Annotated in this window: 89 protein-coding genes and 6 pseudogenes (1 of these 95 running past the window's edge); 56 read left to right on the forward strand and 39 right to left on the reverse strand. The window is 71.3% G+C overall.

Annotation, left to right across the window (positions count from 1 at the left end; all coding sequences use genetic code 11):
* Positions 1 to 127: 127 nt before the first annotated feature.
* Genes ABZX40_RS26455 through ABZX40_RS26480 form a run of 6 tightly spaced genes read right to left on the reverse strand, consistent with a single transcriptional unit; the run spans position 128 to position 6,041 of the window.
* Positions 128 to 973: an ATP-binding cassette domain-containing protein gene (locus ABZX40_RS26455; RefSeq protein WP_355743767.1), complete on the reverse strand. Its 846-nt coding sequence runs from the start codon at positions 971 to 973 to the stop codon at positions 128 to 130.
* The gene (locus ABZX40_RS26460) at positions 970 to 2,217 is read right to left on the reverse strand and encodes an oligopeptide/dipeptide ABC transporter ATP-binding protein (RefSeq protein WP_355743765.1); all 1,248 of its coding nucleotides are present in this window, start codon (positions 2,215 to 2,217) and stop codon (positions 970 to 972) included. The genes ABZX40_RS26455 and ABZX40_RS26460 overlap by 4 nt, the downstream gene beginning before the upstream one ends.
* The gene (locus tag ABZX40_RS26465; protein WP_355743762.1) at positions 2,214 to 2,462 is read right to left on the reverse strand and encodes a hypothetical protein; all 249 of its coding nucleotides are present in this window, start codon (positions 2,460 to 2,462) and stop codon (positions 2,214 to 2,216) included. The genes ABZX40_RS26460 and ABZX40_RS26465 overlap by 4 nt, the downstream gene beginning before the upstream one ends.
* A complete protein-coding gene (locus ABZX40_RS26470) occupies positions 2,459 to 3,421 on the reverse strand; it encodes an ABC transporter permease (protein ID WP_355743759.1) in 963 nt (320 codons plus the stop codon). The genes ABZX40_RS26465 and ABZX40_RS26470 overlap by 4 nt, the downstream gene beginning before the upstream one ends.
* Entirely contained in the window at positions 3,421 to 4,422 is a 1,002-nt protein-coding gene (locus tag ABZX40_RS26475; protein ID WP_355743756.1) for an ABC transporter permease, read from the reverse strand. The genes ABZX40_RS26470 and ABZX40_RS26475 overlap by 1 nt, the downstream gene beginning before the upstream one ends.
* Complete coding sequence (locus ABZX40_RS26480) at positions 4,392 to 6,041, reverse strand: ABC transporter substrate-binding protein (protein WP_355743753.1); 1,650 nt, start codon at positions 6,039 to 6,041, stop codon at positions 4,392 to 4,394. Before ABZX40_RS26480 ends, ABZX40_RS26475 begins: the two co-directional genes overlap by 31 nt.
* Positions 6,042 to 6,522: 481 nt before the next feature.
* Between ABZX40_RS26480 and ABZX40_RS26485 the strand changes: the two genes are divergently transcribed.
* The 7 genes from ABZX40_RS26485 to ABZX40_RS26515 all read left to right on the forward strand — a co-directional run bounded on the left by ABZX40_RS26485 (position 6,523) and on the right by ABZX40_RS26515 (position 14,486).
* Positions 6,523 to 7,215, forward strand: a complete 693-nt coding sequence (locus ABZX40_RS26485; protein ID WP_355743750.1) for a hypothetical protein — start codon at positions 6,523 to 6,525, stop codon at positions 7,213 to 7,215.
* 7 nt (positions 7,216 to 7,222) lie between these two features.
* Positions 7,223 to 8,518: an amidohydrolase family protein gene (locus tag ABZX40_RS26490; RefSeq protein ID WP_355743747.1), complete on the forward strand. Its 1,296-nt coding sequence runs from the start codon at positions 7,223 to 7,225 to the stop codon at positions 8,516 to 8,518.
* The gene (locus ABZX40_RS26495; protein WP_355743744.1) at positions 8,515 to 10,041 is read left to right on the forward strand and encodes an amidohydrolase family protein; all 1,527 of its coding nucleotides are present in this window, start codon (positions 8,515 to 8,517) and stop codon (positions 10,039 to 10,041) included. The genes ABZX40_RS26490 and ABZX40_RS26495 overlap by 4 nt, the downstream gene beginning before the upstream one ends.
* Positions 10,029 to 11,057 (forward strand): aminopeptidase, encoded by a 1,029-nt coding sequence (locus ABZX40_RS26500; protein ID WP_355743741.1) that lies wholly within the window; start codon positions 10,029 to 10,031, stop codon positions 11,055 to 11,057. Before ABZX40_RS26495 ends, ABZX40_RS26500 begins: the two co-directional genes overlap by 13 nt.
* 23 nt (positions 11,058 to 11,080) lie before the next feature.
* The gene (allE, locus tag ABZX40_RS26505) at positions 11,081 to 11,851 is read left to right on the forward strand and encodes a (S)-ureidoglycine aminohydrolase (protein ID WP_355743739.1); all 771 of its coding nucleotides are present in this window, start codon (positions 11,081 to 11,083) and stop codon (positions 11,849 to 11,851) included.
* Positions 11,838 to 13,130 (forward strand): amidohydrolase family protein, encoded by a 1,293-nt coding sequence (locus ABZX40_RS26510; protein ID WP_355743737.1) that lies wholly within the window; start codon positions 11,838 to 11,840, stop codon positions 13,128 to 13,130. The genes allE and ABZX40_RS26510 overlap by 14 nt, the downstream gene beginning before the upstream one ends.
* A gap of 315 nt (positions 13,131 to 13,445) precedes the next feature.
* Positions 13,446 to 14,486 carry a LacI family DNA-binding transcriptional regulator gene (locus tag ABZX40_RS26515; RefSeq protein ID WP_355743734.1) on the forward strand — a complete coding sequence of 347 codons (1,041 nt, stop codon included), beginning with the start codon at positions 13,446 to 13,448 and terminating at the stop codon, positions 14,484 to 14,486.
* A 139-nt stretch (positions 14,487 to 14,625) separates the two neighbouring features.
* Here the strand turns inward: ABZX40_RS26515 and ABZX40_RS26520 are convergent, their stop codons facing one another.
* Complete coding sequence (locus ABZX40_RS26520; RefSeq protein WP_355743731.1) at positions 14,626 to 15,219, reverse strand: TetR/AcrR family transcriptional regulator; 594 nt, start codon at positions 15,217 to 15,219, stop codon at positions 14,626 to 14,628.
* A 137-nt stretch (positions 15,220 to 15,356) separates the two neighbouring features.
* Here ABZX40_RS26520 and ABZX40_RS26525 point away from each other — a divergent pair, with 137 nt between their 5' ends.
* Entirely contained in the window at positions 15,357 to 15,812 is a 456-nt protein-coding gene (locus tag ABZX40_RS26525; protein WP_355743728.1) for a VOC family protein, read from the forward strand.
* 10 nt (positions 15,813 to 15,822) lie between these two features.
* The gene (locus tag ABZX40_RS26530) at positions 15,823 to 16,179 is read left to right on the forward strand and encodes an immunity 51 family protein (protein ID WP_355743725.1); all 357 of its coding nucleotides are present in this window, start codon (positions 15,823 to 15,825) and stop codon (positions 16,177 to 16,179) included.
* Positions 16,180 to 16,220: 41 nt separating this feature from the next.
* Here the strand turns inward: ABZX40_RS26530 and ABZX40_RS26535 are convergent, their stop codons facing one another.
* From ABZX40_RS26535 to ABZX40_RS26555, 5 genes are read right to left on the reverse strand one after another with little or no spacing between them, the layout of a single operon-like run.
* The gene (locus tag ABZX40_RS26535; protein ID WP_355743722.1) at positions 16,221 to 17,099 is read right to left on the reverse strand and encodes a polysaccharide deacetylase; all 879 of its coding nucleotides are present in this window, start codon (positions 17,097 to 17,099) and stop codon (positions 16,221 to 16,223) included.
* Entirely contained in the window at positions 17,096 to 18,112 is a 1,017-nt protein-coding gene (gene speB / locus ABZX40_RS26540) for an agmatinase (RefSeq protein WP_355743719.1), read from the reverse strand. The genes ABZX40_RS26535 and speB overlap by 4 nt, the downstream gene beginning before the upstream one ends.
* Positions 18,100 to 18,903 (reverse strand): SDR family NAD(P)-dependent oxidoreductase, encoded by an 804-nt coding sequence (locus tag ABZX40_RS26545; protein ID WP_355743716.1) that lies wholly within the window; start codon positions 18,901 to 18,903, stop codon positions 18,100 to 18,102. Before ABZX40_RS26545 ends, speB begins: the two co-directional genes overlap by 13 nt.
* Positions 18,903 to 19,607 carry an SDR family oxidoreductase gene (locus ABZX40_RS26550; RefSeq protein WP_355743714.1) on the reverse strand — a complete coding sequence of 235 codons (705 nt, stop codon included), beginning with the start codon at positions 19,605 to 19,607 and terminating at the stop codon, positions 18,903 to 18,905. Before ABZX40_RS26550 ends, ABZX40_RS26545 begins: the two co-directional genes overlap by 1 nt.
* Before the next feature lie 60 nt (positions 19,608 to 19,667).
* A complete protein-coding gene (locus tag ABZX40_RS26555; RefSeq protein ID WP_355743711.1) occupies positions 19,668 to 21,182 on the reverse strand; it encodes an amino acid permease in 1,515 nt (504 codons plus the stop codon).
* A 249-nt stretch (positions 21,183 to 21,431) separates the two neighbouring features.
* On the opposite strand from ABZX40_RS26555, the gene ABZX40_RS26560 reads away from it, so the two are divergent.
* A complete protein-coding gene (locus ABZX40_RS26560; RefSeq protein ID WP_355743708.1) occupies positions 21,432 to 22,934 on the forward strand; it encodes a PucR family transcriptional regulator in 1,503 nt (500 codons plus the stop codon).
* 14 nt (positions 22,935 to 22,948) lie between these two features.
* Here ABZX40_RS26560 and ABZX40_RS26565 read toward each other — a convergent pair whose 3' ends face one another.
* The 3 genes and pseudogenes from ABZX40_RS26565 to ABZX40_RS26575 all read right to left on the reverse strand — a co-directional run.
* Positions 22,949 to 23,911, reverse strand: a complete 963-nt coding sequence (locus tag ABZX40_RS26565) for an alpha/beta hydrolase (RefSeq protein WP_355743705.1) — start codon at positions 23,909 to 23,911, stop codon at positions 22,949 to 22,951.
* 179 nt (positions 23,912 to 24,090) lie between these two features.
* Positions 24,091 to 25,137 carry a helix-turn-helix domain-containing protein gene (locus ABZX40_RS26570; RefSeq protein ID WP_355743702.1) on the reverse strand — a complete coding sequence of 349 codons (1,047 nt, stop codon included), beginning with the start codon at positions 25,135 to 25,137 and terminating at the stop codon, positions 24,091 to 24,093.
* A gap of 121 nt (positions 25,138 to 25,258) precedes the next feature.
* A pseudogene (locus tag ABZX40_RS26575) lies at positions 25,259 to 25,479 on the reverse strand (calcium-binding protein); the annotation flags it as partial.
* A gap of 230 nt (positions 25,480 to 25,709) precedes the next feature.
* Here ABZX40_RS26575 and ABZX40_RS26580 point away from each other — a divergent pair.
* Entirely contained in the window at positions 25,710 to 26,195 is a 486-nt protein-coding gene (locus ABZX40_RS26580; RefSeq protein ID WP_355743699.1) for a hypothetical protein, read from the forward strand.
* A gap of 44 nt (positions 26,196 to 26,239) precedes the next feature.
* Here ABZX40_RS26580 and ABZX40_RS26585 read toward each other — a convergent pair whose 3' ends face one another.
* Both ABZX40_RS26585 and ABZX40_RS26590 read right to left on the reverse strand, forming a co-directional pair.
* The gene (locus ABZX40_RS26585) at positions 26,240 to 29,002 is read right to left on the reverse strand and encodes a DUF6493 family protein (protein WP_355743697.1); all 2,763 of its coding nucleotides are present in this window, start codon (positions 29,000 to 29,002) and stop codon (positions 26,240 to 26,242) included.
* Entirely contained in the window at positions 28,999 to 30,402 is a 1,404-nt protein-coding gene (locus ABZX40_RS26590; RefSeq protein ID WP_355743695.1) for an SWIM zinc finger family protein, read from the reverse strand. Before ABZX40_RS26590 ends, ABZX40_RS26585 begins: the two co-directional genes overlap by 4 nt.
* A gap of 731 nt (positions 30,403 to 31,133) precedes the next feature.
* Here ABZX40_RS26590 and ABZX40_RS26595 point away from each other — a divergent pair.
* The 4 genes and pseudogenes from ABZX40_RS26595 to ABZX40_RS26610 all read left to right on the forward strand — a co-directional run bounded on the left by ABZX40_RS26595 (position 31,134) and on the right by ABZX40_RS26610 (position 35,283).
* Positions 31,134 to 32,090 (forward strand): annotated as a pseudogene (locus ABZX40_RS26595) (thiamine pyrophosphate-dependent enzyme).
* Position 32,091: 1 nt separating this feature from the next.
* Positions 32,092 to 33,111 carry an alpha-ketoacid dehydrogenase subunit beta gene (locus ABZX40_RS26600; RefSeq protein WP_355743693.1) on the forward strand — a complete coding sequence of 340 codons (1,020 nt, stop codon included), beginning with the start codon at positions 32,092 to 32,094 and terminating at the stop codon, positions 33,109 to 33,111.
* Positions 33,108 to 34,463 carry a dihydrolipoamide acetyltransferase family protein gene (locus ABZX40_RS26605; RefSeq protein WP_355743690.1) on the forward strand — a complete coding sequence of 452 codons (1,356 nt, stop codon included), beginning with the start codon at positions 33,108 to 33,110 and terminating at the stop codon, positions 34,461 to 34,463. Before ABZX40_RS26600 ends, ABZX40_RS26605 begins: the two co-directional genes overlap by 4 nt.
* 115 nt (positions 34,464 to 34,578) lie before the next feature.
* Positions 34,579 to 35,283: a GntR family transcriptional regulator gene (locus tag ABZX40_RS26610; protein WP_355743687.1), complete on the forward strand. Its 705-nt coding sequence runs from the start codon at positions 34,579 to 34,581 to the stop codon at positions 35,281 to 35,283.
* A gap of 63 nt (positions 35,284 to 35,346) precedes the next feature.
* On the opposite strand, the gene ABZX40_RS26615 is transcribed toward ABZX40_RS26610, so the two are convergent.
* The 3 genes from ABZX40_RS26615 to ABZX40_RS26625 are packed head-to-tail and all read right to left on the reverse strand — an operon-like array spanning position 35,347 to position 37,694.
* Positions 35,347 to 35,724 carry a substrate-binding domain-containing protein gene (locus tag ABZX40_RS26615; RefSeq protein WP_355743684.1) on the reverse strand — a complete coding sequence of 126 codons (378 nt, stop codon included), beginning with the start codon at positions 35,722 to 35,724 and terminating at the stop codon, positions 35,347 to 35,349.
* A gap of 21 nt (positions 35,725 to 35,745) precedes the next feature.
* Positions 35,746 to 36,240 carry a hypothetical protein gene (locus tag ABZX40_RS26620; RefSeq protein ID WP_355743681.1) on the reverse strand — a complete coding sequence of 165 codons (495 nt, stop codon included), beginning with the start codon at positions 36,238 to 36,240 and terminating at the stop codon, positions 35,746 to 35,748.
* Between the two features lie 8 nt (positions 36,241 to 36,248).
* Positions 36,249 to 37,694, reverse strand: a complete 1,446-nt coding sequence (locus ABZX40_RS26625; protein ID WP_355743679.1) for a helix-turn-helix domain-containing protein — start codon at positions 37,692 to 37,694, stop codon at positions 36,249 to 36,251.
* A 239-nt stretch (positions 37,695 to 37,933) separates the two neighbouring features.
* On the opposite strand from ABZX40_RS26625, the gene ABZX40_RS26630 reads away from it, so the two are divergent.
* The 8 genes from ABZX40_RS26630 to ABZX40_RS26665 all read left to right on the forward strand — a co-directional run bounded on the left by ABZX40_RS26630 (position 37,934) and on the right by ABZX40_RS26665 (position 49,061).
* On the forward strand, positions 37,934 to 38,269 hold the full coding sequence (locus ABZX40_RS26630; protein WP_356162693.1) for a hypothetical protein: 336 nt from the start codon (positions 37,934 to 37,936) through the stop codon (positions 38,267 to 38,269).
* A gap of 903 nt (positions 38,270 to 39,172) precedes the next feature.
* The gene (locus tag ABZX40_RS26635; protein WP_355743779.1) at positions 39,173 to 41,170 is read left to right on the forward strand and encodes an ABC transporter ATP-binding protein; all 1,998 of its coding nucleotides are present in this window, start codon (positions 39,173 to 39,175) and stop codon (positions 41,168 to 41,170) included.
* 139 nt (positions 41,171 to 41,309) lie between these two features.
* Positions 41,310 to 41,705: a hypothetical protein gene (locus ABZX40_RS26640; protein ID WP_355743673.1), complete on the forward strand. Its 396-nt coding sequence runs from the start codon at positions 41,310 to 41,312 to the stop codon at positions 41,703 to 41,705.
* Positions 41,706 to 41,868: 163 nt separating this feature from the next.
* Positions 41,869 to 43,056 carry a histidine kinase gene (locus ABZX40_RS26645; protein WP_355743670.1) on the forward strand — a complete coding sequence of 396 codons (1,188 nt, stop codon included), beginning with the start codon at positions 41,869 to 41,871 and terminating at the stop codon, positions 43,054 to 43,056.
* Entirely contained in the window at positions 43,053 to 43,727 is a 675-nt protein-coding gene (locus tag ABZX40_RS26650; RefSeq protein WP_355743667.1) for a response regulator transcription factor, read from the forward strand. Before ABZX40_RS26645 ends, ABZX40_RS26650 begins: the two co-directional genes overlap by 4 nt.
* Before the next feature lie 164 nt (positions 43,728 to 43,891).
* Complete coding sequence (locus ABZX40_RS26655; RefSeq protein ID WP_355743664.1) at positions 43,892 to 45,121, forward strand: prolyl oligopeptidase family serine peptidase; 1,230 nt, start codon at positions 43,892 to 43,894, stop codon at positions 45,119 to 45,121.
* Between the two features lie 355 nt (positions 45,122 to 45,476).
* On the forward strand, positions 45,477 to 48,365 hold the full coding sequence (locus ABZX40_RS26660) for a hypothetical protein (protein WP_355743661.1): 2,889 nt from the start codon (positions 45,477 to 45,479) through the stop codon (positions 48,363 to 48,365).
* Positions 48,366 to 48,821: 456 nt separating this feature from the next.
* Positions 48,822 to 49,061 carry a contact-dependent growth inhibition system immunity protein gene (locus tag ABZX40_RS26665; protein WP_355743776.1) on the forward strand — a complete coding sequence of 80 codons (240 nt, stop codon included), beginning with the start codon at positions 48,822 to 48,824 and terminating at the stop codon, positions 49,059 to 49,061.
* A 324-nt stretch (positions 49,062 to 49,385) separates the two neighbouring features.
* Here ABZX40_RS26665 and ABZX40_RS26670 read toward each other — a convergent pair whose 3' ends face one another.
* Positions 49,386 to 50,954, reverse strand: a complete 1,569-nt coding sequence (locus ABZX40_RS26670) for a carboxylesterase family protein (RefSeq protein ID WP_355743658.1) — start codon at positions 50,952 to 50,954, stop codon at positions 49,386 to 49,388.
* A gap of 120 nt (positions 50,955 to 51,074) precedes the next feature.
* The gene (locus ABZX40_RS26675; protein ID WP_355743655.1) at positions 51,075 to 52,073 is read right to left on the reverse strand and encodes an aldo/keto reductase; all 999 of its coding nucleotides are present in this window, start codon (positions 52,071 to 52,073) and stop codon (positions 51,075 to 51,077) included.
* Between the two features lie 710 nt (positions 52,074 to 52,783).
* Here ABZX40_RS26675 and ABZX40_RS26680 point away from each other — a divergent pair.
* The 6 genes from ABZX40_RS26680 to ABZX40_RS26705 all read left to right on the forward strand — a co-directional run bounded on the left by ABZX40_RS26680 (position 52,784) and on the right by ABZX40_RS26705 (position 57,298).
* Positions 52,784 to 53,626 carry an IclR family transcriptional regulator C-terminal domain-containing protein gene (locus ABZX40_RS26680; protein WP_355743652.1) on the forward strand — a complete coding sequence of 281 codons (843 nt, stop codon included), beginning with the start codon at positions 52,784 to 52,786 and terminating at the stop codon, positions 53,624 to 53,626.
* Between the two features lie 454 nt (positions 53,627 to 54,080).
* On the forward strand, positions 54,081 to 54,407 hold the full coding sequence (locus ABZX40_RS26685; protein WP_355743649.1) for a PadR family transcriptional regulator: 327 nt from the start codon (positions 54,081 to 54,083) through the stop codon (positions 54,405 to 54,407).
* A complete protein-coding gene (locus ABZX40_RS26690) occupies positions 54,404 to 54,760 on the forward strand; it encodes a DUF1048 domain-containing protein (protein WP_355743646.1) in 357 nt (118 codons plus the stop codon). The genes ABZX40_RS26685 and ABZX40_RS26690 overlap by 4 nt, the downstream gene beginning before the upstream one ends.
* A 1-nt stretch (position 54,761) precedes the next feature.
* A complete protein-coding gene (locus ABZX40_RS26695; RefSeq protein ID WP_355743643.1) occupies positions 54,762 to 55,088 on the forward strand; it encodes a DUF1048 domain-containing protein in 327 nt (108 codons plus the stop codon).
* Between the two features lie 396 nt (positions 55,089 to 55,484).
* Positions 55,485 to 56,510, forward strand: coding sequence for an ATP-binding cassette domain-containing protein (locus ABZX40_RS26700; protein ID WP_355743773.1), 1,026 nt, complete (start codon positions 55,485 to 55,487; stop codon positions 56,508 to 56,510).
* Positions 56,507 to 57,298 carry an ABC transporter permease gene (locus tag ABZX40_RS26705; RefSeq protein ID WP_355743640.1) on the forward strand — a complete coding sequence of 264 codons (792 nt, stop codon included), beginning with the start codon at positions 56,507 to 56,509 and terminating at the stop codon, positions 57,296 to 57,298. The genes ABZX40_RS26700 and ABZX40_RS26705 overlap by 4 nt, the downstream gene beginning before the upstream one ends.
* Positions 57,299 to 57,434: 136 nt before the next feature.
* On the opposite strand, the gene ABZX40_RS26710 is transcribed toward ABZX40_RS26705, so the two are convergent.
* Positions 57,435 to 58,256, reverse strand: coding sequence for a lipase family protein (locus tag ABZX40_RS26710; protein ID WP_355743637.1), 822 nt, complete (start codon positions 58,254 to 58,256; stop codon positions 57,435 to 57,437).
* A 515-nt stretch (positions 58,257 to 58,771) separates the two neighbouring features.
* Between ABZX40_RS26710 and ABZX40_RS26715 the strand changes: the two genes are divergently transcribed.
* The 4 genes from ABZX40_RS26715 (at position 58,772) to ABZX40_RS26730 (ending at position 63,096) form a co-directional block, all read left to right on the forward strand.
* Positions 58,772 to 60,157 carry an AMP-binding protein gene (locus tag ABZX40_RS26715; RefSeq protein WP_355743635.1) on the forward strand — a complete coding sequence of 462 codons (1,386 nt, stop codon included), beginning with the start codon at positions 58,772 to 58,774 and terminating at the stop codon, positions 60,155 to 60,157.
* Entirely contained in the window at positions 60,154 to 60,969 is an 816-nt protein-coding gene (locus ABZX40_RS26720; RefSeq protein ID WP_355743632.1) for an SDR family oxidoreductase, read from the forward strand. Before ABZX40_RS26715 ends, ABZX40_RS26720 begins: the two co-directional genes overlap by 4 nt.
* 164 nt (positions 60,970 to 61,133) lie before the next feature.
* Complete coding sequence (locus tag ABZX40_RS26725) at positions 61,134 to 61,805, forward strand: O-methyltransferase (RefSeq protein WP_355743629.1); 672 nt, start codon at positions 61,134 to 61,136, stop codon at positions 61,803 to 61,805.
* 73 nt (positions 61,806 to 61,878) lie between these two features.
* Entirely contained in the window at positions 61,879 to 63,096 is a 1,218-nt protein-coding gene (locus tag ABZX40_RS26730) for an alcohol dehydrogenase catalytic domain-containing protein (RefSeq protein WP_355743626.1), read from the forward strand.
* Between the two features lie 18 nt (positions 63,097 to 63,114).
* Here ABZX40_RS26730 and ABZX40_RS26735 read toward each other — a convergent pair whose 3' ends face one another.
* Positions 63,115 to 64,143, reverse strand: coding sequence for a methyltransferase (locus ABZX40_RS26735; RefSeq protein WP_355743623.1), 1,029 nt, complete (start codon positions 64,141 to 64,143; stop codon positions 63,115 to 63,117).
* A 946-nt stretch (positions 64,144 to 65,089) separates the two neighbouring features.
* Here ABZX40_RS26735 and ABZX40_RS26740 point away from each other — a divergent pair.
* The 3 genes from ABZX40_RS26740 to ABZX40_RS26750 all read left to right on the forward strand — a co-directional run bounded on the left by ABZX40_RS26740 (position 65,090) and on the right by ABZX40_RS26750 (position 67,773).
* Positions 65,090 to 65,677, forward strand: coding sequence for a hypothetical protein (locus ABZX40_RS26740; RefSeq protein ID WP_355743620.1), 588 nt, complete (start codon positions 65,090 to 65,092; stop codon positions 65,675 to 65,677).
* Positions 65,678 to 66,137: 460 nt separating this feature from the next.
* Entirely contained in the window at positions 66,138 to 66,341 is a 204-nt protein-coding gene (locus ABZX40_RS26745; protein ID WP_355743617.1) for a cold-shock protein, read from the forward strand.
* Between the two features lie 628 nt (positions 66,342 to 66,969).
* Positions 66,970 to 67,773 carry an inositol monophosphatase family protein gene (locus ABZX40_RS26750; protein WP_355743614.1) on the forward strand — a complete coding sequence of 268 codons (804 nt, stop codon included), beginning with the start codon at positions 66,970 to 66,972 and terminating at the stop codon, positions 67,771 to 67,773.
* A 55-nt stretch (positions 67,774 to 67,828) separates the two neighbouring features.
* Here ABZX40_RS26750 and ABZX40_RS26755 read toward each other — a convergent pair whose 3' ends face one another.
* Complete coding sequence (locus ABZX40_RS26755) at positions 67,829 to 68,131, reverse strand: hypothetical protein (protein ID WP_355743611.1); 303 nt, start codon at positions 68,129 to 68,131, stop codon at positions 67,829 to 67,831.
* A gap of 1,140 nt (positions 68,132 to 69,271) precedes the next feature.
* Here ABZX40_RS26755 and ABZX40_RS26760 point away from each other — a divergent pair.
* The gene (locus ABZX40_RS26760) at positions 69,272 to 77,398 is read left to right on the forward strand and encodes a hypothetical protein (RefSeq protein ID WP_356009147.1); all 8,127 of its coding nucleotides are present in this window, start codon (positions 69,272 to 69,274) and stop codon (positions 77,396 to 77,398) included.
* A 115-nt stretch (positions 77,399 to 77,513) separates the two neighbouring features.
* Here the strand turns inward: ABZX40_RS26760 and ABZX40_RS26765 are convergent, their stop codons facing one another.
* The gene (locus ABZX40_RS26765; RefSeq protein ID WP_355743605.1) at positions 77,514 to 81,116 is read right to left on the reverse strand and encodes an AAWKG family protein; all 3,603 of its coding nucleotides are present in this window, start codon (positions 81,114 to 81,116) and stop codon (positions 77,514 to 77,516) included.
* A 149-nt stretch (positions 81,117 to 81,265) separates the two neighbouring features.
* Complete coding sequence (locus tag ABZX40_RS26770; protein ID WP_355743602.1) at positions 81,266 to 81,706, reverse strand: type VII secretion system-associated protein; 441 nt, start codon at positions 81,704 to 81,706, stop codon at positions 81,266 to 81,268.
* Between the two features lie 945 nt (positions 81,707 to 82,651).
* On the opposite strand from ABZX40_RS26770, the gene ABZX40_RS26775 reads away from it, so the two are divergent.
* Complete coding sequence (locus ABZX40_RS26775; RefSeq protein WP_355743599.1) at positions 82,652 to 82,891, forward strand: hypothetical protein; 240 nt, start codon at positions 82,652 to 82,654, stop codon at positions 82,889 to 82,891.
* A gap of 578 nt (positions 82,892 to 83,469) precedes the next feature.
* Here ABZX40_RS26775 and ABZX40_RS26780 read toward each other — a convergent pair.
* The 3 genes from ABZX40_RS26780 to ABZX40_RS26790 are packed head-to-tail and all read right to left on the reverse strand — an operon-like array spanning position 83,470 to position 86,952.
* On the reverse strand, positions 83,470 to 84,843 hold the full coding sequence (locus ABZX40_RS26780) for a cytochrome P450 (protein ID WP_355743596.1): 1,374 nt from the start codon (positions 84,841 to 84,843) through the stop codon (positions 83,470 to 83,472).
* Positions 84,840 to 86,168: a terpene synthase family protein gene (locus ABZX40_RS26785; protein ID WP_355743593.1), complete on the reverse strand. Its 1,329-nt coding sequence runs from the start codon at positions 86,166 to 86,168 to the stop codon at positions 84,840 to 84,842. The genes ABZX40_RS26780 and ABZX40_RS26785 overlap by 4 nt, the downstream gene beginning before the upstream one ends.
* Positions 86,146 to 86,952: a class I SAM-dependent methyltransferase gene (locus ABZX40_RS26790; protein WP_355743590.1), complete on the reverse strand. Its 807-nt coding sequence runs from the start codon at positions 86,950 to 86,952 to the stop codon at positions 86,146 to 86,148. Before ABZX40_RS26790 ends, ABZX40_RS26785 begins: the two co-directional genes overlap by 23 nt.
* Positions 86,953 to 87,535: 583 nt before the next feature.
* On the opposite strand from ABZX40_RS26790, the gene ABZX40_RS26795 reads away from it, so the two are divergent.
* From ABZX40_RS26795 to ABZX40_RS26830, 8 genes and pseudogenes are all read left to right on the forward strand, one after another.
* A complete protein-coding gene (locus ABZX40_RS26795; RefSeq protein ID WP_355743587.1) occupies positions 87,536 to 88,921 on the forward strand; it encodes an NAD(P)/FAD-dependent oxidoreductase in 1,386 nt (461 codons plus the stop codon).
* 319 nt (positions 88,922 to 89,240) lie between these two features.
* Positions 89,241 to 89,774 (forward strand): annotated as a pseudogene (locus ABZX40_RS26800) (NAD(P)-dependent oxidoreductase); the annotation flags it as partial.
* Complete coding sequence (locus ABZX40_RS26805) at positions 89,771 to 90,976, forward strand: acyl-CoA dehydrogenase family protein (protein WP_355743585.1); 1,206 nt, start codon at positions 89,771 to 89,773, stop codon at positions 90,974 to 90,976. The pseudogene ABZX40_RS26800 and the gene ABZX40_RS26805, both read left to right, overlap by 4 nt.
* Before the next feature lie 12 nt (positions 90,977 to 90,988).
* Positions 90,989 to 91,741, forward strand: coding sequence for an SDR family NAD(P)-dependent oxidoreductase (locus ABZX40_RS26810; protein ID WP_355743582.1), 753 nt, complete (start codon positions 90,989 to 90,991; stop codon positions 91,739 to 91,741).
* Positions 91,742 to 92,352: 611 nt separating this feature from the next.
* Positions 92,353 to 92,958 carry a DUF6461 domain-containing protein gene (locus ABZX40_RS26815; protein WP_355743579.1) on the forward strand — a complete coding sequence of 202 codons (606 nt, stop codon included), beginning with the start codon at positions 92,353 to 92,355 and terminating at the stop codon, positions 92,956 to 92,958.
* A gap of 222 nt (positions 92,959 to 93,180) precedes the next feature.
* On the forward strand, positions 93,181 to 93,534 hold the full coding sequence (locus ABZX40_RS26820; RefSeq protein ID WP_356162701.1) for a hypothetical protein: 354 nt from the start codon (positions 93,181 to 93,183) through the stop codon (positions 93,532 to 93,534).
* A gap of 36 nt (positions 93,535 to 93,570) precedes the next feature.
* A pseudogene (locus ABZX40_RS26825) lies at positions 93,571 to 93,675 on the forward strand (IS630 family transposase); the annotation flags it as partial.
* A gap of 177 nt (positions 93,676 to 93,852) precedes the next feature.
* A complete protein-coding gene (locus tag ABZX40_RS26830; RefSeq protein WP_355743576.1) occupies positions 93,853 to 94,065 on the forward strand; it encodes a hypothetical protein in 213 nt (70 codons plus the stop codon).
* 263 nt (positions 94,066 to 94,328) lie between these two features.
* On the opposite strand, the gene ABZX40_RS26835 is transcribed toward ABZX40_RS26830, so the two are convergent.
* Positions 94,329 to 94,802 carry a peptidase inhibitor family I36 protein gene (locus ABZX40_RS26835; RefSeq protein ID WP_356162696.1) on the reverse strand — a complete coding sequence of 158 codons (474 nt, stop codon included), beginning with the start codon at positions 94,800 to 94,802 and terminating at the stop codon, positions 94,329 to 94,331.
* Between the two features lie 340 nt (positions 94,803 to 95,142).
* On the reverse strand, positions 95,143 to 95,904 hold the full coding sequence (locus ABZX40_RS26840; RefSeq protein ID WP_355743571.1) for a hypothetical protein: 762 nt from the start codon (positions 95,902 to 95,904) through the stop codon (positions 95,143 to 95,145).
* A 774-nt stretch (positions 95,905 to 96,678) separates the two neighbouring features.
* On the opposite strand from ABZX40_RS26840, the gene ABZX40_RS26845 reads away from it, so the two are divergent.
* The gene (locus ABZX40_RS26845) at positions 96,679 to 97,158 is read left to right on the forward strand and encodes a hypothetical protein (RefSeq protein ID WP_355743568.1); all 480 of its coding nucleotides are present in this window, start codon (positions 96,679 to 96,681) and stop codon (positions 97,156 to 97,158) included.
* Between the two features lie 209 nt (positions 97,159 to 97,367).
* On the opposite strand, the gene ABZX40_RS26850 is transcribed toward ABZX40_RS26845, so the two are convergent.
* Positions 97,368 to 98,333, reverse strand: a complete 966-nt coding sequence (locus ABZX40_RS26850) for a pirin family protein (protein WP_355743565.1) — start codon at positions 98,331 to 98,333, stop codon at positions 97,368 to 97,370.
* A 203-nt stretch (positions 98,334 to 98,536) separates the two neighbouring features.
* Between ABZX40_RS26850 and ABZX40_RS26855 the strand changes: the two are divergent.
* From ABZX40_RS26855 to ABZX40_RS26865, 3 genes and pseudogenes are all read left to right on the forward strand, one after another.
* A pseudogene (locus tag ABZX40_RS26855) lies at positions 98,537 to 98,986 on the forward strand (MarR family transcriptional regulator); the annotation flags it as partial.
* 239 nt (positions 98,987 to 99,225) lie between these two features.
* The gene (locus ABZX40_RS26860) at positions 99,226 to 99,693 is read left to right on the forward strand and encodes a MarR family transcriptional regulator (RefSeq protein WP_355743563.1); all 468 of its coding nucleotides are present in this window, start codon (positions 99,226 to 99,228) and stop codon (positions 99,691 to 99,693) included.
* Between the two features lie 57 nt (positions 99,694 to 99,750).
* A complete protein-coding gene (locus ABZX40_RS26865) occupies positions 99,751 to 100,110 on the forward strand; it encodes a tetratricopeptide repeat protein (RefSeq protein WP_355743560.1) in 360 nt (119 codons plus the stop codon).
* Between the two features lie 202 nt (positions 100,111 to 100,312).
* Here ABZX40_RS26865 and ABZX40_RS26870 read toward each other — a convergent pair whose 3' ends face one another.
* Positions 100,313 to 101,707 (reverse strand): PepSY-associated TM helix domain-containing protein, encoded by a 1,395-nt coding sequence (locus tag ABZX40_RS26870; protein ID WP_355743557.1) that lies wholly within the window; start codon positions 101,705 to 101,707, stop codon positions 100,313 to 100,315.
* Positions 101,708 to 102,000: 293 nt separating this feature from the next.
* On the opposite strand from ABZX40_RS26870, the gene ABZX40_RS26875 reads away from it, so the two are divergent.
* On the forward strand, positions 102,001 to 102,669 hold the full coding sequence (locus ABZX40_RS26875) for a peptide deformylase (protein WP_355743554.1): 669 nt from the start codon (positions 102,001 to 102,003) through the stop codon (positions 102,667 to 102,669).
* A gap of 19 nt (positions 102,670 to 102,688) precedes the next feature.
* Here ABZX40_RS26875 and ABZX40_RS26880 read toward each other — a convergent pair whose 3' ends face one another.
* A complete protein-coding gene (locus tag ABZX40_RS26880) occupies positions 102,689 to 104,119 on the reverse strand; it encodes an NAD(P)/FAD-dependent oxidoreductase (RefSeq protein ID WP_355743551.1) in 1,431 nt (476 codons plus the stop codon).
* A 189-nt stretch (positions 104,120 to 104,308) separates the two neighbouring features.
* Here ABZX40_RS26880 and trxA point away from each other — a divergent pair, with 189 nt between their 5' ends.
* Positions 104,309 to 104,683, forward strand: a complete 375-nt coding sequence (trxA, locus tag ABZX40_RS26885) for a thioredoxin (protein ID WP_355743548.1) — start codon at positions 104,309 to 104,311, stop codon at positions 104,681 to 104,683.
* 123 nt (positions 104,684 to 104,806) lie between these two features.
* On the opposite strand, the gene ABZX40_RS26890 is transcribed toward trxA, so the two are convergent.
* A complete protein-coding gene (locus ABZX40_RS26890; RefSeq protein ID WP_355743545.1) occupies positions 104,807 to 105,838 on the reverse strand; it encodes a LacI family DNA-binding transcriptional regulator in 1,032 nt (343 codons plus the stop codon).
* Between the two features lie 391 nt (positions 105,839 to 106,229).
* Positions 106,230 to 106,874 (reverse strand): annotated as a pseudogene (locus ABZX40_RS26895) (helix-turn-helix domain-containing protein); the annotation flags it as partial.
* A 130-nt stretch (positions 106,875 to 107,004) separates the two neighbouring features.
* Between ABZX40_RS26895 and ABZX40_RS26900 the strand changes: the two are divergent.
* The 4 genes from ABZX40_RS26900 (at position 107,005) to ABZX40_RS26915 (ending at position 114,009) form a co-directional block, all read left to right on the forward strand.
* Positions 107,005 to 107,568: an NADPH-dependent FMN reductase gene (locus ABZX40_RS26900; RefSeq protein ID WP_355743542.1), complete on the forward strand. Its 564-nt coding sequence runs from the start codon at positions 107,005 to 107,007 to the stop codon at positions 107,566 to 107,568.
* 425 nt (positions 107,569 to 107,993) lie between these two features.
* Positions 107,994 to 110,216, forward strand: coding sequence for an MMPL family transporter (locus ABZX40_RS26905; protein ID WP_355743539.1), 2,223 nt, complete (start codon positions 107,994 to 107,996; stop codon positions 110,214 to 110,216).
* Positions 110,217 to 110,318: 102 nt separating this feature from the next.
* Positions 110,319 to 110,846, forward strand: coding sequence for a hypothetical protein (locus ABZX40_RS26910; RefSeq protein ID WP_355743536.1), 528 nt, complete (start codon positions 110,319 to 110,321; stop codon positions 110,844 to 110,846).
* 316 nt (positions 110,847 to 111,162) lie between these two features.
* Positions 111,163 to 114,009 (forward strand): AAA family ATPase, encoded by a 2,847-nt coding sequence (locus ABZX40_RS26915; protein WP_355743533.1) that lies wholly within the window; start codon positions 111,163 to 111,165, stop codon positions 114,007 to 114,009.
* Positions 114,010 to 114,335: 326 nt separating this feature from the next.
* On the opposite strand, the gene ABZX40_RS26920 is transcribed toward ABZX40_RS26915, so the two are convergent.
* Both ABZX40_RS26920 and ABZX40_RS26925 read right to left on the reverse strand, forming a co-directional pair.
* Positions 114,336 to 115,019 (reverse strand): alpha/beta hydrolase, encoded by a 684-nt coding sequence (locus tag ABZX40_RS26920; RefSeq protein WP_355743530.1) that lies wholly within the window; start codon positions 115,017 to 115,019, stop codon positions 114,336 to 114,338.
* A gap of 199 nt (positions 115,020 to 115,218) precedes the next feature.
* Positions 115,219 to 115,343, reverse strand: partial view of an SDR family oxidoreductase gene (locus ABZX40_RS26925; protein ID WP_355743527.1) — the 3' end only. Its footprint extends 625 nt past the window's final position; only the last 125 of its 750 coding nucleotides appear in the window; its start codon lies beyond the right edge, outside the window; the stop codon is at positions 115,219 to 115,221.

Consider the following 115,343-nt stretch of genomic DNA (forward strand, 5'->3'; position numbering starts at 1 on the left):
GGGCGTTCTGTGGGCCCTGCTGCGTGACGGACGGATCTTCACCTCCGCCCCACCGGTCACGCAAGCGGCTTGACTTCGTCATTGAGACTCCTGGGAAAGGGAAAAGACGGGTACGGGGCGGTGGCGGTCAGCGGGTGGCGAGGAAGTCCCGCCGGGCCCGGGACACCTCGGCCGGGTCCCAGCCCAGCCGCGGCACACTGGACAGCAGCAGCCGGGTGTAGGGGTGTTCGGGGTGGTCCAGTACATCGGCGGTGGTGCCGCTCTCGATGACCGCGCCCCGGAACATCACCACCACGTCCTCGGCCACCCAGCGCACGACCTCCAGATCATGGCTGACGAAGATCAGGGCGACCCCGGTGTCCCGGCGGATCTCGGAGAGCAGATTGAGGATCTGCGCCTGGATGGACACATCGAGCGCGGCGACCGCCTCGTCCAGCACCAGCACCCTGGGATCGGCGGCCAGCGCGCGGGCGATGGCGACGCGCTGCCGCTGACCCCCGGACAGCTCCCGGGGCAGCGCCGCCGCCTCCCGGGTGCCGAGCCCTACCTGACCGAGCAGTTCGGCGCGGCGCCGGGCCCGCCCCGGGCCGTCCAGGTCCCGGTGCAGCCGCAGCACCTCGTCGAGGGCGTCCCCGACGGTCTGCCGGGGGTCGAGGCTCTGGTACGGGTCCTGGAAGACGAGCTGGACGGTCCGGGCCCGGTGCCGCCGGGCCGCGCGGCTGCCTCCGGTGCCGGCCTCCGCCCCGTCGAACAGGACCCGGCCCGCGTCCGGTTCCTCCAGCCCGACGATCAACCGGGCGGTGGTGGTCTTGCCGGAGCCGGACTCCCCCACGATGCCCAGCGAGCCGCCCGCCGGTACGTCGAAGGACACCTCGTCCACGGCGACGACCCGGCCGCGGTCGTAGGTCTTGCGCAGTGACTCGACCCGGACCACCGGGGGTGCCTCGGGGGCGGTACGGGCGGCGGCGGTCATGGCCGTGCTCCCTTCGTGAGCGGGTCGGAGGACACCGAGCGCTCCGGGTTCTCCGAGGAGGCCGGGGACACCGGGGCGGAGCCGGGCGGCTCGTCCGCGGGGTCCGGCGACACCGGGCCGGGGCCGGGCAGCTCGTCCGCGGGACCCGGGGACACCGGGCCGGAGCCGGGCAGCTCGTCCGCGGGACCCGGCGACACCGGGCCGGAGCCGGGCAGCTCGTCCGCGGGACCCGGGGACACCGGGCCGGAGCCGGGCAGCTCGTCCGCGAGATGGCAGCGCACCGCGCGCCCGCCGCTCTCCCGGTTCTCCGGCGCGGCCTCGTGGCAGACCTCGGCGGCCCGGGGGCAGCGGGGCGCGAACGCGCAGCCGCCCGTCACCTCGGACAGCCCCAGCGGGCGGCCGGAGACGGTTCGCAGCTCGGCGCGGCCGGGGGCCGGGCGAGCGGCGAACAGGGCGGCGGTGTAGGGGTGGCGGGGCGCGCGGGCGAGTTCGGCGGCGGACGCGGACTCCACGATGGACCCCGCGTACATCACATGGATGCGGTCGCAGCAGGCGACGGCGAGATCGAGGTCATGGGTGACCAGGACGATGGACAGTCCCCGGTCGCGGCGCAGCCGCAGCAGGATCGACATGATCTCGGCCTGGGTGGTGACATCGAGGGCGGTGGTCGGTTCGTCGGCGAGCAGCAGCCTCGGTTCGCTCGCCAGGGCGGCGGCGATCATCACCCGCTGGAGCATGCCGCCGGACAGTTCGTGCGGGTACTGGCGCAACTGCCGGGCCGGGTCGGGCAGTCCGACCTCGGTCAGCAGGGCGGTGGCGGTGCGGGTCGCCTCCGCCTTGGACTGGCCCCGGTGCAGCCGCAGCCCTTCGGTGAGGAAGGTGCCGATGCGCTGGAAGGGGTTGATGTGGGCCCGGGGGTCCTGGAAGATCATCGACGCGGTACGGGACCGTACCTCGGCGAGTTCGCGGGGTGTGGCGCCCAGTACGTCCCGGCCGGACACCTGGACCCGGCCGCCGACCTCGGCGTGTTCCGGGGTCAGACCGACGGCGGTGCGCAGGGTCATCGACTTGCCGGAGCCCGATTCACCGACCAGGCCGACGATCTCGCCCTCGGCGCAGCTCAGCGAGACGGAGGCGAGGATGGGCTTGCGGTCCTGGCCGCGCTGGACGGTGAGGGACAGCCCGGCCACATCGAGCATCGCGGTGCGCGGCGGGGCGGTCGGGGCGGGTGCCGCGGTGCTCATCGGCAAGACCTTTCGACGCGGGGCGGGCGGAGGGGGGCGGACATCATGCGTGGGGCGGGCGTCATGCGTGAGGCGGACATCGTGCGCGGGGCGGGCATCATGCCCGGGGCGGGCAGCACGCCCGGGGCGAGCAGCACGCCCGGGGCGGGCAGCACGCCCGGGGCGAGCAGCACGCCCGGGGCGAGCAGCAGGCCCGGGGCGAGCAGCAGGCCCGGGGCGGGCAGCATGCGCGGAGCGCTCGTCATCGGTCCGCCCGTCTGATCCGGTCCGCGACCCCTTCGCCGATCAGGCTGAAGGCGACGACCGCGAGGACGATGAGGACGCCGGGCGCGAGCGCGGACAGCGGCGCGCCCTGGAGCAGGGCCACCTGGCCCTCGGAGATCATGGCGCCCCAGTCGGCCTGGGGCGGCTGGACGCCGAAGCCGAGGAAGGACAGTCCGGCGAGGTCGATCATGGCGTAGCCGAAGCACAGGGACGCCTGGGCGAGGACCATCGGGGCGATGTTGGGCAGCAGATGCCGGGCGATGATGGCGGGCGCGGAGAACCCCTGGATCTCCAGGGCGCGGATGTAGGGGCGGTGGCGTTCGCCGAGGGCGGCGCTGCGGGTCATCCGGGCCATGTAGGGGGTGTAGGCGATGGCGAGGGCGAGGACGGTCGCCTTCAGTCCGGCGCTGAGGACGGCCACCAGCAGGATCGCGAGCAGGACACCGGGGAAGGCGAAGATCAGCTCGATGGCCCGGGACAGCACGGTGTCGACCCAGCCGCCGCGCCAGGCCGCGACGACACCGATGGTGACGCCGAGCAGGGTGGCGCCGGTGACGACACCGAGCGGGCCGAGCAGGGAGGTGCGGGCGCCGTGGATCAGCCGGGACAGCACATCGCGGCCGGACTGGTCGGTGCCGAGGAGATGGTCGGCGGTGGTGCCCTGGAGGCTGTCGGAGAGGGAGACGGCGTTCGGGTCGTGCGGGGCGAGCCAGGGGGCGAACACCGCGACCAGCACGAAGAGCGCGAGGATCGCGACGGACAGGATGACCGAGAGGCTCCCGCCGGTGCGGCGCGGCCAGATCCGGCGGCGGACCAGGGCGGTGCCACCGGCGGTGCCACCCTTCGAGTCGTCCTGGGTGCCCGCCTCCGGACCGCCCTTCGGGCCGCGCTTCGGGCCGGGCGGGACGGGCTGGGCGGGGGTGTCGGTGACGGCCGGCATCAGGCGCCCACCTTTCCTCGGACCCGCGGATCGACCAGCGGGTGCAGCAGATCGACCAGCAGATTGCACAGCGCGAACACACCGACGATGATCAGCACGATCGCCTGGGTGACCGGGAAGTCCTTGGCGTTGACGGACTGCACCAGCAGGGAGCCCATGCCGTTGAGGCCGAAGGCGGTCTCCACCAGGGTGGTGGTCACCAGCAGCCCGGAGACGACCAGTCCGGCGAGGGTGACGACCGGGACCAGGGCGTTGCGGAAGGCGTGCCGCCAGATGACCCGGCGCTGCGGGATCCCCCGGACGCGGGCGGTCTCGACGTACTCCTTGCGCAGTTCGGCCAGCATCGAGGAGCGGGTGGCGCGGGCCACCAGGGCGGCCGAGGACAGGGCGAGGGCGATGGCGGGCAGGGTGAGGTGCTGGATCCTGCCGGTGAAGCCCTCTCCGGCGCCGAAGGCGGGGAACCAGCCGAGGGTGACCGAGAACAGCGAGGTCAGCCCGATCGCCAGCACGAAGGACGGGGTGCCCATGGCGACGGTGGTGCCGATGATGGCGGCCCGGTCGGTACGGCCGCCCCGGACCGCGGCGAGGACGCCGATGAGGATGCCGGAGACCAGGATCAGGACGAAGGCGTAGCCGACCAGGGTGACGGTGGTGGTGATCCGGGAGCCGATCAGATCGCCGACCGGCTGGCGGAACTGGAGGGACTGCCCGAAGTCCCCGGTGAGGATCCCCCCGAGCCAGGACAGGTACCGCTCGAAGAACGGGTCGTCCAGGCGGTACTGGTCGCGGATGGCCTGGAGGGTGTCGGCGGTGACCGAGTTGCCCCGGGCGAGGAACGACTCGGGTGAGCCGGGCGCCAGATACATCGCGGAGAAGACGATGAACGAGGTCGCCAGCATCAGCAGGGCCAGCGCCGAGAGCCGCTTGGCGAGGGTGATGAGAACACCGGGCAGCCCGCCCGCCGCGCCCTTCACGAGGACGCCCCGAGGTCGGCGGCCCACGGGTAGTGGAGCTGCATGTACGAGGCGGGGGTGCCGGTGAGGCGCTGGTTGAGGAAGAGGGTGTTGTAGGGGGCGTACAGCGGGATCCAGGCCAGTTCGTCGACGACGATCCGCTGGGCGGCGGTGACCAGCTCGGCGCGGCGGTCCGGGTCCTGGGTGCGTCCGGCCTCGTCGATCAGCCGGTCGAACTCGGGGTCGGAGAAGCCGGAGAAGTTGTAGAAGTGGCCGGTGCGGAAGTACTGGTACATCTGGAGCGGGTCGGGGAAGTCGGTGCCCCAGCCGGTGAGGTAGAGGTCGATGCCCTTGCGGGCCTCGGGGTCGGTGTAGACGCCGTTGTACTGGTCGGCGGGGATGGAGCGGACCTCGACATCGAGGCCGATCTTCTTCGCCGCGGACTGGATCTCGGCGCCGATCACCGGGACCTCGGCCTCGGCGCTGGTGGTGGCGACGACGATCGGTTCCCCGGGCGCTCCGGCCTCGGCGACCAGGCTCTTGGCGGCGTCGAGGTCGCGTTCGGTGACATCGAGCCCGTCCCAGGCGGAGCGGTAGGTGTCCTCGGCGTAGCCCCAGGAACCGGGGACGGCGGGCGCCTTCTGGGGCTGGCCGGCGCCGCTGATGACGGAGTCGATGATGCCCTGGCGGTCGATGGCCATGGACAGCGCCTGCCGGATCCGCACGTCCTTGAGGGGGCCCTCGGCGTCCATCACGATGGCGTGGAAGCCCTGGGTGGACTCGCCGTAGTAGACGGTGCCCTTGCCGCTGGAGGTGAGGCGGCCGAGGGCGGACGGCGGGAGGAACCAGCTGCCGTCGATGGAGTCGGAGAGCAGCCCGCTCACCAGGGCGGCGGGGTCGCGCACAAAGCGGAAGACGACCTCCTTCGCCTGCGCCCGGTGGTCGGCGTCGAAGTAGTCGTCGTCGCGGGTCAGGGTCATGGACTGGCCCTTGTCCCAGGCGCTCAGCTCGAACGGGCCGACGCAGTTCACCCCGCCGTCGGGGGTGCCGTACTCCTTGCCCTTGCCGGTCACCGTGGCCTTGCTGTCGACGATCCCGGCGGGGCTGCTCAGATAGGAGGTGAACAGGGCGTCGGGCTGCTTGAGGGTGACGGTCACCTCCAGCGGGCCGGTGGCCTTCACCGAGGAGACGTTCTCGTAGGCGCCGGACCAGTAGGAGCCGGCCTCCGGGTCGAGGTTGCGGTTGAGGCTGAACGCCACGTCGTCGGCGGTGAGGGGGGTGCCGTCGTGGAAGGTGACACCCCGGTGCAGGGCGAAGACCCAGGTCTTCGGGTCGGGGTTGGTGAACGACTCCGCGAGCGCGGGCTGTACCGACAGATCGGGGTCGAGCCGGAAGAGGCCCTCGCAGACATTGGACATGATCTGCCCGGTCTCGAAGCTGGCGTTGTAGATCCAGTCGAAGGACGCGGGTTCGGCCGACACGGCCCAGGTGACCCGGTCGAGGGGGCCGGAGGGCTTCGGGGTCAGCTCGGTGACGGAGACCCCTTTCGCGCGCGCCGGGTCCTTGGCGTCCGTGGCGGCGCCGGAGCAGGCGGTGAGCAGCAGCGCCCCGGCGGCCAGCGAGACGGCGAGGCGTCCGGGGCGCGGCGGGACGGGGAGGGCGTTCAAGGGTGGTACCTCCGCGAGGGATTCGGGGTCACGCAGGGCGCGTGGGCCCGCAGCGGGGGATGCGGGTCACTGAGGACTCGTCGCACAAGGCAGAAATCGGCCTGATGCGTTGGGGGGTGCCGGGGGCGTGCGGGGGGTGGGCGGACAGCAGACGAACCGTCCCGGCGGGGTGCTGCCCTCTGTCCCGGCTCTGTCCCGGCTGTGCCGGCTGAGCCCTTGGGCGTGGGCTCGATGGCCGCAGTCAACACCGAGGGACAACTCGGGTCAAGCCCCTGAAAGAAACGTTTCTTCGAGAAAAAGAAACGTTTCTTTTCTTCGCCGTTTCCGTCATGATGCTGAGCCATGGCGAGACCGCGGACCTCCGCGGCGACACCGCGGCCCTTTGCGGCGCGGTGTGCGGTGCCGGGCCCAGGCCCCCGCCGGACCTGGCGTGCTTCCGCCCCCCCCTGAGCCACGCATTCCATCCACCGGAAGATGAGCGATGACCCGACCCTGGATCCTGGTGACCGGAAACGGCGCCTTCGGCACCCTGGCGAACCGGACCGAGTTGCACTACGCCGACAACCCCAGCTCCGCCGTGGCGCTCGCCCTGGACGGCGCGGAGATCGGCGGCCACCGGGTGGTCGGACGCCCCCTCGTGTGGAAGGAGCACCCGGAGGAGGCCCTGCTCCCGCTGCTGTCGCCCGAGCTGGCCGGGGGGCCGCCGCCCGCTGCGGTGGTGTCCTGCGGGGTGTTCTCCGGCCGGACCACCGTCACCGTGGAGCGCACCGCGGTCAATGTGGAGGACTTCCAGTTCGCCGAGGACGGCCGCCGCCCCGCGGGCGAGGCCCTCTACCCCGAGGGCCCCGTCGCCTATCTCGCCAGCCTGCCCGTCAAGGCGATGACGACGGCGATGCGCGCGGCCGGGGTGCCCGCCCTGATCTCCAACTCGGCGTCCACCCACGGCTGCAACGCCGTCATGTACACCGCGCTGCACCTGGCCGCCCGCTTCGGGCTGCCCACCCGGTGCGGCTTCGTCCATCTGCCCGACACCCCGGAGCATGTCGCCCGGCTCGGCCACAACGGTCCCAGCATGGACCTCGCCCTCCAGACCGCCGCCCTGCGGGCGGGGCTGGCGGCGGTGACCGCCCACCCGACGGACATCCGGGTCCCCGCCAACGAATGGGAGTGGTGACACCGCCATGCCGTCCGAACAGCGACTCCCCGCGCCCGGCTCCCGCCGGCTGATCCGCAACGCCCGCGTCCACGGCCGCGGCGGGCCGGTGGATCTGTACGTCCGGGACGGAAAGGTGAGCGCGATCCTGCCCGCCGGACCGGACGACGACCCCGCGACGGCGGGCGCCGGGGACACCGCCCTGGACGCCCGCGGGGGTCTGCTCTCCCGCTCCTTCACCGAGCCCCACTACCACCCCGACAAGGCGTACACCAGGGACCGGGCGCCCGCCGGAGCCCTCGACGGGTTCGAGCGGGCCCGGCTGATCAAGGCCGGGTTCACCGCCGAGGACGTCGCCGAACGCGCCGCCCGCGCACTGCGGCTCGCTGCGTCCGGCGGGGTCACCCGGCTGCGCGCCAATGTCGATGTCGACTCGGTGGCCGGGCTGCGCGGACTGCACGGGGTGCTGGCCGCGCGGGAGCGGGTGGCGCATCTGATGGACGTCGAGATCGTCGCGTTCCCGCAGGAGGGGCTGGCCCGGGATCCCGGGACGCGCGAACTGCTCGCCGAGGCGCTGCGCTCGGGCGCCGATCTGATCGGCGGCTGGCCCAATGTGGAGGACGGCACCGAGGCCCAGCGGGCGAGCGTGCGCGAGACCTTCGACCTGGCGGAACGCTTCGGCGCCGGGGTCGACATCCATGTGGACTGCGCCATCGACCCCACCGAGACCATGCTGGAGTTCGTCGCCGGGGAAACCCTCCGGCGCGGCTACGGGGGCCGGGTCCTGGCCAGCCACTGCTGCGGACTTGAGGTGTACGACGACACCGACGCCGCCCGGGTCGTCGCCAAGGTCGCCGAGGCCGACGTACGGGTGGTGGTGGTCCCGCTGAACCTGGTGGACGGCGGTCCGCGCGGGCTGTCCCGTCCGGCGGAGCTGATCGCGGCCGGGGCGGTGGTCGCGGCGGGCAGCGACAACATGAACGACGGCTGGTACGCGCTGGGCACCCTGGACCCGCTCGACCGGGCCCGGATGACGTTCCTGGGGGCCGGGTTCGAGGACGAGAGCGCCGTGGATCTCGCCTGGGAGATGGTGTCCGGGCGTGCCTCGGCCGTCCTGGGCGGGCGCGACGGGGACATCGCGGTCGGCGAGGACGCCGACCTGGTGCTCTTCGAGGCACCGGACCGGGCGACGGCCCTGGCCGGACTGCCGGGCACCCGGACGACGTTCCGCCGGGGCCGGCTGGTGGGGCGGCGGGTGACGGACGCGCGCGACGGACTCCGGCTGCCCGGCGACGACCGTACGGCGGCCGGGGTGCGGGCGTGAACCCGGAGAACGGACCGGCGGCGGTCGTGGACCTGGCGGTGACCGGCGCGACGCTGCTCGCGCAGGAGGGGCCGGACGGCGCTGTCCGGTCCCGTCCCGGGACGTTGCTGGTCGACGCCGGGAAGGTGACGGCGATCGTGGAGCCCGGGGCGCCCGTCCGGGCCCGGGAGACCCTGGACGCGCGCGGGCTGCTGCTGATGCCCGGGGTGATCGATCCCCATGTGCACTTCGATGTGCCCGGGATCTCCCTGGAGGCCGACTTCCACACCGGCACCCGGTCCGCCGCCGCCGGTGGGGTCACCTTCGTCGTGGAGCACCCCTTCTCCGACCCGCCCACCACGACCGCACCGCGCTACGCCGACAAGATCGGGCGGGCCGGGGCCGGGGCGGTGGTCGACTTCGGGCTGTGGGGCGCGCTGACGGCCCCGTCGCTGGACGAGATGGCGGGCCAGCACGCGCTGGGCGCGCCCGGCTTCAAGGCGTTCCTGCCCGACAACGACATGGACTTCCCGCCCGCCACCGAGTCCGACCTGCTCACCGGCATGGCGACCGCCGCCCGCCTCGGCGCTCGGGTGCTGGTGCACGCCGAGGACCGCACCGCGCTGGCCCGGGGCGAGGCCGAACAGCGGGCCCTGGGCCGTACGGATCTGGGCGCGCTGCTCGCCGCCCGGCCGCCGTCCTCGGAGATCGAGGCGGTGCGCGGGGTGCTGCGGCTGGCCCGGCGCACCGGCTGCGCGGTCCATCTGGTGCATCTGTCGACGCCGGAGGCCGTGGACCTGGTGGCCGAGGCGCGGGCGGCCGGTCTGGACGCCACCTGCGAGGTCACCGCCCACCATCTGCTGCTGACCGCCGACGAACTCCCCGGCCTGGGCGGCTTCGGCGTCTGCGCGCCCCCGCTGCGGGACCCGGCCCGGGTGGAGGAGTTGTGGGACCGGGTCGGCGCCGGACTCGTCCAGGCGATCGTCTCCGACCACTGTCCCTACGGCCGGGCCGACAAACTCGGCGCCACCGACGACGCGTTCGGCTGCCCCTTCGGCATCCAGAGCGTCCAGGAGTATGTGCCGCTGGTCCTCACGGAGGCGCTGCGCCGGGGCCTGGGCTGGGAGCGGATCGTGCCGCTGCTGACCAGCGGCCCGGCCCGGCTGTGCGGCGCCGAGGCCCGCAAGGGCGCGCTGCGCCCCGGCCTGGACGCCGATTTCGTCCTGCTCGACCCGGCCGCACCCTGGGTGGTCAGCGCGGAGCACCAGCAACTCACCGAGGAACGCTGGTCCCCCTACGACGGCCGCACTGCGTCGGTACGGGTCGTCAGAACGGTGGTCCGGGGGAGGACGGTGGCGGCGAACGGGCGGGTGCTGGCGGGGAAGGGGACGGGGCGCTTTGTGGCACTGACGGGAGCCGAAGCCCTGACCGGAACCGGAGCGGCAGCCGCAGCCCGGACCGGGACCTGGACCGCAGCCATAGCCCAGACCGAGACCGAGACCGAGACCGAGGCAAGGACCAAGGGGACGCCATGCCCGCAGTGACCCGCACCCCCACCCCCGACCTCCTCGCCGGAGCCCGCGAACTCCTGCGGAGCTGCCTCGCCGTCACCGGCGACGACCGGGTGCTGGTGATCACCGATCGGCGCACCCGGCCGCTGGCGGACGTCATCGTGGCCGAGGCCCGTGCGCTGACCCGTGCCGCGCTGGCCGTCGTACCGGAGGTCACCGGGGACGGGTACGCGCGGGCGCGGGCGGAGATCGGGCGGGTGCTGGACGAGCACCGGCCGACCGTGACCGTGTTCGCGGCGGCGGACCCCGGTGATCTGGTCGCCTGGGACGGCACGTTCTGGGCGCATCTGGACCGGCTGGGGGCGCGGCACGCGCACATGCCGGCCCTGGACGATGTCTGTCTCGGTGTCGGGATGGCCGTCGACTACGCCGAGGTGGCCCGCTTCACCCTCGCGGTACGGGACCGGCTCACCGGCTGCCGGTCGGTGCGGATCACCAGCGCGACCGGCACCGAACTGGACCTGACCTGCGCCCCCGAGCGGCCCTGGACACCGTTCACCGGGCTGTACGGGTGCGCCGGAGAGGGCGGGCGGCTGCCGCAGGGCGAGGTGTTCTGCACGCCGGTGGACGCCGAGGGCGTCCTCGCGGTGTCCGTCGTGGGCTACCCCTTCAACAGCGCGACCGGGCTCCTGCCCGAACCGCTGCTGATCGAGGTCGCGGGCGGCCGGGCGGTGTCCCTGCGCCATCCGGACCGGGAGCTGGAGTCCCGGCTGCGCGACTGGCTCGGCGGCGCCCCGGACGGACTGCGCCTGGGCGAACTCGCCCTCGGCACCAACCGGGCGCTGACCGCCCTCACCGGGAATCTGCTGTTCGACGAGAACGTCCCCGGCACGCATCTCGCCTTCGGCCACCCCTTCCCCGAGTTCACCGGCGCCGACTGGGAGTCCCCGGTCCATGTCGACATGGTCGTGGCCCGCCCCGACGTCCGGGTGGACGGGGAGACCGTACTGACCGACGGCACCTATGCCGGACCCTTCGGCGACAACTGATGAGCAGAGAAACGGAGTTGAGCATGAGCACCACCACCCCCGCCAGTCCCGTCGTCCACCAGGTGAGCGCCAGCCGGGGGCGGGTGCGGCCCGCGTACACGCTGATGTGCCCGGAGAACCTGGTCGAGAACGCCCTCCCCCATCTCACCGGGGTCATCGCCAAGCCGCTGGCCACACCCCGCTCCCTGCCGGCCCGGTTCGGCGAGTATCTGCTGGAGTTCGAGCCCGGCGGGCACAGCACCCGGCCCCTGGGCACCGGCTTCGAGAACTTCCTCTATGTCCTGGACGGGCATCTCGTGGTGACGGCCGGTGCGGACACCTACCCGCTGGAGCCCGGCGGCTATGTGTTCCTGCCGGAGGGCACCGAGTTCGGAGTCGTGTCGGAGGGTGAGTCCCGGGCGCTGTGGGTGAAGCGGCGCTACGACCGGGTGGACGGCATCGCGCCGCCGGAGCCGGTGGCCGGGCATGTGGACGAGGTCACCCATCACCCCGACGACACCATCGGCGGCACCTACGCCCCGCTGCTGCCCGACGACGAGCGCTACGACATGGCGATGAACTTCATGCGGTTCGACGTCGGTTCGCGGTTCCGGATGGTGGAGGTCCACCACCAGGAGCACGGCCTCTACATGCTGACGGGCGAAGGCGTCTACTACCTGGGCGACGACCATGTGGAGGTCTCCGCCGGGGACTTCGTCTACATGGCCCCCTACTGCCCCCAGTCGTTCTACGCGACCGGCTCGACCCGCCCCTCGTACCTCCTCTACAAGGACATCAACCGTGACGGTTTCTGACCCGCACCCGCCCGCCGACCTGATCGTGACCGGCGTCCGGCCCGTCGAGGCCGGTGGCCGGGTCGCGGACGGCCCGGTGGATGTCGTCGTCCGGGAGGGGCGGATCGCCGCGCTGGGGCCCGGCGCCGGGTCCGGGGTGGCCGCCCTGGAGCGGATCGCGGGGGACGGCGGGCTGCTCACCGCGCCGTTCGTCGAGCCGCACAGCCACCCCGACAAGGCGCTCAGCCGCTGCTCGATCGGCCCGCTGGGACTGCCGTTCCCGCTCACCCACCGGCCGGATCTGATGCAGCGTCAGCGCGATCTCAAGGCCACCTTCACTCGCGCCGAGGTCGCGGACCGCGCCGGGGCGTTCCTGCGGCTGGCCGCCGCGCAGGGCGTCGGCACGGTCGCGGGCCAGGCGGACATCGACTCGGTGACCCGACTCACCTCCTTCGAGGGGGTGATGGACGCGGGCCGCGCCCACGCCGACCTGCTCGATCTGCGGGTGACGGCCTTCCCGCAGGAGGGCCTGGTGCAGGATCCGGGGGCGTACGACCTGGTCGCGGCGGCGCTGGCGGCGGGCGCCCACCGGGTCGGTGGCTGGCCCAACAACGAGCGCACCCCGGAGGACCGGCTCGCCCATCTCGACCAGGTGTTCGCGCTGGCCGAGCGGTTCGGCGTCGGGATCGACATCAACGTCGACTACTTCACCGACCCCGCCGAGCGGCTGCTGCTGCCGCTGGCCGAGCGGACCCTCGCCCATGGCATGAGCGGCCTGGTCAACGCCAACCATGTGGGCGCCCTGGAGACCTACGGCGACGACGACGCCCGGCAGGTGATCGAGAAGGTCGCCGAGGCGGGCATCACGGTCACCGTCTGCCCGACCAATCTGAGCGGCTCCCGCCCCTGGCGGGGGGTCTCCCGGACCGCCGAACTGCTGGCGGCCGGGGTGGCCGTCGCCGCCGGGACCGGCAATCTCCAGGACAACTGGGAGCCGTTCGGCAATCTCGACCCGTTGGACAGCGCCCGGCTGGCCTGGCACGCGGTACCGCTCGCCGACGAGGCGGACCGGGGGGTGGAGACGGCCTGGCGGATGGTGACCGACCACGCGGCCCGCGCCGCCGGGGTGCCCTTCGCCGCCCCCGCCACGGGCGGACCGGCCGACTTCGTCGTCCTCGCCGCCACCTCCCTCACCCACGCCCTGCGCAATGAGCCGGGGCCGCGCTGGACGGTCCGCGGCGGGCGGGTGGTGGCGGCCCGCCGGGGCGAGACCTGGACGGCCCCGGCGGGTGTGGGCTGATCCGGTGGCACGCGCGACCGGGGTACCGGGACAGATGCGGGGGCCTTGGCGGCTACGGCTACGGCTGCGGCTGCGGCTGCGGCTGCGGCTGCGGCTGCGGCTGCCGGAGCCTGGCGGGGGCCCGTCGTACTGTATGCGTGGGCGGCGTCGTCACCGGTACGGGACCGGCGTCCGGGTGGGTGCCCGGTGTCCGTCCCCCGAGTTCCGGGTTCCGAGTCGATGTCGGGCAGGGCTGCGAGTGAAACGGCTGGATCCGCTGATGCCGCTGAAGTCTGTGAGGCCGATCAGGATGCTGGTGGGGGCGGTGATGCCGAGGTGAAGGCGAACGGTGCCGGGGGCGGCCGGGTGACGATCCGTGATGTCGCCGCCGCCGCGGGGGTGTCGGTGACGACCGTCTCCGACGCCCTGAACGGCAAGGGCAAGCTCCGCCAGGAGACCCGCGACCGCATCCGGCGCACCGCCGACTCCCTCGGCTACCGGCCCAGCCGGGTCGCCCAGGCGTTCCGGCACGGCCGCACCGGCACCATCGCGCTGGTCCTGCCGCACCGGGACGTCAGCGGCAACGAGTACGACATGATCGGCCTCGACTACTACATGACCATCGCCTCCGGTTCGGCCCGCGCCGCGTTCAGCGAGGGGTACGCGGTGATGCTGACCCCCCGGATCAGCACGGCGGACGAGTGGCGGCTGATCGGGCCGGACGGGGTGGTGCTGTGCGACCCGGCCGCCGGTGACCCCCGGATCGATCTGCTGGAGGGCATGGGCATCCCGGTCGTCTCCATCGAGCGCGACCCGGACCGCCCCGAGCGGCCGTTCTATGTGTCCGGCGACAACGACCGCAATATGCGGGACCTGCTGGACCATCTGCACGGCCAGGGCGCCCGCCGGATCGCCCTGCTGTCCGCCCGGTCGACCTGGGCATGGACCCTGGAGGGGACTCAGGCGTACGAGTCCTGGTGCGCCGGGCACGGGCTGCGGCCGTTCGTCGCCCAGGTGTCGGTGGACCGGCTGGAGGCCGACTCCTACCGCGCGGCCTGCGCGCTGCTGGACGCCGATGAGCCACCGGACGCGCTGATCGCCTCCGCCGAGCAGTACAGCGAGGGCGCGACCCGGGCCTGCCGGGAACGGGGCATCCGGGTGCCGGAGGATCTGCTGCTGGCCATCGGCATAGACAACCGGTTCGCCCAGCAGTCCGACCCGCCCATCACCGCGATCGATCTCCGCCCCGCCGACCAGGCCGGAGCGGCGGTGGAGATGCTGCTGCGCCGCCTCAACGGAGAGCGGGTGGACCAGCCGACCCTGGTCCCGAGCAGGCTCCGGGTACGGGCGAGCACGGTGCGGAGGGGGGTGGGGTGAGCGGGGGTGTCCGAAGGGGGGTGGGATGACTTGACCGGAGGTGACCTGACCGGAGGTGACCTGAACCGGCCTGAAGGGGCCGTGTCACCTGCACCGCCGCCCCGACCTGGGCCGGGCTCACCCCGCTCACCGCAAGCCGTCAGTCCGTGCGCAACGCACCCAGCAGCGTCGTCAGCGCCTCCCGCGTGCGGGCGAGTTGGCCGGAGCCGGGGGGCGTGGCCAGCCACAGCGCCGCCTCGTTCATCGCGCCGGACAGCAGATGCACCAGCGGGGCCACCGGCTGCGGGGTGATGCGTCCGGTGTCGATCAGCGCGGTGAGGGCGTCGGTGAGATGGCGGACGGACGCGGCCTCGTCCATGGCCCGCCACTCGGCCCAGCCCAGCACCGCGGGGCCGTCGACCAGCATGATCCGCTGGAGTTCCGGATCGGTGGCCGCCGCCAGGAACTCCCCGCACCCCGCGATGAGCTGCTCCCACGGGTCGTCCCGGGTCTCGGCCGCCGCGGCGACCCGGCGTCCCACCTCCTGCTGCACCTCCTCCAGCACGGCGTGGAACAGCTCCGCCTTGCTGGGGAAGTGGTGGTAGAACGCACCCTTGGTGACCCCCGAGGCCCGCACGATCTCCGCGAGTCCGACCCCGGCGTAACCCTGCTCGGCGAACGCCTTTCGGCCCTCCCACAGCAGGGTCCGCCGGGTCTGCGCCCGCTGCCGGGCCCGGATGCCCTGTTCCCGCATCGCCCCTCGTCCCTCATCCCTGATCTGTGATCTCTGATCTCTGATCTCTGATCGCTGATCCCGCAGCGGCCATTTTGACATACCGGCGGTATGCCCATACCTTCTTTCACATACCGCCGGTATGCGAAAGGGACCTCATGACCTCGACCGCGCCCACCCACCTGACCAGCTTCTATCCGGTGATCGGCACCGCCCGACTCAAGGAGTCGCACGACTTCTACACCCGGCTGCTGGGCTTCGAGACGACCTTCGAGGCTGACTGGTACATCAGCCTCCGCCGGGGCACCCACGAACTCGCCCTCCTCGACCACACCCATCCGACGATCCCCGAGGGCCACCGCCACCCCGCGCGGGGCCTGCTGCTCAACTTCGAGGTGACCGATGTGGACGCCGAGTGGGAGCGGCTCGTGGTCCGCGAGGGACTCGCCCCGCTGCTCGCCCTGCGCGACGAGGACTTCGGCCAGCGGCACTTCATCGTCGCCGACCCGAGCGGTGTCCTCATCGACATCATCAGCCCCATCGCGCCGACGGCGGAGTACGCGGGCCAGTACACGGACGAGCACGCGGACCCCGATGTCAGTGCCGGCTCCTAGAGTCGGACCCATGACCGATCGTGAGACCTACGCCCCTCTGGTGTTCTTCGAGTACGACCACAAGCCCGGCTCCTACTGCCTGATGCTCGGCGACAGCCACATCGTGGCGGTGGCGGATGTCTTCACCGAGTGCGGGCAGGACGCAGGCGGCTACGGCTGGGAGGGCGTCGCCAGATCCGCGGTGCGCGAGCGCGCCCCGGAACTGGCGGGCCGGTTCGGGTACGACAGCGAGGCGGGGATGTTCGTCGCCTACGGCGAGGACCCCGACGCGCTGAGAAAGCTGGGGTCGCTGCTGCACCAGGTGTTCGGCGACCGCGCGCTGCTGAAGGAGCTGATCCTGGCCGGTGATCCCGACTGGTTCGACTGAAGCCGCCCGCCCCCCTTCCCGCCCCTCCCGCCCCCTTCCCTTCAGGTCGCCGGGTCCGGTGGGGTGAGGATCCGGGGGGTGAGGCCGAGGGAGCGGACATGGCGGGCGATGTCGGCGAGCGGGGCGATCCAGGTGTCGCCGGTCGCGGTGATCCGCTCGATCAGGGTCTCCAGCACGGCGGCGCGGGACGCACGGCCGCTGAGGAAGGGATGGCTGGTGAGGACGTAGCAGCCGCCCTCGCGGTGCAGCGCCTGGAACTCCAGGGTCCACATCTCCAGCACCTTGGCGGGGCTCTCGATCAGACCGGTGCCGGAGATCCCGGGGATATAGCAGTACTGCTCCCAGTCGTCCAGCGCCCACTGGACGGGGATCTCCACGATCGACCCGCCCTGCGGCAGCGCCAGTTCGTAGGGGACGTCCGCGTCCATGAGGCTGGAGTCGTAGAGGAAGCCGCGCTCGGCGAGCAGGGCGGGGCTGCGGTAGGTGAGTTCCCACATCGGGGCCCGGTAGCCCACGGGCCGGACGCCGGTCACGGACTCCAGGGCCGCCAGGCCCCGGTCCAGGTACTCCGCCTCGGTGGCGGCGTCCGCGTCCGGCAGCCGCTCATGGAGATAGCCGTGGTGGGCGATCTCGTGCCCGGCCGCCGCGATGGACCGCACCACGTCCGGGTAGCGCAGCGCCGTCCAGCCCGGGACGCAGAAGGTGGCCCGGACGGCGTGCCGTTCGAGGATCCCCAGCAGCCGGGGCACCCCGACCAGGGGGCCGTACGACTGATGGGTCATCACGGACATGCGGTGCCGGGCGCCGGGGTGTCCGTGCAGGACGGCGGACTCGGCGTCGAGGTCGAAGGTGAGGGCGGCGGCGGCCCGGTGGCCGTCGGGCCAGCGGACCGGGTCCGCGGGGCGGGTCGGTGAGATCATCGGGGCGCCCCCGCGCACAGGGACACATACTCGTAGGCGAGGTTCGCGGCGGCGACGCTGGTGATGTCGGCGTGGTCGTAGGCCGGGGCGACCTCCACGACATCCGCGCCGACCAGGTTGAGGCCCTTCAGTCCGCGGACGATGCCGAGCAGTTCCCGGCTGGTCAGTCCACCGGCCTCGGGGGTGCCGGTGGCGGGGGCGTGGGCCGGGTCCAGTACGTCGATGTCCACCGACAGATACAGCGGGGCGTCCCCGATGGTCGCCCGGAGCCGGTCCACGACCTCGGCGACGGTACGGGTCTCGAAGTCGGCGCTGTGTATGACGGTGAAGCCGAGTTCGGCGTCGGCGATCAGGTCTTCCGGGTCGTAGAGCGAGCCGCGGATACCGACATGGGCGCTGGCGCCGGGGCGGAAGAGGCCCTCCTCGGCCGCCCGCCGGAAGGGGGTGCCGTGGGTGAGGGGGGCGTCGAAGTAGGTGTCCCAGGTGTCGAGATGGGCGTCGAAGTGGACCAGGGCGACCGGGCCGTGGACGCGGTGCATGGCCTTGAGCAGGGGGTAGGCGATGGTGTGGTCACCGCCCAGGGTGATCAGCCGCGCCCCGTCGCGGATCAGCGCGTGGGCGGCGGCCTCGATCTCCTGTCCGGCCCGCGCGATGTCGAAGGGGTTGCAGGGCAGATCGCCCGCGTCCACCACCTGCTGGGCGCGGAACGGCATCACATCCAGCCGCGGGTTGTACGGGCGCAGCAGCCGGGACGCCTCCCGGATCGCGCCGGGGCCGAAGCGGGCGCCGGGCCGGTAGGTGACCCCGGCGTCGAAGGGCACCCCGGCGACGGCCACGTCGTAGCGGGGCACGTCCTCGATGCGCGGGAGCCGGGCGAAGGTGGTCAGTCCGGCGTAGCGCGGGCTGAGCTGCCCGTCGACGGGGCCGACCGGCTCGATACGGGACCCTTCGGCGGCTGCGTCGGCAGCGGCGGCGACCGGCTCGGTGCGGGCGTCGGGGCTCAGGCTCGGCATCGGGTGCTGCCTCCGTTGATCTGAAGGGTCTGGCCCGTGAGCGAGCCATGGGAGAAATCGGTGAGATGGGCGACCGCCGAGGCGATCTCCTCGGGCCGTCCGATCCGGCCGAGCGGGATGCCGGCGGCGTAGTGCCGGTGCATCTCGTCCAGGGTGATCCCGGCGTCGGCGGCGTCGACGGCCAGTTGGGGGGTGTCGGTGACGCCGGGGGCGATGGCGTTGACGAGGATGTTCTCCGGGGCGAGTTCCCGGCCGAGGCTCTTGACCAGGGCGATCAGTCCGGCCTTGGAGGCGGCGTAGGCGGTGGCGTGGGGCCAGCCGGTCACCCCCCACTCGGAGGAGATGACGACGATCCGGCCGCGGCCCAGGCGGCGCATGCCCGGCAGGACCGCCTGGACGAGATGGAAGGTGCCGCTGAGATTGGTGTCGACGATCCGCCACCAGTCGTCCTCGTCGTGGTCGAGGAAGCCGCCCATGGTCATATAGGCGGCGTTGCAGACCAGGACGTCGAGGTCGCCGACGGTGCGCCGCAGCCGGTCGACCAGGGCGTGCACCTGCTCCCGGTCGCGGACATCGGCGGGCGCGGGGACGGCGTCGGCGGTGCGGGCGACGGCGTCCAGATCGGGGCCCGGCGCGGGTGCGCCGACGGCGACCCGGGATCCGTCCGCGGCCAGGCGCAGGGCGATGGCCCGGCCGATGCCCTGGGTGGCGCCGGTGACCAGGGCGAAGGGCGAGCGGGTCGCGGACAGGTCGGAGGGCGTCGGGGGTGTCGGGGCTGTCGGGGGTGTCATCAGATCACGGCTCCGGAGTTGGGCGAGACGACTTCCCCGGTGCAGAAGGTGGCGTCCTGGAGGAGGTAGCGGGCGGTGGCGGCGATCTCGTCGGGGCGGGCGAGCCGCCGGGTGGGCAGGGTGGCCAGATAGGCGGGGTCGCGCCAGGGCGAGTCGGCGGCGAGCAGCGGGGTGTCGGTGGGACCGGGGGCCACGGAGTTCACCCGGATGTTCCGGGGGGCCAGTTCGGCGGCGAGGCTGCGCACCAGGCCGATGACGGCCCCCTTGGCGGCGGCGTAGTGGGCCTCGCCGTCGCCGCCGCCGAGGGCGAGTTCGGAGGAGATGGCGACGACGCTGCCGCCGCCGCGCTCGATCATCGAGGGCAGTACGGCGCGGGCGGTGTGGAAGAGGCCGCCGAGGTGCACCCGGAGCATGCGGTGCCACTCCTCGGGGGTGAGGGTGTCGACGGGGGCGGCGGCGTAGTGCCCGGCGGCGGTGACGAGCCCTTCGACGGGGCCGAGCGCCCGGTGGACATGGTCGACGGCCTGCCGGACCTTCTCGCCGTCGGCGACATCGGCGACCAGGGACAGGGTGAGGGCGTCGTCGATGACGGGCTGCCGGTCGATCCCGGCCACCTGCCAGCCGTTGGTGTGCAGTTCGTGAACGATCCGGGCTCCGATACCGCTTCCGGCACCGGTGACCACGGCGACCCGGGGGTGTTTCATGATCCTGCCTTCTGAGGGGGCGGGGTGGTGGTGGGGGGGCGTGGGGTGCGGGGCGGTGCGCTAGGGGGCCGTGTCGGGGGCGGCGGTGGTGACGGGCCGCTCCTGCTCCGCCGCGAGCCGTACGGCCAGTGGCGGCTTGATCCGGCGCCGTACGATCGCGTAGATCACGGTTCCGGCGATGGCCAGCAGGCCGGTCGTGAGGATCATGCTCCAGCGCAGGTACCAGGTGTCGCCCATGGTCGCGCGCGGCCAGGCGATGTTGACGGTCTGGGCCACCGCCCACAGCGCGGCGAGCAGGGTGACGGGCAGTCCCCAGCGGCCGAGGCTGAAGGCGCCCGGCTGCCACTTGCCGGTGAGACGGGCGATGAGCGCGGCGATCACCGGGACGGCGAAGGCGATCTGGAAGCCCATGGTGGTGAAGTTGACCAGCACCCGGTAGAGGTCGGACCCGGCGAGCAGCACCAGGGTCGCGGCGACGACTGCGGTGAGGGCGATGGCGTTCACCGGCAGCCGCTCCGGCCCCGCCAGCTTGACCAGGAACTTCGACCCGGGCAGGGCGTTGTCCCGGGCCGAGCCCCACAGACAGCGGGTGACGGCGGCCTGGACGGCGAGGAAGCTGGACAGGAAGCCGATCACGAACATGATCAGCAGCGGCCGGGCGACACCGGAGCCGAGGGCGCTGACCAGGGTGTCGGTGACCGGGTCGCCGGTCTTCGCGGCCATGACGCCGTCCAGGTCGGGGATGGCCAGGATGACGGCGATGCTGGAGTACATCACGATCGCGGCGACGCACAGCAGCGACAGGATGATCGCCTTGGGCACATTGCGCTCCGGCTCCTCGACCTCCTCGGCGATGGACCCGGCGGCCTCGAACCCGACGAAGGACCAGCCGACGTACGCCATCGCCACCAGCAGGGGTCCGGCGACCCAGGAGCCGAGGCCCTGGGTGCCGAAGCCGTCGAAGAGGACGTCGACGGGGTTGACCCGGTGGAAGATCAGCAGGACGGTGCTGAGTCCGACGGAGCCGATGACCTCGCAGATGATGCTGGCGATGACCATGATCTTCAGGACCCGGCGGCCGACCATGTTGGCGAGGCTGCCCACCGCGAGGATGCCGATGGCGGTCGCGGCGGTGACGCCCTTGCCGGGGTCGTCGACACCGGCCGCCGGGAGCAGGAAGCCCGCGGCGCCGTAGGCGAGGGTGGACAGGGCGATGGTCAGGCCCCAGGAGTAGGCCCAGGCGGCGATCCAGCCCCAGGAGGCGCCGCGCAGATGGCGGGCCCACTGGTAGACGCTGCCGGCGTAGGGCCAGCGGGAGGCGAGTTCGCCGAAGACGCAGGCGATCAGCAGCTGACCGGCGAGCACGATCGGGAAGGCCCAGAAGAACGCGGGGCCCGCGGAGAACAGCCCGAGGGTGAAGATCGCGTACAGGGCGACGATCGGGGAGACATCGGCGAAGGCCAGCGAGAACGCCGAGCGGAAGCTGAAACCGCGTTTCAGCCGGCTCTCCGGCGCGGGGCCGTCCGGGGGACCGGCGGCGCCCGCCGGGTGTGACGCGACTGGAGGATTCGACATGCGCCGCTCCTTACCTGGCCCCCTGCCGGGGTGGCGATGGGACACCGTCCGCCCCGCACGAAGCGGACGTGCAGGGAGTCTGCGTCGCCGGTACTCCCAGATCTACCGAGCGATCACCACAATCGCCACTTGCCCTTTGAGCGATCACACAACAGGATTGCATCGAAGTTACAAAGCGTGTCGACGTTGTAAGGCATGTCGATGTCACCCCCGAGGGCGTGACGGACTGCGGAGGGAGGCGGAGGACCCGTGCCGACCACCATTCACACCGTGCTGGACCTGCCCCATCTGCGGCTCAGCCTGTTCGCCGGGGCGGCGGGCCTGGACCGTGCGGTGTCCTGGGCGCACGCCTCGGACCTGGACAGTCCCTGGGACTGGATGGCCGGCGGCGAACTGCTGATGCGCAACGGCTGCACCCTGCCGGTGAGCGGCGCCGCCCAGGCCGCGCTGGTCGAGCGCTGCGCGGTGGCCGGCGCGAGCGGCATCCTGATCGGCGAGGACCCGGACACACCCGCGCTGACCGGCGCTTTCGCGGCGGCGGCCGACCGGCATGGACTGGCGGTGCTGACCGCCGCGTACTCCGTCAGCTTCGTGGCGGTGGCCCGCGCGGTCGCCGACGCCAACACCGGGGAGGCGTCGGCCCGCTTCGGCCAGATCGAGAAGATCTACGGTGCCCTGCGCGACAGCCTCGGCGACCGCACCGGTGACTCGCCCACCGCCCGGCTCGGCCGCGACCTGGGCTGCCGGCTGCTGCTGCTCGACACGGCCACCGCCCATCCGGTGGACCCGGAGGGCAGCGCGCCCGAGCCCGCGCTGCGCCAGGCCCTGCTCACCGCCGTCAGCGATCACGACGGCCGGATCCCGGGCGTCCTGCACGTGCCCTTCACCGAAGGGACGACGGTCCTCGCGGTGGAGGTGCCCGCCGAGGAGCCGACCGTGCTGGTCGCCGTCGAGCTGCCAGGTCTGGACACCTCGCTGCTGCACCATCTGGCGACGGCGGCTGCCGTGGAGACCGCCCGGCAGGGCATGCTCCGCGAGCATGAGCGGCGCCTCGGCTCCGAACTGCTGGCCCAGCTCCTCGACGCCCGCGTCGACCCCGGCGCGGCCCGCGAGGAACTGGCCGCGCACCGGCTGCCGGCCGAGGATCTGGTGGTGCTGGCGGTGCCGCAGGAGAACGTCGCCGAGCAGCGCGATCTCCATCTGGCGCTGAGCCGCCGACGCGTCCCGCATCTGCTCCTCAACCGCAGCGATCTGCTGCTGGCGCTGCTCGCCGACCGCCCCGGCGAGGTGGCCGCCGTCCACCAGCGGCTGGGACCGGGCGCACCGGTCGGGCTGAGCGGCCGATGCGCCCTGGAACGGATCTCCGACGCCCGGGACGAGGCGGTGTGGTCCCTCGCCCTGGCCCGCACCTCCACAGGGGGTCTGGTCCGCTACGGCGACGAGACCGGGTTCACGGTGCTGCGCAGCCATGCGGAGGCCCGCGCGGTGGTGGACCGGGTGCTGGGCCCGCTCATCGCCTACGACCGCGCCAACGGCACCGAGCTGCTCGGCACACTGCGGGCGTTCCTGGTCAACCGCCGCTCCTGGCAGCGCACGGCGGCGGCGCTGAACGTCCACAAGCAGACGGTGATGTACCGGGTACAGCGGGTGGAGGACCTCACGTCCCGCCGACTCGCCGAGACGGCCGACATCACGGAACTGTGGATCGCCTTCCAGGCACACGCGCTGCTGCGAGGAGAGGTCCTGGGGTGAGGGCCCCGGAGGGGCTACGCGTCGAGGACGCGGCCCATCCAGTTGTGTGCGGCGTCGCTCGCGGCGCGGCTGAGGGTGGCCTCGCGGAACATGCTGAAGCCGTGGAAGCCGCCCGCCCAGACATGGAGTTCGGCCTGTCCCCCGGCCACCCAGATCCGGGAGGCGTAGTCCACGTCCTCGTCACGGAAGACCTCCGCGGAGCCGGTGTCGATGAAGGCCGGCGGCAGTCCCGACAGGTCGGTGGCACGGGCGGGCGCGGCGTACGGCGAGACATCGTCGGTGCCCTTGGCGGCGCCGAGCAGCGCGGTCCAGCCGACGTCGTTGTGACGCCGGTTCCAGATCGCGGCGTCCTCGTACTGGCGGGTGGACACCGTCCGGTCGCGGTCGTCCAGCATCGGGCAGAGCAGTAGCTGGCCGATGAGCCGGGGCCCGCCCCGGTCCCGGCTCAGCAGCGCCACCGCGGCGGCCAGTCCCCCACCCGCGCTGGCCCCGGCGACGAGGATCCGGTCCGGGTCCACGCCCAGTTCGGCGGCGTTCCCGGCCACCCAGACCAGTCCGGCATAGCAGTCCTCGACCGGCGCGGGGTGCGGGTGCTCGGGTGCGAGCCGGTACTCGACCGAGACCACGGTCACCCCGAACCGCTCGATCCACTCGGGGAAGGAGTCGGACCCGACGAACCGGTCCCCGATGATCATTCCGCCGCCGTGGATGTAGTAGACGCAGGGGGTGGCCCCGGCGGCACCGGGGCGGCGCACGATCGAGAGCGTCACATCGGGCGCGCCCTCCGGGCCGGGCACCGTCCGCTCGATGTGTTCGAGACCGGCCTCGGCGACGAGGTCCGCCAGGGGCGGGACGAGGTCGGCCATGCTCGCCCTCATCTCGGCGATCCGGTCGAGGGAGATGTCCAGTGGGGCGCGGTCGTCGGACTCCAGATAGGCGTTCAGCTCGGGGTCGTACGGCGGTCGGGCGAGGGTCATGGCTGCCTCCTGGAGGGTTCCGGGTGCGGGCTGCGACCCACTGTGCGACTCGGGACGGGTACGGCGGGACCGCCAGGAACACGCGGTTGCGGGGGAATCACCCGCCGGATGGCGGCCGGGGCGCCCCGGGGGCGGCGACCAGGGAGGGGCGACCAGGGGGGCGGTCTCCCGCGGCTCGGTCAGCCGGTCTCGTCGTGGCAGAAGGTGGTCGTGACCAGCCGGTACGCGGCCAGGTCGAGGGTGAGGCGGACGCGTCCGGTGGCGCCGCGCGTGTCGTAGCCGGTCGCGGCGGAGATCTGCTCGCAGCGGGCCTGGAGCGTGGAGTGGTGGACCCCGCAGAGCGCGGCGGCGGCGCGCACGCTGTCGGTGGTCGTCAGGGCGTGCAGGGTCTGCGGGCCCCAGGGTTCGGCGGCGATCCGGGCGATCCGGGCGACGGCGGTGGCGAGGCCCCGGTCGAGGGGGAGCGTGATCTCGACGGAGGCGAGCAGGCCGAGGTCGTCGGCGCTCTGCACCGGATGCCAGGGCGAGGCGAGCCGGAGGGCGGCCAGGGCGCCGCCCAGGGTGGGCGGGAGCGCGGTGACCGGGGCGATGGTGCCGACCCCGACCGGTCCGTCGTCGGGGAGCGGCACGGCGGGCGGGGCGACGGTCGCCCGGACCGGCCCGGCCGGGGTCGGCACGATCGCCGTCCGCGCGGGCAGCGCCGCGCCGCGCGGACCCGGCGGGCGCAGCAGGACCCGGGCGGGCGCGGTACCGGGCAGCCCGAGCGCTCGTGCCGACCGGGTGCGCGCCCCGTCGGAGGCACCGCTGTCCAGCAGGACGGCGACGGCGGCGGCGGTGTCGGGCAGCCCGCCGCTGAGCCGGTCCAGCGACAGCCGGACGGCGACGGCCAGCCGTTCCAGGAGCAGCAGCTCACGCGCGGAGGGCGGGCCGGGACGCTCCACCCAGACCAGCCCGCCGTCCGGGAAGGGATGCGCGGGCCAGCGCGCCTCGATCTCCGCGTGGTCGGCGGGGCCGCCGGTACGGGTGCCGTCACCGTCGACGCGGATGGCGAGCCGCCGGTCGGGGTGGAGCAGCCCGGCGGGCGCGGCGACGAACGCGGCGGCGGCCCGCACGAGGGCCTCCAGCGGGGCGCGGCCTTCCACCAGGGCGTCGAACAGTCCGATGACCTTCAAGCTCTCGGCCGCGGCCAGGTCCACCGCCGCGAGCTGCGAGACCAGTTCCCTCATCACGCGCTCCCTCCGCCCACCCTGCGGCAAGGGTAAGCGGCGGGGCGGGTGGAGGGACCGGGGCTGTCCCGGCGCGGTCCCGAAGTGCGCTCACACCCGGTGACGCCCGCGAACCGGACCTCTACGGGTCCATCAGCACCGCGTCATAGGGCGTCGAGCGGGCGCGGCCGGACATGAAGGACAGGGAGTCCTTCACGAACGCGGCCCGGGTGTAGGTGGCCCAGGTGTACGTGGCCCGGGAGGCGGCGGCCGGGTGGCGGCGGCCGGGTCGCGATGGAACGCGGTGCGGAAGAGCGCGCGGTACTCGTCCGCGTCGATGGACCCGCTGCCGTCCTTGTCCGTGCCGGGCGCGCACTCCCCACCCAACCCCACCCGGCGGCACCGGCCGCCCATCCCCCGGGTTTACTGACCTGGCCGCATCGCTCCCTCCGCGCTCCGCCGTCCACCTCTCCGCCCTCCGCCGTCCGCCGTCCGCCCGCCACCCTCCGCCGAAGCCGTCCCCCTCTGGCTCCCGCTGCACCCTCCCCCGGGCCCTCCTCCCTCCTCCCTCCCCTCCCCCGAGAGGAACCCTCATGTCCACGAGCCTCATCCGCCCCGGCATCGGATGCCTGACCCCCCGCCCGGCGCCCGACGGACTCCGGATGTGGACCGTCGATCACCCGCCCACCAGCGCGCTCTACGACGCCCCCGTGGACGCGCAGATTCTGCTGGAGCACTCCGGCGATCTCGACCGGGCCGATCTGCCGCTGATCGCCGAGGTGCTGGCCGGGGTGGACGACATTCTCATGGCGGCCCTGCGCTTCGTGCGCGAGGCGCTGCGCGACGATCCCGCGTTCTTCGGGCTGACCCCGGCGGAGGCCGCCCCGCTACTGGACGCCGACATGTCCGAATTCCCGCTGGAGTCACCGCAGTTCACCTTCCACGACGATTCCTGGCTGCTGCGGTTCGAGGGGCGGCTGCCCATCTGCGACCCCTATGGACTCGCCGTGCTGTTCGAGGGGACGCGGCCGGTCGGGGTGGAGGATCTCAGCCACGCCGAGATGATCGAGCCGAGTTGATCGCCCCGGGCTGAGCCCGCGCCCGGGGCGGGCCCTGGGGCCGGTCAGCCGGTGAGCGTCTGGTGCAGGCGTCTCGCCTCGGTGACCAGTCGGCCGGAGCCGCGCCGGGCCGCGAGGTCGGCCAGCCAGGGCGCGTCCGCGCGGGCGCCGCAGGCTTCCGCTCCCCCGGCCAGCGCGGCGAGGAGGTCGCCGGTGCCGCGCGGGGGCGGGGCGGTGGCGGTGAGCAGCGGCGGGAGCAGGGCGGCGCCGATGGACCAGGCGGTGGCGGGGGCACCGGCGGACACCGTGGTGCCGAGGGCGTCGGCGACCCGGTTGGCCTTGACCGCGCCCTGGGCGAGCAGTTCGGCGAGGTCCGCGCCGAGGCGGGCGGCGTCGAGGGTGCCTCGGGCGGCGAGGGTGAGGACGGCGTCGATCACGGCGAGCCGGTCGTCGGCGTGGCGGGCGCTCAGACCGTAGGCGAGGGCGAGGTGCAGCGCGGGTCCGGCCGGGCCGGGTGCCTCGGCGAGGGTGAGCAGGATCCCGGTCTCGACCCGGTCGGTGTGGACGGCGGAACCGGCCGTCAGCCGTATCAGATGGGTGGCGAGGGTGTCGGGCCGGTCGGGGTGCAGGGAGACCCACTTGCGGGCGGAGCCGTAGAGGCAGCCGCACCAGCGGGCGGCGGGGCGGTAGCCGTCGCCGATGCCGGGGAGCGCGGGGAGGGCCTTGGCGAGGGGGCGGCTGGGGGCGTCGGTCAGCTCGGGGCGGGTGAGGTCGTCGGCGATCCGTACGGCGGTGCGCTCGGGGGCGGACGGGGGTGGGGGCGGGGTGGCCAGCCAGTCGGCGAGGCGGTGGCCCTCGGGGGTGCCGAGGGCGCGGGCGCGGGTGATGTGGGCGGCCGGGTCGGCGGGGTGGCGCAGCCGGAGCAGGGCGGTGTCGAAGTCGACGGGGGCGGGGTCGGCGCCCTGGGCGCGGTAGGTGTCGAGGCGGTGGAGGAGAGCCTCGGGGTGGAGTTCGCCGGAGTCGCGGCTCGGGGTGGACAGCAGGAAGGGCGGGACGGAACCGGTGGCCATGAGATGGCTGAGCTCGGCGAGGCGGTGGCGCCAGGGGGCGCTGAAGCGGGCGTGCGGGCAGTCCTTGTGCGCGGTGGCGCGGCGGGCCTTTCTGATGTCACCGGCGTCGATCCGGCCGGTGACGGCGGCGAGCAGCGGGAGCAGGCCGAAGCCGCCGTGCATCCGCCAGTTGATGCGGTTCAGCCAGTCGTCGTGGCGCTGGGCGACCGGCTCCAGGGCCTTGGCAAGGGCTTCGCGGTCCTGGTGGGCCATCCGGACCATGCCGTCCAGGGCCCATTCGTAGGGGCCGCTGGTGGCCCGGTTGCGCAGATCGGCGGCGAGGACGGCGGCGAACTCGGCGGCGAACTCCGCCGCGCTGTGCGGCGGGGGCGGCAGCGGGGCGGGGGTCCGAGGCTCGGGCAGGGCGTCGCGGTGCGGGGCGGCGGCGGGTCCGGCCGGGTCGGGGAGGAGTTCGGGGGCGTCGAAGAGGTCGGCGGCGGTGGTGAGGAGGCCGGGGCGCAGCAGGACGGCGGCGGCGACGAGGTCCTCGCGGGCGGCGGGTCCGGCGTGGGCGAGGTGGCGGCCGGTCAGGCGCAGCGCGCGCTGCTGGAGGGCGGTGTCGGCGTGGCCGAAGACATCGCCCAGGGTGGGCAGCAGCACGGGGGCGTTCTCCGGGTCGCGCCGCAGGGCGGCCTCCACCCAGGAGAGCTGGGTACGCACGAGTTGCCTCTCGGTGCGGAAGAAGACCCCACGGGCGGTCTCGGCGAGATGGGCGGGGGTCAGCCGACCGGCGTGCCAGAGGGCGCGCAGGGCCTCTTGGGCGAGTCCGGCGGCGACGGAGGGGGCGTCGGCGGCGATGCGGATCCAGTCGGCGGTGCGCGCGGCGCGTTCGTCGGCGGTCAGGTCCAGGGCGCGCAGCAGGGCGACGCAGAAGCGGACGCCGTTCAGCGGCCAGGTGCCGCGCAGCAGGACGACGACGGAGGTCGCGGTCAGGGCGGCGCGGTCGAGGACGCCTTCGGCGGCGAGGGCGGCGTAGGCGCCGTGCCAGGTGTCGACCAGGTGCTCGCCCTCCCGGCAGGCCGCCCACACCAACTGCCCCGTCAGTTCGGGTGTGTCGATGAGGAAGGGCAGCATGCGGGGGGTCAGCGGGTCCTCGCGCAGCGCGGCGAGCAGCCCGCCGCAGGGGGTGTCCAGGTCGGGTTCCGGGGCGGCGCTCTCGCCGCGCCGCCGCTGCCGGGGGCGGTGGGCGCAGCGTTCGTAGTGGCGGTCGTAGGCCTCGAACTGCCATTGGGCGCCGGTCGCCTCGGTGCGGGGCAGGGGGAGGTTCGCGAGGTCGGAGAGGGTGCGCAGCAGGAGGAAGTCCCAGCGGCCCATGTCGGTGCGGGCGGCCAGTCGCTCCAGGACCGTGGTGAGGAACTCGGGGGGCCTGCCCGCCAGTACGGCGCCCACCAGGTAGGGGTCCTGTTCGTGGCTGTAGGGGCGCTTGAGCCAGGTGGCGCAGGCGACGGCTCCGGTGTGGCAGCCGGCGGCGGCGAGGTAGGCGGCCCGGCGGGTGTCGGTGGGCGCGGTGCCGTCCTCCCGCAGCCGCTTCAGGTCGGGCAGCAGCGCGCGGCGGGCCCGGTCGTCGAGGTCGGCGAGCAGGACGGGGATCTCGCTGCGGGCACCGGCCTCGACGGCCTTCAGGAGCGCGGCGGCGGGGTCCTTCCCGGCCTCGTGGCGGAAGCGCTGGACCTTGGCGGGGCTCGCGGGGCGGGCGGATCGGGCGGGCCAGCGGATCATCGGTGCTCCAGGAGTGCGCTGTCTCGGCGGTGGGCGATGCGGACGGCGAGGGCGTGCTTGCAGGGGCCGCGCTGTCCCCGGTGGTCGGACCACCAGGGGCAGGTGCAGCTCAGCCCGGGGGCGTCCGGGACGGGCCGGACCAGATGGGTGCGGTCACCGGAGCGGACCTCGGCGACCGGGCCGGCGCCTCGACCGGTCTCCTCCCGGAGGGTGACGGCGCCCTCGGCGACCAGCGCGCGGGCGGCGACCAGGCGGGGGTTGTGGCGCTCGGCGCGGTCGGTGTCGTAGGGCAGTTCGCGGTGGAAGTAGGCGGCCTCGGCGGTGTCGTAGCCGACCCGGCCCGCCGTGCCCAGCCGAGTCAGGGCGGCCCGGACCCGGTCGCGGGTGAGGCCCGAGCGGGCGGCGAGGTCGGCGGGGTCGACGCGCGGCTCCCAGGCGAGGAGGACGGCGACGAGTTCGGCGTCGGCGGCCGTGTCGTCGCCCGCCAGGGCCTCCAGGACCGCGCCCTCGCCGCTGAATCCCCGGGCCACGCCGGGTGAGAGGACCAGGGTGAGCCGCATGCCGGGCAGGTCGGCCTGCCAGCCGGAGGCGAGCGGCGGGCTGTCCGGGGCGGCGGGCGGGCCGTACAGCCGCAGGCCGGTGGCGTGGCGCAGGACGCGGTGGAGGGTGGCGAGGCGCCAGGGGCCGGGGAGGCAGACGGCGCCGGGGGCGGGGCGGCTGGTGGGGCGCAGTCCGCGGCCGGTGGGCAGCAGCCACTGGACGGCGGCCCCGGGCCGTCCCGTCCGGGGCAGGCCGCGCAGGAAGCGGAGGGTGTCGGCGGCGCCCAGTTCGGCGCGCAGGTCGAACGCGGCGGAGATGACCTGCGTCTCGGCGAACCCCCGCAGCCAGCGCTCCGGCAGCGGCACCTTCTTCTCCACCACCGGCCCGTCGAGGGTGGTGACCGCCAGTTCCTCCGGTCCGACCCGCAGATGCAGCGGATCGCCGCCGCCGATCCTGGCCAGGGCGTCCCGGAGCGGGTTGTTGACGTCGACATTGGTGGTGCCGTGCCGTATCTCGCCGCCGTCGAGGCCGTCGCCCAGCACGTCCAGGCGGGCGTACACCCCGCAGCAGCCGGAGAACGACTCGAACCGCAGCCGGTCGCCCTGCGCGGTGACCACCGGGTCCAGCAGCCGGGCCAGTTCCGGCCGGTGGTAGCGCGCGCCCGCCACATCGGCCACCGCCAGCAGTCCCGCCGCGGCGACCTGGGGCCGGGTCAGGAACCCGGAGTAGAACCGCGGGCGGGCCACGGGTCCGGCGGGCGTCACCCCGCCGGAGGTCTCCAGACCGAGCGCCGTCCCCCGCGCGGTCGTACGCACGGCGGACGGCTGGGCGTAGGCGTACGCCTGAACATTCGACGTCATGCCCAGAACGCTACGGGCTGCCACTGACAATGCCCTCCGGCGACCGGATCACCGGGCTCTCGGGAGGGGTTGCGCGGCACCGCGGCCCAACTGCTCGCCGAGGACGGCGATGAGCTTCCCGACGGCCTGCCGCGCATGCCGCGCATGGGCCGCCCGGGATCACCCGTCGCGCGCGGCACGAGCCTCAGCGCCGCCGCCCCAGCCCCGGCGTCCGGCGCGAGCCCCGCGATGGAGCGGTACGCGGCCCCGGACGCCGCGCCGACCTCCGCGACCCGACCCGCCCCGGGGCCGCCGGGCCGGGCCGGATCCGCGCCGGGACGGCGATCGTCGTCCGCTCCCCCACCCGGACGGAACCACCGCCCCCAACCCCAGCGCCACCCAGCCTCGCCCCCCGCCCCGCCCCACCCCGCCCCCGACCAAACGTCCGCCCGGCCCCACCCCCCACACCCACCCCGAGGACGAAACGTCGAGTATCCCCCTCCACTTAGACCATTCGTCTCCACCTCAGCCGCCATCTTGAACAACTCGCACAAGCGAAGGACGATCTCACAACAAAGCGTCCAGCGAAAGCGAGTGTCGGTATGTCCGTGAAGGCTCCGCGTCAGGCGGTGAACCGTCTGCTGCCCGCGCTGACCCCGGTGCGTTTCGTCGCCGAGGACGGCACCCGGGTCACCCCGTCCGGTGGATACGCCGAGCCGCCGGACGAGGTGCTGCGTGAGGGGTACCGGCGGATGGTGGTGGGGCGCCGGTTCGACACCCAGGCGACCGCGCTGACCAAGCAGGGCCGGCTCGCGGTGTACCCGTCCAGCCGGGGTCAGGAGGCGTGCCAGATCGCCGGGGTACTGGTCCTGCGGGACGACGACTGGCTGTTCCCGACCTACCGCGACTCGATGGCGCTGGTGGCCCGGGGCATCGTCCCGGCCGAGGTGCTGACGCTGCTCCAGGGCGGCTGGCACTGCGGTTACGACCCGGCCGCCACCCGCACCGCCCCCCAGTGCACCCCGCTCGCCACCCAGACCCTGCACGCCGTCGGCATGGCCGAGGCACTGCGCCGCAGGGGCGGGGACGGTGTGGCGATGGCGTTCATCGGCGACGGCGGCACCAGCGAGGGCGACTTCCACGAGGCGCTGAACTACGCGGCGGTGCTGAAGGCCCCGGTGGTGTTCTTCGTGCAGAACAACAAATACGCGATCTCCGTGCCGCTGGCCCGGCAGACGGCCGCGCCCGCCCTGGCGTACAAGGGCATCGGGTAGGGGGTGCGCTCCGAGCAGGTGGACGGCAACGACCTGGTGGCGGTTCTCTCCGTGCTGACGGAGGCGGTCGCGCATGCCCGGTCCGGGCGGGGGCCGTTCCTGGTGGAGGCGCACACCTACCGCATGGACGCCCACACCAACGCCGACGACGCCGGCCGCTACCGCGAGGACGCCGAGGTGCGGGAGTGGGAGGCGGCGGATCCGCTGGCCCGGCTGGAGACCTATCTGCGGGGGCGCGGGATCATCGGGGAGGCGGAGACGACGGCGGCCAGGGAGGAGGCCGAGGAGTTCGCCACCCAGGTACGGGCCGTCATGAACGCGGACCGGGCGGCCGATCCGCTGGAGCTGTTCGACCATGTCTTCGCCGAGCCCACGCCCCAACTGCGCGAGCAGCGTGCCCTGCTGGCCGCCGAACTCGCCGACCAGGAGGACTGAGATGGCCCCCATCACGATGGCGCGGGCGCTCAACTCCGCGCTGCGCGACGCGCTCCGCGCGGACGAACGGGTCCTGGTCTTCGGCGAGGACGTCGGCCCCCTCGGCGGGGTCTTCCGGATCACCGACGGACTGACGGAGGAGTTCGGCGAGGAGCGCTGTTTCGACACCCCGCTCGCCGAGGCGGGGATCGTCGGGCTGGCGGTCGGGATGGCGATGGGCGGCTTCCGCCCGGTGGTGGAGATGCAGTTCGACGCGTTCGCCTACCCGGCGTTCGAGCAGATCGCCTCGCATGTCGCCAAGTTCCGCAACCGCACCCGGGGCGCCCTGGCCCTGCCCCTCGTCATCCGTATCCCGTTCGCGGGCGGCATCGGCGGGGTCGAGCACCACTGCGACTCCAGCGAGGCGTACTACGCCCACACCCCCGGGCTGAAGGTGGTCACCCCGGCGAGCGTCGAGGACGCGTACTGGCTGCTGCGGGACGCGATCGACGACCCCGACCCGGTGGTCTTCCTGGAGCCCAAGCGGCTGTACTGGTCCAAGGCGGACGCCGATCTCACCACCCGCGCCGCGGCCCCCTTCGGCCGGGCCGCCGTCCGCCGCCCCGGCCGCCACGCCACCCTCGTCGCCTACGGCCCCACCACCTCCGTCGCCCTCCAGGCCGCCGAGACCGCCGCCGAGGACGGCATCGACCTCGAAGTGGTCGATCTGCGCACCCTGGTCCCGTTCGACGACACCACGGTGGTGGAGTCGGTACGGCGGACCGGGCGCTGTGTGGTGATCCAGGAGGCCCAGGGGTTCGCCGGGGTCGGCGCGGAGATCGCCGCCCGGGTCCAGGAGCGCTGCTTCCACTCGCTGGCCGCGCCGGTGCTACGGGTGACCGGCTTCGACATCCCCTACCCGCCGCCGAAGCTGGAGCACGCTCACCTACCGGGTGTCGACCGGGTCCTGGACGCGGTGGACCGGCTCCAGTTCGACGGCGAGCCCGATCTCGTCCATCTGTCGTCCCTGGAGGTGTCATGACCGGGCGGTCCCAGGAGCAGCTGTTCCTGCTGCCGGACCTCGGTGAGGGTCTCACCGAGGCGGAGATCATCGACTGGAAGGTCGCCGTCGGCGACACCGTCGGCATCGACCAGATCGTGGTCGAGGTGGAGACCGCGAAGGCGGCGGTCGAGGTGCCGGTGCCGTACGCGGGGACGGTCCTGAGACTGCACGCCGAGGCGGGCACGGCGGTCGCGGTGGGCGGTCCGCTCATCTCGGTAGGGACACCGCAGGCACGGGGCGCCACCCCGCAGACCCCGGCCCCGGCGGAGAGGACCAAGGAGCACCCACCTGGACGACCGCCACAGGACCCGCCGGAGCACCCGGCCGAGCACCCCGCCGCCGCCCGCTACGGCGAGGAGGAACTCGCCGGTTCCGGCAACGTCCTGATCGGCTACGGAACCGGCCACTCCACCCCCTCCCGCAGGCGTCGCAGCCATCGCCGCAACGGCGCCCCCAGGCCCGTGCCCGCCACCGTCGAGGCCCCCCGGGTGATCAACCCCCTGGTCCGCAGACTCGCCCGCGACCACGGCGTCGACCTCGCCCGGCTCACCCCGAGCGGCCCGCACGGGATCATCCAGCGCAAGGACGTCGAAGAGGCCCTGGAGCGGACGGCCCCGGGTCCGGCGGTAGGCGATACCGAGGCGCAGCGGATCCCGCTGCGGGGTGTGCGCCGCGCGGTCGCCGACAAACTCTCCCGCAGCCGCACCGAGATCCCCGACGCCACGACCTGGGTGGACGCGGACGCCACGGCGCTGCTCGCCGCCAAGGACGCGCTGCGGGCCGCCGACCCCGACGCCCGTATCGGACTGCTGGCCGTCCTGGCGCGGATCACCGTCGCCGGGCTGCGCCGGTTCCCCGAACTCAACGCCTCGGTGGACACCGGGCGCGACGAGATCGTCCGCCACGGCCCTGTCCACCTCGGCTTCGCCGCCCAGACCGACCGGGGTCTCGTCGTCCCCGTCGTCCGGGACGCGCACCGGATGACGACCACCGAACTGGCCGCCGAACTGGTCCGGCTGACCGAGCTGGCCCGCGCCGGTCGGCTGCCGCCCGCCGCGCTCACCGGCGGGACGTTCACCCTCAACAACTACGGGGTGTTCGGGGTCGACGGCTCCACGCCGATCATCAATCACCCGGAGGCGGGCCTGCTGGGCGTCGGACGGATCGTGGACAGACCCTGGGTGGTCGGCGGCGCCCTCGCCGTACGCAAGGTCACCCAGCTGTCGTTCACCTTCGACCACCGGGTGTGCGACGGCGGCGCGGCGGGCGGCTTCCTGCGCCATGTGGCCGACCGCGTGGAGAACCCGGCGGTGCTGCTGGCCGATCTCTGACGGCCCGGCCCTGCCTGCCTGCCGCCTGTGCCCTTCCCTCCCCGGACAGGATCACATTGACCCCTCTCACGTACGCCAGATATTTTTCTGGGATCTGAGAGAGGCGGCGCACCCGATGAGCGAGCAGGGACGGTCCATCCTTCCGGCCGGGGCGGGGCACGAACCGCGCGCCCCCCGGCTCTCGCTCACCGAGCAGGTGTACCAGCGACTCAAGGACGACATCCTCGAAGCGCGCTGCGCCCCCGGCAGGCTCCTCCTGGAACCGGAGCTGGCGGCCCGCTACGGCGTGTCCAAGACGCCGGTACGGGAGGCGCTGCGGCTGCTGGTGCAGGAGGACTGGGTCACGGTGATGCCCCGCAAGGGCTACATCGTGCGCCCGGTCCAACTGGAGGACATCCGCGAGGTGTTCGAGATCCGGCACCTGCTGGAACCGGCGATGGCCGCCACCGCCGCCACCCGCCGCACCGCGTCCGACATCGACCAGCTCACCGCCCTCTACGCCGAGCAGACCCAGTCCGGACCGGACCTCACCGGCCCGCTCCGCGCCGCACGCGCCTTCCACACCCGCCTCGCCGCCGTCACCGGCAACCAGCGGGCCACCACCATCCTCCGGGGCCAGCTAGACGAGGTACGGCGGCTGCACCATCTGATGCCGGAGGCGGAACGCCATCTGACCTCCGGCGTGGAACTCACCGCCCACCACGCACTGCTGTCCGCCGTCCGCGCCGGCGACCCCGACACGGCCCGCCGCCTGATGAGCGAGCACCTGGCGGAGGTGGCGACCACGATGGTCGACGCGTTCGTGGGGATGCGGCGCTAGCCGAGCGGGGGCCCGGCGGCCCCCGTTACGCCGATCCCCGTGGGATCAGCTGCCACGCCAGGATCACCTGGCGGGCCGCGCCGTCCCCCGGGCGTTCCGGCGGAGACGGGCCGCCGCGCGGCCGGGGTTGAAGACCGTGGTGAGGGCCGGGGAGACCAGTGACGCGGCCTCGATGTCGTCGTCGTAGCCGGTGACGGCCAGGTCACCCGGCACGTCCGGGCCGCGCACGCGGGCGATGCCGAGCGCGCCGATGGCGATCAGGTTCGTTGGCGCAGACCAGGGTCTGCGGGGGTGAGTCGGCGCCGGACAGGGTCTGTGGGGGGAGTCGGCGCAGACCAGGGCCTGCGGTGGTGGGTCGGCGCCGAGCAGGAGCTGCGGAGGTGAGTCGGCGCCGAGCAGGCCGCGTGCTCCGGCCCGGCCGCCCTCGCGCGGGAGGCGCACACCGTCGTGTCCGTGGCGGCGCTACACGGCGGCGCGGCCTCGTGCGGTGCCTTCGGGCCAGATCACCTCGACCGGCAGCCCAGCGGCCCGCGCCTCCAGAACCGTGTCGGCGGTGCCGCCGCCCTTGCCGCTCGGGGGCGTGCCGTCCCAGACAGCGACGAGACGGTCCGCCCGCTGGAGCAGCGTCCGGTTGGCGTCCTCGTAGGCGCCCCGGTTCGCCCTCTCGTGCGGGAGTACGAGTACCTCGTCGGCTGCCGTCGAGAGCCGGTCGAAGGTCTCGGCGTGGTCGGGCTTCACCTTGCTCTGCCGGTAGTCCTGCGAGGGGATGACCGCCACCAGGCGCCCGCCCAGTTCGAGCACGGCATCCGCGAACAGCGAGTCGGCCCCCTTGGCGAGGCACGAAACGCCGGTCAGTTCGTCGGCGTACGGCTTCAGGACTTCACGCAGGGCGTCCCGTACCAGGGGGATACTGGCGTCTGTGAGGTCCATATGCCCGGTCACGGCGATCGTGGTCACGACACTCCTCAGCTGGAGAGCACTTCGCGGATTCGGCTCCGCACCTCGCCGACCGTACGCGACACCGACCGGCCCACCGTGTACGGGTAGAGCTGGCTGAGCTGGGTCCGTACGCGGGTCGACCGCGTGCGGGTGGATGCGTCGACGGCGAGGTGGGCGTTGCTGACGGCTCCGGGTACGTCGCCCATCAGGAAGTGGCACTCGGCGAGCCCGATCAGGTCGAGCGCGTAGCTGCGGCCTGCTTCGGCGCCGCGGCGGTGGAGTGCCCCGCGAATGTGGTCGGCGGCGTCCTCTGCGTACTGCGGGTCCGACCGGGCCATGTCCAGGAGCCGCCCGCCCGTCACACCGGCCAACTCGGCCTCGTCGAAGTACGCGATCCAATAGGGGTCGTCGGCGCCGGAGTCCGCCAGAGCCTCGCGCGCCTCTTGGGTGGCTCGCCGGAAAGCGGCCGGGCGGCCCATGGCCGCGTAGCTCCACGCCTCCCGGGTATGGAGCATCGCCCGCACTCGCGGCCCCACCGTCTTCCCGGCGCCCTTCTGCGCGAGGTGCACGAGTTCGAGGGCGTCCTGAGGGCGGTCCTTGTAGAGCATCTGGCGCGCCATCCCGGCCAACACGTTGGCCCCGAAGGCGAGGTCGCCTCCGGCGTGGGCGGCGCGGAGCGCCAGCATGTAGTAGCTCTGGGCCTGCTTCTGCATGCCGGTGTCCCAGGCCATCGTCGCGGCTGTCCCGCCGAGGTGGGCCATGACCCGGAAGAGCCCTCGCTCGACCGGTGCTGTCTGATGTTCTTCGAGGTGGGACGCGACTTCGTTGAGCTGCCCGACGACTGCCTTTCGGCGCAGGCCCCCGCCGAGGCGGTGGTCCCACGCTCGGAAGGCACGGGCGGTCGACTCCAGTTCCTCCACCTCGCGCTGTCCGACGCGACCCTGCCGCTGGCTGCTGCGGTTGCCACCTGCGGGCTGGAGGAAACCCTCCAAGGTGTCGAGCAACGGCGGCCCGGTCAGCGCGGCACCGGCAAGGGCGCGCGTGGCGGCTCGGCGGTTCATCACGAGATCACTCCTGGTCAGTTCTCCTGCCAGATTCACGGTCGACTCCGGACGCCAGACCTCTTCGTCCGCAGCCTGCGCGGCTGGTGGCGATGCTGGTTCCGGTGCGTCGGGCGGTCCTTCCCAAGGCCGGTCGGCCAGCCCGACCATCCGCCCCGGGATGCGCAGTCCGTCAGCGATCCGGCAGATCACTTCGAAGCTGGTGACCTGCTGCTGCCCGCTGATGATGGTGCTCACCTTGCCCGGCGTGAGCCGACAGGCCGACGCGATCCGGTTCTGCGAGAGGCCGCCCCACTTCTTGATCAGGGCGAATGCCGCAGCGAAGTCATGCTCCGCGAGGGCCCGCCTCACGTCCTCTCGTGCGAGGACGTCGGGGGCGAGCGGGCCGGGGGTGGTGGCGGTGGCGTCCATGAGGGCCGACTTCCGGAGTGATCGTATGCGTTTCCGTGTGCGGTTCTGAACTGCCAACGACTGTATTACCGAGGCGGTAACCCTCGCCGGTCATCCCGCAGGTGCGCTGACGCGACGACGCTCAGTACATGAGCAGAACGAACCCCGGCGACCGCGCGACCGGCCCCGGGGTGTGGACGACGCTGAAGGAGCGCCGACATGAAGGACGCTGCCGCCCGGCCGCCCGAGGGGGCGACCCCATGACGAGCACAGTGCACGACATCCCGGCCGAGGCGCTCGGCCTCCTCGTCCTCCCGCCGCTGGACGCGCTCACGCCGGACCAGCAGCGTGGCGCGGTCTGCGTATGGGACGCCGCCGAGGCCCGGCTGTCCGCCGAGACCGCCATCGACCTCGGCGAGCGCCAGAGCGACGGGAGCGGCCACTGGTTCCTCCGCGCCTGCCGACAGCACACCGGCCTCCTCGCATGGCGGGCGCTGATGGATCACGCGCCGATGTGCGAGCAGTGCGTGGACGACGCCGGCAACTGCGACATCGGCGCGGCACTGCGTCGACTGCGCAGGGAGGGGCGGCGATGATCTGCCAGCGGTGCGGGGAGCCCATCAGAGAGGGCGAGTCCTACGAGCGGCTCGACAACCCTGGCGAGACCCGGGCTGGCTGCACCATCTACCTCCACAAGGCCGGGTGCCAGGGCACATTCACGCGGACCTATCCCGTGGACGTCCGCCGATGACCACCTCCCGCCCCCTGGTCGGCGGGGGCGGGAGGTGACCAACGCCCCGCCTGCCGGGTTCGCACTCGGGGTGGGTGGGGCTGCTGATGCCGCCCCGGTGTTCCCGCCCTCGGACAGGTCGAGCACCGGGGCGGTAGCCCGCCAGCGGTTCAGCGCACGCGGGCGGCGAGCGGGACGCAGAACGCGCAGGGGGTGTGAGGGACCCATCTGCCGCTGTCCCGGCCCGCCCTGATCGGCGCGGGGCTGATGCTGATGCTGTTCCTGTTCCCATGGCAGTCGTTCATGTGGCCGCTGCTGATCGGCACCGGGCCCGGAAGACAGCTCGACCCCATCGCCCTGGGCAATCTCCAGGGCCAGTTGGTGGCAGACCACGGGCAGGGGCGGGCCTTCCCCTCAAGCCGCACCCCTCCGGCAAGGCTCCAGCCCCCGGCAAAGCTCCAGCCCCCAGTGATGCTTCAGCCAGCCCCCGGCAGGGACCGACTCCGCCACCGTCAGGGACCGACTCCCCCAATCGAAATCACATTCTAGATTTCGCCCACGCATACCCGTGACGACGACGGAAAGCCCCCCGTTACCCGATCACGTGTCCGCATCCGGTCCCGATCCCCCTCCGAGGAGCCCGCATGCATCCCTTACACCGCTCTGCGCCGCCGCGACCCGTGCGCGAAGCCGCCGCAGCCGCCGCAGCCGCAGCCACCCCGGGAGGTGCCCGGTGAAGCGGATCGTCCGGTTCTTCGGCCCGGTGAAGATGGCGGAGCCCCACGTGTCCGACGCCGAGCAGGAGCTGTTCGGCGGGCCGCTGCGCTACGACCTGGGCTGGTCCCAGCATGAGCACGCGGGCCTGGACCTCACCATGATGTCCGCGCTGCGCTCCATGCCCGCGCTCGTCGGCGCGACCCTGCGCCTCGCGTGGCAGGCGGACCGGCGGGCGCTGCTCGCCGTGGTGGTCAGCGAGATCGGCCAGGGCATCGCCGCCGCGGTCGGCCTGCTCGCCGTCAACGCGGTGATGCACGCCCTGCTCGCCGGTTCCGGCAGCGCCGACGCGCGGCTGCACGCGCTGCTGCCCGGCCTGCTGGTGGCCGCCGCCGTCGCGGTCGTGAACTCCGCCCTGGCGGCCTGGTCGACCTCCCGCGCGGGGCGGCTGGAACCGAAGGTCGAGCGGATCGCCACCACCCAGTACCTGGCCGCCGCCGTCAGTGTCGAGTTGGAGGCCATCGACGACCCCGACTTCCGGCGGCTCCTGGACATCGCCGAGCACGGCCCGGTCTCCGCGCGCCGCATGATCGGTGCCTGCGTCGCCGCCCTGAACGGTCTCATCTCCCTGCTCACCACCGCCGGTGTGCTGGCCGTCCTGCACCCCGCCCTGCTGCCGATGCTGATCCTGATCGCCGCGCCGCGCGGCTGGGGCGCCATGCGCGTCGCCCAGGAGCGGTATGTGTCGGTGATGAGCTGGATCGAGCATGTGCGGGCCAGCCGGCTCATCGGCAATCTGCTCACCGAGCGCACCGCCGCCCAGGAGGTCCGGCTGCACGCCGTCGGCACCTTCCTCCTCGGCCGCTACCGGCGGATGGCCGAGAGCGCAGAGGCCGAACAGGAGCGCCTCGCCTCCAGCAAGGCGCTCACCGAATGGGTCGCCTCCGCCCTGTCGGGCCTGGCGATGGCGGTGACGTACGGGGCGATGCTCTGGCTGATCATGGCCGGACACATGAGCCTCGCCGTCGCCGGGACCGCCGTCATCGCGGTACGCACCGGGTCGGCGAGCCTGGGCGCGCTGGTGATGAACGTCAATCAGCTCCACGAGGAGTCCCTCTACGTCCGCGACCACGGCCGTTTCCTGGCCCAGGCCGCGCAGCGCACCGTCCCGGTGGGCGGCGACCCGGTGCCGGAGCGGATCCGGGAGGTCGTCCTCGACGAGGTCACCTACCGCTACCCCGAGCGGGAATCGGCCGCGCTGGAACAGGTGTCACTGACCCTGCCGATGGGGTCGGTGACCGCGGTGGTCGGCGAGAACGGCTCCGGCAAGAGCACGCTGATGAAGATCCTGTCGGGCCTGCTGCTCCCCCAGACCGGCACCCTGCGCTGGGGTGAGGCGGACATCCGGGGTCTGGACCGCGCGGGCGTCTTCGAGCGGGTCTCGCTGCTCACCCAGGACTTCCAGCGCTGGCCGGTGACCGCCGCGATGAACATCCGCCTGGGCCGCCCCTCCCGGGCCGCCGCACCGCAGGACCTCCAGCCGTCGGTCGAGTACGCCGGGGCCGGTCCGGTCGTCGCCAAGCTCCCCGACGGTCTGCACAGTCTGCTGGCCCGGATGTTCCGGGGGGCGATCGAACTCTCCGGCGGCGAATGGCAGAAGGTGGGTCTCGCCCGCACCCACTGGCGCAGCTCGACCTCACGGGCGGACAGCGTCCTCATCGTCGACGAACCCACCTCCGCGCTCGATCCGGAGGCCGAGATCGAGGCGTTCGACCGCATCCGCGGTCTCGCCGCTCCCGACCGGGCCGTCGTCCTGGTCACCCACCGCATGTCCGGCGTCCGCCACGCCGACCACATCTACGTCCTCAACGAGGGCCGCCTCGCGGAACACGGAACGCACGACGAACTCATCGCGGCACGGGGCCGGTACGCCGCGATGTTCGACGCGCAGGCGGCACAGTACGCCCCGACGAAGGCCGGGATCCCCCGTCCCCAGCACCCCCACCAGCACCCCCAGCACCCCCCGGCCCCCACCGTCGCGGACCCCGCGTAACCCGACCGCCCGACCGCCCAACCCCCCTGACCGCCAGACCACCCAACCGCCCGCTCACCCGCTCGCCCGCTACGACGACTGCCGCCTCGTCCCACCACCTCCCTCCGCCCGGAAGCAACCATGCCTCTATGATCCCGCGATGAAGATCTGGACGGATCCCCCCGCCACGGCCGATGTCGAAGCCCTTGTCCACCGCTACTTCGGCCTGCTCCGGGCCGGGAGCCTCGCCGAGGCCGAACAGCTCATCGACGACGCCTCGATGCGGCATGTCCTCAAGGCCCTCTGGAAGGGCTCACTGGGCGCGAGCGCCGAGGCGGACGAGAGGGCATGGAACCTCTCGGCCACCGGCGGGCGGGAACAGGACCTGTCCTGGCTCCTTGAACTGACGCTCGGGGACTTCCACTGGGGCCAGGCGGGCGGCAGCTTCTATGTCGAGGTCGTCCATGACTCCCGGGTCATGGAGGTGTCCCTCGGCTTCTGGGTCAAGCCGCTCGACACCGGCTGGGTCCTCTCGGGACCGTCGACGCTCTGGTGACTCGGAGGGGATCCGCACTTCACGCCCACCTACGACGGACGGAGAGCACCCGACTCGGCGGCCCGATGCCCCCGCACGGCCCGGAACTACCACGACCGTGGTGGAGCGGCCTACCACATCCAGCCGATGCCCCCGGAACACCCACCCCAGTACGATGATCTTTATGGATGAATCGGGCGCCTGGACCTCGCCGTCAGGGCGGCGGATACCACCGGCGGTGTGGGACGTCCTGCTCGCGGTCACGGTGGTGGTGGCGGGCCTGGTCATGGTCGGGCGGCCGGGTACGTCGGAGGGTCGGCCCGTGACCGGGCAGGATCTGTTCGTCGCGGTCGTCGTCTTCGCGCTGGTGCTGGCCCGCCGCCGGTGCCCCCTGCTGCTGCTCGGAGTGTCGGCCGGGCTCACGATCGTGGGTGTCGCCGCGGGGAACAGTCTCTCGGGCTTCATCGCGGGAGTCGTCGTCTGCGCCTGTACCGGCGCCGCGCAGGCCGATCGGCGGGCGGTGTGGCCGCTCGCCGGGGCCGCCGCGGCGGCGGTGTACGGGGCGATCGTGGTGTGCACGGATGAGATCTGGCTCGGTCCGCCGCTGGGTGTCGTCGCGTTGATCGGTATGGCGACCGCGCTCGGGGATGCCACCCGCAGCCGCCGGGCCTATGTCACCGCGGTACGGGAGCGGGCGCTGCGCGCCGAGCGGACCCGCGAGGAGGAGGCGCACCGCCGGGTCGGCGAGGAGCGGCTGCGTATCGCCCGGGACCTGCATGATCTGGTCGCCCATCACATCGCGGTGATCAATGTGCACGCCGGTCTCGCCGAACACACCCTGCGCACCCACCAGGACCGGGCCGAGGAGTCCCTGGGCCTGGTGCGCCAGGCGGCCCAGAGCACCCTGGGCGAACTCGCCACCATTCTCTCCCTGTTGCGGCAGACCGACGATGCCGAGGCGCCGACCGAGCCGATCCGCAGCCTCGCCCAGCTCGGTGAACTGCTCCGGTCGGCCGCGGCGGCCGGACTGCGCGTGGAGCACCGTGCGAGCGAGCCGGGTCATCCGCTGCCCGGGACGGTCGACCAGGCCGCGTACCGCATCGTCCAGGAGGCGCTGACCAATGCCCACAAGCACGGGGCGGGTGAGTGCGCGACCCTGCGGATCGAGTACCGCCCGGATGCCGTGGTGCTCGACATCGACAACCCGGTGTCGTCCGCGCCCGTACCCGCCGGGGAGAGCGGACACGGACTGATCGGGATGCGGGAGCGGGTGAACGCCGTCGGTGGCATCCTCGCCGCGGGCCCGGTGCCGGGGCGTTTCCGGGTGCACGCCGTGCTGCCCATGGCCACCCGATCCGAAGGGTCATCGTGACGACCCGTGTGCTCATCGCCGACGACCAGGCCCTGATCCGTACCGGTCTGCGCGGCATTCTCGACTCCGCGCCGGATCTCGAAGTCGTCGGCGAGGCCACCACCGGCCGGGAGGCCGTCGCCCTCGCCCGGACGACCCGTGCGGATGTGGTGCTGATGGACATCCGGATGCCCGAGGTGGACGGTCTCCAGGCGACCCGGCAGATCACCGCCGACGAGGACCTGGCCGGAGTACGGGTGCTCATCCTCACGACGTTCGAGCTGGACGAGTATGTGCTGCGCGCCCTGCGGGCCGGGGCCAGCGGGTTCCTGGGCAAGGGGGCCACACCCACGGAACTGATCGACGGGGTGCGGATCGTGGCCGACGGCAGCTCCCTGCTGTCTCCCCAGGCGACGCGCGCCCTGATCGCCCGCTATCTCTCCGGGGGTGACAGCGACCCGCTCCTGGACGCCTCGGCCCTTGATGTGCTCACCAACCGGGAGCGCGAGGTCCTGGCCCTGGTGGCGCTCGGTCTGTCCAACAGCGATATCGCCGCTCGGCTGTATCTGGCCCCCGCCACGGCGAAGACCCATGTGAACCGGGCCATGACGAAACTGGGTGTGCGCGACCGGGCCCAGTTGGTGGTCATCGCCTACCAGACGGGTCTGGTGCGCCCCGGCGACAGTGTGTAGGTGTCTGGCGGGCCAGGGGAAGCCATCGTGGCAGGCCGGGCGGCTGCGGTGTACCGCGGCAGTGGTAGCGAACAGTCCGCGCCTGGACGACGCGGAGCAGGGGCGGCGGTCGCGAGAGTGGATCACATCGGAGTGCGGCACTCCGGCTCTGGAAGGGAGCACTTGTGAACCACGAAGACACCCGGCTGAACCGTAGGCGGTCCCAGCGGCGGCGAGTCATGGTGCCGCTGGCGCTGACCGCCGTGTGCGGTCTGACGCTGGCCGCCTGCTCGTCCGGCGACAGCGGCACCGCCTCGGCAGCGGCGAGCAGCGCCGCTCCGGAGCCGTGCCCGGAGCCCTCCTTCGCCAGCGGGCCGGGCGGTGCGGCGCCGTCCGGCGCACCCGCCGACGGGATGCCCTCCGCGCCCCCCGGCGGAGCGGCGGGCGGTCTCCCGGTCGCCAAGACCATCGCGCCGAGCGACAACAGCACCAGCACCGTCTACACCCCGTCGGGCCCGGAGATCACCTGCGGTACGACGGCGGTCGAGCTGACCACCGATGTCACCTACGCCACGCCCACCACCGCGGACGGCGAGGAGATCCCGCTGAAGCTCGACATCCAGACCCCGGACACCTCGGGTGACAAACCCCTGGTCGTCTATCTCACCGGGGGCGGGTTCAGCTCCGCCCAGAAGTCGGGCAACCTCAACCAGCGCACCTGGGTCGCCGAGCAGGGTTATGTGGTGGCCAGCATCGAGTACCGCACGGTCACCAACGGCGACGCCACCTACAAGGACGCCGTGGCCGATGTGAAGTCCGCCGTGCGCCATCTGTGGGCGAACGCCGAGGAGTACGGCATCGATCCGGAGAACGTGGCCGTGTGGGGCCAGTCGGCCGGCGGGTACCTGGCCGCGATGACGGGGGCGACCAACGGGGACGAGTCGTTCGTGTCCGGGGACCATCTGGACCAGAGCAGCGATGTCCAGGGCGTCGTCGACCAGTTCGGCCCCTCGGATCTCTCGCGGCTCGCCGCCGACTTCGACACCGCGATGAAGGACGAGTACTACACCCCGGGCAACAACTTCGCCCGCTGGGTCTACGGTCCGGGGACCGATCGGTCCATCGAGGAGTCCACGCCCGAGATCGAGGCCGCGAACCCGGCCAGTCACATCAGTGGCGAGACGGCCCCCTTCATCGAGATGCACGGCACCGAGGACCACTTCGTCTCCCCCAGCCAGACCATCGTCGTGCATGAGGCGCTGCGGGCCGAGGGAATCGAGTCCACCCGCTATGTCCTCGAAGGCGCCGACCACGGGGATCTGTCCTTCACCGGCGACACCGACGCGGCCGGAGCGTGGAACAGCGAGCAGACCATGGGGTACATCCTGGACTTCTTCGACAAGCACCTGAGCTGACGTATCGCGCGGCTGCCGGGGTGCCGCCAGGGTCCGCGTTCCCCGTCCTCCACCATTGCCTGTCCTCCACCCGGACGGCCTCGCCGAGGCGTACACCGCGTAGAGCCCGCTCAGTTCGTCCGGTTCCCGCCGCTGGCGCATCTTGGCGCGCAGCTCCCCGAAGGCGATGTGGTCACCGGCGAGGAGGTCGACGCACGTCCGCCCTATCGGGTGACGACCGGTCCGATCCGCCCTGCGGTGGCCGGAGGCGGTCCTACCTTCCTGCGTAGTACGGCGGCGCCGGTGCCGCCGGGCGACGGACGGGGGCAGCGCGATGGGGTTGCGGCAGCGTGGGAAAGAGGCGTGGCGGGGCTCGGTGCCGAACGACGGGGGCGGCCTCGTCCTGGACCTGTGCTCGGAGCTGATCGACGGTTACGCGCGGCGGCAGGGGCCGATGCCGGTGGTGGTGCTGCACGCGGCGGAGGAGGACCCGCTGGGGCGGCATGACGACCGGGTCAAGGAGATCGTTGACCTGGTGCACCTGGCGCAGAAGCCCCGCTGGCTCCTGTGCCGCAGTGTCGATCCGCCGCCCGGGACCGGTGCGCTGCCCGTCCGCCCGCCCGGAGACGCGCCGGATACGGGCGACGGCGGGTACGCGGCGGCGACGGCCCTGGTGAAGGAGGTCGCGGGCGGGCTGTGGGAGAACAGCGGCCGGTCCCAGTACCGTCCCTACCGGTTGCCGTGCTCCCAGTTGCTGGCCGCGCTCGATCAGGCGCTGGACGATGTGGCCGCCCGAGGTGAGGGCACCCCGGACCCGAGGGCGGTGGTGGCCCGGCTCTCGGAGCTGCGCCGGCCGGCCGGTGCCCGGCGCTGGTCCGGCGGATTCCGGCAGACGCTGGGACCGGTGCTGAGCCCGGCGACGGCGTTGGGCTCGGCGGCGGTGGCCTGTGTGGGTGTGCTGGCGGCCCGGCTGGGCTCCTGGTATCTGGTGGGGGCGATGCTGGTGACCCTGGTGCTGTGGGCAGCGGGCGGCCGGGTCCGGCACTGGGCGGCCCCGGCGCGGCTGGGCCCCGGCTGCCGCTGGTTCGCCACCACCACGTTCCCGGTGTCCCCGAGCACCGAGGCGCCGGTCTGGTCGCTGTGGCGTCCACGGCTGTCCCGCGCCACGCTGGAGGAACGGGCCGTCGAGGTGGTCCGTCAACTGCTGACCGCCGCCCGGCCCGTCGACGCGGCGGGCGAGACCACGGGCCAGACCGCCGAGCGGGAGGTGGCCCGTCAGTTCTGCCTCCAGTTACGCACGCTGGCGCTGCTGGAGGATCTGCGGGAGAGCCACCGCCCGGCCTGGGACCTTCGGCACCGCAAACGCACCGTTCCGCCGCTGCTGCTGATTCCCCGTGCCACCCGGGCCAATGGCGCGCTGCCGCTCCTGCGGGCGATCAGTGATGTGCGCAGCCGCCGCAGCGAGCAGGATCCGCTGCTGGTGGTCGCCGGGATCGCCCACGCGGATCTGGCCGGGCTGAGCGAGCGCACCCTGCTGCCGCTCCCGGCGCCGGGTGCCCGTGGCCGTGACGTCGGTGAGCTGTACGAGGCATGGGTGGAACGCAGTCTGCGTACCGGCCAGTCGCCCAGCATGAACGCCGCGCTGCCCTGGATCCTCCCGGTCGCCCTGAGCGGGGAACTCCTCCGGCCCCACGACGGCTACGCCTCCGCCGAGAGCCACCGGCGCAAGACCTTCCGCGTCCCGCGCAGTGCGTGGCTGCTGTGGTCGCGCTGGACCCTGCTGGCGGTCTGTGCCCTGGCCACGCTCGGCGCCGCGGCCCACTACCAGTATCTGACCGGGAAGTACTGCGGCGGCCGGGAGGTCGTCTGGAACCACGACCTGGAGCAGATCGACGACGAGTGCGTAGGCGTCGCCAGCAGTACACCGTTGCCGGTCGGCGACGGCCCGGTCCTCGGCGTGGGCAGGGACCAGCGCCGGATCGGCCTGGACTGGCTCCAGAAAAAGATCACCGAGGCGAACCGCAACCTCGACCCCGACAAGGAGCACATCACCCTGGTCTTCGCCGGTGCCCTGACCACCAGGGCCCAGGAGTCCGGCGAAGCGGTCGATGTGCTGCGGCAACTGGCCGGGGTGTATCTGGCACAGCACCACATCAACAGCACCCAGGAGTCGAACAGCGCCCTCCAGGTGCGGCTCCTGATCGCCAACGGCGGCCAGGGCATGCGGCACCAGGAAGCCATGGCCGCCAAGATCGTCGGCCTCGCGCGCCGGGACCGGTCCGTGGTCGGAGTGGTCGGCATGGGCATCCACACCCCCGGCAGCGCCCCGGCCGTCAGGGAGTTCCAGAAGGCGGGCCTGGCCGTGATCGGCACCACCAACTCGGCCACCGCTCTCGCCGAGCGGTTCGGCAACTATGTGGGCATGGCCGCCACCGACCGGGAGCAGGCGTCCGCCCTCGTCCATCTCCTCGGAGCGGCCCGGGGGCGCAGCGCGGTCGTCCTCGCCCCGGCGGGCAGCGGCGGGAGCGGCGACTCCTACGGCGCCGACCAGTCACGCTACGCCCGGGAGGAACTGGGGCGCGCGGGCTTCACCCCGCACCCCGGGATCGACTATCCGGTCCGCGGCACCAGCCCCAAACTCGTCGACGCCGTCAAGACCGTCTGTGACCAGCGGGCCGACATCGTCTATCTGGCGGGCAGGGCGAGTCACCTCAAACCCCTGATGCAGGGCCTGGCACAGGATCCCGGCTGCCTCGGCCACACCATCACCGTCCTGTCCGGTGACGACATGACCAAGAAGCGGTTCGCGGACGACTCGTTCGACTTCCCCGCCGGCGCCCGGCTGCTCTACGCCGCCCTGACCTACGAGGAGACCCTCAAGCACTCCGACCTGTACGGGTTCGCCCAACGCGCCTTCGGCTCCGCCCGCCTCCCCACCCACCAGGACCCCTTGTTCACCGACGGCTTCCTGGCCCTGTCCTACGACGCCGCGACGGCCCTGCACCGGGCCGCGGACAAGGCCCAGGTCCCCGAGAACGGCGGCGCCCCGGCCGTACTGGCCGCCCTGCGCTCCGTCGACTTCCGCGGCGCCGCCACCGGGCACATCACCTTCCGCCACTCCGACGCCACCGACCCGAATCTGCGCGGACACGGCATCGGCCTCTACCGGATCACCCAACCCACCGAGGGCGCCCGCTTCGACATCACCCTCGTCTGCGGCCGACCCGCGGGCGACACCCGACGCCAGGAGGAATGGGGCTGCTAGGGCTACGCTCTCGAACTCTCGAACCCGGCCACGGACCGACCCGGACCGGCCGCGAACGCTCAGATCGGCGACGTCCGGACACTCTTCACCGCAAAGCGCCGCCGTCTGTTCGTGGGCGGGGCGGCCTGCGATGGTGACACCGTCATGACTGCTGGGGCTGCCGCTGCTGAATCCGCGTTCAGTGGGCGTTGATGTGCGGCGCTCCGCCGTACTGCTCGCCGGTCATCGATCCAGCCACTCCATGTCGGGGGTACCGTCGCCACGGCTCCTGAGCAGGGCGATGTCCTCCATGAGGTGCGGGATCCCGGCCGGGGGCACACCGGATTCCGGCACGCGCCGCTGAACCGAGGTCAGCGGGCCCGGACTTCCGCTCCGAACAGACCGTTCAGTTGGTGGCACGTTTCCGGGGCTGGGTAAGCCGGCCATGCCGAGACGAGGTGCTCTTCCACTGGGCTCATCGGTGCCGCCGTCCGCGCTGCCCCACGGTCTCGCCCGCGAGCGTGGAACCGCACCCGGTACGCCCTTCGACGCCGGCCGATCGGGGAGCTGAGCATCGAGGACATGCACCTGTTGATCGGACAGGACATGGGACTCGCTCTTCTTCTGCCGCTCACTGTGACGGCGCTACGGGACAACCCGATGGCTGAGTGCGACATGTACGCGGGCGATCTGCCGGAGCGTTCTCCGTGGCCGTGAGGGGCTTGATCCGGGTCGGGTCGACGTCCACCGCTGGTCGTCAATAGCCCTGATAGGTGATCGCTGCCGATCGTCAGCGGGTCCGGCGGAGGGTCGAACCATAGCGCGGGCCATCCGCGACCACGACCACGACGGCCTCCGCGAAGAGTGGAGGCCGCCAGTGCAGCGAGAAGTCGATCACGCCCGGCACTGCGTCCGCCGCGAAGGCCCCTTTCAGGTGCTGCCCTTCACACCGAAGGTGTCACCGACGGTACGGGGCGGGCGGGACGGCGTTGCTCGGCGGCTCTGTCACGCCGGGCATCCCGCTGACGCGCGGGCTGGTGGCTAGCGGCGTTCGGGCCACAGGTCGCAGTGGTGGTTCCGGCCGGGGTCGGTGGTGACGTGGGGGCCGTCCGGGCGCAGGGCCAGCCGGGTCGGGGTGTCGGTCCGGCGGGGTGGCCAGGCGGTCTGTCCGGGCGTCGCAGGGTCGCCGGTGTGGATGAACTGCGCCCAGTAGCGGACCATCTGGTCGGCGAGTCGCTGCTGTGCCGGGGTGAGCGGGCCGATGCCGTTGATGTCGAAGAGGTAGCGCAGTTCGAGGGTGTGTGACGCGCCCAGGGGGAACGAGGTGTCGGGCATGTCCTCGGGCGCGGGCGCGGTGGTGTCGGCGAACTCGTACTGGTACACCGGTGATCCGTTGTCGCGCAGTGAGTCGATCGTGTGCTCGGAGGAGCAGGAGAACAGGGAGTCGCCGATCACCGCGGAGAGGGCCAGTGACGGGTCGCCGCCGTACTCGGAGACCGGGTACGCCTGCCGGAGGCGGTCCGCTGTGTCGGGGAAGGTGGTGTCCAGGGTGCGTGCGTACTCCTCGTCGGTGGTCACCGGGGGCTGGAGGGCGGTGAAGAAGGTGCCCTCATGGGTGTTGTCGCCGATCAGTACCGGTCGCCGGTCTCCCGCGCCGTTCGCCAGCGCTTCTGCGGGAGCCACGGGGAGACCTGGGCCGCCCGCGACCGGGCCGTCGGGTGGGGTGGGTGTCTTCAGCAGGGTGTCGACGGGGAGCCGCCGCAGGCAGTCGGCGGCGGCGGCCGGGTCGGCACAGCCGGCGGCGACCGCGAACGCGCGGCTGCGCTCCGGGGTGGTGGACAGTGCCGACGAGCAGGGTGCGCTCTGGATGATCGCGGCCCGGAAGAGACCGTCCGAGCCGGGCGCGGCCAGTTGGGTGCAGACGCCGAGCGCGCCCGCGGACTCGCCGCCGACGGTGACCTTCGCCGGGTCGCCTCCGAACGCGGCGATGTTGTCCCGTACCCAGCGCAGCGCGGCCTGCTGGTCGAGCGCTCCGTAGTTCCCCGCCTTCCCGTCGGCGGCAAGGGCCGGATCGGCCAGCCAGCCCAGCGCCCCGAGCCGGTAGTTCAGCGTCACGACCACCACATCGCCCTGGGTCACCAGGCGCTGCGCGTCATACAGATCGGCGTTGCCGCCCAGGTTGCCGCCGCCGTGGATCCAGACCAGTACCGGCCGCGGCCGGTCGGCCTCGTCCGACGGCGCCCATATGTTGACCGAGAGGCAGTCCTCGCTCTGCGGCAGCGGAGAGACGAATCCCGGCAGGAACTCCTCGGGCTGCGGACACTGCGCGCCCGCGCGGGACGCCTCACGTATCCCGTCCCAGGGCGGCGCGGGCTCGGGCGGCTGCCACCGCAATGCGCCGACCGGTGCCGCCGCGTAGGGAATTCCCTTGAACACCCGGTAGTCGGAGTGCACGGTGCCGCGCACCGAGCCTCCGGACACCGACACCACCGCGGCGTCGCCACCGCCGTCGCCCCCGTTGTCGCTGTCACGGGAGGAATCCGTCGAACATCCGGCGAGTGCCAGGGCACATGCACTGACAGCGGCCAGCGCTTTAGCGAGTCGTGACAAGGAGACCTTCTTTCAGTCCTGCGAAGCCGATCGGGTTGCTCGCGAGCGGCCTTCGAACCTGAGCTGTTGTTGCCCGTTGACCTGCGCCGCCACCTCGGCGCCACGGTGTGCGGATGATCGTCATCGGTCGATCATCCGCATCATTGCCGGGTCGTGATGGTCACCAGCAGGCGGAGTGAGCTGGTCGAGTTGGGCGAGGTGAGCGGTGGAGAGTTCGACCTTGTCGGCGGCGATGTTCTCCTCCACCCGGACGACTCGTTTGGTGCCCGGGATCGGCGCGATGTTGTCACCCTTGGACAGCAGCCAGGCGATGGCCACCTGCGCCGGTGTGGCACCTACCTCGGCCGCGATGGCCCGCACCTCATCAGCCCTGCGGACGTTCAGCTGGAAGTTGTCACCCACGAATCGCGGGTTGGTGTTTCGCCGGTCCGTGGCGTCGAAATCTTCCTTCGACCGGATGTTTCCGGTGAGGAAGCCACGCCCGAGTGGTGAGTACGCCACGAAGCCGATGTTCAGTTCGCGCAGCAGGGGCAGCACCGCCGGTTCGGGGTCGCGGGTCCACAGGGAGTACTCCGATTGCAGCGCTGTGATCGGATGTACCGCGTGCGCGCGTTTGATGGTGTTCACACCGGCTTCACTGAGGCCGATATGGCGCACCTTGCCCTCGGCGACCAGTTCGGCGAGCGCGCCGATGGTGTCTTCGATCGGCGTGTCCGGGTCCACGCGGTGCTGGTAGTAGAGATCGATGTGATCGGTGTTCAGGCGCCGCAGCGATCCTTCCACGGCGGCACGGATGTTGGCCGGGCTACTGTCGAGGGTGAGTCCGGAGAAAGCCCCGGGGGTGGCTTTGGGGCCGGTGTGGGAGAGGACACCGAACTTGGTGGCCAGCACCACATCATCGCGGCGGCCTTTGATCGCCCGGCCGATGAGTTCCTCATTGGTATAGGGCCCGTACACTTCCGCGGTATCGATGAAGGTGAGACCCAGATCCAAGGCACGATGGATGGTTCGCACCGATTCCTCGTCGTCGCTACCGGCCCCGGTGTAGGCGAACGACATACCCATCGCGCCCAGGCCGATACGTGAGACGTCAAGGTCTCCCAATTGAATGTGCTGCATGTTGCTTCTTTCTCTTCTTTCTCCATGGTGGTGAATTGTGAAGCCGAGAAAAGAGTTTCTGTGGACATCGGGGCGGGCTCGGGATCGATCCGCTCGGTGGTCGCGGCGAGGTGGCCGACCTGGCTCTCGGCGTCGAGGCGGTGCGCCTCGGAGGTGAGGACCTGATCGAGCCGGGCCCGTTCGAAGTCCGTGACCTGGCGTGCAGCCTCCTTGAAACCCGCCGGAGTCATTGATCGTCACGGAGATCTTCACCGTTCGCACCTCGTGTCAGGCCGCGCGTCGGCGACGGCCACTGCCCGCCTCCCACCCACCTGAGTTGTGCGCCTAGCGAACACTCGTGCGCTCTGTGAATCAGGCTAGATCGACGTGGCGAACGCGTCAAGGCCGACCAAGAGGGACGACGACGGGCAAGGCCGGTCAGCGGGGACGACAGGCAAGGTCGACCGGTAAGTCCGACCGGCAGGGACGAGCCGCAGGGCCGACCGCCCGACGGGCTCCAGCCGGATGATCCGGGCGGGTCGGGGCGGCCCTGGGGCGGGGCGTGGCGAGCCGGGCAGGGCCGGGGCAGGGCGAGCCGAGGCGGGCCAAGCCAATGCAGATACGGCGCCACACCCCACCCCCGAACTCCGTCGCCACCTCCCCACCAACCAGCGACCTTCCAGATCCCCCATCCCGGACCTGACCGGCCCCGGCGGTATATTCGGCGGACTATGACTGAAGCCAGACAGCCGGTCGGCGACGCCGCGAACGAGCCGGAAAGCGGGCCGGAAAGCGGCGGTGACCGGGCGGCGTTCATTCAGACCCTCGCCCGAGGTCTGGATGTGCTCGGCGCCTTCGACAGCGAGCACCCGAGCATGACCCTGAGCCAGGTCGCCGAGCGCGCGGGAATCCCCCGAGCGGCAGCGCGCCGCTTCCTGATGACCTTGCAGGCGCTGGGATTCGTCCGCTCCTACGGGCGGCAGTTCGCCCTCACTCCGCAGGTCCTGAAGTTCGGGTTCTCCTACCTGGCGACCCTGCGGCTGCCGGACGTCGCCCGTCCGCATCTGCACGCCTTCGGGCGGGAGGCCGGCGAATCGGTCGCGCTCGCCATCCTCGACGGCGACAGCGTCGTGTTCGTCGCGGTGGCCGCCGCCGAAGGCAGGTTCCTCTCGGTGACCCTCGATCTGGGGATGCGCCTGCCCTGGTACGTCGCGTCGAGCGGACGCGTCCTCGTGGCGTGCTCGCCGGAAGAGGTACGCGAGCGGCTCCTCACCTCAGCGGACCTCGTCCCCTTCACGGCCACCACGACGACCGACCCGGACGAACTGCGGCCACTCCTGGCCCAGGTGCGGGAGAACGGGTTCGCCGTCGTCGACGACGAGTTGGAGGACGGCATCCACGCCATCGCCGTCCCCGTGCACGACGAGGACGGCACGGTCATCGCGGCGCTCAACGTGGTGTCGGTGACCCGGGGCCTGAGCATCGAACAGCAGACGGAGCGACTGCTCCCGCTGCTCCGCGACACCGCAGCGGCAATTGAACGGGACTACCGGGCGTCGAATCACGGTCAGTGAGATGACGGCATGAGTGAGCTGGAGGGGCTGCGCCCCCCGGTGAACTAGGTTCGTACCCCCGGGAATCCGCGCCCTGAGCACGGCCCAAGCCCTGGCGCCGGGCCTGGGCAAGGTCTTCGCGTGCGACACGGCGAAGGACGCCCACGACAGCGGCCTCGACCCCGGGCCTTCCCGAGGAGCTGACCCGCTCCCGCCTCACCACAGCCCTGGAACAGGCACGCAAGGCCCTGAGAGAGGCCGAGCGCACCGGGCCCGCACCCGTATGAGCGTCCATATGAGCACCCCCCTACGGAGGGCACGTACGGAGGGCCGATAGCGCCCCTTCGCGGGGCCGCGGAGCGTCGGCACCGCCCCTTCGCGACGCCATCGCACGCACCCACTTCCCCACTACTCGGTGATACCGTATAGTGGTACTCAGCACTACGGAGTACCACTGGGTCGAGGGGAACGCGCGATGGACGACCTGACGGAAATGCTGAAGGGCACGCTCGAAGGCTGTGTGCTCGAAATCATCAGCAACGAGGAGACCTACGGGTACGCCATCACCCGCCGCCTGAACGAGCTCGGCTTCGCCGACGTCGTCGAGGGGACGGTGTACACGATCCTGCTGCGCCTGGAGAGAAACAGCCTCGTCCAGGTGACGAAACGACCGTCCGGGGTCGGTCCGCCACGCAAGTTCTATGCGCTCAACGACGCCGGACGCGAGGAACTCGCGAAATTCTGGAAGAAATGGCAGTACGTGTCCTCACGTATCGACAGGCTCAAGGAGGGCGGGAAATGAACTTCTGGGAGACCATCACAGGAACCGATCTCACCAGGGAATGGAAGGCGTTCGAGGCTCGGGCGGCGGTCCTGCCTGCGGACTACCGGGCGGCGTGGGAGCAGATCAAGGCCCACCTCTTTCCCTATGGGGATTTCACCGGCCGCAATCTGATGCCGATCCTCGACGCGGCCCTGGCACTGCTGGAGGAGACGGCGAGGGACGGGCAGAGCGTCCAGGAGGTCCTCGGCGACGACATCCAGGGCTTCTGCACGGCGCTGGCCGGTGGAGAAGGGTCTCGCACCTATCGCGCCCGGTGGCGCAAGCAGTTGAACCAGAACGTCGCCAGGAAACTGAGCAGGCTGGGAGGCTGACATGGGCATTCAGGACATCATCGAGGGCAAGAAGCAGTGGCGGGCGCATATGGCGCGGGTCAAGGCGCTCCCGCCGGACTACCAGATCGTCTACAAGGAGATACAGAAGTACCTGTTCAAGGTCGGGCCGGTCGAACTGCCGGATGGGCCCCTGCTCCCCGGGATAGTCGACTTCTTCGAGGAGGGCGCCGCCACGGGCAAGGGTGTCCTGGAACTCATCGGCGAGGATGTCGCCGCGTTCTGCGACGACCTGATCAAGGACTCGCGCACCTACGCGGACCTCTACCAGGAGTCCCTCGGCAAGGGGCCCGGCACGGCCGGGAAGTGACACCCCGGCACCCGACTCCCGCGAGCGCGACGCCTCGCGAGCAGCACGATCATCCTGGCGAACAGGCGTGAGCCGAAAGGCCAGTTGAAGCAACCGCCGCCCTTGCCGCCGCCGCGCGGGGGGCGAGAGAGAGTGAGCGCGCGGGCCAGCGACACCCGGCTCAGTCAGTCCTGCGAGCCCCGCACCCTGCGCCTAAATCCCCGCGCCCCGCGCCCCGGCGAACCCATCCTCATCGGCGCGCCACTCGACGCCCTCGACACCCCCTCATCGGCGCCCCTCGACACCCTTGACGCGCCCTCTCACCAGCGCCGCTCAACGCCCTCGACGCGCCCCCTCATCGCCCCCCTCCCCGCCCCTCCCCCTCCCCAAAAGGAACCCCACATGCCTCCATCTGTCATGCCCACATCCACACCCGACAACAGCCGACGACCCTCACCCCCCGCCACCTCCGCCACCTCCGCCATCCCCGCCGCCCCCGCCATCTCCGCCACCGGCCTACGCAAGTCGTACGGCGAGAACCCGGTCCTCGACGGGATCGACCTGCGGATCCCGACAGGCTCCGTGTTCGCGCTGCTCGGCCCGAACGGCGCCGGCAAGACCACCGCCGTGAAGATCCTCTCCACGCTCATCACCGCCGACGCCGGTGAACTGCACGTCGGCGGGCACGATCTCGCCGTCGACCCGCAGGCGGCGCGTGCCGTGATCGGTGTCACCGGGCAGTTCTCCGCCGTCGACGGCCTGATCACCGGCGAGGAGAACATGCTGCTCATGGCGGACCTGCACCATCTGCCCAGGAGCGAGGGACGCCGGGTCGCCGCCGGGCTCCTGGAGCGCTTCGACCTCGCCGACGCCGCGAAGAAACCCGCCTCGGCCTACTCCGGCGGCATGAGGCGGCGCCTCGATCTCGCGATGACGCTGGTCGGCGGCCCGCGGATCATCTTCCTCGACGAACCGACCACCGGCCTCGACCCGCGCTCCCGCCACACCATGTGGCAGATCATCCGCGGCCTAGTCGCCGACGGTGTGACCGTCTTCCTCACCACCCAGTATCTGGAGGAGGCCGACGAACTCGCCGACCGTATCGCCGTGCTCCACAAGGGCAGGATCGCCGCCGAAGGCACCGCCGAGGAGCTGAAGCGGCTCATCCCGGGCGGCCACATCCGCCTCCGTTTCACCGACCCCGCCGCCTACCGGTCCGCCGCCGAGGCGCTGCGCGAGGTCACCCGCGACGACGAGGCACTGTCCCTGTCCCTCCCCTGCGACGGCAGTCAGCGCGAACTGCGTTCCCTGCTCGACTGGCTCGACTCGGAGGGCATCGAGGCGGACGAACTGACCGTCCACACCCCCGACCTCGACGACGTCTTCTTCGCCCTGACCGGCCCGGCCCACGCTCCCCACCCATCCGAGGAGACCGTCCGATGACTTCCCTCCCGCTCGCCGTGCGCGACTGCGGCACCATGCTGCGCCGTACCCTGCTGCACGCCTGGCGTTACCCGTCCGGAACCCTGAACCTGCTGCTCACGCCCATCATGATGCTGCTGCTCTTCGTCTATATCTTCGGCGATGTGATGAGCGCCGGCATCGGCGGAGCCGCCGCGAACCGCTCCGACTACATCGCCTACATCGTCCCCGGCCTGCTGCTGATGACGGTCGGCAGCACCGTGATCGGGGCCTCGGTGTCCGTCTGCGTGGACATGACCCAGGGCCTCACCGCCCGCTTCCGCACCATGGCGATCTACCGGGGCTCACTGCTCGTCGGTCATGTCGTCGGCGGGGTGCTCCAGTGCGTACTGAGCGTGGTCCTCGTCGGCGCCGTCGGGGTGGCGATGGGCTTCCGGTCCACGGACGCCACGGCACTGGAGTGGATCGCGGCGTTCGGGCTCGTCACCCTGTTCGCGACGGCGCTGACCTGGATCGCGGTCGGGATGGGCGCAGCCAGCCCGAACCCCGAGGCGGCCGGCAACATGGCCATGCCGCTGATCCTTCTCCCGCTCATCTCCAGCGCCTTCATCCCGGCCGACACGATGCCGGGCTGGTTCCAGCCGATCGCCGAGTACCAGCCCTTCACCCCGGCCATCGAGACCCTCCGCGGCCTGCTCCTGGGCACCGGGATCGGCGGCAACGGGTGGATCGCCCTCGCCTGGTGCGTCGGGCTGACCGTGCTCGGCTACCGCTGGTCGGCGTCGCAGTTCAACCGCGACCCGAAGTAGACCCGGCCACCTCGGACGACTCCCCACCGCATGCGATTCCCCCTCCGCCTCCCTCCCCCCCGTGATCGATACGAGCCCTCCGACGCCACGCCCACGCCACCGACCGGGACCATGCCCGTCCCAGCCCGCCGACCGGTCAGGCGAGGTTCTGCTCCAGGGCGGCGAGATAGCGGGTCATGGCGTGGTCGCGCACACCGTCGGCGGCGGGGGCGAGCGCGTCGGCGGTCAGCCCCTTGGCGCGGTCGGTGAGTCCGGCCACCAGGCCCATGGAGTCACGCAGCCGACCCGAGGAGTCGATGTACTTCAGCGTCTCGACATGGGTGTAGGCCGGCTCCGGCGGCAACTGGGGCACGATGTCATTGTTGTTGACGAACCGGTAGAGGCGCCCCTTGAACCCCTTGTTGCAGGCGGCGGCGAGCAGCCGGTCACAGGTACGGGGCTGCCCGAAGGTGATGACGCCGTCGGCCTGGAGGCGCGGCTCCTCAAGGTACATCCGGGTGGCGGCCAGCATCGCCAGGGCCCCGCCGAGGCTGTGACCGGTGAACCACACGGACTGCCCGGCGGTGTTCAGCTCGGAGTGGGTGTCCAGAAGGTCCGGGAAGACCGACTCCAGGGCCTCGGCGAAGCCGTAGTGGACGTAGCCGGTGCGGGCGGGGCCGGGCCAGGGCGGTGTGGAGGCGTCGGAGAGCCAGTCGCGGATCTCCACCGGCTGGGTGCCGCGGAACGCCGTGACGATCATGTCGTCACTGGCCATGGTGTAAGCCTGGGTGTCCTTGAGCGGGAACGGCGGGGTGAACCGGGTCTCGTGATGGCGCACCCGGTCGAAGCCCCAGTCATACGCCTGCCGCTCGATGGCGGCTTCGTCCTGGTAGGCGACGGCGGAGGCATGCGCCAGCCAGTAGGCGTGCGGAACGCTGTAGTTCTTCACCTGGTGGTCGAAGGCGGTGGGGACCGGCACGGCGATTCCTCCTGCGGGACGGCGGCGGCGCGCGAGACGCCTCCGGCACGGACGATACGAACGACCCGAACTGCACACGGACGACCCGAACGACACGGACTGGGTCCCGTCGTACCGGACCGCCGAACGTCAACGCCGGTGGCCGCGCACGGATGTCACCCCGACAGACGAGAGACCGGCCAGCAGACCCTCGCCCTCCCGCACCGAAACCCTCAGCCACTCCCCCTCACCCCTCACCCCTCACCAGAAGCCCTGCACTTCCCGCTGCCCCCTCTGGCGGAAGGACAGCAGGCCCCCTGACAGCGCAGGCCCGTCGGGATGCTTCGGATGCCCAACTGACCCACAACACGCCAGGACCAACCGAAGGAGTGCGTTTATCGGCTCCTGACGAGTGATGACGGACATCTGGCGCGGCTCCGACCCCGGCCTCCGCGTAGCCTCCCCCTCGTTGACGGCACGTCATCTCCCTTGCGGCGAGGACGAGCAAGCGAGGTAAAAACCAAGGGGAGTCTGATGTGACCGCGGATGTTTCCGGCTACGTCCTGGACCACGCTGCCGCAGGCGGTCGAATTGCGGACGATGCGGTGATCGAGGCGGACACGGGGCGCCGGATCAGTTATGGCGGGCTGCGGAACGCCGTTGACCGAGCGGCGGCGCAGTACACCGCGAGGGGCTTGCGGCCGGGGGACGCGGTGGGCGTCCGAGTGCCGAACGGCATCGGATTCGTCGTAGCGCTGCATGCGGTGTTGTCGGCCGGCGGCTGTGTCGTACCGGTCAACCCCTGTCACCCGCCCCCGGAGGTCCGACGTCAGCTGAGCCTCGCCGGCGCGGAGTGGACCATCGAGGCTACGGGGGACAGCACGACAGCCGGCCCACTGGACCGGATCACCCCGCCCGTCCCGCCCGCCGACCCGATCGCCCGCAGTGCCGGTCTGGCGCTGCTTCCCTCCTCCAGTGGGACGACCGGCCGACCGAAGACCGTCGGGTTGACCCACACCAACCTGATCGCCGCCCTCGCGGCCGGTACCGCCGCCCTGCCGCTGGCGCCGGACGACCGCGTTCTGGCGGCGCTGCCCCTGTCCCATGGGTATGGGCTCCAGGCTGTTCTCCACCACACCCTCCGGTGCGGTGGCACCGTGGTCACCCTCGCGCGGTACACCCCGCAGGCCGCCGTGCGGGCCCTCGGCCGACAGGGGATCACCCGACTGTTCGCGGTGCCACCCATGTTGCGCACCCTGTGTGCCGAACAACGGCGCACCCGGGCGCCGCTGAATGCGCTGCGCTCCGTACACACCGGCGGTGCTCCGGCCGCCGCCGCACTGCTGATGGAAACCCGACAGGCACTCGGCGCCCCTGTGCTGATGGGGTACGGCCTGACGGAGACGGCCGGGTACGTGGCGGTCGCCGCCGGCAGCGGTCCGGACGCCGGGCAGTCCGCACCGTTCGTACCGGGCATCGAACACCGCGTCGTGAGCGGGGAGTTGTGGGTGCGCGGGCCGCAGGTGGCGCCGGGTTCTGCGGACGGCGACGGTTGGCTGCGCACGGGTGACCTGGTGTGCCTCGACGGTGGGGAGCTTCGCATCACTGGCCGCTGCAAAGAGTTGATCAAGACGAATGGATACCAGGTGACGCCCATCGAGCTGGAGGAGATCCTCATCCGGCATCCTCAGGTCGCGGATGCCGCGGTCACCGCCGTCGCCGACCCGAACGCCGGTGAAGTCCCGGTGGCGTACGTCGTGCTGCACGGTCCGGTGGCGTTGGAGGGGCTGGCCGCGTTCGTGAACTCCGAGGTGGCCCCCTACAAACGTCTGCGTCGCGTCCACGCGGTGGAGGTCATCCCGCGGACCGCCTCCGGAAAGATCATGCGCCACCGGCTCGTCGGAGCGGGAGGCACCCCGTGACGGCGCGGGCGGGCACCGCGCTGGTCACCGGCGGCAGTCGGGGGCTCGGACTCGCCATTGCCCGGAAGCTGGTGCGAGACGGTGTGCGGGTGGGCGTGGTGGCGCGATCGGCCGACGGCGTACGGAATGCGGTGACGGAGCTGAGCCGGGAAGAGGGGGGCGGCAGAGTCGCGGGCCAGGCGGCCGACATCACCCGGCCCGATGCCCTGCACACGGCGCTGGACCAGCTGCAAGCGGAGCTGGGCGAGATCGACCTGCTGATCAACAACGCCGGTATCGAGGGCCCGTTCGGCCCGCTCTGGGAGTGCGATGTCCAGGAGTGGTGGCAGGCGATGGACATCCATGTCCGTGGTGCGCTGCTGACCACCCATGCGCTGCTGCCTGCCATGCTGCGCCGCCGCAACGGCTGCGTCGTCAATATCGTCAGCCACGCGGGAGCGCACCGCTGGCCGCATGTGTCGGCCTACTCCGTCTCCAAGGCCGCCGTCATCAAACTCACCGAGAACCTCGGGGCGGAGCTCCGTGGCAGCGGCGTGTACACCGCGGCCCTGCACCCGGGCATCGTCCTCACCGGCTTCACCGACGCGGCCCTCGCCGGCCACCACGATCCCTCTGTCTGGCGGCGACGGGTGCACGAGTGGACCCGCCGGCAGATTGCAGCCGGCCACGGTGTGGCCCCCGAGACGGCCGCCGAAGCGGTCACACACCTGGCAGACCACCTCACCGACATCACCTCGGGCGGCTACTTCACCGTCGACGACGTGAAGACGGCCGTGGCGCCGTTGCCTCCCTCTTCTCCCTCTCCCTCTTGACCTCATCCGCCGTTGCCGTCCCCTTCCCTCTGCACGTCGTACGCCGTTGCCGCCCTCCTTCCCCTGAATCTCTCCGGCGTTGCCGCCCTCCTCCCCCTCCCCCTGAACCTCATCCGCCCTCGCCGCCCTCTCCCCTCCGATCCTCATCCGCCGATGGAGGCCGCATGACACTCCAGCTCACCGCCAAGGCTCTGGACCTCACCCCGGAACTCCATGACTACCTGCTCGTGCACGGAACCCCGACCGACCCCTGGGCGGCCCGGATCGCCGAACGGACGCGTCAGTTCTTCCCGGACCGCGCGCATATGCAGGCCCCTCCGGAGGAAGGCGCTCTGCTGTCCTTCCTCGTCCGTCTGACCGGCGCCCGCCAGATCGTCGAGATCGGCTCCTTCACCGGCTACTCCGGTCTGTGCCTGGCCCGCGCCCTGCCTCCCGGTGGCCGCCTGGTGAGTTGTGAGATCGACCCCGAATCGGCCCGCATCGCCCTGGACTTCTGGGCAGCCGCCGCCGTGGCCGACAGGGTCGACCTGCGAGTGGGTCCGGCTCTGGACACCCTCGGCAGGCTCCCGGAGGACACGCTGTTCGACATGGCGTTCATCGATGCCGACAAGCCCGGCTACATCGACTACTGGAACGCACTTGTCCCCCGGATGCGCCCCGGCGGACTGATCGTCGTGGACAACGTGCTCTTCGGAGGCCAGGTCACCGATCCGCAGCCCGCCGAGAAGCCCGCCGCCATCCACGCCTTCAACCAGCACGCCGCGCAGGACCGACGCGTCGAGCTCGTCATGATGGCCATGGCCGACGGCATCACCCTGGCGCGAAAACTCCCCTGACCACCCGCTTTCGAGCGTCCTACGCTCCTGATCTGCGCCCCGCCAGCTCCGCCGAGCCATCCATGGAGTCACCATGCACGCCGTCGTGCTGCGCCCCCCGTCCGAACCACCTGGATCAGCCCGGCGCCGTGGACTGATCACCATCGAGGACGTCGCCGTCGTCGAACCTGGCCCCACCGAGGTCCAAGTCCGCGTCGAGGCATGCGGCATCTGCGGCACGGACCTGGACGCCTGCCAGTTCCATGGCGACAACACGTCGGCGTTCGGGGGGCCGATCGCCCTGCCCGTCGTCCTCGGCCACGAAGTGTCGGGCACCGTCGCCGCTGTCGGTGAGCGCGTCACCCGGGTCGCACCGGGGGACCTCGTCGCCTTGGAGAGCATCCAGTCCTGCGGGACCTGCGATACGTGCCTGCTGGGGCTGCGCAACCAGTGCGCGAACGTCACCCTCGCCGGCCTCACCTCCCCCGGCGGGTTCGCCGAGTACATCACCGTCCCCGAGACCACCTGCCACTCACTGGCCCCACTGCTCGAACAGGGCTGGGACGCCGACCGAGCCATCCTGGCGGGCTGCCTGCTGGAACCCCTCGGCTGCGTCTACAACGCCCTCTTCATCCAAGGGGGTGGTCTGCGCCCCGGAGAACGGGTCACCGTGCACGGGTTGGGCCCGTTGGGACTCTTCGCCTGCCTGCTGTGCCGGATTGCGGGCGCCTCACGCGTCATCGGCATCGACCCCCTGCCCGAACGCCGCGCCATGGCGGCCAAGTTCGGCTTCGACTGCCACGCGCCCGCGCCGGGCGGCTCCTGGCCGTCGGACCGGCACCTGGCCGAACGGGGAGCGCTCTCGGCCGAGGTGCATGTCGAAGCGTCGGGCAACCCGGCCGCCACGCTTCCGGTCATCGAGCGCTCCCTGCTTCCGAACAGCCGCTGCATCGTTCTCTCCCGGACCGACCTGCCCACAAGGATCGACACCAACCCATGGGTCTCCTCCGCCGCACGGCTCATCGGCTCCCGGGGCCAGTCGGGAGGAGTCTTCCCCTATCTGATCCGTCTTTTCGCCGCGGGCATCCTCGACCCCGGTGAACTGATCGGCGACACCTTCCCGTTCAGGGAGGTTCCCCGTCTCCTGAGAGGCGGTTCGCTGGAGAACGCGGGCAAGACCGTGATGCTCTCGCAGCGCTTGTCCAGTGGGGCGGTCGGCCGGGGACAGCAGCGGGCCGGAGCCGGAGGGGACCTGCTCGGCACCGGCCCCACGCTCCCGACAGAGGCCCGCGCGGAGGCGGGTTCCGTCTGAACGGGCCTCCTCCCGTGGTCAGGGCCTACGGGCAATCACCACCGCGTTCGCCGTGGGTGCGGCGAAACGCTCCGTTCGCATGTCCGTGAAGCCGACCTCGGCGAGCCAGGCGATGACCTCCGGGATCGTCAGACCATGTCCCCAGGCCTCCACCTGCATGGCCAGACCCATCAGAGCCGCGTCCAGGGGGCCTTCCTCGCCGTCGTCGACGAAGAGCTCGCTGATGATCAACTGCCCGCCCGGGGGCAGGGCGGTGAAGCACTTGGTGAGGATCGTCCCGTTCGTGGGGTCGTCCCAGTCGTGCAGGATCGAGGAGAGCAGGATGGTGTCGAAGCCTTCGGGGAGCCGAGCGTCGGCGAAGAGGTCGCCGACGACAGCGGTGATGCGCTCACTCAGACCCGCTTTCTCGATCTTCGGTTCGGTGAGTCGGCAGACGAAGGGGAGATCGTAGACAGCTGCGCGCAGACGGGGATAGCTGCGGCACAGTTCGATGTCCCAGGCAGCGCCGCCCCCTCCGACGTCCAGCAGCGCCTTCGAGTCACTGAGGTCCACGTGTGCGGCGAATTCGCGGGCGGTGACACTGGACACCGCGCACATGGCCTCCCAGAAGGTCTCCAGCACGACGGGGCCCGCGCCGTCGAACAGGGACTGCTGCCGGTCGGCGTCCCAGGAAGTGGGCCGGTTGGTCCGCACCGCGTCGGCCAGGCGCATCCATCCGGGGTAGCTGTGCCGTTCCAGCATCTCGATCCAGCCACCGAAGTACTCGGGCGCGCTGCGGACCAGGTACTGCGCGGACAGCGGGGAGTTGAAGCACTCGCCGCCCTTCTTGGTGACCAGACCGAGGGCCGCACAGGCGATGATCAGGGAGCGTGCGGGCCGCTCCTCAAGGCCGAGGTGCGCGGCCAGCTGGGCGGTGGTACTTCCGGGCCTTTCGGCCAGGGCGTCGAACAGTCCGATGTCGAGTGCGACGGAGAGGGTCTTGGAGACCCAGAGGCCGGAGGCCATCTCCATGATCTTCTGCGGACCGGGGGGAGGGGTCGGGCCCATCACGGTTTCCCTTCTGCGGACGGTGCCACTCAGCTGCCGTTGCCGATCGCCGCGAGGCCGAATCACGCCTGCCCAACGAGGACACGCACCCGCCGTCACCCACCGCGTCGCCCTGCGGGCGCCTGGTCCCGAGGGAGGTTCAGCCCGGAACCGCCCAGTGCTGGATTCCTCAAGCGCAGTACACATATCGGCGGCGTGGTGGCCGGGTTGCCGGGATACCGGTGCTGCTCCTCTCCACGTCCAAGGCCGGGCAAGGGTGTTGAGCTGAGCTGTTGCCAGCGGCCGGGTGGCTGGCTCGGTCGATTTCGGATGGTCCAGCACAGGAACGTCCGTCGAGGGCTGCCCTGCGGGCGATACGCCACCAGTCTTCCTGAAGGCTGCGCTGGCAGGCACCCAGCGGGATGAAGACAGACCTCCCGAATCATGGGGCACGCCCCGTCTGGGGCTGTTCGACGACAACCCGGTGGCGGGGGTGAAGCGGCTTCAGCACGCCTTTCCGATCTTCAATGCTCGCGCCCGCTCTCCACCGTTCTCCGGGCGGATGCGCTCGGCCAGGCAGGTCCGGTGGGAGATGATGGTGTGGCTTCCTGGACCGTCGCTGCTGCGCGAGTCCAGGATGAGGGCGTCACCACCCGGGCTCAACGTGATCGGTGCACCACAGAAATCGCAGTTCCGGACCAACGCCTCCAGGTCAGCCGGTCGGATGGTCAGCCGCACTGATACCGGCGGATGCCAGATGCACCGCCCTGGCCGCCGGGGCGTCCGTGCTGATGAATCTCCCCGAAAACAGCCGTATCGGATACCTCTGGTGATCGCGGTGCTGTCCGACACAGCCGCCCCCGCTCCACCGCTCGACCCGAGGACCACGCAGCTCGCCCGCATGGCATGCGCTCTGTCGGCCGGCGGGCATGCCCTCTACCCTCGTGCGCAAAGAGAGGAACCGACCTTGCGAGCTGAGGAGTTGGCCGCGGCGGCGGTGCGGGTCATGACGGCGGCTGCTGCGCCGACGGCCGGGCGGAGCGCGTTCGTACAGGAACTGGTGCGGGGGCGGCTGGGCCGAACAGCCCTGGGCGCCGCGGCGTTGGCCCGGCTTCACGAGCACCCTTCGGAGGGTTCGACGGGCATCGTCGTCTCCGTACTGGCCGATGAGCTGCGGGCCGATCCGGACTTCACTCAGCTGCTGATGCGGGCTCTGGGTCCTCCCCCGGGTCCACCTCCACCACCCCCGCGCATGCCCCCGCCCCGGCCCGCCCCGACCGAACCGTCCCGGGGCGAGGTGCGGAGAGTCTGGCTCCTGGGGGTGTTCGCGCCGGTCCTGCTGTACATCGCCAGCTCCCTCGTACCGTACGACTGGTCGAGCGCGGACCTGCTGTACCTCGTCCTCCTGCTCGCGTCCCTGGCCCTGACCGTCTACGGGACGTGGCGCGGAGCATCCCTGCTTCTGCGGCGCATGGACAGCGGCATGCTCAGGGCCGGGACGCTGCTGTCCGCGCTGATCCTGCTCAGGATCCTTCTCGTACCGGTGCTGGGCTGACGTTCGCCGGGCCGCGCCCGGAGCCCGGCGAGGGGTTCCCGTCCCGGGTGCTGGTGGGCCCGTATGCAGAAATGCCGTGAATCCGCGCGATTTCACCGTATCGATCAGGCTGGGCGTCCTGGTCGAAGGCGTGTGCGGCCTGGCCCGGTCCGGTCGGTTCATTGGCTGCCGAACAGATCGCTTTCGGCTCGGAGGCCATGTGGTCGCCGGTCGCAGCTGGGCGCAGCTCGTGTTGCGGGCAAGGTCCCGCAGAGGTCCAAAGGCGTGCTGAACCCCCCGAAGCTCTTGATCTCTGGTGAGAGATCATTTCTCCGTGTAGCGTCACAGCCGGATACCGTGGTCCGTTGCACCTGCCCGCGCTGTGCGCGGGCGCTTTGCTGTGGTGCAGTGCCGGACCAGGGTGATCACTTCCGGGGGCCGCGCGGTGCGGCCTCCGACAGCGAATGAAAGGGCACCAGCGATGGCCAGCGGAACCGTCAAGTGGTTCAACGCCGAAAAGGGCTTTGGGTTCATCGAGCAGGACGGCGGCGGGCCTGACGTCTTCGCCCACTACTCCAACATCAACTCGTCCGGCTTCCGTGAGCTCCAGGAGGGCCAGAAGGTCAACTTCGACGTGACCCAGGGGCAGAAGGGCCCGCAGGCGGAGAACATCACCCCGGCCTGACCCACTGCTCAGCGGGCTCCGCTCGGGCCATGCCCGTACGGCGCCCGGATCCCAGTCGGCTCCTGCCCCTGCCGCCACCGTCAACCGGTTTCGGCGGGCGCAGGAGCCGTTGGCGTTCGCCGGTCCTGCGCCGGTAGGGGACCCGGGGAGGGGACAGCTCCGGCCCTGGGCGGACCCGCCGGGCAGCACGCGCACCTCGCCCTGACCTGGGACTCGATCCTCGGCCTGGCCTCGCTCCCCCGGCCCGAAAACGTCTTGACCATCCTGTGCGTGGAAGGCGCTCTTCGCACAGATGCCCCAGCATGATCCGTTCGGGATGCCAATCAGGCTGGAGGTGTGGCCGGGCCTGCGAGCGCTGGTCCGCTGTTTCTCCTCCGGCGGGGGCAACGACGACTCCCGTGCCAGAGCAGGTGCCGAACTCCTCATCGCGTTCCAGAAGGAAGCATGGAAGTCATGGGCACACACGGCCACGTCCGGGTGGACAACCCGGCTCACGGACCGGGGGCCACCCGCCCCACGTCGGTCTGCCGCCCAAGGGCGTCGGCCGAGCCGGCCGCCTGCCCAGTGCTCAGACCGGGAAGGTTCGCCGGGGCGATGCCTTTCGCCTCGCCTCGATAGTCTGCGCTGCATGATCGACTCATACGCGAGCTCCGATGATGTCGCAGTCGCCATAGCCGGGGCGCAGGCCGGCGCGGACGTGGTCCGTGACATGTACGGGCGGCGGCTCAGCCGTATCGACAAGGGAGCCGGGGACTTCGCCACTGCCGCCGATGTGGAAGCAGAGGAGGTGATCCTCGGTGTGATCCGTGCCGCACGGCCCGGTGATGCGGTGCTCGGCGAGGAGGGCGGGCAGCAGGGTGCCGCCGACACTGCTCGCCAGTGGTTGGTGGATCCCCTGTGCGGCACGCTCAACTACGCCGTCGGCAACATGCTGGTGGCCGTCAATGTGGCGCTGCGCGATGGGGCGGCGGCGGTGGCCGACCCGTTCAGCGGCGAGGTTTTCTTCACCGATGGGGAGATCGCCCGGGTGCGGCATGCCGGGGCCGGCGACACACTGCTGACGCCCACGCCGTCCACCCGATTGGTGGACGTCAACCTGGATCCGCCGTTCCCGAGTGCCCCGGGATTCCGGGCCGTGGATCTGCTGGCCCATCCCGGGTTCGTCGAGCGTTTCAGGCCGCGCGTCGTATCCACGACGCTGGCGCTGGCCTGGGTGGCTGCCGGCAAGCGCGCCGCGTATGTCACCGATGGCGGCGACCTCTCCGGAAGCGTGCATTTCGCGGCCGGTATCGCGTTGTGCCGGGCTGCCGGCTGTGTTGTCACCGGGATCGACGGTGCTCCGGTTGGCGAGGCGGGGCGTGGGCTTGTTGCCGCCGCCGACGAGGAGACCCACGGGCTGCTGATGTCGATGATGCGCAGCCGAAGCCACTGAGTCTGAACTCGTGATGCCGGCTCAGGGTCTCGTCGCTGCCGCGCGGACGCTTGCTCTACGATTCCGTGCTTGCCAGCCGTGCGGCGACGATCGCCACGAAGCGCTGCACGACGGCGAACGGCAGCGTTTGCGTCGCGTCGAAGAAGACCTCTGCCGGCTTCTCCTCCTCGGGCGCGTAGACGAGCACCGTCACGGCTGTCGGCCCTGGAGCCGGTGAAGGAGGCATGGCAGGGGCTCCACCCGGAACCATGCGGGCCTCGCTGAGCTCGAAGTGTGTGGTCCGGTCCTCAGCCGTACCGGTCTCGGTGGTGCGAGCGCAGTACAGATCACCGTCGTATTCCCAGGTCAGCAACGACATGGGGGTGATGCTGGCACACCTGCCGCGGTCAGCGGTCGGGCATTCGCAGCACCACGTCCGTCAACAGGCCGGATCCAGGCTCAAGCCGGTGTCGGCGAGACAGCCATCCACCGCATCGGGGCGGTACTGGATCTGCTTGAGCCGGTGTTTGGAGGCGGACGTTGTCCCAGACCAGCACGATCGGACCGCCGGGCTGGATGCGGGCGCGGACGACCAGGTCGCGGAAGTCCCGCCACCCGAACCCCTTCGGCTCGTCCCTACGCCCCCGGTACTCGCGGGTCGCATACATGAACCGAGACCGCTGGCCAGGCTTGTAGCAGGCCATGCCGGCCATCGACACCCGTCCCGGGCCCCGCCCCCTGACCTGCACGACGGGCGTCCGGCCGATCCGGCCCCAGGTCCCGGCATTCTCACAGCCTCAATGAAACCCTTCCGGTCGGTCGGTATGCCGACCGGCTCGCTGTGGGGCCATGGCCGCTTCACGGCGGGCGGCCCACCCGTTCGGGCGCCACTCACTGCCCGTAAGCCCGACGGCGACGCACCTATGCTCAGCCCATGTGCGAGTTACGTCCGGTGGAAATGTCCTGGACCCTCGGCGGTCGGCGCGACGATCGTCGGTACGGGTGGTGTCGGCTGAGGTTTTCTCAGGTGTCACCGTGGTCCTGGTCCGACGTCTTCCGGACGTTCCTCCTGGTGCGTGTGGGGTGGCGGCCTCTGGTTGGGGCGGCACTCTTGCGGATGGCCACCGAGGTGTCCAGGCAGCGAACCTGGCCGCTCCGGCCGCTCAACCAGATGGGGCTTCGACCCGGGCCCGCCGGAGGCCGGCTTTCTCTGCCCGGAGGCCCTGTCCGGCATCTGCTCCAACGACCTGCGCAGTCTTGACCAGCTCATCGACTCCCCGGCACCGGCCATGGAAGAAGCGTGGTTCTTCGTCTGCTCGGCGGGCGACGGCCTCGACCGGTGGGGCGAGGAGGTGCGCGTCCACGATGGGGCGGCGCTGTCCGTGGAGCGTCGCGGATGAAGCATGGGCCGAGGTTCCCGTCATCTGCGCGAAGTCGGAGGAGGCCTGTACCGGGAAAGCGGTCTTCCGGCGCTTCGCCGTGTTGGTGGGGGACGAATCTCCAGGAGGTGGGTGTTCGGATGGCTTCGGATGAACTGAACGGTCTGTTTCTCGTGTTGACCGGGCAGCGGATGCCTGATGCCGATCCGGAGCTGATGCGCGCCTATCTGGTGGCGCCGCAGCGTGAGCTGGAGGCTCGGATCGCGGAGGTCCAGGCGCTGCTGGTGCGGGTGGCGCAGTCGGTGGCGGGCGGGTCGAACGGCGCGTTCAGTGAGGCGTATTACGAGGCGATGCTGACTCTGGCGCAGCCGGAGGGCAGGGCGGTGCTGGCGGGTCTGGGGGACGCGGCCCGGGAGCTGGGCGACGCGATGGAGGAGTCGGCCTACCAGGTCGAGTACGTGAACCTCATGATCGTGTTCCAGCTCGGGATGTTCCTGGTCGAGTTCGCGGCGACGTTCGTCATGGCGGTCTTCAACCCGGTGCAGGCTCTGATGCGCCAGGCGTTCCTGCGCAACGCCTACGGCAGGATCCTCACCAGCCTGAAGTTCAGGGTGCTTCTCGCGATCGCGGAGCAGCAGGTGCTCCAGGGCGGGCTGGCGGTGGCGATGGACCGCCTCGCGCAGTGGACGCTGGCCGGGCAGGGCAAGCACACCGGCCAGGGAGACACGTACCTGACACAGGCGGCGGCTTTCGGCGCGGTGGCGGGCTTTGTCTCGGTGCCGGTGCAGTTCGGCGCGTCCTGGCTGGCGCAGAACCTGATGAAGCGGACGGCGCGCGATGCCGGGGAGGGTCTGTTCGAGGAGTTGGACAGGGCGTTGTCCGGGCGGCAGGGAGGTCCTGCGGGCAAGGACGCCGGGGACGCACCTGAGGGAGGTCCGGTGGTGAAGCCGGTGCCGCGGCCCCGTCCGGGTCAGGGCTCGGACGGGTTCACCGGGAAGACCCTCATCACCACCGGGAACGGCCGGGGCGGCGGTGGTGGGGACAGGGCGTTCGCGCGTGGCTTGTCCGGTCAGGTGTCCGCGGTGGTGGACGGGTTGTCGCGGGGTGGTGATCCGGGTGCCGTGGGCCGGTCGTTCATCGATGGCATGGGGGACGTCTTCGCCCGCCGGTTCGGTGACGACATGGGCGGTGACGGCCTCGCGCGGGAGCTGGGCGAGGACTGGGCGGGCATCTTTCTGCGGCACCTGGACCGTGACGGTCTGGGTGACGCGCTGCGGTCGGTGCTGCTGGACGGGCGGCTGCCGGTCGCCGGGCTGGGCGACGATGTGGTGCGGGTCATGTCGCAGCGGGTGGAGCACTGGTTCGGTCCACGGGGATGGGTCGGCGAGTTCACGGAGTTCGCCCTCCACGGGATCGGTGACGGCGTGACCGGCGTCGGTTCGGAGGTGTTCTACAACACGATCACCCAGCAGAAGGTGAGCGTCAGCGGTGGTGGATTCCTCACCTCGATGACCAGCGAACGCTTCGCGGACGGCTTCAACATGGGGGCGGACTGGCTCGCGGCCAAGTTCAAACCGTTCGGCCTGAACCTGGGCACGGCCCTGAACCTGAACACCGAACCGAAGGCGGACGGTCTCGGGCCGCTCTCCACCACCGGCACCGTCCCCGCACCACCTCCACCAGCGGCACAGGCTCCGGCCGCGGACCCGGTGAACACCGGTGGCGGAAGCGCCCACGGCAGCATCGACACCGGTCCCCCGCTCATCACCGGCACCGGCACCGGCCCGTTCAACGCACCGGCCATGGACGGCGTACTGAAGGGTTTCGACCCGTCCGGCCCATCGGTATTTCCGGCGACGACTCCCACACCGCTCAGCGTCCCGACCGTCGATGTCCCCGGCTACGGTGTGCCCGTCTTCGGACCACCGCCGGTCAATGGTCTGCCGTCGCCGTATCCGGCCCCTGTTGCGAGTGGTGAGGGTGTGTACCGGCTGCCGGACGGCATCCCGCCGCACGGGAAGCCGGATTCCAGTCCCGCCGGTCCCGGTGACGTGCCGGTGCCGACGGCGGAGAACCGTGACGCGTCCGGTCAGCCGGAGCGGGATGCCCCGCCGCCGGTTGTCACCATGCCCGTTCCGGACAACGCTTCCACCGCCACGCCCAGGCCGGAGGCCATCGGCACACCGCGCCCCGGCACGGACAGGCCCATGGCCGGTGACGCCAGGACACCCCACCCCGGGGCAGGCGAGTCCCAGCCCTCGGCCGACCGGCCCCGCTCCGGGCACGTGGCCGAGCCGCGGCACGGACAAGGGAACCGGGCGAGCACCGAGGCGCAAGGCTCTCCCGCCCGGACGATGGGTGACGGACGCGGCACCGACGGACCCACGTCCGGCATCGTCCGCCGCACCATCGGCACCAGCATCGCTGAGGGTCTCTTCGGTCTGCTCTCGCCCGGCACGGACACGCCCACGGCTACGGGCGGGCCGGGGACGGATTTCCGTCGTCCCGCACCGGGCGGGAACAGCAGCGGCACCGACGACGACACCACCGGCACCGCAGCCTTCGCAGAGCAACGCGGCGACCTCGGCTCAACGCCCCTCAGCCCTGTGTTCCCGGCGGACACCGACCCGGAACCGGGCAGGCACTCCGGCCCGGACTCCGGCCCGGACTCCGGCCCGGCAGCCACCAGCACCAGGCACTCCGGGCACTCCGGGTCCTCCGGGCACTCGGCGACCACGGAGAGCGGCGTCCTGACCGACGCCGACTTCCTGCATCCCGGGGCTGTCCCTACCTCCTCCTCCCCTGGTGAGAGCCGGCTGCGTGCGGCCGTGGACGCCGCAGCCGACACCGCGCGCCGACAACACGGCACCGAGCAGGCCGGCATCACCGACACCGACACCGACACCGACACCGACATCAGCAGCGGAGCCGGCAGCCCGCATGCCCCCACCCCACTCCACGTCATCAACTGCGTGGTCCTGCTGAAACACCTGATCGACCACCTCCACCCCCGCGCCAACCCCTCCGCCCTCGGGGACACCGACCGCGCACCCGGCGGCAGCGGGCCCTCAGCGACCGGATCCGCCCGCACTGTGGACGACCTCGGCACCGGCCGGGACAGCACCGGCCGTGCACGCGAACTCGGTCTCCCCGACGACCCCGGGCTGCTCGCCGGCACCACGAACGCCGAGCAGTTCCTGGCACCGGGCCCCGGCTGGACCACCGTCAGCTCACCCACCGCGGTCCGCGACGCACTGCTGAACCCGGCGACGGAGCCCGGCTCCACCGGCCTGATCCTCATCCAGCACGACACCAGGCCCGGTCACGCCTTCGCCGCGCACCGCACCGAGACCGGGGTGCGCTGGGTCGAAATGCAGACCGAGACCCCCGACGGCCCTCTGATCAGCGACGACCAGCCCGCGCACTGGCCCGTACGCACCCGCGCCGTCGTCCTCGGCCCCGACGGCAGAACGATCCCCGACGCCCTGGACGACGGCACAGGCGACCTCACCGACCGCCGGCCCAGCGACCTCGAAGCCCTCCTCGATCCGCCGAGGGACCGTACCTACGGCCGCGGTACCAAGGCGCCGTCACTGCCTCGGCTCCCCGACTCACTGATGCCGTCAAAGGCCCTCCGCGAGGCGATCCTCCTCTACATCACCCAGGATCAGCTGAAGGATGTCCTCGGTGTCAGCAAGAGCAGCGTGGTGGCCTGGGCGAATCCGACGGGACCCAAGATCACGGCGAAACGGGTCCACTGGGTGTCGGTGTTCGCGCTGATCATGCGCCTGCACGGGCTGCACACCTTCGACGCCGACGGCCCCGAACGGACCTGGTACGACCAGGTGACCAGCCACCGGCCGGTCCGGGACTACATGGAAGAACTCCTTCCCCGGGCGTACGAGCACATCGTGGTCCTCCCTCCACGGTCTCTGCGCCGGGGACTGGCCTCGGGTGTGTCGTCCTCGACGCTGGACAGCCTGGTGCAGGTGGCCAGGACCACCGTCTCCCGCTGGGAGAGCGGGCGTCAGGACCCGGGTAACAGCAACCAGGCGACCTACGCTGCCGTACTCACCCTCGTCATGGACTTCTTCGGTCTCGACACCTACAACGCCGACAGCCCCGAGCGTGCCTGGTACAACACCACCCTCCACAACCCCGACGTGCAGCGGAGCAGGACCGAGCGCCTCGATCATGTGGTCACACGTCTCACCGAACTGGGCCTCGGCCCAGAGCGCCAGGACGGCGACGACCCGCCACCCGAGCCGGAACCCACCGGCGGTGGGCACGATCCGGAGCCGATCAGCCTCAGCCATCCCTGGGCACCGGCCGAGACCGACCCCGAGCCATCCGGCCCGCCCGGCACGGTCCCCCCGCCCTCCCCGATGACCGGCCACGCCCCGGCCCCCGCCGACTCAGCCCCTCGGGCCGCCGGGCTCAGGGCCGCGCACACCTCGGACGAAGACGTGTGGTCGTATCTGAACCTGGACATGATCTACGGGGAGCCGAGCGGCCAGAGCGCCCTGCCTCTGCCCACGACGAGCGACGAGCGCGGCATCCTCCGCAATGTGAACAAGGACCAGTTGGCGGCCGTTTTCGGTGTCACCAAGACCGTTCTCAGGTCATGGGGGAAACCGCGCGGACCGGCAAAGGGACGCGTGCTGTACGTGACAGCACTGGCCCTGGCCATGGAGGCCCACGGCCGGCACACCTACGCCGCCGACAGCCCCGAGCGCACCTGGTACGACGACATCACCGCGCGCCCCCCGATCCACGATGTCATGGACGCGCTCCGACCCCGGGCCCGGCGGCATGTGGTCATCCTCCCTCCGCAGCCTCGGCGCCAGGGACTGGTCCAGGGCGTGCCCTCCAGGGCCCTGGACCGCCTCATCGGGCTCGACAACGACACGGTCTCCTACTGGCACAGGGGGATCTGGAACCCTCACGAGGCCCACCAGGCACCGTATGCGGCGATACTCACCCTGGTCATGGACTTCCTCGGCCTGCACCGGTACACCGAAGCCGTCGACCGCGACTGGTACGACCTGGTGACATCCAACCTGGCCGTACGCAGGTTCAGGACCGGCCGCCGCGATGATGTGTTCGCCCGGCTCACCGAACTGGGCTTCCTCCGCGGACGGCACTACGACAGCGCGGCGCCCGCCGACGGGGGGCACGATCTGGGGCTGGTGCGTCTCCATGCCATCGCCTCGACGGCAGCCGCGGAGGAGTCCGTTGCCCCCGCCCCGTCCGGTACCGATGACACCACGGCCCTCGCGAGCCCCGCCCTCGTGCCCGACACCACCGCCGACTTCGACTCCGCCTTCTCCCCGGGTTCCAGCCCCGTCTTCCCCGTACCCAGCCCTCTTCTCAACGCCACTTCGCTCCTCGTCTCCGACCTCCCGTACGACACCATGTCCTTCTCCCAGCCGGGTCACTTCTTCGACATCACCGCCCTCCCCGAACCCGGCCCGCCCTTCGACATCACCTCGCTCCCCGAACCCGGCCTCCCCTTCGACATCACCGCCCTCCCCTTCGATATCGCCTCACTCCCCCAACCCGACCCGCCCTTCGACATCACCACCCTCGCCGAACCCGACCTCCCCTTCGACATCACCGCCCTCCCCCAACCCGGCTTCCCGCCCGACTCTGTGTTTCTCACCGGCACCACACCCCCGTTCGACACCGCGTTCCTCCCCCAGCCCAGCCTGCCGTCCGACACCGTCTTCCCGCCCGACACCACCCTCGCGCCCGACCCCTTCGCCGTATGGGACGACGGTGGCGGGCTTGAGTACGCCGACCCCGAGCCGCTCTTCCTCCCCGACACGCCCCTCTCCACCGCCCTCCCCGACACCCCACCCTCGTTCCGCCTCGCCGACGAAGCCGGGCTCGACCGGGCGGAGGATGCGGCAGAGACGGCGGAGACGGCAGGTGTCCGGAGTCCGCTGGACGGGACCGACTCGCCAGGGACGATGCGGCAGCTTCTGTCGCGGGCAGGCCGGCGTCTGGGGCGGGATCTCGTGGATGTCGCCCCTGGCGGCAACTGCTTCTTCGACGCGCTGATCCAGGCAGGACGCGACGTGCCGGAGAGCATCCCGCCCAGCATGCGGCGCGATGACATCCGGCACTACTTGGCCGATGACCTCGACGAGGACATGGACAACTTCGGGAACGACAGCGCCTGGGCCTCGTTCCGTCACCTGATCGTCGACGACCCCACCGACGAGGACGGTCAGTCCCCGCCCCGTCTCGACCCCTACACGAGGTTCGTCCACGTCATCCGGACGCCCGGCCTGTGGAACTCCCAGGCGGGCGACTTCGCCCCGCAGCTCGCCGCCCGCGCGTTCAATCTGCGGATACATGTACTGAGCGTCAGCCCCGACAGCCTCGCCCAAGCCCAACCCGTCGTCACCACCACCTATGGAACGGCTGGTGCACGGCAGATCTGGCTGGCCCACGTCCCCGGCCACTGGCTGGCTCTCCCCCCGAGCGCGACGAACCCCGCCCCGGGCACCGCTCGGGACACCGCCGATCAGGCCGTACCGCCGACCGTTCCTGTCCCCGCCACGAAGGAGCAGCGCTCCCGGCTGCGCGAACCCATCCTCCGGAATGTCTTCGCCGTCCTGGCCGACACCACCCACAACAGCATCAAGCAATGGGAAGCGGGCAGTGTCATCAGCGAGAAGAAGGCGGTGAACTACACGGCGGCGCTCGCCGTCGTCGCCGAGCACCATGCGCTGACCATTCCGCCGGAGGACGCCGAGTTCCTTCAGCGGGCGCTTGCCCACGACGACGTCAGACGCCGCATGAAGAAGATCAGACAGGATGTGCTGGCCGTTCTGGTGCCGCCTCCTCTCCCCGCCGACCACAAGCAGCGCGTCCGCCTGCGCGGTGCCTTGAATCAGGAGGACTTCGCACGCCTCGGCGGCTTCTTGGCGAAGGGCCTCCCCCTGTGGGAGACGCTAGGCAATCCCACGGGCACCAGAGCGGTGCGCTACTCCGCGGCCCTGGCCGCGGCCGCCCGGTACAAGCTCGGCACCGATGAGAGCGGTGTGGACGAGTCGGAGCGAGAACTGAGGAACAAGGACATGCAGTTCCTCCTCCAGGCAGTCGCGCATGACAAAGTGAGCAGGCGGATGGGAGAGATCGGGGACGAACTACAGAAGCAGTTGAGAGAACGCGAGCAGCGGGGAGAGACTCCTTCTGGGCAGGAGCACGACAGCCCCGTCGCACCTCCGGCCCCCTCCCCCCGCCCTGTCGCGGCGGAGCCCTCGCGCGGTCGCAAGCGCCCACGGAGCGACACCGCGCCAGCCCCCCGCCGATCGAAGCGCATCCGTACGGCCGCGCAGAGCACCGCCCATGTCACCCCCGCCCCGCCCTCCGCCCGAGGGGCCTCCCCCTTGTTCACCCCGCGTCCCTCCTCACCCGACTCCCCGCTCTCCACCCCGCGTCCGTCCCTCCCGTCCTCCTCACCCCCCGACAGTCCGCCACCCCCTCCGGCCAAGAAGCGCCGGGCCAGGACCGCACGACGCCAACCCGCCTCCCCTCCGCCTCCCGTCCCCCCTACCTACGCACAGCGCAGCCGCCTGCGCGGCCGAACCAACGCGACGGCACTGCGGCAGATCATCGGGGTTTCGGGCGGTGTCATCCAGGATTGGGAGAGCACGAGCAGTCCGAAGGGCAAGAACGCGGTGGCCTACACGGCCGTACTGGCCCTGATCGCCGAACAGCAACTCCCCACCGAGCAGCACGAGGAGGATGCGGAGTTCCTCCGGCTGGCCCGTGCCCACCCCGAGGTGAGCGCGCACATGGAGAAGATCCGCACGAAGATAGTCAGCCTTCTGCAACGCCTGCCTCTCCCCACCACCTACGAACAGCGCATCCGCCTGCGCCGTGGGCTGGCCAGAAGCACACTGGAGAAGATCCTGAAGATCTCGGACGGAAGCATGAACCGATGGGAGACGAAGGGCGATCCGTCCATCGAGGCCACGGTGAGCTATACGGCGGCACTGGCCGTGATCACCGTGTACGCGATGGAGACCGGACGCGTCCGGCTCAACGACGAGGACGCGGACTTCCTCAGCCGGGCCTACGCGCACAACGACGTCAGCAATACCATGGGCACACTCCGGACCCCGATCCGCCAGGCACTCGACGTCTTCTGGGCCCGTCCCGCCCGCCGACGGCACGCCACCCCCAGCGACACCACCTCCGACGATCAGGACCTGGCCGAGGACACCTTCCGGACACTGACCCGGGACGCCTGACCACCCGCCTGATCTCGATCTCCTCCTGGCCCGCTCCCCACCCACGACCTCACCGCCCAACCGTTTGTGCGGCGGGAAGTCGGGGGAGCGGGCGTCCTCGGTGGTTCTTGGGAGGTCAGCGGCCGATCGAGGCGGGCAGGCCCTCCTCTCCCGTGCCCCAGACATCCTCCTCCTCGTCCCAGCCGGTGTTCTGGGTCTCGGGGCGCCAGGCGCCCTGGGAGTCGCCGGGCCCGTTTCCGTGGCCGCTGGTCGGCGTCCGGCTGGGTACCTCCACGGGGTCCTCGTCCTCCTCCGAGAAGACCTCGGGAGCGGAGAGGTCGGCCGGCTGTTGCCGGTAGCCGCTGGTGGCGACGAAGACTCCGTCGCCGTCCGGGTCCTGGTAGTTCTCGCGGGTACGGTCGCCCTGGCCCTGCTGGCCGCCCTGACCGGCCATCCGGGCCATACCCATCATCATCATCATGGGGGACATCAGGCCGCCCAGGGCGTTCATGCCCATGTCGTCCCCGGTGGCTCCGCCGGGTGCCGTGCTCGGGAGACCGGCGGCGAGTGACTGGCCGGTCGGCACGCCGCCGTTGGCGGCTGCGGTCTCCGGGCTGGGTACGGCCTGGAGCTGTCCGTCGGGGCTGGTGATGGTGGAGCTTCCGTCGGGGAAGGTGGTGGTGGTGAAGCCGTCCGCGCCCACCGTCGAGGTGGCGCCGGAGGGGAAGGTGGTCGACAGGGACCCGTCGCCGTTGTCGAAGGTCAGACCACCGGAGCCGGATGGCAGGCTTCCCGAGCCGAAGCCCGTGCTGAGGGTGGGGATGTCACTACCGCTGCCGCTGCCGCTGCCGAAGTCGGGGCTGGTGTCGATGTCGGTGCCGCCTGCGATGCTGGTGTTGGTGGGGAGGCTGGAGGTGACGGTGCCGTCGGGGTTGACAGTGACGCTGCTGCCGTCGGGGTAGGTGGTGGTGAAGGCGCCGTTGTCGCCGATGCTGGTCCTGGTCCCGTCGGGGTTGAGGACGCTCTGGCCTTCGCCCAATTGGCTGGTGACGGGGTCGCCGTTGGCGGGGTTGGTGGTGACCGTGCCGTCGGGGTCGATGGTGGTGGAGCTTCCGTCGGGGAAGTCCATGGTGAGGCTGCCGTCGGGGTTCTGGAGGGACACCGTGCCGTTGGGCGCGGTCAGCTGGGTCAGCCCGTCCGGGGTGGTCGACTCGACCACGCCGTTGGGCATGGTGGTGGTCTGTACGCCGTTGGCGTCGGTGTTGGTGATGCTGCCGTCGGCGTTGTGGGTGACCGAGCTGCCGTCGGGGTTGGTGGTGGTGATGTTCCCGTCCGCGTCGATGCCGGTCGTGGAGCCGTCCGGGTTGGTGAGGAGATCCCCGGGGTTGAGATTGCCGAAGGTCGAGATCCCGGTGGGGGTGGTGGTGGCGGTCTCGCCCTCGGGGGTCACGGTGGTGGAGCTGCCGTCGGGGAAGTCGGTGGTGAGGCTGCCGTCCGGATTGAGAGTGGCGATGCTGCCGTCGGCGTTGTGGGTGACGGAGGTGCCGTCGGGGAACTGGGTGGTGATGTCGCCGTTGGCGTCGACGCTGGTGACGGAGCCATCGGGGTTGAGGAGTGACTGGCCCGGGGCGAGGGTGTCGGTGGTGACGGTGCCGTCGGGGTTGGTCGTGGTGATCTCGCCGGTGGGACTGACGGTGGTGGAGCTGCCGTCGGGGAACTCGGTGGTGAGGCTGCCGTCCGGGTTCAGCGTGCTGTTGTTGCCGAAGGACGTCAGGGTCGCGGGGTCGCCGGTGCCGGTGGGTCCGCCGGTCGGGCTCGTCCCGCCGCCTCCGCCGAGGGGCAGGCTTCCGATCCCGGCGAGGTTCCCGAGGGTGTTGATGTCGTTGCCGAACGGATTCGACGTGGTCGTGGCCGGGTCGGAGAGCAGGCTGTTGGGGTCGAGGGCACCACCGGTGCCGGTCGGGTCCGTGAGCAGACTGTTCGGATCGGAGAGGAGGCTGTCGGTACTGCCGAGTCCCACCTCGGAGCCGAATCCGCTGACGCTCGTCGGGTCCGAGAGCAGGCTGTTCGGGTCGAGCGCTCCGCCGCCCGCCGCGTCGGAGAGCAGGCTGTTGGCATCGCCGAATCCGCTGACGCTCGTGGGGAGGTCGGACGCGAGTGACTCGGCGGTGGGCAGATTGTTGCCGAAGTCGTCGGAGATCGTGGTGGGCGGTAGTCCCCCGAGGGAATCGCCACCCCCCTGCCCCAGGTTGTTGGCGAGGTTGTTGAGGTTGCCGAGACCGTTGTTGAGCCCGTTCCCGAGATCGTTGCCGAGGTTGTCGAGGCCGTTCCCGAAGTTGTTGCCCAGATTGTTGAGCCCGTTACCGAGATTATTGCCGAAATCGTTCAGATTGTTCCCGAGGTCACCGAATCCCTGGTTGACGTTGTTGCCGAAGTCGTTCATCGCGTCATTGAACTGCTTGTTGCTTTCCTCCTGCTGCTTGTTCAGCTCCTCCTGATTCTTCTTGGCCTCATCCTCCAGTTTCTGCTGCTCGATCTCCTGCTTGTCCTCCTGGTACTCCTGACTGAGCGAGGACGTGGAACTCTCATCGAAGGCGAACGCGGTGTTCCAGTTCGGGTTCATCACCCGGGACCAGTTCTCCTGGAGTGTCTTCACCTCGGCGCGTGCCGGGGTGTCGAGATTGACCTCGACATTTGTCCGCCAGCGGTACTGCGCCTCATTGGCGATCGCCGACCAGGTGCTCATGTCCCGCAGGTTCCCCCACGTCGTGGAGTCCTGGTAGTCGTCCGCTGTCAGCATCTCCGACATATTGCTCTCGGAGACATAGTCACTGTTCGAATACTGTCCCGGGACATACCGCAGGACGGTCTTGGAGGTGTTGTGCTCGTTGATCCAGAGGATCAGATCCCTGACTATGTCGCGCAGCACGGCCGAGGGATCGGCGTCGATGACCTTGTCTGACCGTATCCCGTCAGGGTTGGTCACCTGGATGCTGGAGCCTCGCTGATACATGACGTTCAGGAGCGAGTTGAACAGCTGCCGATACGCCTGGTGGAGGTCGGTCTCCGCCTGGAGCAGTGAATCGCCGTGGATGGTGCTGGCCGTGTTGCCTGTGGACGGGGATGTGGCGGAGAACTGGTACCCCGACGGCGCCAGCTCCAATTTGAAGTGCTCGTACTTCTCGTGCAACTGGTGGATCAAGTCATAGAAGACGCTGGCCGCCGTTCCCTTCCAGGAGGCATTCTCGTCCCCCAGCCACTGGGTCCACTGTTTGAGTTCTTCTGAATTGGAGTTGAAGAATTTATAGGCAAGATCGAAGGACTCGGCGATCCTGGGAAAGGCGGTGAGATCCACTCCCTGCTCGGGTGCGGGTGCGCCGCCGGCACTGCTGTACACACCGATCGTCGTGAACGGCTTCTGGACGAGGGAGATGAGCGCTTCCCAACTGCGCTGCCAGTACTGGTGGCCGGCGTTCTGGTCGGTGAATCTGATGTCCGCCTGGTACAAGGTCGCGTTCTGGCCGCGTCCGCTGAAGAACTGCAGCGTGGCGCCCATGTGGTCGTCGCTGAACTTCTGGATCAGGGTCTGATTGGGCTGGGGGCGGCCCAGCCCCGTGATGTTGATGTCCGTCAGCCAGGGGATCCCGCCGCTGCCCTTGGAATCCAGGATGTTCGCCCGCGACTCCAGGCTGAATCCGGTGAGCAGGTTGATGATGTTTTCCCAGTTGTCCGCCGGCATGATGGATGCTCCGTCTCTTCTGTACCCATGCCCGTCGTGTCAGGCCGTTGAATCAGGGCTCTGCGCCAGATCTCCGGGCCAGATCTCCGCGCCATCTCCGCGCCAGATCTCTGCGCCAGGACTGCGTGCGACTCGTTCGAGGACCTGTCTCAGGACTTCGTGTCCGAGGTCGAGGTGCCACCGCCGCCGGTGCCGCCGTCCATCTCACTCGTGTAGTCGTTGATCGCGGAGAGGAACTTCTGGCCGTCGATGCTCGCCAGGCTGTCGCCCTGGGTTTTGAGCATGGTCTTGATGACGTTCTCCAGCTCGAACTGAAGGTCGCGAATGGCAGACTCATGCTTGAGGAGGACCTTGTCGATCGCGCCCGCGGCGGTCACGGTGTTGCTGAGGACGGTCTCACCGCCGGTCTCCGAATCACCGGTCATCTGGCCGAGGGCCAGCGGACGCGGCATCGTGGAGACATCGAAGAGGGAAGGCGGGGTCTTGCCCTTCCGGCGCTCCTCGATGATCCGGTCCAGAAACGGCTTCAGCTCGCCGTCGATGAACTGCTGGAGATTCGTGGAGTCGAGCTTTGTCAGATCAGCGGGCATGGTGGACCTTCCTCACCGCGTGAATGGATGCCTTGGAGTGGACGGGACAACGCAGAAGGCGGACACAACCCCGGAATGGGGTTTCCTTCAGCGGGGCGCCCGCAGGCCAAGCCTCCGGGCAGGACTTCGGAACCGTCTTTCGATACCGCGCACAAAGTTTTCGCCCCGGCGCAATCCGGAGCACCGGCCAGACCGGGCCGGGCCGTGGGCACCGGGCGTCGGTCCAGGACCTCCGGTTCGGGCCCGATCAGCCCTCGTATGGCCCGCAGCCCACTTACCAGGGTCGACGGATCGACGACCTGCACGAGCGAGCAGGGCGCGGAGTCTGCCGACCCGTTCGCGGACGATCCGCAGGTCGGGTCTGCCGTCGCTGCGGAGGTTCGCCGGTTCGTCGGCTCATCGGCGGCGATGATGCCGTGATCGCGGGGAACGGTGCCGGTCAGGCGTTCCCGGAGGCCGCGCTGCGAGTCCACTTGGCGACGTCATGTGTGGCGGGACATCGGTGCGGTGACCTTGCGATTGCCTGCCCGTGGGCGCCGGGGGGCGCGGGCGGGGCAGGCCGGCCAGGGTCCGGCGGCCGATCGTCCCGAGGAGGCCGAGCCTGCCGGTCCGGTTGCGACAGAGTTCCGGGCTCGCCGCGGCGACTGGCGGGTTCCGTCAACGCGTTGGGCCCTGTCGAGGTACAGGTACAGCACGTAGTGATCGAGTCGGAGATGACCGGGCACGGTCGGTGATGGTCAGGAACCGTGTACTTTCATCTACCGAAATACGGACAGCGACGGTCGGCCATGACAAAGACCGGAAAGAGACCTTTCGCATCCCTCTCCCTCCCCATGGGGCAAGACCTGTGCCCCTCTGTACTCCGCGACCGAATGATGTGTCGGTCGGAATGGAACGCGTAGTAACTTCTGCGAGCCAATTCAAATTCTCGAAAGGTGGCGGCAGATGAAGCTGAAGAGAGCACTGGCCGGGCTGGGACTGACGGGTGCGGTTGTCGCCGGAACACTGGCAATGACCGCAACTCCGGCTTCGGCGGCGTACAACCGGTACGTCGGCACCTACGCCAACATGTACGAATGCCAGTCGGCGGCAAACTGGTACAACCAGTACCCCCTCGACGGGCACTACTTCTACTGCTCTGCTCGCCCTGACGGCGCCGGCAACCTCTGGGAATACATTCCGTAACCAGCGGTGGTCCGCTGAGCGGACGCTGACCGAGGCTTCACGGCGTGGATGCGATGGATGCGACACGACCCGGCGTCCACGCCGTGGCTTCTTGCTGACCTTGAATGTGTGATGTCGTCATGGTGGCTGGTGCCGGGGACCGGTACCGGTGCGGGTGCCGGTGCCGGAGGCCGGTGCGGGTGCCGGAGGCCGGTGCCGGTGAGGCAGCCGTCGAGGATGTCGTGGCGGTACTGGAGAAGGTCAGTAGGTGTTCGTTTTCGGCGCCAGTTGAGGGCTTGAGGCAGAAGTTGCGGCAAGTCCTGTTGCACCGTTCCGGCAGTGACGCCGCGCCAGGCGGCACTGACGTCCCAAGTGCCGAGCGTGACCAGTTCGCGTGCTGGCCCAGGGACTCATCGCCACCGCCCACAAGGGCCCTCCGACACCGCCGGGTGCGTGGGTGTCGGCGTCGCCGGTCTCTTCAGAGAGGAGTTCCGGGTCGAGATCGAAGCGGCGGCGACGCTCTGACGTCCGGTGTTCCAGTCCAGTCCCCTATAAGGCAACTCCTACGGCTGCCAGGGCTGCTGCGGCGATCGCCGCGATTACGGCTGTGCGGGGTGGGCGTCGTCGTTCGTGGGGCCGGGGCGGGCCGTGACGGTCATGGTGATGGGCGAGGGGCCGAGTGTGGCTGCGGCGACCGGTCGGGGATCACTGCCGGGGACCGGGTCCAGCCGCCAGCGCCGGGAGACGGTGGCCGTGAGCAGGGTGAGTTCGGCGAGGGCGAAGTCTCCGCCGGGGCAACCGTGCACCCCGGAGGCGAACGGAATGGAGGCGCCGTGCGGAGGCTGGGTGTGTGTGCCCTGGTCCCACCGGTCGGGGTCGAAGGTCTCGGGCCGGGCGAACCAGCGTGAGTCACGGTGCATGGCGTAGGGGCTGTAGAACACCTGGGTCCCCTCGGCGATGGAGTGCCCGCCCAACTGGAGGTCCATGGCGGTGCGGCGGGGGAACAGCCAGATGGGCGGGTTGAGCCGCAGGGTCTCCTGGACGACATGGCGGGTGCGGACGAGCGCGGGCAGGTCCGCCGGATTGGCGGCACGGTCCCCCAGCACCTGGTCCACCTCCGTCTGGAGGCGCCGACGCAGGTCCGGTTCCCGGCTGAGCTGGATGAACACCCACGCTGCCGCCGCCGCGCTGGTGTGGGAGCCGCCGATGAGCAGCGACACCGCGTCGTCGTGGAGTTGCCGCTCGTCGGCGCCCTCGGCCAGCCGGACCATCGTGGGGCTGTCCCGGTTGGCCGCGATGAGATCGTCCACCACTCGGTGGATGCTGTTCAGGGCGTTCCGGTACTGCTTGCGTTCGGGGGTCGGTAGCCGGTCGAGGAGTGCCGCCGCCGGTCCATAGGCCCGGCGCGCCAGCCCGGCGACGACGATCGGCAGACTCTTGTGCACGACCTGGCTGAACCCGGCCGGGAGATGCTGCCCGAAGACGGTGGCGGCCACCACGGTCAGGGTGATGTCGGCCATCTCTGCGTTCAGATCGATGTCCTGGCCGTCTTTCCAGGAGTTCGCCCGGTCGGCGGCCAGGTCGGCCATGGTGTCCAGATAGGCCGTCAGACTGCCGGTGTTCAGCAGGGGCTGGATCACCCGCCTGCGGTCGCGGTGGTGCTTGCCGTCGGCCACCGCCACCCCGTCGCCGAACAGGGGGCGTGCCCTGGTGAAGATCTCACCGCGGTCGAAGCGGCGGCTGGGCCCGGTCAGCATGGCATGGACGAGATCCGGGTGGTTGAGGAGGTAGGCCCGCTGGCGTCCGATCCGGAACTCGACGATGTCCCCGTACCGGCGCTGCCGGTCGAGGAAGGCCAGCGGGTCCTTGACCAGGCTCATGGCGTGGCCCAGCAGGGGAAGGCTCCCGGGCACGCGGGGGATCGGGGCCGGGCTCGCGATCGGCCCGGTCGCGGGGTCGGAGTGTGCCGTCATGCCAGGCTCTCCCTCGCCGTTCGCACCGCTGTATGGGCCGTCGGCGGTGTCGGTGGGTGTGCCGCCGGCTGGGTCGCCGGGTGTGGCGGTGGGTGTCCCGGTGGGTGTGCCGCTGGGTGTGCCGGTGGTGGTGACACCGGCTGTGGGATCGGCTGTTGCGGCATGGGCTGGTCCGGCGCGGGCTGGTCCGAGATGGGTTGTTCCGGCATGGAGTGTTCCGGCATGGAGTGTTCCGGCATGGACGGTTCTTGCATGGGCTGTACCGTCGTGCGGCGGCCCGTCGCTCGTTCCGCCCGGTGCTCGATGTGTCGCCGCCGTCGCCCGTCGTGTCCCCCGTCGGGGGGCTCGAACTGGTAGCGCGGGGTGAACCGGCCCCACTCCAGATGGCCGCGGATCCAGACCCGCAGGGATTCGGCGCAGCGGTCGGCGTGGTGCCGTGTGGCGTCCGGCAGGTCCAGCGCGGCCGTGAGGGTGGAGAGTTCCCCGCGGGCGGACATGTAGGTGCGGATGCGCTGTTCACAGGCGGCCGACACCTCGGCGGCGGCCGTGGGCAGATCCTGGAGCCGGTCGTGTGCGGTGACGAGGACGAGATTGTGGAGGTCGCCCTGGGCGGCCTCCTTGTCGACCGTCATCAGATCATTGGTCCAGCACACCAGGTCCGCGGCGGCGATGAGGAGATCCTGGTAGGGGCGTGAGTAGTACACACTCGGTGGCAGGGCGCCACCGTCCGTCCGCTCGATCAGGTCGAACGAGGGCATGATCGCGCCGAACGCGCGGCGCCAGTGCGGAAAGGCGTCAGGAGCGGGGAACTGCGCGGCCTGCCGGTGCGCGGCCTGCCAGACGCAGGCCGACAGATAGCCGCTCACATGCCCGCGGAATCTGAGCTGCCAGGCGTCGCTCATCCCGGCCGACGCCTCCGTGATGATCTCCGCCAGGGCCCGGCTCATCGGCCGGGCGGCGATGGGGGCCGCGTCGGCGCCGATGCCGGTGCCCAGCGCCGCGTTCTGGAGGCCGTGCAGATGCTTCTCCAGCAGTGCGGCGTCCCGCCCCAGCTCTCCCTCGTCGACCAGGTCGTCGAGGAGGAACAGCCACGCCATCCACCTGGCTGTCAGCGTGAGATCGGCCTCGGTCGCCTCCGGATGGGAGTACCCGGCCAGCAGACCGGGCCGGATGCGGGACAGATTCCGCAGCTCCGCCGCGTCCTGGCAGAGTCCGCGCGCCTCCGCCCAGGCGATCGCCCCGCTGTCGGCGGCCCCGGCGTGCGGACTGAGCGGGGCGGGGCCGCTCCAGATCACCGATTCCTCACCTGGTTTGATCAACGGCATCTCCCCGCCCCTTCGGTCGGTCCGGCGGCAGCACACCCCAGGCCGCGATCATCGCGTGCGCGACATCGGTGAACCCGGGCTTCCTCACATAGGCCAGGGCGGCGTTCGCCTCGGCCGCGGGGAGCGTCCCCCGCTGGTCCATGACCGGCATCAGATCGGCCACCGAGAGCCGCCACGCGGCTCCCGCGGCGTTGTCCGAGGTCAGCGTGGAACAGTGGACGCGCGATCCGACCTCGACCAGGCCGCGCCCGAGCAGCGGGGCGGGGAACGAGCGCGCCCACTCCTGCACATCGCTTCCGAGGGCCGAGGCCAGGGTCGTGACGACCGCCCCGCCCAGGCGGCGTACGACCGGATCGACGGAGAACGCGGCGGGGAAGAAGGACGGATCCTCGATGTACAGGCGTCCCCCCGGCGCCAGCCAGGAGATCATCCTGGCCAGCACGGTCTCCCGCTCACGCAGATGGCACAGCACACTGCGGGCGACGATGAGATCGAACGTGCCGGGTGGGAACTCCTCCGTCCGCACATCGTGCCGCAGTACACGCACGGCGGAACCGGGCAGCTCCGCCAGGAACCGGACGTCGGTGTCGGTGGCTGTGACCTCCCCGTCCGGACACCGCTGGGCGAGCCACAGCGCCACGGTCCCGGCACCCGCCCCGACCTCCAGGCACCTCGCTCCCGGGCGCAACTCCCACTGCGAGAGCACCGCCCTCGTCGCGGGATCGCATACGGCGGCCAGTGCCCGGAGCCGCTCCAGTTGTGCGGGGTGCCCGAAAGCGAACACCTCGTCCCCGTAATTCGGATGATTCCCGTCTTTTAATGAATCCTTGTGCACTTGGTGACTGCCTCCCTTCCGCTCATCAGGAAAACCTGACGTTGATGGGCAGCATGATTCGTCGCCTGGCTTGCGGCACCAGTTCGTCAGGGATTCCTTTATCTCAGGCGAAGGGGAAATGAGGAGTGCGGGACTCCCACTCCTCCGGATCCCTCTCCCGAGCGGACCGCGACTCTGCTTGAAAGGGCACTTTCCTTTTGTCCTCTTGACGGTCGCACCGCATCATGCATCGCGTTCCGGAGTATCGTTCTCATGTTCTGCGCACCTGCCGTGAGCTGCGGTTTCTCTCCGTTGGAGACGGAAAGTGCGCGGCCTCGCGCGCACCGGTTTCGAGGGGTAAAACATTCTGCGGAGAAGACCCGCACCAGCCCCTCCTGTCTCACCAGTCACCCGTATTTCCAGCTGCCGAAAACTTGATGGCGCTTTCCCCGAAAGAGATCCGATTGACAGGGGTCCGGCGTAGGTGCATGGTCGTGCCTGCCGCTGATCCATGCGGATCCGGCGAATTCCGGGATGCCCGGGGAGGCGTCGTATGACAGTGTCGTCGGACCTGAATCATGTGATTGTCGTCGGTTCGGGAATCGCGGGGACAACCGCCGCATTCCGCCTTCGGCAGGCGGGCCACAAGGTGACCCTCCTCGAACGGGAGAGCTACGTCGGCGGCCGGATGTCGTCGTACGAGAAGGCCGGTGACAGCGGCCCCTACCGGATCGACCGGGGCGCGAGCTGGCTCTCGCACAACTACGGGCCCATGATCCAGCTGCTGGAGGACGCGGGACTCACCTCCCTCATGCTCCCGTGCTCCAGCGAACTGGGCGTGCTCCGCGAGGGAGTGATCCACCGTCTGTCGTTCGTCAGGACCTCCGGCCTCCTGCGTACGGGACTGCTGGGATGGCGCTCCAAACTGAAGGCACTGAACCTGCTGCGCGACCTCGCCGCGGCGCGGCGTTCCCTGCGCTGGCACGACATGTCCGGGGCGGCCGGGATCGACACCGAGAGCGCGTACGACTACGCGACGCGCCGGCTCGACCGGCCCCTGCTCGACTATCTGGTCGAGCCGCTGTGCAGCACCCAGTTCCTCGCCCCCGCCGACGAGGTCGCCGCCGTCGGGGCCTTCAGCATCATGTGGGGCACCTTCGGGGCCGCCAGCTTCACCTTCGACGGCGGCGTCGGCCGACTCCCGTCCCTGATCCTCGGTCTCCCCCTCATGCGCTCCGAGCGGACGCGCGTCGAACTCGACGCGCGCGTGCGCGAGGTACGGCCCGACGGCGACGGCGTCCAGGTCACCTGGGAACGCGACGGGACGACCCGGGTCGAACGGGGACGCGCGTGTGTGGTGGCCGTCCCCGGCCCCATCGCGGCCGAGATCGTCCCCTCCCTGACCGGCGACCAGCGTGAATTCCTCACCGGACTGCGCTACACCCGCGACATCCATGTCACCTTCGGACTCCGCGAGCCACCCCGGGAAACCGCCCTGGGCGTCGCCATCCCCCTCCGGGAACACCCCGACCTGTGTGTGGCCCTCTACGAACACAACCTCGGCCCCGGCCGGACCCCCGAGGGCCGGGGACTGGTCTCCCTGGTGTTCCGGCACCACTGGAGCGCCGCCCGTACCGCTCTCGACGACGACAAGGTCATCGACGACTCCCTCATCGCCGTGGGCGAGGTCCTCCCCGGACTCGCCGCCCATATCGCCGAACACCGCGAGATGGCCGCCGTACAGCGCTGGGACCGGGCCGTCCTCGCCCGCCCGGCCGGTGGATACCACGCCCTGGCCCGGTTCACCGGCGGCCTCGACCCACAGGCACCGATCCAGCTCGCCGGGGACTACTTCGCGTACAGCACCACCAACGCGTCCCTGGCGACCGGCGAGGAGGCCGCCCGTCGCGTCATCAGCGCGTTGTCCTCGACGAGTTAGCCGAGGGACGGCCGGGCCCCAACCCCTGCCCTTCCGCCTCCCGGCCCGCCCCCTACCCCTCCGCCTCTCGGTCGCCGCCCCCTACCCCCCTCCGCCTGCCGGTCCCCGGCCTCCGGCTCCGGTACCGACCCGGTGCCGTCAACAGACTGGTTCACCGGCGCTGGCCGCGAGTTCCATGTCCCACCCCTCGTGCAGGACGTCACCGTCATCGGCATGCCACTGACCCGGATGACCCGGATGACCTGGATAACCCGGCTGCGGGCCGTGCATGCTCTCAGCTCCGGTGACGTCCTCCTCCTCGTCCCTTCTCGACTGCACGGTGACCCGAGTGGCACGCGCCGCTCGGTGCACCGCCCGCGGCCCGGTGCACCATGTCTCCCGTCTGGCCCACCTCGTCGCCGACGCCGACATCGTCGTCCTGACGCCCGCGCCGACCCCGCAGACCCCGCAGACCCTTCATCTCGTCGATGGGAAACCGCTGGCCCGCGCCCGAGACGAGCACTGCTGGTGAACGTCGCCCGGGGAGCCGTCGTCGACACGGCCGCCCTTCTCACGGAGGTGTGCGCGCGGGACGGCTGCGGGCCGCGCTCGAAGTGACCGGCCCCGAGCCGCTTCCGGCCGGCCATCCGCTGTGGGAAGCTCCCGGCTGCTGCTCACCCCGCACACCGGCGCGTTCACCTCCACCCTGTGGCCCCGTCTCGAAGCCCTCATCCGCCCGCAGTTGGAGCTGTTCGCCGCAGGTGACGGGCTGGACAACACCGGTCGTCTACTGACCACGCCTCTCTCTCCCGTACGCAGGGCCGAGCCGGGACGGCGCACAACAGAGCAGGAACGAAAGGGCACAGGACCATGAGCACAGCCTCCCCCCAGACCTCGCACACTCATGACACCGCCGACGATCTGCCTCCGGTCACGGCGGCCCGCTCCCTGAGACCGTTGCTCACCGACGAGGCCCCGCACTCCGAGGAACGACGCACCCTCACCGGCACCACACTGGCCGCCCTGCGCCGCAGCGGCCTTCTACGTCTCGGCACTCCCACAGCACACGGCGGACACGGCGCCGGTGTCCGCACCGCCGTGGAAGTCTGCGAGGAACTGGCCAGAGGCTGCTCGGCCGCCTCGTGGGTCGTGGGAATCGCCTACGGCGGTGCCCTCTTCGCCTCTCAGCTCCCCCTGGCCGAACGCGCCGCCCTGTGGGGGCACAACCCGAGCGCCATGGTCTGCGGCAGCGCCGGCCCTTCGGGGACAGCCCGGCGCACAGGCGGCGGCTGGACGCTCAACGGCAGTTGGCCATGGATGTCCGGCATCCATCACGCGGACTGGGCCCTGCTCGGATTCACCTGGCCCGGCGGCGGCGACCGGCCCGAGCGAGGTCTGGCCCTGGCCCCCGCCTCCGCTCTGGTCGTCGAGGACACCTGGCACATGGCGGGTATGCGCGGTACCGGCAGCGACACAGCCATCGCCGACGAGGTGTACGTAGCGGACTCTCGCACGATCTCCCTCACCGCGATGGCGGAAGGCGCCTACCGGCGGCGCCACCCCGGTGAGCCGCGCATCACCTTCCATCTGTCCATCAACCTGCCGCTGGTGGCGACGGCCGTCGGGATCGCCGCCGCCGTCCTGGACGCCGTGGTCGGCGCTGCGGCCCGCGGTGGACGAGTGGTCTCCCCACTGCACGGACTGGTGTCCGAGGCCCCCGCGCATCAGCTCGGCGTGGCGGACGCCGCGACACTGATCGACACCGCCCGGCTCCATCTGGGACGCGCCGCCCGCGAGGTGGACACGCAGGCACGTGCCGGCCTCCGTCCCCCGCTCGTCGACCGGGCCCGGCTGCGGATGGACGCATCGCACGCCATGCGCTGCGCCCGGGACGCTGTGAGCCTGCTTCTGGACACGGCGGGCGCGGGGAGCTTCGCGGACGGCTCGGTCCTGCAACGGGCCTGGCGGGACATCGAGACGGCGTCCCGGCACGCCGCGCTCAGCGTCCACACCAGCAAGGAGATCTACGGCCGTGCCCTGCTCGGCGCGGCGCTGCCGTCCAGCCCGGTGATCTGAGGAGTGCGGGCGATGTCGACAGCACAGCCCCGGGTGGCTCTGGTCACCGGCGCGGGACGCGGCATCGGTGCCGCGATCGCCACCCGGCTGCACGCACAGGGCCACCACGTGGCCCTGCTGGACCTCGACGGTGGCGCCGTGACCGCCCTGTCCACAACCCTCGACACCGCGGGCACGGACACCGCGCTCCCCCTGCGGGCGGACGTGGACGACACGGACGCGGTCCGGGCGGCCCTGCACGCGATCACCACCCGCTGGCACGCACCCGACATCCTGGTCAACAACGCCGCCCGGACCGCACCGGGTTCCGTGTGGGACATCGAGGCGGACGAGTGGGACGCCGTCCTGACCACCAATCTGCGCAGCGTCCTCACCCTGACCCGGCTGTGCGCGCCCGCGATGCGCGACCGCGGCTGGGGCCGGGTGGTCAACCTCTCCTCTCTGGCGGGCCAGCAGGGCGGCTCCCTCGCCGGGCCGCACTACTCCGCCGCCAAGGCGGGCGTCCTCGTGCTGACCAAGGTGTTCGCCCGCGAACTCGCCGCGTACGGCGTCACCGTCAACGCGGTCGCCCCGGCCGCCGTCGACACCCCCGCAGCCGACGCGCTCGGTGCGTCGGCGGTCTCCGAGACCGCCCGCGGCATCCCGGTGGGCCGCATGGGCAGACCGTCGGACGTGGCCGCCCTCGTCGCCTGGCTGACGGGTGAGGAAAGCGGCTACGTCACCGGCGCGACCTTCGACATCAACGGCGGCATCCATATGCGCTGACCACGCACCGCACACCCGTGCAAGGCCGTCTCCGGCCCCGGCATCCCTTCACCCACGACCGCGCGAGACACTCGCTGGACACCGCGACCGAGCACTTCAAAGACTCAGAAGAACCAGCTGAGCGATTGACCACGGTTCTCCCTGGAGGCCAAGCGCCGCCGAGTTCGCAGCCGGTCAGGTCGGCGGTAGGGAGTGTGGCACGCCCTGGCCGCCTCCAGCAGCTGCCCCTGCAACCAGGACACACGCAAGGAACGGCGTCCGGCGCCGCCCCGATGTCCAGGCAAGCCCGCCTGGCTGCCACCCCACCGCCCTACCAGCGGATATCGGCCATGCAGCAACCGCACCAGCACGCCCTGCACGTAAAACGCGGGCCGTAGCACGGCAATCACTCACGGAAACCGGGCCGGTAGGGTCTCGTTGGGAAGTCCGCTCCGAGCACACCATCAATGCAAGGATCGCCGCCGCCGTGGCCGGAGTATTCACGAGTGCGCCTGACCAGGCACTACACAGGCGTAGAGCGATCGCTTCCCGAACAGGCGGAGATCGTTTCCCACCCTGCTGGGAGGGCCGGGCTTCCTCCGCTGTCAGACGCAGGGGCGAGGATGGGTGTCATGACGAAGACGGCAGCGGACTACACCTGGTTCGAGAACGACTTTCCGGACATCGCCGAGGCGTACTGCTTCACCTTGGTGAGGGATACGACGCCCGCCGAGCTGATCTCTCGTCTCCAAGGCCGGCCGGAGGCACCCCTGCGGGGCATAGCCGCGGTCGTCGACGCCGCCTTCGCCCGGTACGACACGGAGGAGGGGAACCGGCAGCTGGTCGCCATGACGACTGTGGATACCTGGACGCTGCTGATCGAACCGAACGGCTACCTCGGGGTCACTGAAGAGGAAGCGCTGCCGGCCTCCGCCGGAACAAGCTGGATCTCCCACTTCACCAACATCAACGCCCTCGGCACGTTCCTCTGGGCAGAGGATCAGGTACTGCGGCTGTGCTTCGATCCCATGTTCCCGGACGACCGCTGGGGCGCCGCGCCCGACGAACTCCTCGACGTGATGCGACGGATCGGCTTCCATCTCGGGGTAGAGGCCCCGGAACCGGACTTGTCCCCACAGGCGGCGTTCGCCCTGGCAGAACACCTGACCGGCGTCGCCGTCACACCGGCGCTGCTCCGGGACACAATGTTCACCTGCGCCACCGTCCAGATTCGGTGACGTCCTCTTGACGCACTCACTCTCAGGTCCGGGACGTGGTGTGGATGATGGCGCGGCGACGAACATCAGTGACGACGTGAAGGTCCACTTCCGAACGGCCATAGATGAGGACGGCTGGCCATCGGCGAGCGTCGAGAGCCTACGGGCGGTGGACCTCGGCGACGGCACGGTCCGGTTCGGCAACACTCCGGGTTCGTCCGGGGCGTCGCCAGCGGGGACATCATCCAGGCGGAACTCGATGGCAACGGTGTTCTCTGGGCCGGGAAGACGATCCAGCCGTCTCAGAAGTGCACCATCCGGCTGATCGTGCTCAAGGACAACGGCTCAGCCGCTGCCCGGCAGAGCGTGCTGGAGGTCTTCCACCGCTTCGGTCCGTCCGGCGAGGGGATCGAGCAGTACCGGATAGTTGGTTACCTTGCATGTCCCGCCGGAGGCGGACCTATCGCGCATCCGCAAGCTCCTGGAACACGGGGAGGCAGAGGGGTGGTGGCACTGGGAAGAAGGGTGTGTCACTGCTGCCTGGGAAGCCACGGCTCTCGTTTGAGGAAGGCTACGGAACTGCCTGGGGCCTCGTGACGAACTGCGTCGCCAGACCACGACGGCCTCGCCTACGCCCACCATCCCGACGACCTCGCCGCCCAACGCAGGGAACGCGCCCGCATCCGCAGCGAGAAGGGCATCCGCTGGGGCGGCAGCCCCCTGCCCGGCGCAGCCTGAACCCGCCATCGGCCAGGACGCCCGAGCCGCAGTTCATGGTGCAGCCCCTCGCCGCCGCCGACGAACTCCAACGCGACCTCCAGCGCGAGCTGAGGTACGACGGACTGCGCGCCGCCGAGGCCGAGGGCAGCTAAGGTCGGGCGTCGTCCCGCCGCCCCTGCCGCGAAGACCGGCGACGTGTGCACCGCGTACTTGGAAGGCCGCTCCATCAGGGCTCTCGCCCGCGACCAACAGGTCAGCCGCAGCGCCACCCGCAGCGCCGTCGCCGACCTCCTGCCCGACCACACGCCCGTCGAGGAAGACGACCCCGCCCCCGAGCTGCTGGTCAGTCTCGACATGCCGGGCAAGGTCGCCGACTGCCTACGCGCCGCCGAGCTGAACGACGTTTAGCGGGCCGTGCTCGACCAGGGGGCGACCGTACGATGTGGCCAGGGCTACGCCCTCCGCCGCGTCACCGCCGTCCCCGCGGTGCACCGCCAGGTCCTCGCGCACTGCCAGCCGCTCGACGGCAGTCAAGGCGTCCCAGCAGTCCCGGCCCAGCGCAAGGCCCGCCGCGAGTACGAGACCCGGGTCAGCACGCTCACGCCCTGTCAATGATCGTTCTCACCGATAGCCGCCACGAGTACCGAGGCCGCACTGGAACGAGCCCGGACTCAGACTTCACAGCCGGAACCGCTGGAGGTGTGCGACATTATCCGTTGCGCGACAGCGAACGACTTCTTGGCGCCCGGGGTGCCTCCATTCACACAACCGCGAGAGCCACCGTAGTTCTTGCGAGGGTAATACTTGACAGATCCAGAGGCGGGCATGACCCGAATGGACCTGACTGTGGGTTCCGAAGAAGCCCAGGAGCACTTCAGAGTACCGCTCGTCCAGTCACGATCGTTCTGCCCCCTTGGCCAGACACAGCGTTTTCCGTTACCGAACTTGCTCGTATAGAAGCAGATCGACGCTGAGGGACAGTCCCAGGCCGCTGTGACTCCGACTTCCGTGCTTCCGATGTGGCTGCTCCAGTTGGCGGAGGCCGAAGAGGCGGTGACGAACAGTACGGCTGCGGCACCGGCAGAGCCAAGGCTTGCGTAGGTGCGGTTCTTCATCAATATCCCCCAAATGACATACGCCCCCATCCCAGAGGGAGCACCTGTAGGACCTCCAGACTCAATCCTTTGATACACATCCACACAATGTAAACAAATGCCCAATTATTGGCCAGACATGGCCTATTGCCTGGCGGGATATGCATGGCCTTCAAGTCCGACCAGCGAGACGGTGATCAATCTCAATGGTTACTCGGCGCTATACGCCACCTGGCCGGAGCTGTACGAGAACAGGCACACAGGGTGAGGTTGTCGAGCCGCGCGGGCGGCCCCGACCCGGGCGATCTCCGTCTCATCCTGTGCTGCGGCGGAGCCCTCCAGCCGGGGGGTGCTGCCGCGTCGGGCGGCCGGGGGCAGTGAAGCGTTTTGATCACGTCCTGGCGAGGGCGGTGCGGGCTCGGTGGAGATAGCCGGTGACGGCCGGTTCCGACTCCCACGGGGAGAGCGCGGTGTTGATGCTGCGGAGGTAGTCGTGGCCGCGGGCGGACCGTGCGCGGCTGAGGACGGTGAGGGAGCGTTCCGCGGCCTCCAGGGCGCGGTCGGGGTATCGGTTCTCCGCGTGGATGGTCACCGTGACGGCCGCCCGCAGGCCGACCGCGCGGGTGTGGACAGCAACGGGCATCGGTTCGGCCTGTTGGCTCCAGCGCAGGGCTGCGCGCGGGTGGTGCAGGTCCCGTTCGACTCCGCTGCCTTCGGGTGCCAGGCGCTCTGCGGCCAGGAGGGTGCGGAAACCGTCGGAGCGGCGGCCGAGCCGGTGGTAGGCGCCGGCGATGTCTCCCAGGGCGCGGGAGCGGCGTTCGACGGAGGGGAGGGCTTTGAGGGGGATGGTGCGGGCGGCGTCGAGGGCGGCGAGCGGGTCGCCCGCAGGGGTCTCGGCGCTGATTCGGTGGAGCTGAACGGTGAGCGGGCTGAAGCCGCCGTGGTGCGTGAGTCGGGTGGTGTCGCCGAGTTCGCGGGCGAGAGCGGCGGCCTCGGCGGTGAGTTCGCGCTTCCCGTCCCGGTCCCCGCACCAGGCCTGGGGTGTAGGCGGTGCTCTGGACGAGGAGACCTCGGATCGCGGTTCCGTCCCGGCCGGCGCCGCGCAGGTCCGGGTGGTCTGCCGCCGACAGGGCGATGGTGAGGGCTTGGCCACGCCATCCGGCCCGGCGGTCCAGCACGGAGAGCTGGCGGGCGGCTTCCACGTTGTGGAGGATGTCGTCTCCGGCGTCGGCGAGCTGGCGGGCGCAGTCGGCCGCTGGCCAGCCGAGCTGCTGGGCGTCGAGTTTCACCAGCATGCGGGTGGCGATCAGATAGCCCTGGGCCGGAAGCCGGTGGGCAGCCGGGGAGCTGTGAGCTGCGGTGTGGGCGTGGCCTGTGGTGATGATCCGGGGCAGCCGTACCGTTAGGGAGGTGTAGCGGCAGGCGGCGAAGTCGGTGTGGGCCCGGGCGAGGTCGGCGCGGAGGCCGCCGGGCGCAGGTTCGGGGGTGGGGCCGCGCATGGCGTCCCGCAGGCGGGTCACGAGGAGGTCGCCGAGGAGCGCGTCGTCCGGCCGCCCGATCCCGGTGCCGATCCCGGTGCCGATCCCGGAGGGTGGGCGTATCCGATGGTCCGTTCGGAGTGAACTCGTTTGCCATGCCGACGAGGATGAATTCCTCACCGCTGGAGTCGACATACCGGGCCGCGGCATAGTTGCCACCCCATGTAGTCCTGCCTGGAGTGCCGCGCCAGTTGCGTGGTCTCTGCCAAGTCGCTGGTCTCGTCCGGGTCCAGGCGCCGTGAGGTGAGCCTCGGATTGGTTTCGGAAGGGTTGAGTCCGCAGGGGTAGCCTTCTTTGCCGCAGGGCCGCCAGACCGTTTCGTCCTCGCCGACTATGTCGGGCAGTCTCTGCTCCCTGCCGGTGACCCGGGTCGGCGTGCGGCCCTCGGCGTGGAGCTCGTCGACGCTGCCGTCGACATTGAGCAGATAGGTTCTGAGGTTCCTTGCCCGTTCGCCTATCTCGACGTCGTTGCCCCGGTGGAGCCGGGAGGTGACCTGGACACGGTCCGGGACGGTCTCGGTGACATACTCGCTGATCTTCCGGAACGCCTGCGCGGCTCCGTCGACGGCACCTTCGAGAACCGGTTCGAAGATCTGTGTGAACGGGTCACGGCCTTTGGTGCGACCGAACGCGGTCCGTACCCGCCCGAGCGGGGCAGCGCCGTCGTGCCGGTGATCACCACCGTGCGTGGAGACCCTTCCGGCACCGTCCTCGAACTCGGTGTGGTCGATCCGGGTCCGCCTCTCGCCGCCGCCGGGGACATCACCGCCGCCCGCTCGAGGTCAGCATCGGTCCCCACCGCAGCCGAACCCGGAACCCCCAGCCACGCACCATGTGAACTGCGTGAAGAGCACAGCAACCTCACCTGACGGACCGTCACCACAGTCAGCATTGGTCAGCACTGGCCAGCAAAGGCTCTGCCACACCCGCCCACAGCAGACCACACCGTGACATCACCCACCGCTACAGCACAGGCCAGCAACCCGGTTGGGAACACAACCGGGAGCGGACAGGAAGCTGGCGACAGCCCTCGACCGCTCCGGCTGAGCGAACCGCAGACGTCACGCGTTCCCGCAGGTCACCGCACTCGCCCCCGCGCCTTCAGCCGTGACGGCGGCAGTTCAGGGGCGGGCAGCCGCTCCCCGTCGTACCCCCTCACCTCCCCGAACCGCGACCCTTCCATCCAGTCCTCGCGCGCCTGCACGATCTCCTCCTGGGACCGCCCGATCCAGTTCCAGAACATGATCAGCTCCTCCTCGAACGGCTCGCCGCCCAGGAGCATCAGGCCGGCGTCCGTGTCCGTACGCAGAGGGAGTTCCGTGCGCCCGCAGCCCAGGTAGAGCATGGAGCCGGGGGCGACCGGGACACCGTCGACATGGGCCTCCCCGGACATGGACAGGACCGCGTACTCGAAGTCCCGCTCCAGCGGCAGCCGTACGTCCGTGTCGGCGGCGAGGGTGAGATCCGCGCCGATCAGGGGCGTGTACGTCGTCCCGGGTGAGACCGCGCCGTCGAGATCGCCGAGGATCAGCCTGGCCGTCAGGCCCGGTGCCGTGACCACCGGCAGGTCGGGGTGGTGCTCGAAGTGCGGGTCGGTGTGGCGGTGGGCGTCGGGCAGGGCCACCCAGAGCTGCGCCCCGTGCAGAAGACGGGCGTGGGAGCGCGGGCTCTCCTCCGAGTGACTGATCGCCCGGCCCGCTGTCATGAGCCCCAGTTCGCGCGGGCGGATCGTCTGGAGGCTGCCCGTCGAGTCACGGTGCAGCACCTCCCCCTCGTGCAGCCAGCTGACCGTCTGCAGACCCATGTGCGGGTGCGGCGGCACCTGCATCCCGGGCTGGTCGGCGATGTCGTCGGGGCCGTAGTGGTCGATGAAGCACCACGCGCCCACCATCCGGCGCCCCAGGTTCGGCAGCAGCCGGCGGACCTCCGTGGACTCTCCGAGCTGGACTCGGCGGGGACTGAGGAGTTCACGCACCGGCTCCGCGACGACGAACCCACGGCCGCCGCACACCGCCGGCACCGCCTCGCGATCAAGGTTGCTCATGGCCGACAACCTAGTCCGGCCGGGCTCGCCACGTCAGTCCGTCGGTACGGCCGTCCCGGCGCACTTGACTCAGATGCGGCGCACTCCGCCGACCGGGACGGCCGGCCTCACCCGTTCGGCCCTTGCGCCCGGGGTCTTCCATCGGTCAGGCACGCGCAAGAAAATACTAGCCATGGATATAGTCGCCATGTACTGTATCGGTCATGAGTTCGATGTCCGAGCGCGCCACCCCCGGCTTTCTGGTCTGGCGGCTCTCCATGAAATGGCGGGTCGCCGTCGACCGCGCGGTCGCCCCGCTGGGGCTCACCCACGCGCAGTACTCCCTGGTGGCCTCGCTGTACGGGATGCATCGCTCGGGGCTGCGGCCCAGTCAGCGGCAGCTCGCCGACCACACCGGGCTCGAACCGCTCTATGTCTCCAAGCTGGCCCGCGCCCTGGAGTCCGCCGGGCTGCTGGAGCGAACCCGCGACCCCAAGGACCCCCGTGCCGTGCAGCTCACGCTCACCGACCCGGGCCGCGCGGTCACCCGGGAGGCCATCGATGTCGTCCAGGGGCTGCTGCGACGGCTCCTCGAACCCCTCGGCGGTCTCGACAGCGACCGCACCCAGCACTTCGTCCGGGATCTCGGTGTGCTTCTCGATACGCCGCTCGACGCTGCCGGGTCGGAGCCCACCGGCGGCCGGTCACCGGCCGACCACCTCCCGCAGGACCACCTCCCACGGGATCAGGCCCAGCGGGATGAGAACGAGCCGGATCAGAACCAGAGGGATCAAGAGCAGAGGGATCAGGAGGAGCGGGGTCGGGACGAGCGGGATCAGGAGGAGCGGGATCAAGAGCCGCGGAGTCAAGACCCGCGGGATCAGTAGGACCACAACCCAGAGCAGGAGCAGTCATGACCGTCGTGTACGCACCCCACGCACCCGCCGTCGACCCCCGTGTCATCGCGCTTGCCCACTACGCCGGGCGCGGTGTCCTCGAAGCCGTGCTCGCGCGGCATGGGGCAGGCTTTCAGGAACAGGTGACCCTGCGGCCGGTCGCCCTCGCGGACGGGCCGGTCGAGCGCGACGACCTGATCCGGCAGCTGACCGACGCCCTCAAGGTCCCGGCGGCGGAGATCGGGGGCACCATCGACGGGCTCGTGGAGAAGGGGCTGCTCGCCGTGGAGCGGGGTGGCGCGCTGGGCATCACCGATGCCGGGCGGTCGCTCTGCGAGACCACCGGTGCCGAGACCCAGCCCATCAGCGCGCGGATCTACGCCGGGATCCCGGCCGAGGATCTCGCCGTCGCCGGGCGGGTGCTGACCCTCATCACCGAGCGGGCCAACGCCGAACTGGACTCCCTGCGGACCACTCACTCCTAGGTGGTGGAATATTCAACGACCATCCCCTCGTTGTGACCCAGCGAAGGAGGTCGACCAGTGAACACCACGACCACGTACTCGTACTACGACCGCGGAACTCCGGCGGAGCGCTGGGAGCGGGCGCAGAAGTACTTCGAGGCCAAGGACTACACCGCCGCGGCGCGGGTGCTGGACCGGCTGGTCGAGGAGGTGCCCGAGCAGACCGGACCGCGGCTGCTGCTGGCCCGTGCCTACTACCACTCCGCCCAGCTCGGGCGTGCCGAGCGGGAGCTGCGGGTCATCGTCGAGCGTGACCCGGTCGAGCACTACGCCCGGCTGATGCTGGGCCGCACGCTCGAACGGCAGGGGCGGCACGAGGAGGCGGGTCCGCATCTGCGGCTGGCCTCCGCGCTGGACGGTGACTTCGCCGCGCTGTGAACAGCACGCCGAGAGGCGGTACGGCGGGTCCCGGTGCGTTCAGGCACCGGGACCCGCCGTTCTCTCTCACCCGGTCCGGGACCCGCCGCTTTCGCCCCGCCGCGCCGCGACCCGCCATTTTCTCTCAGCCGCGCCGCGACCCGCCGCGTTCGCTCGCCCCGCCGCGCCGCGACCCACCACCTTCACTCAGCCCCTCCGGCCGTCAGTTCGCCACGCCGGTCCTCCCCCGGCGGTGGGCCAGCGCCCCCAGCGCCACATCCACCACCACGAACGCGGCCAGCGGGATGCCCAGGAGCGGGAGGAAGTAACCGACGACCGCCACCGCCGCCAGCAGGGGGACCAGGAGCAGGGGCGGGACCTGGGCCCAGGCGCCGCGCGGGATGGGGCGGCCGAAGGCATTGCCCCGACCGCGCTGCCACCACATCCGGTAGCCGAGGACGATCAGCACGATCAGGCCCAGTGTGAGCAGCATCAGCGCGATCTGGTTGGCCAGACCGAACAGCGTGCCGGAGTGCAGGTCGATGCCCCAGCGGGTGAGCTTGGCCAGCACCGGGTAGTCGGCGAACCTCAGCACGTCGAGGACCTCGCCGGTGTTCGGGTCCACGGCGACCGAGTCCTGTTTCTCGGGCCAGCTGCGCTGGATCTGCTTGACGACATACGCGGACGACGGGTCGGCGGGCGGGACGATCTCGACCGGGTCGCCGAGCCCCTCGGCGCGGGCGGCGGCGAGGATGCGGTCGAGGCCGACGCCGTGATCCGCGTCGCCGCCCGCCCCCGCGCCGTGGCCGCCGTGGCCGCCGCCGGCCGCGGCGGTGACGGAGGGGGTGGATCCGCCGAGGGAGGTACGCAGTTCGTCGATGTTGGCGCCGGCGTACTGCGACCAGGTCAGTCCGGTCGCGGAGAGGAACACGAAACCGGCGGCGGCCCAGACGCCGATCGTGCCGTGCAGTCCGAGGACCCTGCGTCGGCCGCTGGTGCCGCGCAGCTTGCGCAGGGCACGGCGGCGGGAGAACCAGAGCGCGACCCCGCCGAGCGCGATCACCCACAGCCAGCTCGCCGCGAGTTCGCTGTAGAGGCGGCCGGTGTCACCGAGATGCAGATCGCGGTGGAACTCGTCGATCCAGATGCGCAGCGGCAGCGCCCCGCTCGACCCGTACTGCTCCAGCGCGCCGCGCACTTCGGCGGTGTACGGGTCGACGAAGACGGCGAGGGTGTGGTCGGCGTCGACGCCCTCCACGCCGGTGAGCAGGACGCGGGTGGTGGCGTCGTCCGCCGGAGAGGGGCGCACGGCGCCGACCGCGCCCTCGGGGTGGGCCTCGCGGGCGGCGGCGACCTGCTGGGATATGGGGAGTTTGGTGTCCCCCGCCGGGACGGTCAGTTCCTCGGCGTAGACGAGCTTCTCCACCTGGAAGGAGCCCGCGTAGAGGAAGCCGGTGAGGGCGGCGATCAGCAGGAAGGGGGCGACGAGGATCCCGGCGTAGAAGTGCAGACGCAGGACGAGGGGGCGTACGGCGGCCCAGGCGCCGGGGGAAGTCGGCGCCTGGGCCGCGTCTGGGGAGGGCGCCTCGTCCGTGCGGTTCGGCGGTGCGGTCGTCATCGGGGGTTCTCCGGGGGTCGGTCGGCGGGGAGGGGGCGAGGGGAGCGGCGGGCGTGGAGGGGCGGCGGTTGAGGCTGCGGGTGCGAGGGGAGCGGCGGGTGGGGCTGTGGGTGGTGGAGAGGCGGCGGATGGGGGCTGTGGGTGGTGGTGGAGAGGCGGCGGGTGGGGGCGGCGTCCGGAACGGCTGTTGGACGGACGGGGTGGGTCGGTGCAGTGGTCGGCCCGTTGCGCCGCCGGGTTCCCGGAGGGAAGAGTGACCCCCGTCACAACGAGGGGTCTGTCATGCTGGCGGGATGCCCCACCTGCCCGAGCCGCAGCCCGGCTCCGCACCCCTGTCCCTCGCCGCGCGGGTCGAGGAACTCCTCGCCACTGACGAGCCGTTGCCGATCGTCGCGGCCGGTGATCCGGTGCTGCGCCACGGCACCCGGCCGTACGACGGTGAGCTGGGGCCCGCGCTGCTGGCCCGGTTCGTGGCCGCGCTGCGGGTGACGATGCGGGCGGCGCCGGGGGTCGGGCTGGCGGCGCCCCAGGTCGGCGTCCCGCTGCGGATCGCGGTGATCGAGGATCCGGCGCCGGTGCCGCCGGAGGTGGCCCTCGCGCGGGGCCGGGTGCCGCAGCCGTTCCGGGTGCTGGTGAATCCGGTGTACGAACCCCTCGGGCCGGAGCGGGCCGCGTTCTTCGAGGGGTGTCTGAGTGTGCCGGGCTGGCAGGCGGTGGTGGCCCGGCCCGCCGCGGTGCGGCTGACCGGGCTGGACGAGCGGGGGAACGCGCTCGACGAGGTGTTCCGGGGATGGCCGGCCCGGATCGTGCAGCACGAGACCGACCATCTCGACGGAACGCTCTACCTGGACCGGGCCGAACCGCGCTCGCTCGCGTCGAACGAGGCCATCGCCGAGCGCTGGGCCCAGCCGACCCCGGAGGCGGCGGCGGAGGCGCTGGGGTTCACCCTGCCGCCGGGCTGACCCCGGCCGTCGGGCACCGTCAGCCCCGATACGCCTCCAACAACCGCAGCCACACCTCGCTCAGCGTCGGGTATGACGGGACCGCGTGCCACAGGCGGGAGAGCGGGACCTCGCCGGCGACGGCGATCGTGGCCGAGTGGATGAGTTCTCCGACGCCGGGGCCGACGAACGTGACCCCGACCAGGGTCTCCCGGTCCAGGTCGACGACCATCCGGGCGCGGCCCTGGTAGCCGTCGGCGTACAGCCCGGCCCCGGCGACCGACGAGAACTCGACATCCACGGCCCGGACCTGACGGCCCGCCTGCTCGGCCTCCGCGAGGGAGAGTCCGACGGCGGCGGCCTCGGGGTCGGTGAAGACCACCTGCGGTACGGCGGCGTGGTCGGCGGTCGCCGCGTGCGCGCCCCAGGGGTCGGTCTCCAGCAGCGGTACGCCCTGGGCGCGGGCGGCGATGGCGGCGCCCGCGATCCGGGCCTGGTACTTGCCCTGGTGGGTGAGGAGCGCCCGGTGGTTGGCGTCGCCGACGGCGTAGAGCCAGTCGCTGCCCTCGACCCGGAGGCTGTCGTCGACCGGCAGCCAGGAGCCGGGTGCGAGGCCGACGGTGTCCAGGCCGATGTCGTCGGTGCGCGGGGCGCGGCCGGTGGCGAAGAGGATCTCGTCGGCCTCGATCCGGTCGCCGTGGTCGGTGTCGACCAGGACCGTGCCGCCCTCGCGCGCGACGGCGGTCACGGAGGTGCCGGTGCGCAGCTCCACCCCGGCCTCGACCAGCGCCTCGGCGACCAGTTCCCCGGCGAAGGGTTCCATCCGGGGCAGCAGGCCCTTGCCGCGCACCAGCAGGGTGACCTCGGAGCCCAGCGCCCGGTAGGCGGTGGCCATCTCGGTGGCGACCACTCCCCCGCCGACCACCACCAGCCGGTCCGGCACGGACTGGGAGCTGGTGGCCTCCCGGCTGGTCCAGGGCCGTACGGCGGCGAGGCCCGGCAGGTCGGGCAGCTGGGCGCGGGTGCCGGTGGCCACGGCGACGGCGTGCCGGGCGGTGAGGTTGGTGAGGGTGCCGTCGGGGCCGGTCACGGTGACCGTGCGGGGTCCGGCGAGGCGGCCGTGGCCGCGGTACAGGTCGGCGCCGATGCCCTCGACCCAGGCGACCTGGCCGTCGTCCTTCCAGTGGGAGGTGTAGTCGTTGCGGTGGGCGAGGACCGCGGGCGCGTCGAGGTCGCCCTGCACCAGGTGGCGCAGTCCGGGCACCTTGCGGGCGTCGGAGCGGGCGATGGCCGGCCGCAGCAGGGCCTTGCTGGGCATGCAGGCCCAGTAGGAGCATTCGCCGCCGACCAGCTCGCTCTCCACGATCGCCGTGGAGAGTCCGGCCGCCCGGGTGCGGTCGGCCACGTTCTCCCCCACGGGACCGGCTCCGAGCACCACGACGTCGTACACCTGGGAATCCGTTTCCGTCATGGGGCCAGTCTGGTGGGTGGTGTGCGCGGTGGCCACACGGGTACGCGGGCCGGTACGCGCGTGTGCCACAGCCGGGGCACGGGCAGGCGAGCAGGCACGTGCCGTACGGAAGAGCGGACGGAATAACGCGACGGTCCGGCGGTGTTCCCCGGACGATTTCCCCGACATCAGGAAGCAGGGATTCAGGTCATGAGCAGCACTGTCGAGCTCACCAAGGAGAACTTCGACCAGACGGTCAAGGAGAACGGGTTCGTTCTGATCGACTTCTGGGCGTCGTGGTGCAGACCGTGCCGTCAGTTCGCGCCGGTCTATGAGCGGGCGGCGCAGGACAACCCCGATCTGGTGTTCGGCAAGGTGGACACCGAGGCGCAGCCGGAGCTGGCCGCGGCGTTCGACATCCGGTCGATCCCGACCCTGATGATCGTCCGGGACCAGGTCGCGGTGTTCGCGCAGCCCGGCGCGCTGCCCGAGGCCGCCCTGAAGGACGTCATCGGCCAGGCCCGGAACCTGGACATGGACGAGGTCCGCAAGGCAGTGGCCGCCGAGCAGTCCAAGGCCGAGTAATCGAGGGCCGGGCAGCCCAAGGCCGGTAGTCAGGGCCGGGCAGTCAGTCCAGGGGCGGGCAGCCCGCCGCGGCGCAGAGCGGCGAGCCGTACCCGCCGACGGCGCGGCGGCGGGTGCGTCGGGTCAGCTGGAGTCGCGGTGGACCACCGCGGCTCCCAGCACGTCCCGGATCTCGGGCGGCCCGGCGGGGTCCCGGACCGCCCGGTCGACGAGTTCGGCGATGATCCGGCCGGCCGGGAGATCGATGTGGACGGTGCTGAGCCGGGGCCGCAGCAGCCGTCCGAGCATCAGATCGTCGGCGCCGATCAGCGCGGTGTCCTCGGGGATGCGGACGCCCTCGTCCTGGAGGGCGCGCATCAGGAGCATCGCGTACTCGTCGTTGTAGGTGAACACCGCGTCCAGGTCGTAGGCCGGCCAGTCCGCGGCGAGTCGGGCGGCGGACTCCTCGGTGTAGGCGAGGGGCAGCGGCGCGACGGTCGCTCCGCTGCCGTCGAGGGCGCGGCGGACGCCGGTGAGGCGGGGGCGGGAGAAGCCCTCCAGGCCCGGTTCCTCGGGGACGACCACCCCGATCCGGCGCCGTCCCCGGGCCAGCAGATGCGCCCCGGCGGCCCGGCCGACCTCGTCCTGGTCCATCAGCAGCGCGTGGGCGCCCTCGACGGTCTCCGGTCCGAGGGTGACGACGGCGCGGGCGCCGGCCCGTTTCAGGATCGCCACCGCCTCCGGTCCCGTCCCGGTGTCGGGGACCAGTACGGCGACGGGCCGCAGCTCCGCCCAGGCGCGGGCGGCGTCGTCCCCGCTCAGACCGAGGGTGCCGTACTGGACGACGGTGTAGTCGAGCCGGCTGACCGCCCACTGGAGTTCGCTGAGGAAGCGGCTGTGGAGCGGGCCGACCGGGATGGTCGGTGAGGGCATCAGCACGATCCGGCTGTGCCCGGCGCGCAGACTGCGGGCCGCGGCGTGCGGGACGTAGCCGAGTTCCTTCGCCGCCTCGTGCACCCGGCGGCGCGTGGGTTCGCTGATGCGGACCGCGCTGGTGTTGTTGAGTACGTACGAGACGGTCGCGCGCGAGACTCCGGCGAGACGAGCGACATCGGCGCTCGTGGGCACGGATCCAGGCGTGGGCGTGTTCGGTATCTGCACCATGACGTACGGCATCTTGGCAGAGGCCGGAGGCCGGGTTTCGCGCGGGTTCGGGTTGTTTTCCCTTGGACTTTCCACGCGCGTAGGTGAGGGGTCATCCGCCGGGAAGGAGAGGTTCGTCCGTTCTGGCGCGGGGGGTCCGGGCGGAAAGCGGGTCGGTACCGAACCAGGTCGGCACCGGGTCGGCACCGGGTCGGCACTGTGGGGACACTACAGAAGGGCGCTCCGGGCAGGCGTGGGCCGGTCAGCAGGCCCCGGCGCCGCCCGCCGCCGCCGGGAGGCTCTCCGAACCCGAACCCGAACCCGAAGCCGAACCCGAAGCCGGACCCGAAGCCGAAGCCGAACGCGAACCCGGACCCGAACCCAGACCCGAACCCGGGCTCGCGGTCACCGGTTCGCCGCCGATCACCCGGTTCACCAGGTCCTCCCAGCCCGCCTCCAGCCGCTCCACCGGCATTCCGCAGTGCCGGGTCAGATGGTGGACCAGGCCGGGGCTGAGGTGGGCAAGCAGCACATGGGCGAGCAGGTCGGGGTCGCCGTCCGGGACGGCCTCGCGCAGCAGCAGCGCGACATGGCCGTGCAGCAGTCTGCGGGGCGGCAGGTCGTAGCGGCGCTCGGCGCTGGGGGGCTCGGCCGCCAGTTGCAGTTCCAGGTCGTCGGCCGAGCGGCGGAGCACGGCGAGACCGAAGGCGCGCAGCCGCTCCTCGGGCGGGGCGCCGGGGCCGAGCGGGGGCGGGCCACCGAGGAAGGCGGCCTGGAACTTCCGCTCCGAGTGGTCGAGCAGGGCGGTCAGCAGGCCCGTGCGGTCGCCGAAGCGGCGGAAGACGGTGCCCTTGCCGACCGAGGCCGCCGCGGCCACCGCGTCCATCGTGAGCCCGGCGGCGCCGTGCTCGGCCACCAGGGCGGCGGCGGCCTCCAGCAGCCTGGCCCGGTTCCGTGCCGCGTCGGCGCGCAGACAGGGTTCGTCGTCGGCCGATCCGAGCTGGAGCAGTTCGGCGTCGTCGGCGGTGCGCTCCTGGGGCGCCCCGAAGGGCGGGATGGTGGCGGACATGAAGCCAGCGTAAAGCATCGGGAATGAAACTGGACCGTGGTCCGCTTAGGGTGCTACAACATAAACGGACCCCGGTCCGGATATGACAGCAGTGTTTCCGTCACGTTTCAGCACCCCCCTGGAGTTCCCCATGTCCGTTCAGTTCCTCGCGCTCGTCGGCAGCCTCCGGGCCGGCTCCCACAACCGCCAGCTCGCCGAGACCGCGGTGAAGCTGGCCCCGGCCGGCACCACTGTCCAGGTGTACGAGGGCCTCGCCGACATCCCGTTCTACAACGAGGACATCGACGTACCGGGCAGCGTCCCCGCCGCCGCCCAGAGGCTGCGGGACGCCGCCGCCACGACCGACGCCTTCCTGTTCTTCACGCCGGAGTACAACGGCACCATCCCGGCCGTGCTGAAGAACGCCATCGACTGGCTGTCCCGCCCCTACGGCGGCAGCGCCCTCAGCGAGAAGCCGGTCGCCGTGGTCGGCACCGCCTTCGGCCAGTACGGCGGCGTCTGGGCGCAGGACGAGGCCCGCAAGGCGGTCGGGATCGCGGGCGGCAAGGTGCTGGAGGACGTGAAGCTGTCCATCCCCGGCTCCGTCACCCGGTTCGCCGAGACCCACCCCGGCGACGACGCCGAGGTCGTCGCCCAGCTGACCGAGGTCATCGAGCGGGTCCACGGGCACGCGGGGGCGACCGCCGCCGCGTAACGCGTCCCGCGGGCAGCGCGGTAACTCCCGTACCCCCCACGCCCCCGCACCCCCTGCCCCCCCGCACACCCCGCATCCCTGCGCCTGATGAGGGCCGGAGCTTTTCGCTCCGGCCCTCTTTCGTGTGCCTGAGGAGGCTACGGACCGGCCACCGACCGTCAACAAACGGACAGCGAGCGGCATTTCGGCATCCTGTCCACCCCCTGTGACCGAGGTCACCTCTGCACAAGCGAACTCATCCGGCGTTCCCGCGTCTTGTGGGCGTCCATCGCTCACAGACGTTAGAAACCACCAGATAATGCCCGAATTGATGAGGCTCACGCCTGCCCTCCACCAGGCGCCGCACTCGGCTCGCACCACCTCCCTCCCTGCTCTCAACTGCCTTACTGGCAGCGGCACTTGCTCGCTGCGGAAGGGATAGGCGCATGTTCCACCGTGTGGCAGAACTGGCCGTCCGCAGACCCAAGGCCATCCTGATCGTGGCCGCACTGCTCGTCGCCGCGATGGGGGTCGTCGGTGCGGGTGCGTTCGGCAAACTCGTCGGCGGCGGCTTCGACGACCCCGACTCCCAGTCCACCCGGGCCCAGCGGCTCATCGACGAGAAATTCGGCGGTGAGACCAATCTGGTCCTGCTGGTCACCAGCCGGGACGGCCGGGTCGGTGACGAGGCCGCCCGCGCGGACGGCGAGGAACTCGTCGCCGCCCTGCGCGAGGAGGAGACCCTCAGCAACGTCGTCTCCTACTGGGACACCGACAGCGAGGCGCTGGTCTCCGAGGACGGCTCCGCGGCACTGGTGGCCGCGCATGTCGAGGGCGACGAGGCGACCCGCGACCAGCACGCCCACGACATCATCGAGGCCTACTCCGGCCAGCGCGACGGCCTCACCGTCCGCGCGGGCGGCGGTACCGCGGTCAGCGCGGAACTCTCCGACCAGGTGCTGAAGGATCTGCTGCTCGCGGAGATCATCGCGGTGCCGCTGACCCTGCTGTTGCTGCTGATCGTGTTCGGCGGGGTGGTCGCCGCGCTGCTGCCGCTGGTGATCGGCACCATCGCGGTGGCCGGGACCTTCGCCGAACTCGCCCTGCTGGGCGGCGCGACGAATGTGTCGATCTTCGCGGTGAACCTCACCACCGCCCTCGGTCTCGGCCTCGGGATCGACTACGCGCTGCTGATGATCAGCCGGTTCCGGGAGCAGCTCGCCGCCGGGGAGACGGTGGCGGACGCGGTCCGGGCGACCGTGCACACCGCCGGGCGGACCGTGGTCTTCTCGGCGGCGACCGTGGCCGTGGCGCTGACCGCGCTGCTGGTGTTCCCGCAGTACTTCCTGCGGTCGTTCGCCTACGCCGGGGTCGGGGTCGTGGTGATCGCGGCGGTCGGCACGCTGTTCGTGATGCCGGCGCTGCTGATGCTGCTCGGCCACAAGGTCAACAAGGGCCGCATCCCGCTGCCGAAGCGCTCCGGGGGCGGGCACCGGGCGCCGTTCTGGGGCCGGCTCGCCGGTGCGGTGATGCGCCGGCCGGTGCTGACCGGGCTGCCGGTGCTGGCCGTGCTGCTGCTGGCCGCCGCCCCGCTGCTCGGGGTCACCTTCGGCACCCCCGACGAACGGGTGCTGCCCGAGGACGCCGAGAGCCGCCAGGTCTCCGCCGCCCTGCGCGCCGACTTCGCCGGGGACGACGAGGCGGCCGTCCAGGTCGTCGCCGACGGCGACATCGGCTACGCGGCGCTCGACGCCTACGCCGAGTCCCTCGCGAAGCTGCCCGGGGTGAGCCGCGTCGAGGCGGCCACCGGCACCTACACCCCGGACGACTGGCAGGCCCCCGGCCCCGCCGCGCAGGCCCTGGAACGACCGGACGCCATGCGGGTCAGCGTGATCGGCACGGCGGCCCCGAAGTCCGAGGACGCCCAGGCCCTGGTCGGCACGGTCCGCGCAACCCCGGGCCCCGAGGGCGCCACGCTCACCCTGGTGGGCGGCGGGGACGCCGAACTCGTCGACACCAAGGACTCCATCGCCGACCGGCTGCCGCTGGCGGGCGGGCTGGTCGCGCTGACGACGTTCATCCTGCTGTTCCTGTTCACCGGCAGCATCGTCCAGCCCGTCCGGGCGCTGCTGCTGAACATCGTCAGCCTGGCCGCCGCGATCGGCGCGATGACCTGGATCTTCCAGGACGGCCATCTCAGCTCCCTGCTCGGCTTCACCCCGCAGCCGATGGACACCTCCATGACGGTGCTGCTGTTCTGCATCGCCTTCGGACTGTCCATGGACTACGAGGTGTTCGTCACCAGCCGGGTCAAGGAGCTGCACGACCACGGGGAGACCACCTACACCGCCGTCGTCAACGGCCTCGGCCACACCGGGCGGATCGTCAGCGCCGCCGCCTGTCTGCTCGCCGTCGGCTTCTTCGCCTTCGCCACCGCGCAGGTCAGCTTCATGCAGATGTTCGGCCTCGGCAGCGGTCTGGCCATCCTCATCGACGCGGTCGCGGTACGCGGGGTGCTGCTGCCCGCCGCGATGCGCCTGCTGGGCCGCACGGCCTGGTACGCGCCCGGTCCGCTGCGCCGCTTCCACGACCGGTTCGGCCTCAGCGAGAGCGGCCCGGCGCCGGCCGGCGCGGGCACTCCGCGGACCGACGTCCCGTCCGGGGTCTGAAACCCCGCCGTCTCTCGTTCCTCTTCTCTCCACCTTCGTACGGGGCCCAGGTTCCGCACGCCCTGAAACCCTCGAACCCTCGATCACTCGGAGAACACACCCATGCGCAAGTCCACCCTTGTGACCCTCGCCGGCGTCGGCCTCGGCGCGCTGCTGCTGACCGGCTGCGGCGGCGACGACTCCGGCGACGACAGCGCCGCCGCCTCGCCCTCGGCCTCTCCCTCGGCCACGGCTCCCGCCGCGGACACCGCCACCTCCCCGAGCCCGAGCGGCTCCCCGGCCGCGAGCGCGAGCGACGGCGCGGTGAAGCTGGACGGCGGCTGGCTCGGTGAGTCGGATGTCGACCAGGTGGCCATGATCATCCAGGGGCAGACGGTGATGCTCGCCTTCCAGAGCAATGACGGCAAGACACGGCACGCCTGTGACGGTCTGCTCAAGGAGACCGCGATCACCCTGAGCTGTGTCGACAAGAACAGCACCGACCGGACCAACGGCACGGTCGAGATCTCCAGCGGCGACAAGCTCGCCATCGCCTGGGAGTCCGGCAAGAAGGATCTGCTCACCAAGAGCGGTGACGGGGAGCTGGACTACTCGCAGTGGGGTCTGCCCTCGCCGCCCGCCGCGAGCTGACCCGACCGACGGCACTTGAGCCAAGGCCGGGGCCGGGTGTCGGGGCCGGGTGTCGGGGCCGGGGGCCATGGATCCCGGCCCCGGTGGATCCCGGCCCCGGTGGATCCCGGCCCCGGTGGATCCCGGCCCTGGCGGGTCGTGGCCCCAGTGGATCATGAGGCTGGCGGTCCGGCGGATCGCAGGAATCACGGCCCCGGCCCACCGCTTTGACGGACCCTCACCCTATGATGTGACGCAGTTCACACAGATTTCACCGAACTTTCCTTCTCCCCCACCGTCCTGTCGCTGATCCAGCTCGACCACGACGGGAGGCACCATGTCGTCCCCATCACCGCCGGCCACGGCGGACGGCCGGTTCGACGACGCCGACGGCAGCGCGGCCGAGGGCCCCGGCATACCCCCGGCGGGCCGCCTGGTCGGCCGTACGGCGGAGCTGGAGCTGTTCGACGAACTGCTCGGCTCGGCCGCCACCCGGGGCACCGCGCTGATGCTGACCGGCGAGGCCGGGGTGGGCAAGAGCGCGCTGCTGGACGAGGCGGCGGCCCGCGCCGAACAGGCCGGTTTCCGGGTACTGCGGGTGGTCGGCTCGCAGTTCGAGCAGAGTGTCAGCTTCTCGGCGCTCAACCAGCTCCTCCAGCCGCTCGCCGGTCATATCGCCGCCCTCCCCGAACGGCAGGCGGGCATCCTCCAGGCCATCCGGGGCCTCTCCGACGAGCAGCCCGCCGAACTCCTCGCGGTCACCAACGCCGTCCAGGTGCTGCTGAACCGGACCACCGCCGAGGGCGGGCCGCTGGCGCTGGTCATCGACGACGTGGCCTGGCTGGACCGGCCCAGCGCGGCCGTGCTGGCGACGGTCGCCCGCTATGCCCGCACCAACGCCATGGTGCTGCTGGCCGCCGCCCGCACCGGCGACGAATCGTTCCTCAGCAGCACCCGCATACCCCGGCACGAGGTCCACCCGCTGGACGAGCACTCCGCGCACGCCCTGGTCGAGGAACGCTTCCCGGCGATGACCGCCCGGGTCCGGCACCGGCTCGTCACCGAGGCGGGCGGCAACCCGCTCGCCCTGCTGGAACTGCCGGTCACCCTCAACGAGGCGCAGCAGACCGAGCGCGGCCCGCTGCCGGCCGTGCTGCCGCTGACCGAACGGCTCAAGGCGATCTTCGCCGTCCGGGTGGGCGCGCTGCCCGAGGCGACCCGGCGGCTGCTGCTGCTCGCGGTGCTGGACGGCTCCGGTGATCTGCACATCCTCCAGCGGGCGTCGAGCGGCGGGAGCGCCGCGCTCGGTGAGCTGGGCCCGGCCGAGCGGGCGGGGCTGGTGCAGGTGGACGCGGTGACCGGACGGCTGGTGTTCCGGCATCCGCTGACCCGCTCGGCGGTGATGGAGTGGTCGACCAGCGAGGAGCGGCGCTGGGGGCATCTGGCGCTGGCCGGGGAGTTCCCGGAGGGGTCGGAGCACCGGGCCCGGCATCTGGCCGACGCGGCGGTGGGCCCCGACGACGAGGTGGCCGCGCTGCTCCACGAGGTCGCCTACAACACCCTGCGCCGGGGTGACGCGGTCGGCGCCATCACCACCCTGCTGCGCGCGGCCGAACTGTCCAGCACCGGGCCGCTGAAGGGCCGCAGACTGGCCGAGGCGGCGTGCATGGGCGTCAACATCACCGGCGACCTGCGCAGTGTCCGCGCGCTGCTGGACAACGCGGCGCTCGCCGACCCGGTGGGCGCCGACTCGCTGGCCGCGGCGGTCGCGGCGGCCGGGCAGCTGCTCAACGGCGAGGGCGACGCCGACACCGCCCACCGGCTGCTCGTCGGCGCCGTCGACAACCATGTCCAGGGCGGCGGCGAGGTCGATGACATCGTCGTCGACGCCCTCCACATGCTGCTGATGCTCTGCCACTTCGGCGGGCGGCCCGATCTCTGGGAGTCCTGGGAGAACGCGGTGGCGCGGATCGGGCCGCTGGCCCCCGACACCCTGGTGCCGGTGGTGTCCGGGGCGTTCGGCGACCCCGCGTACCGGGCGTCTGAGGTGCTGGACGACCTCGACCGGCTGATCCCCGGCCTGTACCGGGAGACCGACCCCCGGCGGATCATCCGTACCGCCACCGCCGCCTCCTATGTCGACCGGCTGCCGGGGTGCCGCAGCGCGCTGCGCCGGGTCATCGACGACGGGCGGGACGGCGGGGCCATCACCTCGGCTATCGAGGCGCTGTTCCTGCTGGGCAACGACGCCTACTACACCGGTCAGTGGGACGACCTGACGGAGGTCGTGGACGAGGGCCTCCAGTGGTGCACGGCGTACAGCTACCGCATGACGGCCCATGTGGGGCACTTTCTGCGGGGCATGCTGGCCGCCGCGCGGGGCCGGGAGCAGGAGGCGCGGGAGCTGGCCGACCGGCTGGTGTCCTGGGGCAATCCCCGGGGGCTGGGCTCGCTGCGGATGTACGGGGCGCACATCGGGGCGCTGTCGGCGCTGGGCGGCGCGGACTTCGAGGCCGCCTACCGTCGGCTGCGGGCGGTGACCACGCCCGGTGAGCTGCCCCGGCATCTGGCGCACAGCCTGTGGCTGTTCTTCGACTTCACCGAGGCCGCGGCCCGCACCGGGCGGCACGCCGAGGCGCTCGCGCACATCGCGGCCGTCAAGGAGGCCGGGGTGCCGTCGCTGTCCCCGCGGCTGGCGATGCTGACGGCGGCGGCGGAGGCGATGGCCCAGCCGGACACCATCGACCACGAGCTGTTCGCCGTCGCCATCGACTCCCCCGGCGCCGAACGCTGGCCGTTCGACTGGGCGCGGATCTGCCTGGCGTACGGGGAGCGGCTGCGGCGGGCGAAGGCGGCGGTGGCGGCGCGGACGCATCTGGACGCGGCGCTGAGCACGTTCCAGCGCCTGGGCGCCGAGCCGTGGAGCGCGCGGGCGGCGAGCGAACTGCGGGCCACCGGGGTCGCGGTGCGCACCACGGGTCCCGGGGCGGAGCGGCTCGCGCTGCTCACCCCGCAGGAGCAGCAGGTGGCGCAGCTGGCGGCGACCGGGCTGACCAACAAGCAGATCGCCGCGCAGTTGTTCCTGTCGCCCCGGACGGTGGCGGCGCATCTGCGCAATGTGTTCCCGAAGCTGAATGTGACATCCCGGGCGGGGCTGCGGGACGCGCTGAGCGGGCAGTCGTAGCGGGGGGCGCGGGACGGACGGTCGGGGCGGGGGGCGCGTCAACCGGCGGCCGTGGCGGGGGCACGCTGAGCGGGTGGTCGTAGCGCAGGACGCAGAGAGCGGGCGGTCGTAGCGGGGGGAGAGGCGCGTGAACGGGCGGCCCTGGCGCGGGCGCCTGAGCAGGTGGTCGTAGCCTGAGGCGCCTTGAGCGGGCGGGCGCGGCGTGACGCGCGCCCGTGGCCTCGATGGCCCGGGTGACGGTACCGCGCTCGCCCGACTCGGCACCGACAAGCGGCCGGTCCGCTGAACGGCCGGCCGCTTGGGGAGAGGGAGAGGAGCCGCGGGGATCAGGCGGTGGCGGCCTGCTTGATGATCTCGGCGACGGCCTCGGGCCGGGAGACATAGACCGCGTGGCTGCCCGGGACCTCGGTGACCGTGGCCCCGGCCCGCTCCGCCATGATGCGCTGGGCGGGCGGAGGAATCATCTTGTCGTCGGACGCCACCAGGTACCAGCTCGGCTTGCCGGCCCAGGACGCCTCGGTGACCGCTCCGTTGAGGGCGTCGAGACCCCACGGCACCTGGGAGTCGGCGAGGAACTTGGCGTCCTCGGCGTCCAGGTCGGCGGCGAACGCCTCGGCGAACTTGTCGCGGTCCAGGAACAGATAGCCGTTCTGCGGGGGCAGGATCGGCGGAACCGGGGCGCCGGGGGGCGGGTCGGCGATCAGGGAGCTGACGGACTCGCCCTTGTCGGGGGCGAACGCCGCGATGTAGACGAGCGCGGCGACCTGGTCGTGCAGACCGGCCTCGGTGGCGACGACACCGCCGTAGGAGTGGCCGACCAGCACGACGGGTCCGTCCTGGGCCTCGATGACCTGGTGGGTGGCCTTGACGTCGCCGGCGAGGGACTCAGTGGGGTTCTGCACGATGCTGACGTTGAACCCTTCACGGGTGAGGATGCGGTGCACCCCCTGCCAGCCGGAGCCGTCGACGAAGCCCCCATGGACGAGGACGATGTTCTTGACGGTTGCCATGTGATGGCTCCTTTTGCGGTGTATCTGTTAGGGCAGGAACAAGCTAGGTCTCACCGAGTACCCCGGCTTCGTTAAAATGACCTAGTTGAGCTGCCGAAACCGCCGGTCCGGCCGCCTTTCTGTACGGCGTCTGAACACCTTCTCAAGAGCTGGCAAAAACTGTGGGCGATTCCCGTCCGCCGCCGTCCCCGGGTCCGGTCTACGCGTTCCAGCCGCCGTCGACGTCGAGATCGGTGCCGGTGATGTAGGACGCGTCGGGACCGGCCAGGAACCCCACCGCGGCGGCGACCTCCTCGGGGCGCGCATAGCGGTGGAAAGGCGCGA

The organism is Streptomyces sp. NPDC004610, from assembly GCF_040609715.1.
GTDB lineage: Bacteria > Actinomycetota > Actinomycetes > Streptomycetales > Streptomycetaceae > Streptomyces.

Excerpts from the sequence above, each read along its gene's own strand:
- ABZX40_RS26860 (WP_355743563.1), top strand. The coding sequence starts at position 99,226 with ATGACCGTCGTGTACGCACCCCACGCACCCGCCGTCGACCCCCGTGTC.
- ABZX40_RS26795 (WP_355743587.1), top strand. The coding sequence starts at position 87,536 with ATGACAGTGTCGTCGGACCTGAATCATGTGATTGTCGTCGGTTCGGGA.
- ABZX40_RS26520 (WP_355743731.1), bottom strand. The coding sequence starts at position 15,219 with ATGCGGGAACAGGGCATCCGGGCCCGGCAGCGGGCGCAGACCCGGCGG.
- ABZX40_RS26770 (WP_355743602.1), bottom strand. The coding sequence starts at position 81,706 with ATGCCCGCTGATCTGACAAAGCTCGACTCCACGAATCTCCAGCAGTTC.
- ABZX40_RS26465 (WP_355743762.1), bottom strand. The coding sequence starts at position 2,462 with ATGACGAGCGCTCCGCGCATGCTGCCCGCCCCGGGCCTGCTGCTCGCC.
- ABZX40_RS26585 (WP_355743697.1), bottom strand. The coding sequence starts at position 29,002 with ATGATCCGCTGGCCCGCCCGATCCGCCCGCCCCGCGAGCCCCGCCAAG.
- ABZX40_RS26685 (WP_355743649.1), top strand. The coding sequence starts at position 54,081 with ATGGACGACCTGACGGAAATGCTGAAGGGCACGCTCGAAGGCTGTGTG.
- ABZX40_RS26850 (WP_355743565.1), bottom strand. The coding sequence starts at position 98,333 with ATGAGCAACCTTGATCGCGAGGCGGTGCCGGCGGTGTGCGGCGGCCGT.
- ABZX40_RS26910 (WP_355743536.1), top strand. The coding sequence starts at position 110,319 with ATGCGCAAGTCCACCCTTGTGACCCTCGCCGGCGTCGGCCTCGGCGCG.
- ABZX40_RS26600 (WP_355743693.1), top strand. The coding sequence starts at position 32,092 with ATGGCCCCCATCACGATGGCGCGGGCGCTCAACTCCGCGCTGCGCGAC.
- ABZX40_RS26735 (WP_355743623.1), bottom strand. The coding sequence starts at position 64,143 with ATGGGCCCGACCCCTCCCCCCGGTCCGCAGAAGATCATGGAGATGGCC.
- ABZX40_RS26535 (WP_355743722.1), bottom strand. The coding sequence starts at position 17,099 with ATGATCTCACCGACCCGCCCCGCGGACCCGGTCCGCTGGCCCGACGGC.
- ABZX40_RS26635 (WP_355743779.1), top strand. The coding sequence starts at position 39,173 with ATGGCGGAGCCCCACGTGTCCGACGCCGAGCAGGAGCTGTTCGGCGGG.
- ABZX40_RS26470 (WP_355743759.1), bottom strand. The coding sequence starts at position 3,421 with ATGCCGGCCGTCACCGACACCCCCGCCCAGCCCGTCCCGCCCGGCCCG.
- ABZX40_RS26610 (WP_355743687.1), top strand. The coding sequence starts at position 34,579 with ATGAGCGAGCAGGGACGGTCCATCCTTCCGGCCGGGGCGGGGCACGAA.
- ABZX40_RS26500 (WP_355743741.1), top strand. The coding sequence starts at position 10,029 with ATGCCCGCAGTGACCCGCACCCCCACCCCCGACCTCCTCGCCGGAGCC.
- ABZX40_RS26810 (WP_355743582.1), top strand. The coding sequence starts at position 90,989 with ATGTCGACAGCACAGCCCCGGGTGGCTCTGGTCACCGGCGCGGGACGC.
- ABZX40_RS26890 (WP_355743545.1), bottom strand. The coding sequence starts at position 105,838 with ATGCCGTACGTCATGGTGCAGATACCGAACACGCCCACGCCTGGATCC.
- allE (WP_355743739.1), top strand. The coding sequence starts at position 11,081 with ATGAGCACCACCACCCCCGCCAGTCCCGTCGTCCACCAGGTGAGCGCC.
- ABZX40_RS26785 (WP_355743593.1), bottom strand. The coding sequence starts at position 86,168 with ATGCCGTTGATCAAACCAGGTGAGGAATCGGTGATCTGGAGCGGCCCC.
- ABZX40_RS26545 (WP_355743716.1), bottom strand. The coding sequence starts at position 18,903 with ATGACACCCCCGACAGCCCCGACACCCCCGACGCCCTCCGACCTGTCC.
- ABZX40_RS26815 (WP_355743579.1), top strand. The coding sequence starts at position 92,353 with ATGACGAAGACGGCAGCGGACTACACCTGGTTCGAGAACGACTTTCCG.
- ABZX40_RS26630 (WP_356162693.1), top strand. The coding sequence starts at position 37,934 with ATGACGAGCACAGTGCACGACATCCCGGCCGAGGCGCTCGGCCTCCTC.
- ABZX40_RS26705 (WP_355743640.1), top strand. The coding sequence starts at position 56,507 with ATGACTTCCCTCCCGCTCGCCGTGCGCGACTGCGGCACCATGCTGCGC.
- ABZX40_RS26780 (WP_355743596.1), bottom strand. The coding sequence starts at position 84,843 with ATGACGGCACACTCCGACCCCGCGACCGGGCCGATCGCGAGCCCGGCC.
- ABZX40_RS26755 (WP_355743611.1), bottom strand. The coding sequence starts at position 68,131 with ATGTCGTTGCTGACCTGGGAATACGACGGTGATCTGTACTGCGCTCGC.
- ABZX40_RS26900 (WP_355743542.1), top strand. The coding sequence starts at position 107,005 with ATGTCCGTTCAGTTCCTCGCGCTCGTCGGCAGCCTCCGGGCCGGCTCC.
- ABZX40_RS26750 (WP_355743614.1), top strand. The coding sequence starts at position 66,970 with ATGATCGACTCATACGCGAGCTCCGATGATGTCGCAGTCGCCATAGCC.
- ABZX40_RS26870 (WP_355743557.1), bottom strand. The coding sequence starts at position 101,707 with ATGACGACCGCACCGCCGAACCGCACGGACGAGGCGCCCTCCCCAGAC.
- ABZX40_RS26765 (WP_355743605.1), bottom strand. The coding sequence starts at position 81,116 with ATGCCGGCGGACAACTGGGAAAACATCATCAACCTGCTCACCGGATTC.
- ABZX40_RS26920 (WP_355743530.1), bottom strand. The coding sequence starts at position 115,019 with ATGGCAACCGTCAAGAACATCGTCCTCGTCCATGGGGGCTTCGTCGAC.
- ABZX40_RS26680 (WP_355743652.1), top strand. The coding sequence starts at position 52,784 with ATGACTGAAGCCAGACAGCCGGTCGGCGACGCCGCGAACGAGCCGGAA.
- ABZX40_RS26570 (WP_355743702.1), bottom strand. The coding sequence starts at position 25,137 with ATGAGGGAACTGGTCTCGCAGCTCGCGGCGGTGGACCTGGCCGCGGCC.
- ABZX40_RS26880 (WP_355743551.1), bottom strand. The coding sequence starts at position 104,119 with ATGACGGAAACGGATTCCCAGGTGTACGACGTCGTGGTGCTCGGAGCC.
- speB (WP_355743719.1), bottom strand. The coding sequence starts at position 18,112 with ATGCCGAGCCTGAGCCCCGACGCCCGCACCGAGCCGGTCGCCGCCGCT.
- ABZX40_RS26875 (WP_355743554.1), top strand. The coding sequence starts at position 102,001 with ATGCCCCACCTGCCCGAGCCGCAGCCCGGCTCCGCACCCCTGTCCCTC.
- ABZX40_RS26530 (WP_355743725.1), top strand. The coding sequence starts at position 15,823 with ATGACCGATCGTGAGACCTACGCCCCTCTGGTGTTCTTCGAGTACGAC.
- ABZX40_RS26690 (WP_355743646.1), top strand. The coding sequence starts at position 54,404 with ATGAACTTCTGGGAGACCATCACAGGAACCGATCTCACCAGGGAATGG.
- ABZX40_RS26490 (WP_355743747.1), top strand. The coding sequence starts at position 7,223 with ATGCCGTCCGAACAGCGACTCCCCGCGCCCGGCTCCCGCCGGCTGATC.
- ABZX40_RS26805 (WP_355743585.1), top strand. The coding sequence starts at position 89,771 with ATGAGCACAGCCTCCCCCCAGACCTCGCACACTCATGACACCGCCGAC.
- ABZX40_RS26455 (WP_355743767.1), bottom strand. The coding sequence starts at position 973 with ATGACCGCCGCCGCCCGTACCGCCCCCGAGGCACCCCCGGTGGTCCGG.
- trxA (WP_355743548.1), top strand. The coding sequence starts at position 104,309 with ATGAGCAGCACTGTCGAGCTCACCAAGGAGAACTTCGACCAGACGGTC.
- ABZX40_RS26565 (WP_355743705.1), bottom strand. The coding sequence starts at position 23,911 with ATGACCCTCGCCCGACCGCCGTACGACCCCGAGCTGAACGCCTATCTG.
- ABZX40_RS26745 (WP_355743617.1), top strand. The coding sequence starts at position 66,138 with ATGGCCAGCGGAACCGTCAAGTGGTTCAACGCCGAAAAGGGCTTTGGG.
- ABZX40_RS26645 (WP_355743670.1), top strand. The coding sequence starts at position 41,869 with ATGGATGAATCGGGCGCCTGGACCTCGCCGTCAGGGCGGCGGATACCA.
- ABZX40_RS26915 (WP_355743533.1), top strand. The coding sequence starts at position 111,163 with ATGTCGTCCCCATCACCGCCGGCCACGGCGGACGGCCGGTTCGACGAC.
- ABZX40_RS26675 (WP_355743655.1), bottom strand. The coding sequence starts at position 52,073 with ATGCAGCACATTCAATTGGGAGACCTTGACGTCTCACGTATCGGCCTG.
- ABZX40_RS26640 (WP_355743673.1), top strand. The coding sequence starts at position 41,310 with ATGAAGATCTGGACGGATCCCCCCGCCACGGCCGATGTCGAAGCCCTT.
- ABZX40_RS26730 (WP_355743626.1), top strand. The coding sequence starts at position 61,879 with ATGCACGCCGTCGTGCTGCGCCCCCCGTCCGAACCACCTGGATCAGCC.
- ABZX40_RS26550 (WP_355743714.1), bottom strand. The coding sequence starts at position 19,607 with ATGAAACACCCCCGGGTCGCCGTGGTCACCGGTGCCGGAAGCGGTATC.
- ABZX40_RS26625 (WP_355743679.1), bottom strand. The coding sequence starts at position 37,694 with ATGGACGCCACCGCCACCACCCCCGGCCCGCTCGCCCCCGACGTCCTC.
- ABZX40_RS26485 (WP_355743750.1), top strand. The coding sequence starts at position 6,523 with ATGACCCGACCCTGGATCCTGGTGACCGGAAACGGCGCCTTCGGCACC.
- ABZX40_RS26775 (WP_355743599.1), top strand. The coding sequence starts at position 82,652 with ATGAAGCTGAAGAGAGCACTGGCCGGGCTGGGACTGACGGGTGCGGTT.
- ABZX40_RS26725 (WP_355743629.1), top strand. The coding sequence starts at position 61,134 with ATGACACTCCAGCTCACCGCCAAGGCTCTGGACCTCACCCCGGAACTC.
- ABZX40_RS26525 (WP_355743728.1), top strand. The coding sequence starts at position 15,357 with ATGACCTCGACCGCGCCCACCCACCTGACCAGCTTCTATCCGGTGATC.
- ABZX40_RS26555 (WP_355743711.1), bottom strand. The coding sequence starts at position 21,182 with ATGTCGAATCCTCCAGTCGCGTCACACCCGGCGGGCGCCGCCGGTCCC.
- ABZX40_RS26460 (WP_355743765.1), bottom strand. The coding sequence starts at position 2,217 with ATGAGCACCGCGGCACCCGCCCCGACCGCCCCGCCGCGCACCGCGATG.
- ABZX40_RS26590 (WP_355743695.1), bottom strand. The coding sequence starts at position 30,402 with ATGACGTCGAATGTTCAGGCGTACGCCTACGCCCAGCCGTCCGCCGTG.
- ABZX40_RS26905 (WP_355743539.1), top strand. The coding sequence starts at position 107,994 with ATGTTCCACCGTGTGGCAGAACTGGCCGTCCGCAGACCCAAGGCCATC.
- ABZX40_RS26580 (WP_355743699.1), top strand. The coding sequence starts at position 25,710 with ATGTCCACGAGCCTCATCCGCCCCGGCATCGGATGCCTGACCCCCCGC.
- ABZX40_RS26605 (WP_355743690.1), top strand. The coding sequence starts at position 33,108 with ATGACCGGGCGGTCCCAGGAGCAGCTGTTCCTGCTGCCGGACCTCGGT.
- ABZX40_RS26695 (WP_355743643.1), top strand. The coding sequence starts at position 54,762 with ATGGGCATTCAGGACATCATCGAGGGCAAGAAGCAGTGGCGGGCGCAT.
- ABZX40_RS26835 (WP_356162696.1), bottom strand. The coding sequence starts at position 94,802 with ATGGGGGCGTATGTCATTTGGGGGATATTGATGAAGAACCGCACCTAC.
- ABZX40_RS26760 (WP_356009147.1), top strand. The coding sequence starts at position 69,272 with ATGGCTTCGGATGAACTGAACGGTCTGTTTCTCGTGTTGACCGGGCAG.
- ABZX40_RS26700 (WP_355743773.1), top strand. The coding sequence starts at position 55,485 with ATGCCCACATCCACACCCGACAACAGCCGACGACCCTCACCCCCCGCC.